The organism is Bacillus sp. LJBS17, from assembly GCF_019334685.1.
GTDB classification, from domain to species: Bacteria; Bacillota; Bacilli; order Bacillales; family Bacillaceae; genus Bacillus; species Bacillus subtilis.
This window is the reverse complement of record NZ_CP079759.1, coordinates 632,228-747,570: the sequence shown is the minus strand read 5'-3', so window position 1 is coordinate 747,570 and position 115,343 is coordinate 632,228. Positions and strand designations below refer to the sequence as shown.

The following is a 115,343-nucleotide window of genomic DNA, read 5'->3' as shown; positions in this document are numbered from 1 at the left end:
CCATAGAAAAAAGCTGATTCGATGCAAAGAATCAGCTGTGATTGTCAAATTGAATCACACGGTATTCATGCGGTCCGACCGCCAGCCTCCCCGCCTTTTCCAAACGGTTCGTCAACAGATCTGTTCCCGCTTCCGGCAGTGTCACACTTCCTCCTTTTCCATCCATATTCACGATGATCCACACAAGGCCGTTATCGCCTTTGCGCGGGGCAACGATCGTGCCGGGTGTTACATCCGAGCGGACAGAAATGGCTGCCTCAGCGGCGTAATGCCTGACAAGCGCCTCCAGCATCGCATCCCCTTCTTTCCCGGATGGAAGCGAGCCCAGCATGACAATTTTCCCCTCGCCGTAATTCCGTTCCGTCAGAAAAGCATGGCCCGCCCCCGGTCCTGCTTCAACCGTGCCAAGGGTGTTTCCGCTCTCTGTGTCAAACACCGCGCTCCATAGTCCGAGCGGCGCCGTGATGCCAAACGCTTTTCCTGCATTCACGTTCTCATTCATCGGAAAGGTAAAAAGTGTTTTGATCCCTGACGTTTTCTCAAGTTCGCCAAGTCCGCAATCGGTATGAATGGTATGCTCGCATGTGCGCCCTCCTGTCAGCGGCCCGGTGATCCAGATGCCGCCCGCTTCAGCGAATGCCGAAGCTTTTTTGATAAATTCAGAAGACAAATACGGCACAAATGGCGTAAACAGCAAGCGATAGCCGTCCAGTGGAGCGCCTTCCGGAATAAGGTCACGGTGAATCCCCGTGTTGAGAATACGTTCATAAAAATGCGTCACAAGCGAACGATGCCGGAGTCCCCGGTGAGGCTCAGTTTTAATAAATGCTTTTGCTCTGTCAGAGTAAGTCATCGCCGCCTCGGCTTGAACGGGTTCAGTCGATAGAATAACAGGCTCGATTTCCTTTCTTGCCCGCTCAACCGCCAGCACATTTTGGTAGCCAATGGTGGGTTCGCCCCAGGCACTGAGAACCGAACCGTGGGAAATCTCGCTGCCTGAACGCTGCTGTCGCCATAGCCAGTAGCAAAATCCCTGGCTTCCTAAGGCGTAGGACGATACGGCTTCGGCCTGCAAATACCCGTCTGCGTGCGGGTAAGCGGAGCTTTCAAGCGAGGCGGCATACGACGGACTCGTTTCCAAAATCCAAAACGGGCGCCCTTGTTTCAGATTTCTCCATAAATCACAGTTCAATAAAAAGGCAGAGGCGTTTTCCTGCGAAGCGTACGTGTCATAGGAGGCAAAATCGAGATTCTGAAACATTCGCTCATTGTCCACGCTGAACATGACTGATCCGTTATGCGTGATCGGCGCATCTGAATAGCAGCGGATGATTTTGGCCTGTTCATCCGCAAACGAAGCGATCATCTCCATCGAAAACAGCTGATACATAGTGCGTAAAGAGGCGTGATGCAGAAACGGGGCCGGTCCCGGCTGCGGGACTTGCTCAAACGTCTGATAGGTTTCGCTCCACACATCGGTTCCCCAAGCTTCGTTTAACCGCTCAATCACCCCGTAGCGATTTTTGAGCCAGTCATGCCATAAGCGCATGCATGTCTCACACATGCATTCTGCAACATGGCATTTAAACTCATTGTCTAGCTGCCAGCCGATCAGCCCCGGGAGCCGGCCAAGCTCCTTGGCGATGGCTGTGGTGATGATAGCGGCTTTTTTTCGAAAAAACGGGTTGTTCGTGCAGGCATGCTGACGGGAGCCATGCCCCATGATCTCTCTTTTTTCATTGGCATGCATGCGTTCGGGCCGGCCATGTGAGAACCAAATCGGCGGGGTAGGCGTCGGCGTGCACATAATCGTTTCGATCCCGCTATCATACAGCCGGGCGATGATTTCTTTGAAAAAACCGACGTCAATTTTTCCTTCTTCAGGTTCCATGACAGACCAGGCAAATTCGCCGATCCGCACAACATTTACGCCAACTTCACGCATGATGTCAATGTCCTGCTGAATCGTCTCTTCATCCCATAATTCCGGATAATAGCAAGCGCCATGATACAGTTTTCTCATCACATTTTCACCTTTCTTTGATGATCGATTCTGTCAATGGCAGGCCGAGCTCCTTTATGCCTTTTGCCACAAGTTTCGCCATTTCATTTGCGCCTTTTTTTGTAAAATGCGTGTAATCGTTAATCCCTTCTGAAATCATAAAATAGGTGTATACTTTTTCCTCGCCCTTCTCAGTAAAGAAAGCAAGGCTTTTCTCCATCAGATCAATGAGCTGGACATTCTCCTCTTCAGCCGTCTGCTTCATGGCAATGCAGTAATCTGGAAAATCGTTCAAAAACACACCGTTTTCGTAATGAAAGCGGGCTACGGGGGTAATGAGAAGCGGATGGGCGCCTTTTTCCCGCGCGCCTGCGATATACTGCTTTAAATATTGTTTATAAGTAGTGTAGGGCTCGGTGTAGCGCTCCGGCTTATTTTTCGACGCGTCATTATGGCCCATCTGCACGAACAGCCAATCATCCGGCTCGATCACATCGAGGATTGCCTGAAGCCTGCCCTCTTCCACAAATGTTTTCGAGCTTCTTCCCCCGATCGCTCTGTTGATCACCTGAATATGCTCCGGCAGATGCGAGCCGAGAAACTGCCCCCAGCCCCCTTGATTTGTGCTGTCTCCATACGTTTGAACAGTCGAATCGCCGGCAAGATAAATATGATTTGCCATTTTTCATTCCCCCTCGTTTTTTATACAGCTTCCATCACGGATAGCTCTTCCCTTGAAAAAACCGGTGCGTACAGCGTTTGTGCATTGGTTCGTCCTGCCCGTTCTCTAATCATCTTGTCGTAGCGTTCAGCCTTTGCGTCTTATCCCTTAGTCCTCCTACAGCGGCGCCTCCGCTTTACTTCCCGCTATGTACAGGGCGGGCTTCGGCGGTTTTTTCATTCCCGTTCCGAGGTAAAAGCTCGTGTGCGGCGGCTGGTTGTAGGCGGTATTCTGCCAGGCGATGCCGAGCCTGTAAACCGGATCATGCATCAGCGTGTAAAAGCGGTGGCGGGTGAGATGTGTCGTTGTATAGATACGGAGCGCGCTGCTGTCTTCCGTTCTCCATATCACTTCTTCCCGCCAGTCTCCGAACAGGTTGGCCTGAAGAACCGGGTTTCCTTTCGTGCCGTTGTTGGACAGCACGCCGGCCGGCTGAAATATCGTCTTCAGACACCCGTTTTCAGCATCCCATTTTTCAATCTTTGGCCTGCCGATCGTTCCGTCCCAGTCATGATCAAGCAGTTCTCTGACCAAATCACCGTCCCACCAGATGGCGAAATTGGCTGAAGGGGGCGCTTTGTCGCTGATTTTTTCGCCTTTGCTCGTGAAAAGTCCGTACGACATGCCATCATTGCCCGGCGGATCAATTCCCCAGACGAGCGACCCTTTGTAGCTTGGGTCAATATGAGCCGCCATGCCCCGGCCAACGTCAGTTCCAGCATGGACGCCCCATAATATCTCACCAGTTCCGGCATCTCGCAGTGACAGTCCGTACGGCTTCGTGGCGTCCTCATGCACCTGGAACACTTCAAGCCCTTTTCGTGACGGGTCCAGATCCCCTACATGCATCGCGTCTCCGTGCCCGAGCCCCGTTGAGTACAGGCCGGTTCCGTCATGATCGACAGCCATTGCGCCGTATATGATTTCATCTTTTCCGTCTCCGTCGATATCCGCCACGCTTAAGCTGTGGTTCCCCTGTCCTGCGTACGCTTCATGTCCCGGCTGGTTGGAGTCAAATACCCAGCGTTTTTTGAGCCTTCCGTTTCTGAAATCGTATGCCACGAGCACGGCTCTCGTATAGTAGCCGCGCGCCATTACAAGGCTCGGCCGCTCCCCATCCAAATAAGCGATCCCGGCGAGAAAACGGTCCATCCGGTTTCCATAGCCGTCTCCCCAATCCTCCAGCTTGCCGCGGGGCGGTTCATATTCCACGGTCGTGAGCGCCTCACCGGTTTCTCCTTTAAACACCGTCAAATATTCCGGACCGGACAAAATTCTGCCCTGTTCGTTTCTAAAATCGGCATGCTCATCACCGATGATATGTCCTTTCCCGTCTGTTGTGCCGTCAGCTGTTTTCATGGCGATTTCTGCTTTTCCGTCACCATCCAGGTCATACACCATAAATTGCGTGTAATGAGCACCCGCCCTGATGTTTCTGCCGAGGTTGATGCGCCACAAAAAGGTGCCGTCCAGTTTATAGGCATCTATGAGCACCTCCCCGGTATAACCGTCATGAGCGTTGTCTTTTGAATTGGATGGGTCCCACTTCAGGATCATTTCATATTCTCCATCCCCGTCTACATCCCCGACACTAGCATCATTGGCGCTGTAAGTGTACGGCTTTCCGTCCGGCGTCACACCGCCTTCCGGTCTGGCAAGCGGAACCTCCAGGACATTTTCCTGCCAAACACGAGCTTCCTTGGAAAGCTTTTCTTCCCGTCCTTTATTGACAGCCGCCACTTGATAAACAGAGTCAGCCGTTCCGTTTTGATCGAGAAAATTAGTGCTTTCAGCGATTGGATCGCGTGTGATCCGCTTTCCATCCCGATAAAGGTGAAAAGCCGTCGTCTCATGATCTGTTCCGAGAAAACGCCAGCTGACAAACACGCCCTGATCTGTCTTTACCGCAATCAAACCTCTGGTCAAGTATTCCATTTGCCTCTTTTTTGGTTTCATTTGATGGGAACGGGCTGCGCGCAGCCCGCTCCTTCCCCCTTTCAGTTAAGGCGTATACATATTTGGTTTTGGCTGTTCCGCCATGCCGTCTCCTAAAAAGAAGCTTGTGTGCGGCGGCTGGTTATAGGCGACATTTTGCCAGGCGATGCCAAGCCGGTACACCGGATCGTGCATCAGCGTATACAGCCTGTGCTCAGTCGGAATGGTCGTCGTGTAAATGCGCAGAGCACTGCTGTCCTCCGTTCTCCACACGACATCCTCGCGCCAGTCACCGAGCAGATCAGCCTGAAGCGCCGGTGTTGCTTTTGTGCCGTTGTTAGCCGCTGCGCCTGATGCAGTCAGCACATTTTTCGATACGCCGTTTTGATAATCCCACTTATCAATTCGGTTGCTGTCCAGCTGTTCCCGGAGCAGATCGCCGTCCCACCAGATGCCGAAGTTGGTCGAGGACGGAACCCCGCTTCCAATTTTGACCCCTTTCGCTGAGTAGAGAGAACCGTTTGCCCACACTTCCTGTCCCGGATAACGCGGGTCAATATCAGCAGCCATTCCCCGGCCTACATCCTTGCCGGCATAAACGCCCCAAAGGATTTTTCCGGTTGCAGCATCCCGGAAAGATAAGCCGTATTTTGCATTTTTGTCCTCATGAACTTGAAACACCTCAAGCCCCGGCCGGCCCGGATCAAGATCTCCTGTATGGAGGGCATCCCCATGGCCTAAGCCGGTCGAGTACATGCCTTTCCCGTCATGATCAACAGCCATTGAGCCGAAAATAATCTCATCTTTTCCATCCCCGTCAACGTCCGCGATGCTCAGGTTGTGATTCCCCTGTCCGGCAAACGCTTCATTTCCTGACTTTGAGGAGTCCAGCGTCCAAAGCTTTGACAGCTTTCCATCCCTGAAGTTATAGGCAACTAGCATGGTTTTAGCGTAATACCCTCTGGTCATGATCAGGCTCGGCCGCTGTCCATCAAGGTAGGCAATGCCGGCGAGAAAACGGTCAACACGGTTGCCGTAGCTGTCACCCCAATCCGACACATTGCCGCGCGCCGGTTCAAAATTTGCGGTGACAAGCTCTTTCCCGGTTGAACCTTGAAACACAGTGAGATATTCAGGGCCTGAAAGCACACGCCCCTGTTCATTTCTGTAATCTGCATTGGCATCTCCAATTACTTTGCCCGTGCCGTCTTTTGTCCCGTCTGCCGTTTTCATTGCCACTTCCGCTTTTCCGTCACCATCAAGGTCATACACCATAAACTGGGTGTAGTGCGCGCCCGCTCTGATGTTTTTGCCGAGATTGATCCGCCATAACTTTGTGCCGTCCAGTTTATACGCGTCAATCAGCACGTCACCCGTATAGCCATCCTGTGAATTGTCTTTTGAGTTGGACGGGTCAAATTTCAGGATCAGCTCGTATTGCCCGTCACCATCCACATCGCCAACACTTGCGTCATTAGCGCTGTACGTGTAAGCTTCACCCTTTGGCGTCGTGCCGCCAGCCGGTTTATCCAGCGGGACGGAATGATACGGCTGCGCCCATACGGAGGCTTTTTCAGAAGCCGGCTGTTCGGTACCGTTTACAACAGCACGAACCGTATACGTTGAGCCCGCCGATCCGTTTTTATCCACATAGTTCGTGGTTTTGACAGGCGCAGCATTCAGTTTTTGCCCGTCTCTGTACACATTGAACAAAACAGATGCGTTTTCGGTTCCAAGAAACCGCCAGCTGACAAAAATGCCCCCGTCCGTCTTGACCGCTACAAGCCCCCGGTTCAGCGCTTCCATCTGCCGCGCTGCCCCTTCAGCTTTCACAGGACATACAGAGGTTCCCATCACCAACAAGACCAGCAACGTAACAGCGGTAAACATGCGTTTCCTTCGTGTAATCATCAGACAGCTCCTTCTCATTTATCTGTAAGCGCTTACTTAAATTGAATTTTATGCGCTGTGTGAGCTGTCTTCAATTTCACTTTTTTGCATCTGCCTATTTCGGACACTGCACTTTTTTGCGTATTTGTCACTTTTTTGTTACCCGGCTTGATGGTGCTGGGCCTCCGTCTTTTGAAATCCCCTAAGAGCAAAAAACATCAACACAAGCCCAAATAAACACGGGCCGTAAAATGGGATCAGGCCAGGAAGCGTATAAAGCAAATAAAGGACAAATCCGCACCCGATCAGCATACAGCCGGTTGTCAGCGGTCTCATGGCGCCAAACAGCAGTGCCTGCGGAATATATTTGCGAAGCGGGAGCTGGTAATGCACATAAAGGGGAAACACATACATCAGCGCGATGATATACAAAAGCCCTGCAAGCAGCGTGCAGCTTGTTACGGCAAAGGACAGCCAATCCGTACTGGCAGAAAAATAATGATAGTTGGCAGACAATATGAGCAAAAGAGCCGAAAACGCCAATCCGATCGCATTAACCTTGAGAAACTCTTTTTTATAGGTATCGAGAAATAACGAAAATATCGGGACATCCTTTTGCCCCATCAGCCATTTCCTTATAATGACACACATCGCGGCTGTGCTCGGCGCCCATCCGAAAAGAACGCCGCCCAAAAGTGTAAACAACAGCCACAGCCCGTTGAGCCATGCTATTTTCACCACCGCTTCGCAGCCTGCATAAAGCGTGTCCGTTACAGTCGTCTTCATCTTCTCACCGCTTGATGTACAGCAAAATCCCTATAAGCTGCTTTCATGGGGGCCATCTGCCGGAACCCGATTTTTCCTTTTGTTAACACAGGCCCATATGTGCTGCCGTCGTCCATCCACTCAAGAATGGGCAGACCATTGATTGAAAAGTGCACATAGCCTTTGTCTTTGATCAGCTTCATACGATACGGAGAATCAGCGTCGTCTGGAGAAGGCAGCGGATCGGCCCCCATTGCGGCGAGGTGGAAACCGCGGCTTTTTCTTAAATTGCAGGTGCGGAACGCTCTTTCCTCCGGGTATTTTCTGCGGAAATACGACAGGTGGAGCGCATTGATGTCCCCCGAATGATACTCGGGGTATTTTCCCGTTCTTTTCTGGAGACTTGGATCAAACAAATCCTCGCCTCCCATTCCCGCAGAAGAAAAAAACAGCATACACAATCCCGGCTGCTCGATCGGAGAGAAGTCCCATGTCACAATGATGCCGTCTGGAAAGGTTTCCGGACACCAAAAGACAAAGTGCACATCGTCCTGGACATGTGACAGGTGCAAGCTGTAATCGTCAAATGAGATCTGTCCGCCTCCCTCCATCCGCCAGTCCTTCACATCGCTTTTAGACCGGAGCGGATTGCGGTACAGGCACGCGCCTTCCTTATACATGTTCTTTCCCCTCCCGGCTCACAAGGTGGTTCTTAAGCGGAAGTCCGAGCTCTTCAATGCCTTCTGCCACAAGCTTCGCAACCTCCACTGCACCTTCTTCCGAAAAATGCGTATTGTCCTCAATGCCGTCCGGGTAATTCGGATGTTCATTCGGCTGAAACCAAACGAACAATCGCTTCGACTCCTCCGGCCCGTATGCTTCATACAGCACCTTTGTTTTCGCAAGCAGATCAATCACAGGTACATCGAGCTCCTTCGCCAGTGCTTTCATCGCATCGGGATACTCACCGAGCGTATGCTCGATCCGTCCGTTTTCATCAAAGCGGCGGCGCTGCACCGATGTGACGAACACAGGATGCGCGCGCTTTTCGCGTGCCGTATCTGCAAACAAGGTAAGAAACTGCTGAAATGTGGAGTACGGCTTCGTCCCCCGCGGTTTTTGGTCATTGTGGCCGAATTGAATCAACAAATAATCGCCTTGTGTGATGTGCTCGGCAATTGCTTGAAGCCTTCCTTCCTCCACAAAAGAATTGGTGCTCGCTCCTCCTTTGGCATGATTGCGGACCAGCACATCTTCAGAAAACAATTGCCCGAATACCTGCCCCCACCCCGCCATCGGCGCTTCATGAGGCGGGCAGTCACTCACAGTGGAATCTCCCGCTAAAAATACTTGAATTGGTTTCTTCATCACATGTTCTCTCCTTTCACGGCGTTTCCTGATACATTTGCCTGAAGACACCCGGCGGCATGCCGACCTGTTTTTTAAAAATCCGGTTAAAGTAATTGTGGCGGTAGCCGACTTCTTCTGACACGTCATGAATTTTTTTATTCGTATTGACCAGCAGTTCTTTCGCCTTTTCGATTCTGATCTGGGTCACATAATCGATAAAATTAATGCCGGTCACTTGCTTAAATGCCTTGCTTAACGTATATGAATTCATGCCAAGCGCATCGGCACAGCTTTCCAATGAAATATCCGCCATATACTGTTCGTGAATCATCGCAATCACACGTTCTGCCAGCTGCTTTTGCTGTCTGTTTTTTCTGCCCTCAAGCTTGGAAAGGTAAGGCGTCACCACTACATCCATCAGCCAGGCCGCCGCTTCATTAGGTTCGCGCAATTCTGAAATATCAAGAAACGGATTCCGGTGCTGAAATAGTTCGCTGGGATTGAGCCCGGAATGCAAAATATCCTCCTGAATGCGGGAAAACAGCTGAATCAGGGCGGAATGCACATGCCTGTCTATGGCTGCCTTTTCCGCCAGTTCCCTCATACATCCATCTATCAGTTCCTTGGCTTCCTGTTTTCTTTCCAGCCGGATGGCCTGAACAATTTGTTTTTCCAGCTCAAAGGGGTAATAAGGAGCGAACTGCTCATTCTGAGGAAAGTCGGCCTGCAAATCAATGACCTGATCCCGGTTAGCAAACTGCCTGCGGGATTTGCCGCTTTTCACATTCTGAAATAAAGAAGGGATTTCCGTGATACGCTCCGTTTTGCTGCTCAATGTCGAGGTCAGGCATAGTCCGGTTACATCCCCAAATTGGCGTGCCAGCTCCGTTATATACGCCTTCAGATCAGAGCTGTTTGTTTTCATCACAAGAACGGTGATAGAAAGCCGGCCGATATCAAGTATGGAGAGCTGAAAAACGCGTTTATCCGCCAATTCCTCAGCGATATTAGTCAGTGTAAACACAGCGAGCTGTTCATCATCGCAACAGAAGATGCTTTTTTCACAGCGGAGTCCTGTCACCTGTAGATCAAGCACATGAAACACGTTTCCGCCGATGTTCCAGCCGGCCTCCTCCATCCGAGATCTGAGACTGTCCTCGTTGTCATAGTAAAAATCCCCCTGCAAGAGGTGCTGCAAAAAACTTTTTTTCATATGGGGCGTCTGCCGCAGGAGCTGCTCTTGGAGCTTCCGGCTTTCAAGGGATAGATCCTGCCATCTCTTTTCAATCCACTTGAATTCATCCTGCCCGGACGCCTGCCATACTTTCTTCTCTCCTCCGGTAAACAAGCCAAGCAAATGCTGAATGGGACGATAGATTTTTTTTGATGCATACCATGTCATGCATACCGCCAAACCGATGCAAATGACCAGCATCACGATGATCACTTTTGATAAAAACACCATCGGCGCTGTAATAGCTGAAAGAGGCGCCGCTGACACAAAGGTCCATTGCTGATGCATCCGGTTCATTTCTCCAAAGGAGACAGAATACACCTTGCCTTCCCATTCCAACTGAAAATGGCCGTTCTCAGCAGGCTGTTTTTTTATCTCTTGAAGTAAAGTCTTTTCAAAATCTTTTTCCCCTTCATGAAACAGCACCTCTTGATTTTGATCTAAAAGTAGCGCACTGCCATCAGGATAGGGGGACAAGCTTTGCAGGATTGATTCCATTTCTTTCGGATCAACCGCCAGCATGATCGCGCCGAACGGTTTCTCCGCCGCGCCCGGAATGAGCTGGATCAGCATCGCTTGTTTTCCCGACCGTTTCCAATAAATGCTGTGGTCTGAGGCAAGCAGCGAGCGATACTTGCGAAGCGCCTCCTGTTCTGTCAAAGCGCTGTATTCAGGGCTCAGCACAAGTGGCCGGGGGCTGTTCAGAAAGATGGAAGCCTGCTCGATCAGCGGCTGCTGGTCCCGCAAAAGAAACAGCTTTTTCGTTAATTGATAGGAGAACGTAAAGTCTTTCTCCAAATCCCTCTCGGCCAATCCATTCATCAGTGAAGAATCGTAGGCCATCTGGGTGAGTGCCAGTTCAAGCACTCCCAGCTTCTCATCCATTCGGCTGACCTCACGCGCCACCTGTGTTTCATGCGATCTCTGCAGCTCTTTCTCCACCTTGTCGATCGAAAGAAAGTAGATTGCGCCGCCAGTCAGCAATCCGGGAATACAGGCAATCAGCAAAATGAAGACAAAGTTTCTTTTGAAATACGTTCCCTTCCAGCGAGAAACCCGTTCCTTCTGTTGAGGCTGTTTTTTCATCCCTTTCCCCCCGCCGCTGTCTTTACTGATACACGCGTTTTTTCGTTTTCAAAACATCAGCAAGAAACGTCAGCGCAAGTCCCTGCCCCCATCCTTGTATTCGTTTGTAAGGCACCTGTTTGTATCCTTCGGCATTTTTCATGACGGCTGTCCCGGCCGATACCCTGCTGACCCGTCCGTCCTCTTCCACTGCATCCAAAATGGCGGCAAGCGATTTCTGCACATATTTTGTATACAGCTTTCCGCTCGACATCAGAGCAGAAGCAATACCCGCTGATGCCGAAACCTCCAGATAAGAATCCGGATCATCCAAAATCGTATGCCACAGCCCTGATTCATCCTGAAGCCGGACAAGCGCGCTCAGCTGGTCTCTGAGCGATCCGTCGATGATCATAAAGGAAGGATGTGTCACCTCAATGAGCGGGAGCGCCTTTGCCATCGTGAGTGCCGCCCAGCCGTTCGCCCTGCCCCAATAAATCCCCGACAGATGATTTTGCGCTTTGTTGTCCCAGGCGTGGTAGTACAAATTCGTGACAGGGTCCTGTAGCACATCCTCATGTCCGTGAAACTGGCGCAGGCCGTCTTCAAAATAATCCTCACGCTCCATGACCCGCCCAATTCTCAGCATAAACAGCCCAGCCATCATCAGCGTATCCGCCCATGCCTGCTCAGGAAACACATATTCTGCCGCATTCACCGTATGCTGAAGGATACCCTCGCCAAAGCGCGGCGCCTTATGCAGCACATATTCCGCCATCTCGGCCGCTGTTTCCAAATACACGTCATCACCCGTCACCTTGTGGAGGAACAAAAGCGTATGCCCGATGGAAACTCCGTTGATTGAAAGCGGCGGCAGCCCATCCTCCAGCTGTTCATCCACCCACGTTTTTAACAGATTGATATATTCCTCGTTTTCCGTCGCTTCATAGGCCTCCGCCACGCCGTAAAACGCGACGCCGCCCGGCCAATCCCACGCAAAATCCATCTGAAATGTCCGTTTCACGATCCGGTCAATAACCGACGTCACCTTTTCTTCATCAAAGATAAGCTGTGCCATCTGCAACACTCCTTTTTATTTTAATCCGGTCGTACTGATGCCCTGAACGATATATTTCTGAAACAAAAAGAAAACAAGAATCACAGGCAATAACGAGACGGCTGACATGGCAAACATCGCGCCCCAGTTCGAAGCCGACTCTGTATCGAGAAAAAGCTTCAGCGCAAGTGAAACAGGGTAAAGCTCCGGCTTATTCAAATACAAGAGCGGCTGAATCAGCTCCTCCCACTTCCAATAGAAGGAGAAAATCGCAGACGTCGCAAGCGCGGGGGCAATCAGCGGGAGAATGATCCGCCAAAAGCAGGCAAAGCGTCCGCATCCGTCGATTCGCGCGGCTTCATCCAGCTCCTCGGGAATCGTCCGGATAAACTGGATCATCAGAAAGATAAAAAACGCATGCCCGAAAAATTGCGGAACGACAATTGGTTTAAAGGAATTCAGCCAGTCTAATTTCGCAAACATAATATACTGCGGAATCATCAACACTTCATGAGGCAGCATTAACGTCCCCATCATGCACGCAAACCAAAATTTTTTTCCCTTAAACGGAATACGCGCAAATCCGTACGCAATGACAGCCGATGACAGGACGGCACCGATTGTTGACAGTCCGACAATGATCGCCGAGTTTTTAATAAACGTCAGAAACGGCTGTCCCGCGATACCCTTCCACCCTTCAGCATAGTTACTGAGAATAAAAGGGTCGGGAATGAGAGAATGTGAGGTTGTAAAAATACTGGCGCTTTCTTTAAACGAGCTGACAAACAGCCAAATGACCGGGTACAGCAGCAACACCGCCAGCGTTGCCGTAAAAACATGGAACAGTATGCGTTTGGGACTGACGCGACCGGCTTTTTTTCTTTCTAAAACCGGGGCTTTTCTGACAGGCTCGTTGACCGGCTCCATCCGTCATTCCTCCTTTGACTCGTAATGAACCCAATATGATGATGTTTTAAACAATATGAGCGTAATCAGCCCGACAATGACAAGCATGACCCACGCCATCGCCGATGCGTAGCCCATTTGAAAATAGTTAAACGCACGCTGGAACAAATAGAGCGAATAGAGAAGTGTCCCGTCAAGCGGCCCGCCCTCGCCCTTCGAAATGATATAGGCAGGTGTAAATGTCATAAAAGCAGAAATCGTCTGCATCACTAGGTTAAAGAAAATAATCGGTGTAAGAATCGGAAGCGTGATCTTGAAGAAACGCTGCACCCGATTTGCCCCATCCACACTTGCCGCTTCCAAATACGAAGACGGAATGTTTTTCAGCCCGGCCAGAAAAATCAGCATTGACGACCCGAACTGCCAGACGGACAGCAGAATCAATGTCCACAGCGCACTTGTCGGATTCTGGTACCAAAGAATTTTTTGATCAATCCCGACAAAAAACAGCAGCGCATTGATGACCCCGTCATTGCCAAATATATTGCGCCACATAATCGCCACGGCGACGCTCCCGCCGATGATCGAAGGCAGATAAAAGAGCGTTCTGTAAATGGCCGTTCCTTTTGCTGCATTGTTTAAAATGACAGCGATAAAAAGCGCGAAGCCGAGGCGGAGCGGAACCCCGGCAAGCACATACGTAAACGTCACCTTCAGAGACTGCCAATACTTTTCGTCACCCGTAAACATTTCCTTAAAGTTGTCGAGCCCGATCCATTTCGGCGCCGTAAACAAGTCATAACTCGTGAAGGACAGAAACAGGGACGCCCCCATCGGAATCACCGTAAAGCATAGGAACCCGATGATAAACGGAGAAATAAAAGCATATCCCGCCAGATTGTCTTTTCTAATACTCCGGCTTTTTTTCATTGCGTCAGCCCCATTTCCCGTCAATTATTCCTCTCTAATATCTCATTGGCCTTTTTCCGGAACGTTTTGGCGGCTTTTTCCGGCGATACCTTCTGATACAGAATCTGATCTGACGTATCCTTCAGCAGCTTGATGACCTCCGCGCTTCCCACAGGCTCTGGCGGATCGGCTTTGCTGATGTTTTTTGACGCGGTTTCTACATACTCCACGATGTTGGTTTCTTCCTCATTCAGCTTCGGTTTAATCGCATCCGCCACCTTGTCGGAGACTGGAACGCCTCGCTCGCCTTTAATCAGCTGGTTCGCTTCCTCATTATTCACGAAGAAATTAATAAATTTCGCTGCCTCTTTTTTATGCTCAGAGCTTTTCGGAATGGAAAACAGCATACTCGGCTTCAATGTCAGCGCCTTTTCCTTCATTTGCTCCGGCGGCAGATAGAGAGACAGCGGCGAGTCTGTCAGCCGGGCAAAGCCCAAATATTGATTGGAGTAGTTCCATGTAATCGCTGATTTGCCTTTGACGATAAAATCGTCTTCCATCCCTTTAATCTGTGCGCTTTCATCAGGTGTTGGGGACGTTTTCGCTTTCACCAGCCTCAGCTGCCGCTCAAAGTAATCGACAAACAGCTGATCATCTTGATACGCGAGGCCAGTGCCGTCTTCTTTATAAAAGCGCTCACCCTTTGTGCGCAAATAATAAGGGAAGAAAATATCAGGCGGATGCATTCCGTTGGAACCGTAGACACCGGCTTTTTCCTGAAGATCATACGCCAGCTTCTCGTAATCCTCCCACGTCCAGTTTTCCTGATTGATAGACACACCGGCTTTTTTCAGCAAATCATCATTCGCAATCACAGACAGCACGTTGACACCTAGCGTAAATCCATAAAGCTTATTGTCGATTTTTCCGCCCGACAGCATATTCTCGTCGATTGAACTGACGTCAATCGTCCCATCCTTTGTATACGGCGTTAAATCTTCCAGCTGGTTCTTCTTTCCGTATTGGGCTAAGTAAGCGGTATCCATTTGAATGACATCAGGAAGCTGGCCGGCGGCAGACATGGGCGCAAGCTTTTTCCAGTAGTCATCCCAGTTCGCAAATTCCGCTTCAATATGGACGTGCGGATTCTTTTTCTCGTAAAGTTCAATTACCTTTGTCGTATAATCATGCCTTGGCTGCCCGCCCCACCACGCGATTCTGAGTGTAACGTCTTCTTTTTTTCCTGAGGCCTCTTCACCCGCTGAACATCCGCTGAAAAAAAAGACGCAGACAAGGGATAACAGCACGTAACAAATCTTCTTCAAACCAATCCCCCCTTTAATGTAAGTGCTTACATTTTATTTTAAAGCGTTCGGATAAGGCGAAACACTCAAAAAACAGTGGCGAAAGTCAAAAAAACAGAGATGGCTATCCTGCGGAAGCGCCTCCCTGTTTTCTTCTGAATTCTGACGGTGTCAGACCGGTATATTTTTTAAAAACAAGACTGAAATACTTCGGATTATCGCCAAATCCGATTTCTTCAGCAATTTCTGATACACTCGCGTCCCGCCTCATTTTCATCTGTTTCATCGCATGTTCAAGACGCACTCGTGTAACATATTGGGAAAATTTCTCGCCTGTTTCCTGCTTAAATAATTTCCCGAGATAATCAGGATTCATAAACAGCATATCCTTCGCCGCCCATTTTAAGGACAGATTCGGATTTCCGAGCTCGTCGGCAATAAGCCTGATCATTTTTGAAATCACTGCGCTCCCATGCAGGTCACCAGACGCTTCAGCTGTGTCACGAAACAGCTGCCCCGCGTGCCGGAGTTCTCCCGCCTGACTGATGGCCATCTTGCGGTCCGCAAAAACCTCCGCCGCCTTTTCAGCGGCGTTCTCCTCTACGGCGAGCACTGTCCATTCTCCGCTGCTGCAAACCGCTGTCAGTGCCGATCCGAGTGCCTCTCTGGCTGCGGCATCAATAGATTGTTCCCCTTTTAAGATCAAGAGGCGGATCTTTTTTCCGGCAAGTGAAGGCGGCGGAGACAACTGGGCTACACCTGCGATCAAGCCTTCCAAGTATTGATCGGCTGCAAAGGAACGGATATGGTCCAGCTCGTGTTTCAGATGGGCTGTTTTCTTTTTGTGCACATCTTGCCGCTTCAGCTCAGCAATGATTTCCTCCAGCGAGCTGATAATCTGCTGTTCATTGCAGGGTTTCAGCAAATAATGCTTCACCCCATATTTCATGGCTTCCTTTGCGTACTCAAACTCTCCAAACCCGGACAGGACGATAAATTGCACCGACGGACTGATGGCTGACACCTTTTTGATCAGCTCAAGCCCGTCCATACCGGGCATTTTGACGTCTGTGATGACGATATGCGGCTGCTTATGTACAATCTTTTCATATGCTTCATGTCCGTTCTGCGCTTTACCGATCAATGAGGCGCCAAGCGACTCCCACTCAATGATTCCTGCCATTCCATCAAGGATAATCCTCTCATCATCAGCCAGCAGTATTTTATACATCACACCACCTCATTTCGGCACGGTATTGTGATCACAATCCTCGTCCCCTTTTCATGCTCACTATGAATCCGCAAGCCGTATGGCTCTCCGAATGTCAGGCTGATACGCTCGCGAATATTCCAAAGTCCGATTCCTCTTCCGCCCGTTGATTCAAGAATCCGTCCATCCATGCCAGGACCGTTATCTTCGACCGTAATACAGACACATTCCTTTGCCTTTTTGGCCTGAATCCGGATGGCGCATGGCCTTGTAAAGGGTTCAAGCGCGTATTGAATCGCATTTTCCGCAAGCGGCTGGAGCGTCAGTTTCGGAATGAGGCAATGCTTCACCTCATCGTCAATATCCAACGTGAAATTCAGGCGCTCTTCAAATCGAAATCGCTGAATGGTCATATAGTGACGTAAAATGTCCGCCTCCTCCTGAATGGTCACGATATCCTTTTTCATATGTATGCTGTTTCTCAGAAGAAAACCGAGCGATTCCACCATTTTTGAGATTTGCTTTTGCTGATTCGCCTTGGCCAGCCAATTGATGGACTCGAGCGTGTTATATAAAAAATGCGGATTGATCTGGGCTTGCAGTGCTTTCAATTCGGTTTCTTTAATAATGAGCTGTTTTTCCACATTTTCTTCCATCAGCTCATTAATCCGTTTCATCATGACAGTAAAATGGCGGTTCAGCATGCCGGCCTCATCCTGTGTATGTTCCGGCAGAGAAAGCGACACACCTGCTTCAATACCGCCGTGCTGTACCGATTTCATCGCGGTCACAAGCTGTTCAATCGGCTCCGTGATGCTGTTGGCGATTTTCCTTCCGAAAAGCAAAACCACACAGAAAAAGAGGAGAAAGCATGTGCCGATCACTGTTTTCATAAAGGAAATTTTCGCGAACATCTGATCAAAGGGGATAACGTTATAGTAGCTCCAATTTTGGTAGGATGATTGAAGATAAGAAATAAAGTAACGTTTGCCATTCTTTTTTATCAAGTCATAACCGGGGTGCTTCAGCGTCTCTTTTGCTGCCTCAGGAACATGCGCTGATGCATGTGCCGTATACACCAAATTCCCGCCTTGGTCAGCAATCATAATGTCTCCGACTGAATCGCCCCAATCCTTCGGCACATCACGAATCATCTGTTTTACATTGACTTGGATCAGCACCATGCCCAAGCCGTTCAGACTCAGCTGGTGATAGGACCTGATCTGCCGTGCTGAAATCAGGACAGGATCTGACCCGCCGAGCGTCATCCAAAGATTTCTTCCATTTTTCGCTTTCGCTCGCTTAAATACCTCTTCCTGCTCCTGCTGCAAAAGATCTGAAGAACTGCTTCCGGCTGAATACTCTGAGCCGCGGGCATCAATCAAATGAATGGAATCGATGTACTTTTCATCGCTGGCATATCCCGCAAGCTGATCCCAAAGCTCCTGCTTCATTTGATATTGATCATACGTATCATCCCGATTTTGCATGCTCAGGATGCGCTGAATCTGTTCGTCTGTAATGATTTCATATGACACATCCTCTATCTTCTTCAGCTCGTCTTCGATCCTTTCAGAAGACATCCGAAGCACCTCCGAGGACTTGCGGTAAATCTGCTCATCATACACATGAAAGGCATACTGGACCCCGCTGTATACAAACAGAAAGGATACGGCCATAATCAACGATAGAAACACAAACAGCTTATCCTTAATCTTCATCCGCCTGTACCAGCCAGCAACTCTTTTCTTCATGCCGCCTTTTCTTTCTCCTGCCGCTGATCCATTGACCGAAACGCTTTAAAGGACAGCTTCGTTAAGATCAGGCTGAGTAAACTCCCGCTGAAAAACAATAGAAACGTGACATGAAACAGAACGAGACAAAGCACACCGACAGCGCCCGCTGCCATCAAAAGCGTCACCGCCGGACGGCTGAAAGCAATCAAAAAGCTGATGCTCAGCACCTCTCTGATTTTTACATCAAAATGAGAAAACACCGGGAACACATACAGCACAACAAACACGAAAATCAAACTAATGCTCAGGAATACATTGACGAGCACAGGCTGGTCCATCTGAGCCGCTATCCGCATATCCGCAAACAGAAACAGGGCAGCCGTCACAACGATAAGCCCGAGGATCTGTGATGCCCGCCATTCCTTTTTAAACGTCCGAAAAAAGACAGAAAACACCGGGGCATCTGTATTCCCCTTCGCCCATTCTCTCGCCACTGTAAACATCGCGGCAGTAGCGGGCATCAGCCCAAATACAACCAGGCCTGCAAGAGAAAACAAAATCCAAAGCACATTCAAATAGGCCAGTCTCATCACCCACGTACAAAAACGATTCAGCCCATTTGTCACACTGTGTATCATCAACATCACCTTCCCGCTTCGGAAAACGCTTTCATTTTAAAGTAATATGTATTTCTCCTTTCGAAAGAAAATTCCTGCCGTTCTGTGAAAATTTCGACATGATGAGAGACGGCAGCAGCCTTATCTTTTCCTGTAACGCCGGATGGCCTTATCGATCAAATATCCGGCAATGGCTCCGAAAATGACATTGAATCCAAGCATTCCGAGCGCAGCCCCTTCCCAGCCGCGTACATACACGAGGCTGTACCAGATCGCAAACACACCAAGGACGATCAGCCCGGCCAACATCCATTCCGGCCGACTTTTGTCAGGAAATCTCATCTGCATCAAAACGGATACGCCAGCAAACAGACAAGCCGTCACAATCCCTGTCACAAATAAAATTGGCCACACATCGCCTGCCCTCCCTTTTAGAAAAAGACAAAAAAGCCCCCTGCAAAGGACGCTTATTCTGCCGAAATCTCTTTCTCAAACAAATGATATCCGGACGCATCAGCACCCATGAATTCATATCCCATACGCCGATAAAAGGAATGCAGGGCGTCGCTATCAGCGACACAGTCAAGCCGGATCCGTGTTTTTCCCGGAAAGTGTATGCCCGTCTCCGCCCACTGAAGGACGCGGGCTCCAAGCCCCTGTCCCGCAAATCGGCGGCTTACTGCGAGGCGGTGCAAATAAATGGACTCCTCATGCCCATCGTCTCCCCAAAGCGTCCGGTCCCACTCGCTCGGTTCAGGCAGCAGCATCACGACAGCCGCAAGCTCTTCATCTTTTTTAAACACAAACACATGTCCCTTTTCAATTGACCCCGTGATATCATGTATATCTTGCCCTTTCAGAAGTCCGCTCCATTGGTTAGAACCCCGATCCCGGAGCCATTCAGCTGTTCGGACGAGCAACCCGGTAATCGATTCTGCATCCTCATAGACGGCCGGACACGCGTAAAATCCATCTGCAATCGTTTCGTTCTCAATCTTAAAAGCTGACATAAAGGCCTCCCAATCAAAAAGTAAGCTTGCACACACACCTTGATTATAATGCAGACCAAACTGCAAAAACAGACCATTTTCTCTGTATGTAAAAGGGTGTATGAAAGAGAGGCCAATCTGCCTATTAGAAAATCTTCTTTTTATCCCGTTCTTCTTTTAAAATTTCAACCGCTTCTCTGAAGCGCATAGAGTGTACGATTTCACGCTCACGCAAAAAACGCAGGGAATCGTTTAAATCAGGATCATCCGAAATATCAATCAGCCATTGATACGTCGCCCGCGCCTTTTCTTCTGCGGCAATATCTTCGTATAAATCGGCAATCGGATCGCCCTTCGCTTGGATATAGCTCGCGGTAAACGGCACGCCCGCCGCATTATGATAAAAAAGCGCGCTGTCGTGATTGACGTAATGATCGCCAAGCCCGGCTTCACGCAGCTGCTCCGGTGTGGCGTCTTTTGTTAACTTATAGACCATGGTCGCAATCATTTCCAAATGGGCAAACTCCTCCGTGCCGATATCTGTTAAAAGGCCGATGACCTTATCAGGAATCGTATAACGCTGGTTCAAATACCGGAGAGCTGCGGCCAGCTCGCCGTCCGCTCCGCCATACTGCTCAATCAAATACTTCGCCAGCGTCGGGTTGCACGTACTGACCTTGACAGGGTATTGCAGCTTCTTTTCATACACCCACATTCAGGCATTCCTCCTTATACTTGCCACGGCCATGGCCCTTTTCCCCAATCCCAATCCTTGCCCGCGGGGCTGTTGCCGAACTGCAGAAGCGGTCCGTAAGAGGATTCGAACTGTCTTTTTAAGTGCCTTGAATAGCCGGAATATTGATTGAATTGCTTCAGCGCATCTTCATCATGAGGATGTGTATTTAAATAAAGACTCAGCTCAACAAGCACAAAATCAGCAGCCTGTATTTGCTCAAGCTGACGATAATATTCGGCGTCAACCTTTTTTGCCATGTGCGTCTCCCCCTCGATAAGGGTTTTCATAAAAATCATAGAGATCCTTCCAAAGGGTGCCTTTCCTCAAAGCCTCCATCGGCGAAAACTGCTCCATGTGCTCAGGCTGAAAGGTCATATAAAGGTTAGGGGGCGTTCTGTAATATTTCTTCCCTATGGGCGGACAGGGATCAAAACGGCTGTGAAAGGGCGTATATGATTTGACAGGCGTAAACGGCTGCATATCCTTCATTCCGGCTCCTCCTTTCTCAAAAACAATGACCTTAATAGGTATGAGGCAGGAGGCATGATTATGACTGAAACACGACTTAGCTTTTTCAATAAGAAGACCTTCGGAAGCGCCGAAGGTCTTTCTAGACTATTCAGTCCAGAATGAGGTCAGTGTTTCCAATATGCAGCATGAGCAGCCGCAAACTCTGACAGCGAACGAGGTTCTTTTCCCGTCACACGCTTCACTGTATCCGTTACCCGATGTTCCGCACCATGGCTGATTGCCTCATCAAGCTTCGCCATAAAATGGGCATAATCCGCGGGCAAACCTCCTGCCTCCATTTTATGCTGCAGCTCGGAACGAGAAATGCTGACATGCTCCACCCGGCGTCCCGCCGCAGCTCCAATGATCTCCGCCGCTTCGGCATAGCTCAGCGCCTCGGGACCTGTCAGAATATGATGTGTTTGATGAGGAACATCATCAATCAAAGCCCTGACGGCTGTTTCTGCGATGTCATCAGCGTCAATAAACCCAAGTTTTCCTTCACCCGAAGCCGTTGTGATGCGCCCCTCCGTTTGAATAGACATGCGATGCTGGACATTGATGAAATTTTGCATAAAGTATGAGGGCCGCAGCACCGTCCATTCTGGAAACTCGCGCACTGCCTGGTGAAGCGCGCCAAACACGGGACCGTTCTCGGAGACAACAGACGCACTTTGCATCACTACCCGCTTTGCGCCGAGACGCTTTGCTTCCTTTAAAAAGGGAAGCACATAGGGAGCCGGATCAAGTACACCGACCGGAGCAACAAGATAGATGTCTTTTACCTGTTCTAGAGCAGGCGTAAAACTGGAGGCATCCTTCCAATCAAAATACACATGCTCCGCACTTGCAAGCGCGCCCTTTTTTCGGCTTGCAATACGCACTCTGTATCCCAGCTTTATTAAACGGCTGGCGATTCGGCTGCCGACTGTGCCAGTCCCGCCCGTGATTAAAATCGGATTCTGTTTCATCATTTCCCACTCTCCTCTGTTTGCAAAAATGATCCTCCAAAGGCCTCTTTTACAACAAGCGGATTCCAATAATCCCTATAACGCACAATGCGGCCGTCTCTCGTTTCGATGACACTGATATAGCTTTGGCGATAAGGCAGTCCAGTCTCAATCACATGGCCGTCACATTGAAACTCCGCAATCACCGTATTCGAGTCTGCTGAACGGTACACTGTCGGAGTGGTAAATGAAGAAAGATGGATCTGCTTAGGATAATCCTTAATATAGTTGTAAATGGCCGCTTTTCCTTCTATTCTTTTTGGTGATCCCTCCGGCGCATAAGGAAACTCAAATACAGCATTCTCATCCCAAAGCTCCATCCAGCTCTTCATGTCCTTCTCAAGCATATAAGCCATAAACTTTCTCAATGTTTCACATGCTTTTTCAAATTCATTCATCAACATTCATCATCACCTCTTTTTTTATTTCCAGACCATTCAGTCCAAAAAATACACACATGGGCAAAGCATTCTTTACCACATGTTAATCAAGCACTGATAAACTCACGTCAACATGGTCCTGAAGACGATCCATATCTGCCGTCACTTTTGCAATAAATGTCAGTGACAGCCTGCTCTGATTCAGGTACCGGGCGAGCGCAGATATATCATGATCTTCGCCATTCAATTCTCCTTGATCCTTCGCCCTTAAAAGCGCCTGATAAAAAGCGTCCTCAAGCTGCTTGGATTGTCTGTCAAAATACCGGGCAAGCTCAGGGTCATGCGGGATCTGTTCAATCGCACTGTTCATAATGTAGCACGCCTTCGCCCGCTCCGGATCCCTCAGGGCATTGACACCCTCCTGAAAAATATCACGAATGGCTTCCTTTACAGATCCTGGCGCTTCAAGCCTTTCCATAACTGCAGCGTTTTTCCCTTCAAGATACGATTTCACCGCGGACAAAAACAAATCACGCTTCGTGCCATACGTATCATACAAGCTCTGGCGCGCAATGCCTAAATGAGAGAGCAGATCCTGAAGAGACGTTCCTTCGTAGCCATACTCTCCAAAAACCTCTATCGCCCTGTGAAGAACAAGCGCCGTATCAAATTCTTTATTCCTCCCCAAAAAATGATCACCTCCTGAAACAAATGTTACCATTTTCCAGACTGAACAGTCAAGAAAAAAGCTAAAAAAACACTCTTGATCTGCAAGAGTGTCCTCTTTTTATCATCATCTTCTTTATTTATAACCGTCTTTTCCCCAGTGGCCCATATGGTGGTGATGGTGGCCATAATGACCATCATGATGGTGGTGATAATTATCCTTTCCAACATGGTGATGAAGATTATCTTTTCCATCATGATGATGGTGATAATAGTGGTGATGGCCATCATTTTCATGGTGCATGTTCGGATAACTTACAGTTCCCGGAGAGCCTCCATAGCCGCCGCTTGGGTAACCGCCGGATCCTCCGTATCCTCCGTACGTTCCATATCCCGGATAGCCGCCGACACCTCCATGTATGCCGTGATCTGGGTAGCCTCCATACATGCCAAAGCCCGGGTGGCCTGTGCTTTGCATGCCATAGCCCGGATAGCCAATACCAAAGCCCTGATAATGACCAAAACCAGGTCCGCCATACATATGTCTTGTATCAGTCATATTCACTCTCTCCTTCACATAGGTTACAGTCCAGAGTATGAGAATATCTTATAGATCGTATAGGCGGCCGCCTACATACAGCTAAAACAATTTCCAGGACAAAAAAAGCAGGCCATAACAGCCTGCTCACTCCTTACTCACCTAAATCAACGTTATGATATACCTGCTGAACATCTTCCAAATCTTCTAATGCATCAATCAATTTTTCAAACTGTTCCTTTGCATCATCCGGAAGCGTTACTTCACTTTGCGCAAGCATTGTCAGCTCCGCTACTGTAAATTCCTCGACACCCGCGTTTTTAAACGCCTCTTGCACCGCATGGAATTGATCAGGCTCAGCATATACGATCACGCTGTCATCCTCTTCTAAAATGTCACGGACATCAACATCCGCTTCCATCAGGATTTCAAGCGCTTCGTCAGCAGTTTTGCCTTCCACACCGATTACAGCCGTCGCGTCAAACATGTAAGCAACAGATCCGCTCACACCCATGTTTCCGCCGTTTTTCCCGAACGCCGCACGCACTTCCGGCGCCGTACGGTTTACATTATTCGTCAGCGCATCAACGATAATCATTGATCCGTTCGGCCCGAAGCCCTCATAACGAAGCTCATCGTAATTCTCTTCCGCTCCGCCCTTCGCCTTCTCGATCGCACGTTCAATGATGTTTTTCGGCACGCTGTAAGTCTTCGCACGCTCAAGCACAACCTTCAGCGCCTGGTTGGATTCCGGATCAGGCTCGCCCTGTTTCGCCGCCACATAAATCTCACGGCCAAACTTCGCATAAATCCGACTCGTATTTGCGTCCTTAGACGCCTTCTTCTCTTTAATATTGTTCCACTTACGGCCCATGATGTTCCACTCTCTTTCATATATATCAATCTAAATACTGTTATTCACTTTATCCATTATACCTCAAATGGTTTGGTTGTTTCGAGTGTCTTGCGTTAGAAATAGAAGGAATGCCGCGATGTGGAAAATGGAACGTCTTCCGTAAAGCAAGAAAAAGCCCTAGCTAAGGGCTTTCTTCTGATCACTAAGTTTGTAAGGGGAATGATCGATATACGTCGTATTTCGATCTGTTGATTCCTTAAATCCGCCGGAGTTTGTCAGGGTTGGAAACGACATGCTTCCGAAAACTAGAGTAACAGCCAGACACATCATCACTTTTTTCTTAATAGGCATATAAACACTCTCCTTTTAGAATATCTTCTTGGGCTTTCAGCACTTTCCGATAAAACGCAGCAGCTTGTTCAAAGTGACAGCTGCTTTCAAAAACAGCGGCAGCACTCCGGGCACATGCTTCAATGTACGCGTGCAGGTTCTTTTTTTCGAAATAGCTTAAAAGATCATGAATTTTTCGTTCGTCAACAGTCTCCTTGTACACGGCCTGCAAGAACAGAAACAATTCTTTATAAAATTTGTGAGAACGTGCTGTGATATGGTCTAATCCTTCCTCTATGAACTGAAACGCCTTCTGTGTTTGGCCCGCTTTACATAATGTCCAGCTTAATCCAAACAAGACTTTCGGAAGCAGATCAGGCACTTTCTCTCTGCTTACTTTCGCCGCTTTTTGGAAATGTTCTACAGCCATCTGATCATCTCCTGATCTGTCATAGCTGTTCGCGATGTTCAATAGAGAAATGGCGATAAACCTGTCATTTTGAATGTCCATTGCCAATTCCAGCGCCGCCTCTAAATGCGGGAGCGCTTTATCATAATGTTTGAAATCATCATAGTTGCCGGCGATCACAAACAAGCTTTGTATCGTTCTAATGCTGTATAGGGGATTTTTTTGATAAATGTCTAAGGCTTGAAGAATATGATGCATCGACACATGGGTTTGCTTCATGTGATAATACGCTTCGGCCACTTTAAAATGGAATTCCGCTTTCTCAATTTCATCTGACACAAACGGCAGTTCTTTCTCCGCCTCGCGATAATACCCGATCGCTTCCACATATTCTTTTTGATCAAATTCATACATGCCGCGGAAAAACAAAGAGTAGTATTTCAAAAGGCCTGTGAGTTTTTTCTGAGGGGTCTCTATCGTTTCAAGAAGCTCTGTCACTGTAGGGCGATTCCCGTAAGGTTGTCCCGGCTCCAAATAATCCAGCATCAGCTGGTGCCGGAAACACATCAGAGAATAATAGATCAGCAAATCCTGATCCTCTTCCATCCTCTGAATGTCCTGCTCCACCTCCGCTTTCAGAACCTCAGCATCCGGAACACTGAACTGGCGAATCATTTTATACCATTCATTAATCTTAACACCTACACGCGAAGACGGTATGGCTTGACTCAACGGCTTCCCTCCTTCTCTATGAGATATGTCATATTCTATCAATCCCAAATTTTGAAAACAATACGAAAGGAAGAAATTGTTTTTTCATCCTGTCAATTTGTTTTTTTCGTAAAAAAGAACCCTTTATGCAAGGGTCTTTGTCATTCTATTTCATATACGTATTCACTTATTGTCAACCACAACAAAATCCTGAACCTTCACCTGTTCCTCAGGCAAATCAAACTGATAAAGCATCTTCTTAGAATGGATATCAAACACACCCACATAGCCGCCGATGCCCTTTTTATGCTCTTTCTGGGCGACTATATACAATAAATTCCCCTTAAACTTCGCCTCCATATAAGGGAAATTCAAACTATATGTATGAAAAGAAAATCCCTTCCCATACTCCAGCAAGTTCGCCTCACCCTCTTTGTCCTCGTACGCCACGTAAAAACTGCCGCTTTCTTTGTCATAATACACAGTATCTGCATATTCAAGATCTTCAGGATACGGAATATATGTCGTTTTCCATGTCCCTTTTTCAATCACAGTCAATTCATGCTCCGAGCTCGCGACAATAAATTCCTCCGAGTCTGCGAATTGATCAGCGTACGAAGCTAAACTCAGGGTCTCAATCATTTCCTCTGTTTTTCTGTCAATCACGTAAATAGCCATGCTTTGAATGATATAAATATAGTTCTCATCACTGGCCCCCATCGTGACAAGCGAAGGCAAGGTAAGGCTATATTCCTTTTTCTTTTTTCTGTCATTTATGTGGATCTCATTTCCCGTCGTATCAACATTATAGGCCTTAACAGAGACATCCTTCTCCTCATACCAAAACGCAAATGGATCTGAAAGCGGATGCTCTTTGATCGCATCCTTCTCCAGCGTGTAGTAAAAAGGCTCGTGTTCCGCCAATAATACAAGTTCTGTTGATGCATAAGATTTCGTTTGAATATAAGGCACATCCGCCACCTTAAACGTACGCCTGTTAAACCGTTCGCCTGTAGAGGTTGAAACCAGCACGCTTTCTTTTATGAAAGGATTGGAGTAGATAAAAAAGATGCGGTCTTCTTCGGGGTGGATGGCGGAAGATTGGACAGGAATACTGTCTTTATTGCGTAACTGAACATACAGAACAAACAGGATGACACATACCATTAAAACTAATAAACCAAATGTAATCCGTTTTTTCGTCATCAACATGCTCCTTAAAAAACAATATAGAATACAAACTTCCAAAAAATGTGTAGCAATCAATATCATTTCGACCATGTTTCCGCCAATCCCTCCACGAATAAAGACACATGCCAAATGACTCATTTTTCCACCAAAACACGTTCTCACACCCACCATCATCCCACCCCGTGGTAAAATTTTGATATTGAGTGAACAAAAGAAGGGAAATGGTCATGAAAGTATTTGAAGCGAAAACACTGCTTTCGGAAGCGGCAGACCGTGCAAAAGAGTACAAAGAACTAAGAACGCAAATGGTTAATTTGAGAAAAGCATTAAAAAGCGTCGCTAATCTCAGTGACAGTGAATTCTCAGGTAAAGGCGCCAGCAACATCAAAGCCTTCTACCACGACCACGTCGGCGTCACCGACCATTGGATCGACTACATCGACATGAAAATCGCATTTTTCAACAGCATCGCCGGAGCCGCCGAGGACAAAGGCCTCTCTGACGCATACATCGAAGAATCCTTCCTGAAGCATGAACTGGAAAATGCGCACAAAAAATCGAAATCCATCATGTCTGAACAGAAAAAAGCGATGAAAGATATCTTAAACGATATCGACGACATCCTCCCGCTCGACTTGTTTTCAACAGAAACCTTCAAAGACGAGCTGGCTGATGCCAACGACAAACGCAAAAAAACACTGGAAAAATTGGACGCCTTGGACGAAGACCTGAAAACAGAATACGCCCTGTCAGAACCAAACGAACAATTCATCAAATCCGACTTCCAAAAGCTCCAAGAAGCAACGGGCAAAGGAAAAAACGCAACACCCATCCACTACAACGCCAAGGCGTACCGTGAGAGCGACATACATAAGAAAAAAGGCGACATTGAAAAGCGGACTGAGGCTTACTTGAAGATTAAGAAAGAGGAAGCCAAGGAACGCGAGATTGAGAAATTGAAGAAAAAGCTTGCGGATGGGGTATCTGACCCTGATGAATATTTAGAAATTGCGAAGAAGATTGGGTATGAGAACCTTGAGCCTGCACAGTTACAGTATGTGGTGCAGCTTGAGCAAGCAAAACAGCTCGAAGAAGTTGGTGAAACCACATGGGAAGTTCTGAAAGGAGTTGGAGTCGGTCTCTACGATGTCGCTAAGGATACTGTGACTGGTGTTAAAGATTTAGCTGTCGGAGCGTGGGAGTTTTCCCAGCTCTCCGAAGAACAAAAATTAGCCAAAACAATTTCAACTGTATTGAAGACACCTTCTTATGCAAAAATCATATGGACAAACATAGCAGATTCATGGAATGATAAAATGGTTAACGGTGATGCATACTCACGATCTCATTATATTACCTATGTAGTCGGGAGCCTCGTCGGACTAAAAGGTGCTGGCTCTGTTGTGAAAGTAACAAGTAAACTTGGTAAAGCAGGTGCTGCCAAAATCGATAAAGTGCTTGAAGCTGGAGAAAAAGCTACTACTAGACATGTAAAGACAGGAATCCAGAAAACAAAAGATTTCAGCAGTGCTTTAAAAGGTAAAAATCAAGTCGCTTTTGCAGGGATTGCTCAGGATATTGAGAATACGCATAATGTAAAGAATACATCGCTTCTGAAAAAAGAAATTGAAGAACAGAAATCAAATGCATTGCAAAAAACTGAAAGAAAAACACAGAACATAAAGAAACCTAGAAAAACAATAATTCCTACAGTAAAAAGTGGTGAATTTAATAATTGGTTCAACTCATTAACAACGAAGCAACTTGATGAGCTTTGGACAGATAAGAAAGTTAGAAGAGCAATTGAAAGACAATTGAGAGCACCCGGCGGCATGCACGAATGGCATTTAGTTTCTCGGGCCCCTACTTTCAAACATTGGGGAGTTACAGCTGAACAAATTAGAGATTTAAGAACTGCCATAAACAAAGTCGAGTTTGTGAATCCAGTTGGTAAACACGGAGGATTGGGTTCAACCGCTGCTCATAATGAATTGCTAGGAATTATTGATTCATCCTTAAACTATAATATGTTTGTCCGAAGATTAAATAATTGGGCGAACTATAGGCTAAAAGGTGGAGCGGCAGCACTGCCAGAAGGATTAAGGACTAAATAATAGGAGGTTAATATGGAACGTCAAAATTTCGTATCATTGTGGATTGGAAGTATAAATGATGATGAATCATTAAGTAAATATGTTGAATTAGATTACAATGAGGATGAAGGTGATTTTCTTCCTTCCCAATTTTTAATTGATTTTGATATAGATATAGATGAATTAGATGAAGATTTTATAGAAAAAGTTGCACATGAAAAAAATTGTAATAATTTATCTGAACTAATTGGCGGCTGTTCGTACGATAGTGTCATCTTACCTCGATTTGAGAACATAGTAGGTACCGCAATTCCTGAACACATCAATGCTGCTGTTCTTTTATATAATTTTGAATATGACGGCAGGGAGAAAGAAATAAACGATAAAAACTATTCATTTAAATTTATTGGTGCAGTATCCTATGTTTAAGTAAAAAATTCTAAATAAATATGAAGCCCTCTTACTCGAGGGCTTTATTTTTATCTCATCTCACTTTATAAAAGGAGCATCACCTTGACAGTAAGAAAAGAAATAATAAAGCAAATAAATTTAACAATCACCGTAATAAAAACAATTAATCAAAAGAATCCAACTCCAATGATGAAAAACATATTAAAAAGATATGAAGAGGCAAAAGAATTTATCCAACATTCAGAGGAACAATTCGAATAAGACCTCTCTAAAGTTTTAAAAATAAACTAGATACTCTGACAAGAGCAAACCTAGAATCAGATAGCGACTACATGAATCCGATGCTCAAAGAAATGCATAAGACAGAAAAACTGCTAAAAGTGTATGACGAAACGACTACTCAGTCGTAATAACCGCAATCCTAACTTCACGAATTGAGTTTCCGCTAACCTTCACAAAACCAAATATAACGCGAAACACCCAAACTGCCATTTGCGGACTGCACCGAAAATTTTTTTTGCGGTTGCTCAACCCCTTCCTATTAAATTTCAGTATTGATAAAATTTACATAATTAGTGAGAAGAGGAAGGGTGAGAAGTTTGGGCAAGATTTCGTCTCCGCACATTGGGATGAAAATTAATGAGTGGAACCGGCATATTCAAAAGTTTAATGTGACAGATGCTGAAATGCTTAAAGCTGAGATCGAACGGGACATTGACATTATGGAAGAAGACCAAGACCTCTTGATTTACTATCAGCTCATTGCATTTCGCCATCAGCTTATGATTGACTATGTGATTCCATCTGAAGGAAAACAAATGAAGTTGTCAGAATATTTAAAGAGAATTGAAGGCAACAACAGGAAGATGGAGAAACTAGTTGAATATTACTATTACTTTTTTCAGGGAATGTATGAATTTAAACAAGGCAATTTCTTGACTGCTATTACACTCTATCAAAAAGCAGAAAACACAATTCCCTATATTTCAGATGAAATTGAGCGGGCGGAATTTTATTTTAAAATGGCTGAAGTGTTTTATCATATGAAACAAACCCACGTATCCATGCACTATTCTTCTCAGGCGTATAACATCTATAAAACGCACGATCTTTACTCAGTCCGCCGCATACAATGCCATTTTGTGATCGCAGGTAACTACGACGATTTAGAAAGTCATGAAAAGGCACTCCCTCACCTCGAGCAGGCACTAAAAGGCGCACGGCTGCTTGAAAGCAAAAACAAGCGGATTTACGGCCAAGCTTTATTCAATATCGGAAATTGTTATCTTAAAATGGGCGAATTGACGAAAGCAGCAAAATACATGGAGCAATCGATACTCCAATTCAAAAAATCAAATTTCAACAACTTGACACAAGCTTATCACGATTTAGCCTTAATTTATTTTCTTCAACATAAACAAGACCAGGCAATGGATTGTTTCAGAAAAGGCGTACGCTTCGCATGTAAATTCGACAATGGCCTATTTAAAATCATGTTCGAAGGATTGCAGGCGCTGTTTATCAAAAAAGGAGAAACGTCCATTTTATTAAATGTTTTCAACAAATTAGAGACATCCCAAGGTTATCCTTATATGGAAGAGTTGGCATTATTAGCCGCAAAGTTTTATACTGAAATTGGGCAGATGGATGATTCTGTTATCTGTTTCAAAAAGATGGTTCATGCCCGCAAACAAATTCAGAGAGGGGATTGTTTGTATGAAATTTAAACTGACTTTGTGCGCTGTAATTGCTTTGATCGGTGTAAGCTTTATCAGTTCTTCCTTAGGAAATGAAGTAAACGTGGCATCCAGAAACATGACAAGCAAAGCTGCAAACGATTCAACGAACTCCCTAGCAGACAAAGCCATCTTTGACAAGGAAATGACGATTGCAGAAAACGGAACGCTTGGTTAAGAATGAGACGCAGCTTAGGCTGCGTCTCTTTTTCGGAGGAAACACAACAAGATGTGGAAAATTTTAAAAAACTCACAAACAAAATCAACAAATTTATCTTATTTGCTAAACAACCATAAAACCTAACCCTACCAATTGATAACGTTTAATCTTAATTTCCACAATATATTTTGAAAACTTTATTGATAGAATAAAAATACACAACCATAAAAGTCGAATTTTTAAGGAAGGCAATATTACGTTTATCCCTTTAAATATCATTGGGGACTGAGAGACCTTTATAAGAGCCAACAGAGTTTCTTAGTAAGGGTTATTTATCTGGTCTCTAAAGTAGCCTATCTTCTCATCAATAAGTAAGCTTCTATCTAAATATAAATTCCAAAATTCACAAGACGTTTCCGGAATATGAGAACAGTTATAACAAGCTGCCCCGTTTAAATTATTTACACCTTGTCCTTGTGTTTTTCCGAGCTCTGTACAAACTGGGTCAGAACTGCACCATTCTGCTTTATTTTTAGCCTTGTCTAAAACATTGAAGAATTTCTCTTGTAATCCCAATCGTACAAGCCCACCTAAAGTACCTTCCGAATCGCCCGCAGAAATATAGATTAAAACACCTGCCTGTCCTTCATCTAAATAAAGCCTTTCTCTAATTGATGCACGGTTATAACCACAGACATTTGCAAGCTCATCAATTAGAAAATGGGATAGGGTGTGCAACATAATATTTCTTGGTTTGAGAATTGTATCGTCTCGATGTTCAATATGATTTATCCGTTGAAGGTAGCGCTGGAAATAGTCCTGTACCACCTTAGAGGACTCCCACTGCTCAACCTTTTCCAGGTTTAATTGTAAAAATATCCCTTCTCCGTACACTTCATTTACAGGCAGCCATTTCTCATGGGCATTATCATAATCTTTATAGAGAGAAGGGTAGTAACTGCCGTAATCAATAGTGTTTTTGTAATCTTTGCGATCGAAACCATATAAAGCCGTTGTTTCTTTCAGCTTTAATATCCTAGATAATCGTTCTAAATATGGTTTGTAATAATTGTCGTGGATTTTCGTATCATTTTCATAAATCCATTCAGGTTCGACTCTTAGTTCTTCCGAATTTACTTTGGAGATAAGCTTCTCAAATTCTTTTTGCTTAATTAACCGTCCTGGTTTTTTTAGCTCCTCGTCCGTGTATTCGTATTTTTCTCCAGCTTCTATATACATTAGGGCTTCCTGAATATCCTCATCAGTTACGTCCCCTTTCAATTCAAACCTAAGATTTTTTCTTATAAATTCTATCTTCTTATCTATATCATCTAAAAGAGCAAGATTGGTTTGTAGTAAATACTTAGATGGGGATTGAACCTTTGACACAATTCGATCCACATTCTCGCTGTAATCACCTGGTATAGCCAAAGCGCTAATTTTTTTTGCCATGTAGACACCAATAGAATTTCTCAAAATTGCAACAGGGGCTGCAGAGCATTCTTCTTTTTCTTCTCCACACCATGGACGTTCGCCTTCACAAGTATATTTTTGGGACCCTGTTTCGTTCAGGTTGTCTCCCAAAAAGCTTGTTTTCTTCTCGCCATCACTTGAAGTTGTGATCCCTTGTAATCCACGGCTTTTCTTACACCCTTCACATTCAATTCTCCAAGAGTCAAGTGTTGTCCCCCCGCTCATGCGGATTCTTAAATTGCCTTCACAAGTAGTGTTTTCGTTAGAATGAATCCACTTTCGCCAAGGAAAATCAGATAAATGCCCGTGTTCGCAAATCACTACAAAAGGGACTTGTTTGTAATATCTTTTCGTCTGGCATTTTGGGCAATCTAAATATACTGAAGTCTGATCAAGTTCTAGCTCCCTTAATGATTTGCATGAGCTACAATAGTGCCATCTAGGAAAACGCATTAGAGGCATGACAAGTCCGCTGTTTGGAACAACGTCCATGTCATTTGTAGAACTCTTTCTGAATTCAGGCGGCTTGTAGAATTTGTCCACTTTTAAGATTGATTTTAAGCGTGGTTCGTTGACCGCAAATTCTTCAATATTTTTTGCTCTGTTACCTTTAAAGTCTTTAAACCAGAGGTCTAAAGCACCTACAACGGCTGTTTCACCTTCAGGGCTAATAACTAGAGAACCAGGTCCTTCTGTTCCAACTAGCTTCGAGCGTCTCATTGGTAGATATCGCATTTAATCATCATCTCCCCAAGGTAATTCAAATTCTTTTTCCTCTTTATCTAGTAAAACAATAGATCCTCTGCTTTCAGCATCCACGCTTCTTAAACTATTAATTACAGGAAGGCTGCCAGGATATTTCTCTCCATCATTTGAATTTCCAGCTTGATACATTAAGCCACGCTCTGTATCAGAAACTCGCCAAGTTTCATAACGCCCTTTCAGTACTCCCTTGATGAAGGTTGTAAAGATATCCTTCCACACTCCTAATTGATCTGGATCAATAAGTTCTACTCGCTCTTTAAAGCGATACCGGAAAGAATTAAAACGCTTATCTTTTATAGCGCGCTCTAACTCTTGCCTCGTAGGATATCTTGCTATTTGCATATCTAATCTCTGGCGCAAGAAACCGATTAGTACGGCCGATAACCCCCGTTCCAAGGAAGCTGTAGAGAAAGGGGTTAAGCTTGTGGTTTCTACTTGTGCATAGAGTCTTTGATGGTATTCGTTAAAGTGCTCAAAGTGCGATTTATCACGGGAATTTTGATTGGAATACACGGTTACAATTAAGCCTGGTCTTTCATTAGGGCGTCGTCCTACTCGCCCGCTTACCTGGATATATTGAGCTGTCATTTTAGGCTGCCCAATGATACCCATTAGCGATAAACGATCAATATCGACGCCTACTTCAATAATGTTTGAAGCTAGACACGCTGTAAGGGATTTCGTTCGCCCCTTGCCATCCTTTGTCTCATAAGAAACATTCAAATCATCTATAGTTTTGGAAATTTCATTACTTTGTTTACGGGATGTTAATTCTAGTGGCGCCCCTAAAAATCTCCTCTTATTGAATCCCTCTCTCTTAATTAATGCATCAATATATGTTGGAATATCACTGTTGAATAAATTCAATCCAGCTCCTAAATCTCTTAAGCTGTTATAGAAAGAAAGCAATGTCCAAAACGGATCCCGTTCTTCCTCAGAAAAGCTCTCGACTTCTTGCAAAATAGATGAATACGTCATTACCTGTGCCATTAGGAGGCGGACTCTTGATGTGAAAACGCCGATATACTTTCGTCCTGGCAGGGGCTTTCCATTTTCATCAACGGCCACTTTAGAGAAGAACGAATCATCAATGTCGATACCTGGGCTTGGGAATAATCTTGCGTTTGTTCTTCCAAATAGGCATCTCGCTTGTTCTTCAAATTCTTTAATCGTTGCTGTTGCCGAAATAATTTTAGGCTTAATTGGTGTTTCCCCACGATCATCAATGCATAATTCTTCAATTAACGCTTCATATAATCCCGCAAGTGTTCCTAATGGTCCTGAGATTAAATGTAGCTCGTCCTGAACAATAATTTGTGGTGGTGACACAAACTGCTCTCCCATTTCATTTAATCCAAAGAGTCTTCTAGCCTCAGGCTTCCATGTTAATTGGACAAACTTGTCGATGGTTCCAATTAAGAAGGTTGGTTGTTTCTCATAAATTGTTTCATCTACGAAGTAGACAGGAATTTCATCGTGAAAATCACAATGATTGTCTGGACACGCCGCTAGTAAGCAGTTATCTTCTTTCTTAAATCCAATTACCTTGTTTTCGTTATGCCGAGCCCCTTTTCCCTTAACATTAACCTTGCCGATTTGGCATCCGCACCAAGGGCACCTTGTCACTATTAGGTTTTCAGATCCTCTCGATCTGCTCATTGCATTTACTTGGCTTAAGGCTTCTTTATTTGTATTAGGAGAGGTTTTTGATCCTACCCAAATTCCAATCGAGTAAGGAGTGTTGCCAAGATCACTCTCATTTTCACGCCGCACATACTCCATTGCGCAAATTAATCTAGAAGCCCGCTGGAACTGGTCAGCTGTTAGCAACCGCAAAGTATAGCGCATTATAATATCTACACCTGCATCAGACGGATTTAACAAGCGTCTATAAAACATCTGAAATGCTGCCACCCCTAGGTATGCTTCGGTTTTTCCGCCACCTGTAGGGAACCAAATTAAATCAACTATTTCGCGGTCCATAGAATCCTTTTCCACTAAAGATTGAATTGATAGCAAGAAAAACGCGATCTGAAAAGCGCGCCAGCTATTGCCACAAGAACTTAAATTATTCATTTTCTTTATTAATTCAGCAGATTTCTTATCAATGACTAGCTCCAAGCCTGTATCTAGTTTTTCAAAGTGAGCTGTACGTGGTGTTTTACCGTTAATTTGTTGTAACAAGATAGCTTTGTTTGCCATCTTGAATGCTTGCAATACCTTTGGTTTTTTTAATAGTTTTAACCCTTTTTCTATCCTAACTAAGCTATCCCTACACCGTCCCAAATTAGTTTCAGCAGCTTTTCTCAACTCTTTCTGCAAGCTTTTTAATTCTTCCTCGCGCTTATCAATCCAGTCTTTATATCCCATTACTAAAGGTTGTAAGATTTGAACCAGTTCATCATAGTTCTTAACATTCATTAAAGCTTGCATTTCAATTTTTAAACTTACTTCTTTACCATTAACATTGAGAGTAACCTCCGGTGTCATGCTTTCTGTTTCATATCTTGGGATAAATGTAGAACGGATTTCTGATATGTTTTTAGCATGCTGATCCCAGGTGACGGAACAGCCGTGACCGAATGCATAATTGAATTTGTTTCTGAATAGCAATTCGTTATTCCATTCATCCTCAGTTAAATCTAAATTACGTTGGAAAACCTTGGGATAATTCAAAAAGCTACCTGGCTCAGTCGAAATATGTAAGCGGGATTGGAATACTGTAAACTCATTGACATTATGCCTTGCTGGAGGTTCAGTCACATTTAAAACTGTTACTGTCACTAACGTATACTCTTTTTTTGAGCGACATTGAATATGCAATTGCAAGCTGAGTTTATCATTTTTGTTCTTTGAGTTGTCATAAATATGTAAAGGTAATTGCTTTACACTAACGCTTTTTTTAGAATCAAATTCTGATAGCTCAACTTTTTCTTGAGCGAAAATAGAGGTACGCAACCACCAGTATTCCTCAAACTTATAATCTTTTTGTTTGCCATTCTCTTCGTCTTCGTGATTAATGTCCGCATAGATCTTATGCTTGTCGTATATTCCACCCGAAAAATTAACTGTAAAGGCTCTCGTGCCCTTAGCTAAGCAAAATGTCATCCCCATGCTTGAAGGCATTGCATCTTTTTGTTGAATTTTGGGAATGGTGTCATTTAGCCCTGATTCTTCATCTATTTCTTCTGTTTTCAAATCATCTATTTGATCATAAAACTTGTCTTGTAGTTCGTTGTTAACTACCTCTACTATTAGCTCTTCTTCTGCTTCTTCAATTTCAAGTTTCATGGGATACAGCATTCCTGCAGCATACCTGCGCGAAGGAGTGTCTCTTTGGATTACCTCTTCCTTTAGAGTTGCTTTGTTCCAATAATAATTAGTGTTTAAGTCATCGAAACTATTAAATTTTGTATTGCCGATAACATTTAAGGGCTTTTCAGCATTATTAATATCACTAGGACCGACGATTTCTTGCTCAATAGAATCAATAATAAGCTCTCGGTTATGCAAAGCCTTTTCTAACTTTTTATTCATACTTGACACCTCACCCTTTAATAATCTTTAATATTTCGTTTTCAGGAATAAAATATATTTCATTAGAAATGCTTTTTATTTCTTCAATATTAAAACAAGCCCCTTTGAACTCTTTTGATTCAAACGTATAAAACCCGTTCTCATTGACCACATTTTCCAGGTGCTTATCTAATTCATTCATTAAGGATCGAGAAATGTGATGACCAGCTGAAATATGCGCACTACGTATTTCACTAGCTGCACTTAATATTTCGTTGATCTCTTCCGGATTAAATTTGAAAGCCCGTAACAATTCATCTAAGCACGATGGCCTAATTGAATTGTTACTCATCCAATTTTTAATATTGTTCTCTGTGGCCATTGAAATTTTATAACTTCTTCTTAAAATCTTAGAAACTCTATCGATTCCCTTTCCTTTTACATTATGGCGCAGCCTTTTCTTCCATTTTTCTAAGCTTTCTCGGTATCTTTCGGCTTTAACGCCCATAATGTTGTCTGCTTCTTCGCGAATTAAGCTAGACGCATTATGATCTCGAAATATTAATAAATCCCCTGCGGATAATTCCTTGACCGCTTCTTGAGAGATTTTTAGAGAATCTCGATCGATGATGTTTACCTTTTGCTTAATGGGTAAGAAAATATAATTATCGTTGGAAATAGTCGCTAGCTTCACTTCTACATTTTCTCCTAGGGAAATGTTTGTAATACTCTCAAACTGATTGATTAAAGATTCTTCTGATTTTTTTATTCTTCCTTTCACAAATGTTTCATTGAAATCTAAGCCTGCAAAGCCTTTATCGATGTTAACGTTTTTATACATTGTATTTATTATATGGTTGCTATTAATTAAATCCGAAAAGGCTTTCTTTTTTACCAATCGATTTGCGAAACAAGAATATCCCACAAATATAGTTTGTTTTCCGTAAAATACTTTAGAAAATTTGCTGTCAAAATATCCAGGAGTCCCTAGAAATATAACCGCGTCCGCAAAAACTCCTAGGTCTATAAATTCTTTGTCCTCCATCAGTTTATATTTCAGTCCTTTAACTTCAATGAGTTCATCTGAAGGCTTTTTCTTAGTTAAAATATAGGTGTTTTCTGAAGAAAGGTGTTTCTCGGTAACTAGTTTTAAAAGGGTTTCAACATAGGCATTATTCTGCTTTTTCCGTAATGTTTTTATTAAATCTATAATAGGCTCTATATTGTTCTTGAACAAGTCAGCATAAATGCGTCTTTTCGTTAAAGTAAAGTACTTCACAATCAGTTCATTATTCTCTCTAAAGTAAGTGCTATATTTGTTTATCGTGCCAACTACGCTTCGGCATGCTTGGATGAATGCCTCAGTCTCTTCTTGTAACAGTTGATCATGCTCATAATAAGTCTTGACTTCATATTTTAAATCTTTTAATGCCTGTATTAATTTTCCTATTTGGTCCTCTTCCACTTGTATAAATTCCACTTTTACTGACGAGGAATAGAACTTGTTTGCTAAACCTAAATCAGCTCTTCTGTGACCAAGCAAAAATCTCCACTCCTTTTGGGATTTCAATTTGGTTATTATCCATGTATTTTAAGATGTCTTCGTTGAAAGATTGGCACCTGTCTATTAAAAACTCCCGCTCTATTTTCAATTGAAGCTCCTCTACTTTTTCATTTGCCTCATGTTGATCTATAATAAATATACACTTTTGTTGCTTAAATTGATCCATATTTCTAAGTGCCCTGCTGCTTCCAGCAAATATTATCATTGAGTCATCTGGAAGAATTGATGAATGGTTTTGCTGGATAAATGAAAAGTTCTTAAATGTGCCGCCTGTACCATCAAACAATAATTCGTCCAATTGCAAGTGCTCTTCACCTATTTCAAATTGGATAACTGATATACTGTCTTTCCATTCTTTTTGATTAGCACATAAATAGGTTTTTGGAATGTTTTGCATCATTAACAAATTGAGATTGTACTCTGAATACAAATTTCTTAATTTGGCATTATCGACTATGTTCTCTACATTTCTCACTCGCCTGGTGTTTCTAACTCTAGTTACTTCATCTTTATGTATCCTCACATGGTCAAACCATCTTGCTTCCGGTATATAGGTAGTACAATTTGAACGATCTTTCACTAATATGGCTCTAGTCTCTTCATTAGGGACTTTGCTTACTTCTAAAACAGAATGAGCTATCCAATCTTCTCCTGTTTTGTAAAGAATCCTTTGACCTTTTTTTAAACTAAGATACTTCCCTAATAGTGTTTCTTTAGATGGATTCCTGAAATCATAATTAATAGCTCCAAGAACAAAAAAATAAGAGAACATTAGATTAGCTGGTACGGATATATATAACTTTATATGTCGGTTTGTTTTTTTTACATAATTAGCTAATTCTATACTAAATCTCATCCAGTCCTCTAAGTAAACAAAATCATTTTTAAAGTCTCTATATTTCCAATTATTAAAAATCATTAACTATTTCATCTCCATATATAAAATCAATCTTTTATCTCCCATTAATTACTTCTCGCGAAAGTTTTAGATAGAGTTTAGGCTGTAAAATAAATTCAAGAAAAAATGAACTCCTTCTATATATGCTTCTATGTGTCTTTCATCAATTTGGATTTTTTCAAAATACAAAAATTTGCCGACCTGAAATAACAAGGCTCGGATATTCATCTTCTAAAATATCAAGACCTAAAAATGTTACGCCCCTTTAACTCTTTGATGTTGGGCTCTTTCGAAATAGGAGAGGAGGGACACTTTCATAATTTTGCAACTTATTGTTATGAAAAGCCTCTTAATAGTTGGTTCCCTTCTTTTCGCTCAATTCTCTACCAGCATCTTTGGTATCCCGATAACGGTACATGTCCAGTCTCAAAGTTTATCTCATCAGGACATTCCAATTCACTTCCAGCTATATACAACCAAAATGCTACGAGTTTGGTTGTATCCCTCTTTTTAGGCAAAAGCCCCCGCTAAGCCTAATAGCTTATTCAAAGGATCATCACCAAAATTCCCTTTATTCCCGCCTTCATAAATTGCATTTATACAGAGGGGAGCATTTTCTAAACTTTCAAATGGGTAAATTGAATTAAGTATATTTTCCCCTTCAACTTCCTTCAGTTCGCATTTTCGCATGTTAACATTTACAATTTATATTATAAGCTTTTACCAGAACCACTTGAAAGCTTTAGTTTTTTAGGAAACCATAACTTTTTTAGATTACTTGTGGTACTATTTACTTAGTAATCATTTTCACTTTCTTAAGAAAACAATAGAGAAATAGAAAACAGAGGGTGTATACAATGGGGAAAAATTCAAAGGCTATCGGTGATAATCATGTTAAATCAGTATACCAAGCATTATTGCAATCTTTAAATTCAAAATCCATAAGCAGTTTTTCTAAAATAACAATTGAGACTATATCATTTATTAGAAATTTATACCCAGAAATTGATTCTGTTACTTCAAAGTTCGATAATTTATGTCCTGATAAATCAAAAGATCTTACTTTATATTTGAAAAGTGGCAAAACTATCTCGTTAAATTTATTTCTAATTAAAAAAGGCCGACGCATTCAGCCAAAAAATCCTGGTGCAAAGAGTTTTTTGGAAAAGTATTTTTTATCTACAGGAATGCAAAAGATTTTTAACAAAGAATTTGAAAGGTACTATTTAGACTACTTAAAAGAAGTAGTAGAGCATAAAGAAGGAACACACTACATAACAGATAAAAGAGAGTTAAAAAGGCTTGTGTCAAACCATTTTCCAAAATTCACAGAAGAAATTAATTTATATAGAGACAAGTTTCTTTTCAACTTGCGTGAAACTTGTTTTACATTATTGCAGGAATTTTATAATGAGAAGAATATAGGATTTACCCATGCCTTTAATGTCTTTTTCATGGTCAATGACACAAATATCATCACAAGTTACGGCAAAGATGAAAATGATGTCAAGGTTGAAAAGTTTGCACCTGCCCCCCCATCTTTGAGGGATATTGAACTTTACAAAACAGGAAAGAGTACAGTTGGGATTAAATTTGGAGAAGTGGGACTCACCCTAAGGTTTAAATTTGAAAGTGCTCCTGGAAAATCGATTAAACTTGCTACGAGTTACCATGAATTCCCTAAAGAGCAAGAGAGAGTGGATGTCAACTTAAAAACCATGAGGAAAATGGTAAAACTATTGAGTAAACATGAGTACGTTAAAACATCGAATAACAGTAATGCAATAGGCAAATGCCATGAAGCATGGACATATTATTATTTCTTAAAAGCGTTTCCCGACGTTGTACAAGTAGATCCAAAGCAATGTATTGAATTAATTGATACGTACTTTTCTAGCGTAAATCCAATTACACTAAAAAAACTATATAGCTCAACTTCTACAATAGTAAATGCTATAACAAATAAACTTAGACAAAAATATAATGACTATATTATAGAAAGTATTGAATTAATTCCAGATGCATATATTAAAGATAGGCTTGATACAGGGGACCTTCAGTTAGTCTTAAAAGTAAATAACAATATTATTGTTGAGAATATTTCTCTAAAAGCTTTAGCAAAAAGGAATAGCAAAATCACTACTAAGAATCCGGGGATGGGTAGCATTCTTGGACCAACATATTTTAATATGGGAAGCATGGAATCAGTTATTAATGAGGTGAAAACAAAGTTTGCCGTAGGGGAATTAAATCATAGAAAAAGTTTAGAAATACTCTCTTATGAGTTAGGAATAAAACTTAACAGTGCAACTCAGGAACAATTAAGAAGAGGAATTCACAATTTATTAGGAAAAGCAATGATAGCTATTACTATTTATGGTGAGGGAATCAGCTTTTGCAAAGAGCCTTCTGAAATTGACGGTGAAGTAAAAGTGTATGTAAATGTGCCTTCTGCTATACAAAATACCTTAACATGGAATAATGAGTTAGAGTCAATTAGTTTACGGGCCAAATTTAGCGGAGGTCAAAAGCGCGGCTGGTCTTCTATTAAATTAACATCAGAATGCCAGTTGGAAAGCAGATAATAAACAATGTCCAATGACCAATAACCACTTTTGTTTTTTCTATCTTTTATGAGGGAATATTATAAATGATTCCAAAAGAAAGGTTGGGGCAAATGGACAAGATGTCAAAAGAGTCTAGAAGCAATGTTATGAAATCCATTAAATCAGTTTCCCAATTAGAAAATTTGGTTGCAAGTGCATTGTGGAATCGGGGCTATCGGTTCCGAAGAAACACCAAAAGCCTTTTTGGGAAACCAGATTTGTCTATAAAAAAGTATAAGGTGGTCATTTTTATCGATTCTTGTTTCTGGCATTTCTGCCCTGTTCACGGCAAGATCCCTAAAAGCAACACAGATTATTGGAATGCTAAATATATAAAAAATAAAACCCGAGATGAAGAAGTCAACACATTTTATAAGGAGAATAATTGGAATATACTTCGTGTATGGGAACATGAATTCAAGGAAGATTTTGATTTTGCCATTGACACGATAGCTAATTTTATTGAACAATCTAAGAGAAAATAAAGAGCAAAATTAGATTAAAAAGAACTTTCTTGTGGAATGTTTTGAACAAATCCATCTTATATTATGACCTCGCTTTCCTCCATTAAATCAATGGCTAGCAATGTTTCTAATTTAATTCAATTTCCCAATTAACAGAATAACACAAAATAACCATTAAATAATAATGTAAATATATAAGGAAAATCATTATATTAAGGACACTGGCGCTGGCCTTTTGAATTGAAATTTGATAAGATATCATAAGAGGTGCAACAGGAGGTTGTTTAAAATATGACTTTAAAAATTGATATCAAAGGTAGAGGCAAATATAAGCCGGCGTCTGATTATTCTATAGATGATGTAAAGAATGTACTAATGGAGAAGATCTTTGAGGAATCTTCAAGAATTATTAATTCTGATGATGATCTAGAAATCATTGAAAAGGTTGATTTTCGCACTGATAAAATAAATGTGCTTAGCCTGTTTTCGGGCTGCGGCGGACTCGACCTTGGATTTGAATTAGCAGGATTGGCTGCAGTAATCGGTGAACAAGCAGCTATGGAAGCATTTAAAGATAAAGACCGATTTAATGAACTAAGGAATAAAAGCATCTTCCATACCATATATACAAATGACTTGTTTAAAGAAGCCAATCAAACATACAAAACAAATTTTCCAGGTCATGTTATACAGCACGAAAAGGATATAAGACAAGTTAAATATTTCCCAAAATGCAACCTTATCCTTGGAGGATTCCCCTGCCCTGGATTTAGTGAAGCTGGCCCACGTTTGATAGATGACGATCGTAACTTCTTATATTTACATTTTATTAGAAGCCTGATACAAGCACAGCCAGAAATATTTGTAGCAGAGAATGTTAAAGGCATGATGACTCTTGGAAAAGGCGAGGTTTTAAATCAGATTATCGAAGATTTTGCTTCAGCTGGCTATAGGGTTCAGTTTAAGCTATTAAATGCAAGGGACTATGGAGTTCCGCAACTCAGAGAGCGTGTTATAATTGTTGGCGTCAGAAAAGACATTAGCTTCAATTACAAATATCCATCTCCAACCCATGGTGAAGAAACGGGCCTAAAGCCATTCAAAACGCTGAGAGATTCTATAGGAGATTTAGTGACTGATCCAGGACCGTACTTTACGGGGTCATATTCTTCTATTTATATGTCTCGTAACAGAAAGAAAAGCTGGGACGAGCAAAGCTTTACCATCCAAGCTTCAGGGAGACAGGCCCCCCTCCATCCAGGTGGCTTATCTATGAAAAAAATAGGAAAAGATAAGTGGGTTTTCCCTGATGGGGAAGAAAACCATAGAAGGTTGTCTGTAAAGGAAATTGCCAGGGTGCAAACTTTCCCAGATTGGTTTCAATTTAGTCAAGGAACAAACAGCCAGACTTCAATTAACAATAGACTAGACAAACAATACAAGCAAATAGGGAATGCTGTGCCAGTTTTGCTGGCTAAGGCAGTTGCTTCTCCTATTGCAAATTGGGCAATAAATTATCTCGAAAGCTCTCCAAATAATAAAATAAAGAACGAGAACGCAAGCTTTCAATTAGGACTTTTTTAAGTATCAAAACCAGTTAAATTGAATGCTTTCCTTTAATTAACTAGCCATCCCTAGCAAAATAAGATGGCTAGTTTTTTTTTTGTAAAGCTAGCTTTTGACAAGAAGGAGAACATACTTAAATATGTTTGCCAAAAAGAAGGATGGGCTTTATACTTCTCACTAATATGAAATTCTAAAAGAGCCCTTCGGGAATTTGTGAAAGGCTCTTTAATCACTAATTAATATTTATAATTCTCTCCAGAACAGCCACACACTCCACATGATTCGTATGCGGAAACATATCCACAGGCTGCACTTCGAGCGTCTGATACCCGCCATCCTTAAGCACCTGCAAGTCTCTCGCAAGCGTGCCAGGATTACAGGACACATACACCACCCGCTTCGGTTTCATCTCCACAATTGTCCGCAGGAGGGCTTCGTCGCAACCTTTTCTTGGCGGGTCGACGACTAGCGTATCGGCCGTGATGCCTTCTTCATACCACTTTGGAATCACGGTTTCTGCTTCACCGACCGCGAACTCAGCGTTTGTGATGCCGTTTAGCTCAGCGTTGCGTTTGGCATCTTCAATCGCTTCCGGCACAATTTCTACACCGTACACTTTTTTCGCCTGCTTTGCCAGAAATAGAGAAATTGTTCCGATGCCGCAGTAGGCGTCAATGACGGTTTCTTCCCCTTGAAGCTCAGCGTACTCAAGCGCTTTGTCGTAGAGCACTTTTGTCTGCTCTGGGTTGACCTGATAGAACGATCTGGCGGAGATGGCGAATTTGACGTCTCCGATGAGGTCGTAGATGTATTCTTCGCCCCAGATGACGTTTGTTTCGTTGCCAAAAATGACGTTTGTTTTGTTTGGGTTGATGTTTTGCACGATGGATTTGACGTGCGGGAATTGAGCTGTGATGTCTTCGATGATCTTCGCTTTATGCGGGAAATCGTTTGTTCTTGTGATGAAGACGATCATCATTTCGCCCGTAACAACGCCGTATCTGACCATGATGTGTCGGAGCCAGCCTTTGTGGCGTTCTTCATTGTAGGCTTTGACACCGTAGTTTGCGCAAATGTCTTTGACGGCTTGGACGGCTTCGTCGTTTTTGGATTGCTGGATCAGGCAGGCGCTCATGTCAATGATGTCATGGCTTCTTTGCTGATAGAATCCGGCGACGAGTCCGCCTTCCCGTTCTCCTACCGGCACCTGCGCTTTGTTTCTGTAGTTCCACGGGTCTTCCATGCCGAGTGTCGGGTGCACGGTGACGTTGGACAGGTCCAGCTTTCCGATGCGTTCTAAGACGTCTTTGACTTGTTTCTGTTTAAACAGGAGCTGGCCTTCGTAGGTCATGTGCTGTAGCTGGCAGCCTCCGCATTGTTTGTAAATCGGGCATGGGGCGTCGGTTCTGTGCGGACTTTCTTCCTTCAGCTCAATCAGGCGGCCGAAGGCGAACCCTTTTTTGACGCGTGTCACTTTGATTTGGGCTTTTTCCTCCGGCAGGGCGTTCGGCACGAAGATCGGGAAGCCCTGCACCTTAGCGACGCCCGCTCCTTCATGAGTCAAATCCTCAAATGTCACGTCGTAGTATTCATTTTTTTCTACTGGGGGTTTCATTTTCATGTATGTTCACCTCTTGTTTTAAGCGAAAGAAAAACTTGGCCTATTCAAGCCAAATTTCAGCGTGTAGCCAAACCTTCGCATTCGTTGTCAGGCCTGTGCTTCGGTGCTCACGTAAAAAGACCAGCGGCTAAAAACTAGAGCGTCCTGCTCAAACGCCGCTGTCACCGCATCCTGCGGAAGTACGCTCCAATGCTCGTCCTTCCTAGACTTCAAAGGTTTTCAATCACGCTGAAAAGATGACAAAATCCTAAAACGAAAACTGTTTTAGGATTTTGTCAACATTCTGAGCTTGGCTTACCAGCCAAGTTTTAGTCATCCAGCTGTTCCGCTTTCTCCTTCGGCATGACGACGTGAATGTGTCGATACAGATTCACGAATTCGCCCGGCAGCATGCCGCCGTACTCGCCGTCCAGGTTCAGCTGCATCTTTTCTGATACATTGACTTTCACGCGGTTCGCTTTTGTATAAATAATGTGCTGGTCGTTGATATGTTCGCCGCGAAGCGCCATCGTTGCGACCCTGATAAATTCAGCAAGGTTTGCTTTCTTTAGTATCATCAAATCAAACATGCCGTCATTCAGGCTGGAATCCGGCGCGAGCTTTTCGAACCCGCCGACGGAATTTGTCAGCGTGACCAAAAACAGCATGATTTCACCTTGAAACAGCTTGCCGTCATATTCAATCTCGACTTCTGTCGGACGAAGTGAAGGCAGCATTTCCATTCCCTTTAAATAATAAGCAAGCTGGCCTAGCATTGTTTTCAGTTTGCTTGGCACGTCGTACGTCAGCTCCGTCAGGCGGCCTCCTCCGGCGATATTGATAAAATACTGGCCGTTGACCTGTCCGATATCAATCGGGCGGGCGACGCCGTTAATGACCGTATCTGCCGCTTTTAAAATATCCTCTCGCGGAATGCCGAGCGCTCTGGCGAAGTCGTTCGTGGTGCCGACTGGAATCACACCGAGTGTCGGACGGTTGTCTAAAGGCGCAAGCCCGTTGACGACCTCGTTGATCGTTCCGTCTCCGCCTGCCGCAATGATCAGGTCAAACTCACGCAATGCCGCTTCCTTGGCAGCGTGTGTAGCGTCTCCTGCGCATGTCGTTGCATGGGTGGAGGTTTCATAGCCGGCTTGTTCAAATTTTTGCAGGACCTGGGCAAGATGCTTTTTAAAGATCTCCCGTCCTGAAGTCGGATTGTATATTATGCGTGCACGTTTCATTATCTCATCATCCTACTTAAGAGTATCCGATCCATTTTTACACTAACAACCTTTAATTATACTATGAGTTAAAAAAATCGCAACAAAATGTACATAATCTTACAGGTGAAAACGCACAAAAGCCTCAGCAGAGCTGAGGCTTTTAGTTTTTTACTCTTCTTCCGTTCCCGGTTTTTTCTTGCGGAACTTCGCCAATACTTCATATACGATTGGCACGATCAAGAGCGTCAGAAGCGTTGAACTGATCAAACCGCCGATAACCGTGACGCCGAGTCCTTTTGAAATGACCTGGCTTCCGCCTTCGAAGCCGAGGGCTAATGGAATCAAGGCGCCGATTGTCGCAATGGCTGTCATCAGGATCGGACGGAGTCGTGTAGAGCCGGCTTCCAGGAGCGCTTCTCTCGTAGACAGGCCTTCCGCTTCCTTATGAATCACGCGGTCAATTAAGACAATGGCATTCGTGACAACGATACCGATCAGCATAAGCATACCGATCATTGCGTTCAGACTGATCGTTTCACCTGATACGTAAAGTCCGACCAGGGCACCGATGACTGTGAACGGTAATGAGAACAGAATCGCAAATGGCGCTAGTGCTCCGCCGAAGGTAATCACGAGCACAAGGTAAACGATCGCTATTGCTGCCAGCATCGCTAAACCGAGCTTCGTGAAGGAATCAGCGATATCCGCTGATACGCCGCCTGTGTCAATCGATACGTTATCAGGATGGTCTAGCTTATCGATTTTCTTCTGGATAGCAGCTGATACGGCTGTGACGTTGTCAGATGTAACCTCACCTGTGACATCCGCATAGACTTTTCCGTCACGTTTTGACACGGTATCTGATGTTGATCCTTCCTTCACTTTTGCCACATCGCCGATTTTGACTTCCTGGCCAGTCGCGGAAGTGATCTTTTTATTCTCTAAATCTTTCACACTCTTATACTCGTCTTTTTCTGTCTTAATGTTCACATCAAGCTCTTTGCCGTCTTTTTTCACAGTTGTGAGCGGTTCTTGTGATGTTTGTGACATTAAGGCCTGAGAAATTTGAGACGCAGTTAAACCGAGTTTGCTTAGTTTTTCTTGGTCAGCGACAAATGTGTACTCATCATATGTGCTGGAAAGGCCTGAATTTACGTTTTTCAGATCCTTTTCATCCTTCATGATTTTTTCAATGTCTTTAACCGTGTCTTTAATATCGTTTTCAGAATCGCCATACACATAGTATGTTAATTGGTTGTTATTGCCTGAAGAGCTGAAGTCCTGTGACTTCCATTCTCCGCGGTCAGATTGCTTTTGGATTTCCTTCAGAACGTTATCTTTTTCTTTATCAAAATCAGGTGTGTCGCTTTCATATTTGATATAGAATAACGCACCGTTAGAATCTCCTCCGGCAAGCGGGCTGCCAGAGCCTAATGAATACTGAACCGTATCGACATGCTTGCGGTCAAGCAGGATTTTTTCTGCTTTTTCAGCTTCATTTTCGGCTTCTTTTTTCGTTTCACCCGGTTCTGGGCTGTATGTGAGCTGCATCGTTTTTTCTTCCTCGGACGGCAGGTAGCTGGCACCGATTAACGGTACAAGGAACAAGCTTCCAAGGAGCATCAGAACAGCGATGATAGACGTGATCCATTTGTGGCTCAGCGCCCAGTTCAATACTTTTTTATAGATGTTTGCAAGTCTGCCAGGTTTGTGTTCTTTCGCTTTAATCGGCGCACCGGTTAATGATTTTTTGAACAGGCTGTGTGCGAGCATCGGCACAAGCGTGATTGAAATCACCAGGGATGCGGCAAGCGCAAAAACAATCGTTAAGGCAAACGGAATAAACAACTCACCGATTTGTCCGCCTACAAGTGCGAGCGGCAGGAATACCGCAATTGTCACAATCGTTGATGACATGATCGGTTTAAACATTTCCTTCGTCGCTTCACGAACCAAGGCTTTTCCGCGGAGCGGCTCGTCTTTGAGTCTCATTCGGCGATAAATGTTCTCGATGACAACGATGGAGTCATCGACTACACGTCCGATGGCAACGGTCATTGCGCCGAGCGTCATAATATTCAATGTGATATCAAGCTGCTGCAGCACAAGGAGTGCGATCAGCAATGATAATGGAATTGAAACTACCGAAATTAATGTTGATTTGATATCTCTTAAGAATAAGAGAATAATCACAATCGCAAAAATAGCACCGAAGATGGCTTTGCTTAACATCGTGTCAACTGACTGTGTGATCGGCTCCGCCATGTCGAGAGTTGCGCTGTAATTGAAGCCTTTATGGTCTTCTTTGAACTTCTTCAGCTCAGCTTTGACATTGTCGGCAACCTCTACCGTATTCGCATCGTTTGCTTTGACGATGTTGATGCCGATGCTGTCTTTGCCATTTGTGCGTGAAACGGATTCAGCTTTTTTCACATCTTTAATTGTAGCAATGTCAGAAAGCTTGACCGTCGGCACTGCTGTGCTTGCGCTTTGCTGCGCCTGTGCTGCCGCTTGTGCGCTTTGGGCTGCCTGTGCACTCTGCGCCGCCGCTTGAGATGCTGCACTGCTGCCTGCACTTGAAGCTGATGCCGTCGGGATTCTCATATTCTTCAAATCTTTAATTGTTTCAATATCGCCGCTGACGACGACAGATTTTTCTTCATTTCCGAATGTGTACAATCCAAGCGGAGTTGTCACATCTGAACCTTGAATCACTTGTTTGACTGTATCTTCATCAAGGCCGTATTCCTTCAGTTTGTCTTCTTTGAAAGAGAATTCAACCTCTTCCACCTGCTGGCCCGATACTTGGACGGACGCAACGCCTTCTATGCCTTCAAGCTTAGAAACGAGGCTGTCCTCCACTTTTTTCGTCAGCTCTTGCAGGTTATCTTTATCACTGGACACACTTAACGTCAGAATCGGGAATGAGTTCAAGCTGTAGCGTGAAATCTCCGGATCCTTCGCGTCATCAGGCAGGCTGACGTTTTCTAACGCTTCAGCTGCTTCTGTTTTCGCTTTGTCCATATCTTTCTCATAATCATATTCAATCATGACCGACGATGCGTTTTCATAGGACGTCGACGTCACAACGCTGACACCGTCCAAGTTCTGCACGGCTTGTTCAACCGGTTTGGTCACTTCATCAGCCACTTGGCTTGGTGTCGCACCCGGATATGTCGTGCTGATCGTCAAGTAAGGCATATTCACGTCAGGAATAGACTCTTGCTTCATATTCATACCCGCATACAAGCCGGCTGCCGTTACAATAATCGTCATCAGCCATACGGCGAATTTGTTTTTCAGAACGAAATTAATAACGTGGTTCATCATATCCTCCATTACATTTTTTATTGACTGACTGGTCATTCTATATAATACTAAACGTTATAACGCAACAACGTCAACTCATATACCAGAAAATTTTACTAAATTTTTCAAGGATTAAGGGGAAGCACGTCATGAATGAAAAAAAAGAGAGAATCATAAAAACCAGCATTCGTTTATTTGCGAAAAAAGGATTCGCAGCTACGACGATCCAAGAAATCGCCAGTGAATGCGGCATTTCGAAGGGCGCTTTTTATTTGCACTTCAAATCGAAAGAAGCGCTGCTGTTATCTGCCTGTGAATATTATATCGGTATGTCTATGAACAAAATGAAAAATATAGAAGAAGATCTTGCTGGAAAGCCGCCTAAAGAAGTTTTGAAAAAACAAATTGGCGCTCAATTTGAGGATTTTCGTGATCATAAAGATTTTATCGTACTTTTGCTTACCGAAAATATCATTCCGGAAAATCAAGAAATCAAGCAATACTTTTACAAAGTAACCATGGAGACGGATAAGCTGTACCGGAACGCCTTGCTGTCGTCCTATGGAAAAGGAATCGAGCGGTATGTCGCAGATCTGTCCATTATGGCAAGAGGCATTGTGCATTCTTATATGAACGTGATGGTATTTAACGGTGAGCTTAATATCGATGCAGAAGAAATCTCAGCCTTTATTATTGAAAGACTGGATGATCTTGTACAGGGGCTGAGCCGTTCAGCACTCAATCCGATTGTGCCAAAAGACATTTTCAACCCGATGCCTGCGGGGAAAGACCAGCTGCTTGAGGACATTCAGAAAGTGAAAGAAAACAGCACGCTGCCCGAGGATATCACCGTGTCACTTGATGTTATCGAGGAAGAATTGGCTCAGGATAAACCGCGCAAACCGATTATTAAAGGCATGCTGTCCAATTTGACCGGAACCAACGACAAAGAAGTTGAAAGGCTTCGGGCCCTCATCTCTGTCTTTATCTCAATTTGACCATAAAAAAAGCAGCCTCTAAGGGCTGCTTTTTTATTAGCGTTTTTTAATTTCTTCAAGCAGAATTTTGTTGACCATCGGCGGGTTGGCTTGTCCTTTGGACGCTTTCATAATCTGTCCGACTAGGAAGCCGATCGCGCGGTCTTTTCCGTTTTTAAAGTCTTCGATTGATTGAGGATTGTTGTCAAGCGCCTCAGTGACAAGCTTCAGAAGCACGCCTTCGTCAGAAATCTGAACAAGGCCTTTCTCTTTCACAATCTTCTCAGCGTCGCCGCCTTTTTCAATCAATTCTTTAAACACTTTCTTCGCGATCTTAGAAGAAATGGTGCCTTTTTCAATCAATTTGATCATGCCGGCAAGGCCTTCAGGTGTCAGGGCAACATCGGCAAGCTCTTTTTGTTCTGCGTTTAGGTAAGCTGACACTTCACCCATCAGCCAGTTAGACGCTTGTTTAGCTTCAGCGCCTTTTTGAACGGTTTCTTCGAAGAAATCAGCCATTTCTTTTGTCAGCGTCAGAACCATCGCGTCATATGCAGGCAAGCCAAGCTCTTCGATATAACGCTTGCGGCGCTCATCCGGAAGCTCAGGAATGCTTGCTTTTACGCGTTCCTTCCATTCATCATCAATGTAGAGCTCGACTAGATCTGGCTCTGGGAAGTAACGGTAGTCGTCAGATCCCTCTTTGACACGCATAAGAATGGTTTTCTTCGTTGCTTCATCATAACGGCGAGTTTCTTGCTGGATGACGCCGCCGGAAAGAAGAACCTGCTCCTGGCGTTTTTCTTCATGCTCAAGGCCTTTTTGAACAAACGCAAAGGAGTTCAAGTTTTTCAATTCTGTTTTTGTGCCGAATTCCTCTTGGCCGATCGGACGAAGAGAGATATTGGCGTCACAGCGAAGTGAGCCTTCTTCCATTTTACAGTCAGAAACGCCTGTATATTGGATGATGGATTTCAGCTTTTCAAGATACGCGTACGCTTCTTCCGGCGTGCGGATGTCCGGCTCTGATACGATCTCAACAAGCGGCGTTCCTTGACGGTTGAAGTCAACAAGAGAATAGCCGTCGCCTGTATGCGTCAGCTTTCCGGCATCCTCTTCAAGGTGAAGGCGCGTGATGCCGATGCGTTTTGTTTTGCCGCCGACTTCAATTTCGATCCAGCCGTTTTCGCCGATTGGCTTATCAAATTGAGAAATCTGATACGCTTTCGGGTTGTCAGGATAGAAATAGTTTTTGCGGTCAAACTTCGTATCCGTTGCGATCTCACAGTTGAGCGCCATAGCGGCTTTCATTGCGAATTCAACGGCTTCTTTGTTCAGGACAGGCAGGACGCCCGGGTATCCGAGGTCAATGACGCTTGTCTGCGTATTCGCCTCCGCGCCGAATGGCGTTGGAGAGCTTGAGAAAATTTTTGATTTTGTTTTTAACTCAACGTGGACTTCAAGTCCGATTACCGTTTCAAAGTTCAATTCTTTTCACCCCTTACAGTTCAGGTTTTGCTTTATGATGGTCTGTCGCTTGTTCAAATGCATGAGCAACGCGGTATACAGTGCTTTCATCAAAGTGTTTTCCGATGATTTGCAGGCCGAGCGGAAGACCGTCTGCTAATCCGCATGGCACGCTGATTCCCGGTACGCCGGCAAGGTTGACCGGAATCGTTAAGATATCGTTTGCGTACATTGTGAGCGGATCCTTCGTGTTTTCACCGATTTTAAACGCAGGTGTCGGTGTAGTCGGTCCAACAATAACATCATATTTTTCAAATACGTCTTCGAAATCCTTCTTAATCAACGTACGCACTTTTTGCGCTTTTTTGTAGTACGCATCGTAGTAGCCTGAGCTTAAAGCAAACGTTCCGAGCATGATGCGGCGTTTGACTTCATTTCCAAAACCTTCAGCGCGCGTTTGCTTGTAAAGGTCGATCAGGTTATCCGCGTTGTCTGTGCGGTAGCCGTAGCGGATGCCGTCAAAGCGTGCAAGGTTCGCTGACGCTTCAGAAGATGACAGCAGGTAATATGTCGCAAGCGCGTATTTACTGTGCGGAAGAGACACTTCTTCCCATGTAGCGCCGAGACCTTCAAGGACTTTCAGCGCTGCCAAGACAGATTCTCTCGCTTCTTTGCCGACACCTTCACCAAGGTATTCTTTCGGAACGGCGATTTTCAGTCCTTTGATGTCGCCAGTTAATGAAGAAAGAAAATCAGGCACGTCCACATTTGCACTCGTGGAGTCCATTTTGTCTACGCCGGAAATCGCTTGAAGTAAAAACGCGTTATCCTCAACCGTACGTGTAATCGGCCCGATTTGGTCTAATGAAGACGCAAATGCGACCAGACCGTAACGAGATACACGTCCGTATGTAGGTTTTAATCCGACAACGCCGCAGAAAGATGCCGGCTGACGGATGGAGCCGCCTGTGTCAGATCCAAGAGAAAACGGAACTTCTCCCGCAGCAACCGCAGCCGCAGATCCGCCGCTTGAACCGCCGGGAACTGTTTCTAAGTTCCAAGGGTTTTTCGTCAGCTTGTAAGCTGAGTTTTCGGTAGATGATCCCATGGCGAATTCGTCCATGTTCAGTTTTCCGATTGTGACCGCTTCAGCGTCTTGAAGGCGCTGAACGACAGTAGCGTCATAGATCGGATCAAAGTTTTCGAGAATTTTGCTGGAGCATGTTGTGCGCAGCCCTTTTGTTACGATATTATCTTTTACGCCGATCGGCATACCGAAAAGAAGACCGTGCTCAGAACGCCCGTCAACCGCCTCATCAAGCTCCTTCGCGTATGCGCGCGCTCTTTCTTCATCTAATGCCAAAAAGGCTTGTACCTTATCATCAACCGCTTGGATGCGTTTATAAGATTCATCAACCAGATCAGAAATCTTAATCTCTTTTTTATGTATGAGCTGTTTTAATTCTGTGATTTTATGATCAAATAATGACATTCTTGTGTCCCTCCTTTAGTCCAGAATTGATGGCACACGAATATAGCCGTCTTTATGGTCAGGCGCATTTTTCATGACATCCTCAACCGGAAGACCTTTACCCGCTTCATCTTCTCTCATGACATTTTTCATTTTCAGCACGTGAGTTGTAGGCTCCACATTGTCTGTGTTAACCTCATTAAGCTCCTCAGCAAATGAAATGATACTGTCGAGCTGTTCAGTGAACATTTTTGCTTCTTCTTCAGTAATCGCAAGTCTTGCAAGGTGCGCAACGTGCTTTACTTCTTCTATTGAAATTCGTGACATATGATCCACCTCCACATATTTCTCCGTTAAGTCATATAATACTGATCATATCAAAAACAAGCCCTTTAAAGCAACAAAACGCCTTAAGACAGGCCTGTGTTTTCGAAACAATACCCTATATATTTTATACTAAAATGAGGCGAAGGAGAAACGAAATATTTTTCTGAATATTTTTACTTTAATTATTTTTTGAAAGCGTTTTATTCTTTATTCCCTTCTAGGTTTGCAACGGTATTTCCAGCTTATGATCAATGTTTCATCGCTTGAATGGCCGGGAATACTTTGTTAGGTTAAGTTACCAAGTGCACCCGCAAAAGAATTTCTTTTGTTTTGCACTTACGCCAGGCTGCTTAACTGGCACCATCAATTTGAGAGGTGATGCAACATTATTAGAAATGAAGAGAGGGTAAAACGTGAGTATTGAAATTATTATATCTTTAGGAATTTACTTTATTGCCATGCTGTTAATCGGCTGGTATGCATTCAAGAAAACCACTGACATCAATGATTACATGCTTGGAGGAAGAGGCCTCGGACCATTCGTTACTGCTTTGTCTGCCGGCGCGGCCGATATGAGCGGATGGATGCTGATGGGTGTTCCCGGCGCGATGTTTGCGACAGGGCTGTCCACCTTATGGCTTGCTTTAGGTCTTACAATCGGGGCGTACTCAAATTACTTGCTGCTGGCTCCAAGGCTGCGTGCTTATACAGAAGCGGCGGATGATGCGATTACGATTCCTGATTTCTTTGATAAACGATTCCAGCATTCTTCATCACTGCTGAAAATCGTATCTGCATTGATCATCATGATCTTTTTCACATTGTATACCTCTTCCGGTATGGTATCTGGCGGACGGCTGTTTGAATCTGCTTTTGGTGCGGATTACAAATTAGGCTTGTTTCTGACCACCGCAGTTGTAGTATTATACACACTGTTTGGCGGTTTCCTTGCTGTCAGTCTGACTGACTTCGTGCAGGGTGCGATCATGTTTGCAGCACTAGTGCTTGTGCCGATCGTTGCTTTTACCCACGTGGGCGGCGTTGCTCCGACTCTCCATGAAATCGGCGCTGTTAACCCACACTTATTGGATATTTTTAAAGGCGCGAGCGTCATTAGCATTATTTCCTATTTAGCCTGGGGCTTGGGCTACTACGGCCAGCCTCATATCATCGTCCGATTTATGGCGATTAAAAACATTAAAGATTTGAAGCCTGCACGCCGAATCGGCATGAGCTGGATGATCATTACAGTTCTAGGTTCCGTGCTGACGGGTTTAATCGGTGTTGCATACGCCCATAAATTCGGAGTTGCTGTAAAAGATCCGGAGATGATTTTCATTATCTTCTCTAAAATCTTGTTCCACCCATTAATTACAGGGTTCTTATTGTCAGCTATTTTGGCTGCCATCATGAGTTCGATTTCCTCACAGCTCTTGGTCACAGCAAGTGCTGTAACAGAGGATTTATACCGGTCATTTTTCAGACGAAAAGCTTCTGATAAAGAATTGGTCATGATCGGGCGATTGTCCGTCTTAGTCATTGCCGTTATCGCGGTACTCTTGTCATTGAACCCGAACAGCACCATTCTTGATTTGGTCGGATACGCTTGGGCCGGCTTCGGTTCAGCTTTCGGACCTGCGATTCTGCTCAGTCTGTATTGGAAGCGAATGAACGAATGGGGCGCGCTTGCTGCCATGATTGTCGGGGCTGCGACCGTGTTGATCTGGATTACAACCGGCCTGGCAAAATCAACCGGTGTGTACGAAATCATCCCTGGGTTTATTCTCAGTATGATTGCCGGCATCATTGTCAGCATGATCACAAAACGTCCTGCAAAAGCCTCTTACCGATTATTCGGTGTCATGGAAAAGCTGTTAAAACGCAAAAAGTAAGCAATAAGCCATCAAGCGCAGCTTGGTGGCTTTTGTGCCCTTGTTTTGCTATAAATACTGTGAGAAAATCATATTTATTTAAAAACACCATAGAGAAGGGGGAAGTTTGCTGTTGAGCTGGTATATTGATCCTGATATTTTATTGAAATTGGGCATTGCCACATTGATTGGCATGGTCATCGGGCTTGAACGCGAATTAAAAAATAAGCCGCTCGGATTAAAAACCTGTATTGTCATCGCAGTCAGCTCATGCATGCTGACGATCGTCAGTATTAATGCGGCATATCATTTCCCTAAATACTACCGCATCATGATGGATCCGCTTCGTCTGCCGGCACAAATCATCTCCGGCGTCGGGTTTATCGGCGCCGGTGTCATCCTGCGAAAAAGCAATGATGTCATTTCCGGCCTGACGACATCGGCCATGATCTGGGGGGCAGCGGGGCTCGGGCTTGCTACGGGAGCCGGTTTTTATAAAGAAGCGTTTGCCAGTCTTCTGTTCATCCTGATCAGCGTGGAGTTTCTCCCATGGGTGGTCAGAAAAATCGGCCCCGACCGCCTGCAGGAAAAAGACATCCGCATCAGAATGTCGCTTTCTGATAAAGACAAAATGACAGAGATTTTAAAAGAAATGAAAAGAAGAGATATCAAAGCACACTCCGTTCGGATCGACGACCTGGGCGAAAAGGATTTTCCAATTATGGAAGTGAAGGTCCGCGTCCATAAAAACAGATACACGACCGATGTCTACTATGACATTAAAGCCATTGAAGGCGTAGTCGGCGTGAAGTGTGATACATTATAAAAGCCAATGGGACTGGAATCCCATTGGCTTTTTCTATCTACACCAGTGCTGAAAAATCAAATGCTGTAATCGGCGTGCCATTCTCTATATCTCTTCTGAAACCGGCCAGCATTTCTTTTTCTTCTTCTCCTATTGTGTTAAGGTCAAACATCTGATGCAGCAATCCGTAAATCAGCATATGGCGAAGGCGGAGGAAATCAGGTATTATCATCAGCCATGCAGGGTCAAGCTCATTTTCCTCCCAGTACCCTTTCATAAAATGCGTCATAAATTCTTCTGTAAACGCAGCTTTATCATCATATGGCACAACAGGATACCACAGGACATTGTAGAGAAGAATGCTAATATCGTTAACAAACCAGTTGTAGCCGATATCATCAAAATCAAATGCCGTGATTTTGCCATGATCCCAGTTAAAATTGCCATGGTGCAGATCCGCATGCACCAAGCCGTAGTTGTCCTGGCTTTTCGGGAGCCTCCGCAGTTCATTCATCAAAGAATCGGCTTGCTGAAACACCTTTATCTGATCTTCAGGCACATATTTTCTCAGCTTTAATTGCTCCTCTTCATCCCATTCCTGTCTTTTGAAAGCGGGATTGCTCAATTTGTAGCTTTTTGTCAGGCTGTGCATGCTGCCTGTGTATCTGCCAAGCTCATAAAATAGCGTTTCATTCCAGTCCGATTCATCCACTTTTTGCCCCGGAGCTTTCTCATACACTCTCAATAAAAATGACCCGCCGTTTCCGTCCGGCACTGCTTCTACGTCTTTTCCGTTCAGCGACGGGAGCGGTTTGGCTATTGAAATTCCCCCTATTGCAAGGTGACGGAGCCATTCCATCTCTCCCATTATATAATCAGAAGATCTCCGAATCGTATGGGTAATCTTTAAAATATAAGGTTGATTGTCTTTCATACATTCATATACATAGTTTTCCGCATCAGCCAGAAAACGCACCTGATCTTTTGAGAAACCGTATCTCGCTGCAGCTTCTGCCAAAACCTGCTCTTCATGAAATATTTTTTTGATATCTTTATGCACGTCTAACATCCTTTCATTGCTATAGATTTGATAATGATTGTTTTCACACGATTTCCAGCATCAACATACCTCCCCTTGATTTGTGTTTCGGCAGAAGCGAAAATAATTTCCCTTTTCCTGTTAATTGTAACATAAAAACCCTTGTGCCAATATGGCACAAGGGTTTTCTATCAGTCATAAATGTGAACAGTCGGCTCTTTATCTCCGGCATTGCGGATAATAACCGCTTCCTGTCCGTCTGAGGACGTGATATTGACTTCGACATCAACTGAGCCTTTAGAGTAGTAGTCCATCACTTCACCCGTTAAGAACTGGGTAAACGCGACAACTTCACTTTTTCCATAGAATTGCATTGGTATGTCAATCTTCATTTTCTTCATTTCATCATTTTCATACAGCGCTGTACCGACAACGCCTGTATAGTTCGGGAAATATTCTTCAATTGAGTTTTTGAACCGCTTAAAGACCTCGGTGTCATCCGGGTATTTTTCTGCTGTGGTTGTATCCGCCGGATAGAATACATATTTTTCATTAATGTCATCCCAATTTGAGATATCAGTAGAGCCTGCTTTGACCTCTGTTTTGGCGATGAAGTTCCCCGGCACAATCGATGTTTTTGACGCCTGCTTGTAGAGTGCGACGGTAATCGGCACATTCTTCAAGTTATCTTTTTTGCGGAGGCGGTTAATAACCTCCTGTGCAATTTTTTCTCCCTGCTGGCGGAGCGTGCTGTCCTTAATCTCCACTTCTTTTTGCGGGTCTCCAGTTTTTTCACGATAGTAATACACGGAGTTTAACGCCAGTCCGATCATTACGCCGCCAAGCTGGATAGAATTCTTGTCTTTTCTGACTAAATAATCGTGCTCAAGCATGGATGCTAAATAAATCGGGCTGCTTTCGTTCTTTTCTTCTGTTGAACCAGAGCTCGGGAGCGCTGGGTTCAAGCCTTCATTTTTGAAGTTTTTATCTTCTTTTTCGGCTTTTTTCAAATCAGAGCCCGTTTTTTTCCGTGCCAGCCAGCTTAATACTGTATCCTCATCTAAATATTGTCCTTCTTGGAACAGATAATCGTCAGTCGAGAAAGAATCTTGGGCAAGACGCATCAGCCCTGTTTCAAACTCGTCAATGTCCAGCCTAGTGTTCAGCTGTTCCGTTGTTAAGCCGCGCGCTTTGCCTGCCTTAAACGGCAGCACCATTTTGTAATAGGAGTCAGAGATATTATATTTCGGGACAATCGCTTTTTCTGACGATTTCGCCGTCTTTTGCGTAATCTCTTCCTCCTTCTCCCCCCCAAAACCTGACGAGCAGGCAGACAGCATTAATACTGCCGCCGTTGCCGCCAATGCCAACGTCTTTTTCAATAGAAAACACTCCTCTTATTTCTTTAGCTCTCCCATTAACTGTTCTTCATTCCACACTTCAATGTTCAGCTCTTGTGCTTTTGTCAGCTTGCTTCCCGCCGCTTCTCCGGCGATGACTAAGTCTGTGTTTTTGCTGACGCTTCCAGTCAGCTTTCCGCCCAGCGCTTCGATTTGCGCTTTGGCTTCGTTTCTTGACAGCTCTTCCAGCTTTCCTGTCAGAACAATTGTTTTACCGGCAAAGTAAGAGTCGCTGTCCTCTGCTTTTACTTTTTTCGGGCCTTTGTAGAGCGTGTTTACGCCCAGCTCCTGAAGTTCATTCAAGAGTTCAAGCATTTCTTCTTTATGAAAATAGGTGATCACAGCATCAGCCATTTTTTCACCGACTTCATCTACCGCGAGAAGTTCCTCTTTAGAGGCTTTTTTCAGGTTCTCCAAGCTTTCAAAATGCATGGCAAGCGTTTTTGCGGCCTTTGATCCGATAAAACGGATGCCAAGCCCAAACAGCAGGCGCTCTAACGAATTTTCTTTTGATTTTTGGATGGAGCTGATCAGGTTTTCAGTGGACTTTTCGCCCATGCGCTCGAGCTGGATGACTCGTTCCTTCGTCAGCTTATATAAATCTGCCACATTGCGGACAAGGTTTTCCTCAAACAGCTGTGTGATCACTCGTTCGCCGAGCCCATCAATGTTCATGGCATTGCGGGAAACGAAATGGATCAGCCCTTCCCGGATTTGCGCCGGACATTCAGGGTTAATGCAGCGAAGCGCCACTTCTCCTTCGATCCGGACGAGCTCACTGCCGCATTCAGGACATTCCGTCGGCATACTGAATTCCTTTTCTTCTCCTGTGCGCTGTTCAACGAGGACATTCACAACTTCCGGGATGATATCGCCCGCTTTTTTGACGACAACCTTATCCAAAATCCGAATGTCCTTCTCTTTAATTAAATCTTCGTTATGAAGGGATGCTCTTGAGACCGTTGTGCCGGCAACTTTTACCGGCTCAAGAATCGCGGTCGGCGTGATCACACCCGTTCTGCCGACATTTAATTCGATATCGAGAAGCTTCGTCACGACCTCTTCAGCAGGAAACTTATACGCGATGGCCCAGCGCGGGCTTTTCGCCGTAAAACCGAGCTCCTCCTGCTGATCGAGGGAATCGACTTTAATGACAATGCCGTCTATTTCATACGGCAGGTCAGCGCGCTTCGCCTGAAGCTCATCGATCAGCGTAATGACTTCTTCTATGTCGCCGCATTTTTTTCGTTCCTGATTCGTTTTAAATCCGAGTTCGTCGAGAAAATCAAGCCCTTGGCTTTGCGTCTCCACACCCATCTCGTCAAGCTCCGCTATACTGTAGACGAAGATATCGAGGTTTCGTTTCGCTGCAATTTTCGGATCGAGCTGCCTGAGAGATCCCGCCGCGGCATTTCGCGGATTGGCGAACGGCTCTTCCTCATTTTTAATCCGTTCCTCATTGAGTGCTTCAAACGAACGCTTCGGCATATACGCCTCGCCGCGCACTTCGATCGACAGCTCACGGTTCATTTTGAGGGGGATATTGCGGATCGTCTTCAGATTCTCCGTAATATCCTCTCCCGTCGTTCCGTCACCTCGGGTGGCTCCTCTGACAAAATAGCCGTCTTCATAACGGAGAGAAACAGCAAGACCGTCTATTTTCAGCTCCACATTATACGCCACATCATCGCCGACGGCTTGGCGCACACGGCGGTCGAAATCACGAAGATCATCAGCATTAAAGGCGTTGCCCAGACTGAGCATCGGTGTGCCGTGGGTGACTTTTTGAAACGCTTCAAGCACGGCTCCGCCGACGCGCTGCGTAGGAGAGTCAGGCGTTCTGAGGTCTGGATGCTCCTCCTCGATCGCGATCAGCTCCTGCATCAATCTGTCATATTCCGCATCAGGGACGCTCGGTTCATCTAGGGTGTAATATTCATAGCTATACTTGTTGATGGTGCGGCGCAGTTCTTCTGCCCGCTGCTTCGCTGTTTCTTTGTCCATCTGCTTCTTCCTTTCCTCTTCGATTACTGCTTTTCAATAGGAGCAAATGCTGCTAACAGGCGTTTCACGCCAACAGGGCTCGGGAAGGCAATATCGAGCTCCGTCCCTTCTCCTTCGCCTTTCACGCTGACGACAGTTCCTGTTCCCCATTTTTTATGGCCCGCCTTATCTCCGACTGCCCAGTTTAAGGTGTCGCCGCCTGTTTTGCTGGCGTAGGATACGGGGCGTGAAACAGGGCCGCGTCTCGGCTGCATTTTTCTCGCAGACGTCGCTCTCGTTTCTTTTTTCTCATTTAGGTTTTCCAATAAATCATCCGGTATTTCAGCAATGAAGCGAGATTCCGGGTTCATATTTGTCCGGCCAAACAAGGTGCGCATTTTAGCATTGGTCAGATAAAGCTCCTGTTCAGCCCTTGTAATCCCAACGTACGCAAGGCGGCGTTCTTCTTCCATTTCCGCTTCCTCCATGAGTGAACGGCTATGCGGGAAGACGCCTTCTTCAAGCCCCATCAAGAAAACAACCGGGAACTCCAGTCCTTTCGCGGCGTGCAGTGTCATCAGGGTGATCGCATCCTTGCCGCCTGACTCTTCCTCCTTCTGATCGAGCTGATCAATATCTGCGATTAACGCCAAGTCTGTCAGGAACGCAACGAGTGTCTTGTCTTCACTTTTCTGTTCAAAGTTTTTCGTTACAGACAGGAACTCGTCGATATTTTCTAAACGGCTTTGGGCTTCGATCGATTTCTCAGCCTTCAGCATTTCTCTGTATTCCGTCTTATCAAGAATTTCTTCTGTCAGCTCTGTAATGGATAAGTAATCCTGCATATTGGTCAGGTTTTCAATCATCTGTCTAAAGCTGTCAAGCGCGTTTGCCGCTTTGGCACTGACGCCGATAAAATCAACCTGCTGAATCGCTTGGAAAAAGGACAAGCCGTTTATGGCCGCATACGAAGCGATTTTTTCAAGTGATGTCGCGCCGACTCCGCGCTTCGGCACATTGACAATGCGCGTGAAACTGATATCGTCATCCGGATTGGATACGAGGCGCAGGTACGCAAGAATGTCTTTAATTTCTTTTCTGTCATAGAACTTTGTGCCGCCGACAATGTTATAGTTCAAACCCGCTTTGAGAAGCGTTTCCTCAATCACACGGGACTGCGCGTTTGTCCGGTATAAAATGGCGATATCCGACAGCTTCCGCTTGCCTGTGCTGTGAAGCTGATGAATTTTGCCGGCCACAAACTGTCCTTCACCGAACTCATTATCACCGCGATAATAGGAAATCTTGATGCCTTCATCGTTTTCCGTCCACAAATTTTTCGGTTTGCGGTTAGAGTTGTTTTTAATGACCTCGTTAGCCGCGCGCAAAATCCGTTTCGTTGAACGATAGTTTTGTTCTAGCAAAATCACGCTTGCATTCGGATAATCTTTTTCAAATGAAAGAATGTTGGTGATATCCGCGCCGCGCCATCTGTAGATTGACTGATCAGAATCCCCGACAACGCAAAGGTTCTGGAAACGCTCGGCAAGCTGCTTAACGAGCATGTATTGCGCCCTGTTCGTATCCTGATACTCATCAACGTGAATGTACTGGAATTTGCGCTGATAAAATTCAAGCACTTCCGGCACTCTGTCAAACAGTTTAATCGTCGTCATAATCAAATCGTCAAAATCGAGCGACTGGTTTTTCAATAGCTTCTTCTGATAATCAGCATATACATCGCTGACCACCTGATCGTAGTAGCCGCCGGCAACTTTAGAGAATTCCTCCGGTTCGGTCAATTCGTTTTTTGCACTGCTGATCGTGCCGAGGATGCTTCTCGGGTCAAACTTCTTCGGATCAAGATTGCGCTCCTTCAAAATCCCCTTGATCACTGAAAGCTGGTCAGCCGTATCAAGGATGGAGAAATTTCGGTTGATCCCAATCCGGTCGATATCTCTGCGCAAGATCCGCACGCACATACTGTGGAATGTGGAAATCCAGATATCGTCCGCGCCGGGTCCAAGGATGCTTTCCACACGTTCTTTCATTTCGCGTGCCGCTTTATTTGTAAATGTGATCGCCAGAATGTTCCACGGCGCCACATGCTTTTCTGCCATTAAATAAGCAATTCTGTGTGTCAGGACACGCGTCTTTCCGCTTCCCGCTCCCGCCATCAGCAAAAGGGGCCCGTCCGTTGTTTTGACTGCTTCCTGCTGAACGGGGTTTAAACCGCTTAGTAATTGATTGCTAATATAATTCAAAATTTGTTCACCCGCCTATACAAAACATATGTTCTATCATAAACCAAATCCGTACAATTTACTACTCGCCTTTCACAGCCGCTACTGTTTTCAAAGCCCTGTCAAAATCTTCATACACAGCATTGCCTACAACGATCACGTCCGCATGCTCTGCGTACTGCTTGGCCGTTTCCGCATCCTTGATGCCGCCGCCGTAAAACAAGGTGGACGTTTCCAATACAGCCTTCGTTTTCTTGACAGCTTCTATGTCTCCAAGCACGCCGCTGTATTCTAAATAAAAAATCGGCAGTTGCAGCAGCTCCGACACACGCGCATAGGCGACAATATCATCCATATTCAGATCGGCGTCCGCTTCAGTCAGTGCCGCGGCTTTGCAATCTGGATTTGCGATGCAGTAGCCCTCCGCCACGATTTCTTCCATAGACATCAGTTCTCCGTATTCCTTCATGGCTTTCTGGTGCATTCCGACAATCCAATCCGCGTTTTTGCTGTTTAATACACTCGGAATAAAATATAAGTCAAAGCCGGGAACGATCGCTTCAATCGCTGATACCTCAAGGACACACGGTACCAAAAACCGTCTTACCTTAGACATCATCCGCAGGACATTATCCTCTGTCACACCATCACTGCCTCCGATAATGACCGCATCCGTTCCTGATTCGCAAAGAATCTCCAGCTGTTCGTCAGGCAAATCTTTATTTGGATCGAGTTTAAAGACATGCTTCCACTCTGTTACATCGTACACGTCATACGTTCCTCCATTCGTTTGTTACCATTTAAACATTATAACAAATTCACATAGCGCGGAAAAACGGAAAAAGCCGTTAATCTCGTTATTCACTGAAAAAGGTGTTTTGATTCTATTTTCATAAAAAAAGAGAGCATAGGGCAGTACCTGCATGGTGAGTCCTGTATCGGCAGGAGCACACATTTTTCACCAAATTCCTTCTGCTATTGTTTGGAAAGTGTTCAACTGTGGAAATGGTTACATAAAAAGGGAGGCTGAGAGATGGAAACCATCATAATAGCACTCATCGCATTTATCATTGGGATCATCGCTATCCCGATCGTCTTGTTTGCCTGGATCTACATAAAGGATGAAAAACAGCAGGAGCACTCAATTCTTCGCAACTATCCCGTCATCGGAAGGTTTCGGTATATCCTTGAAAAAATCGGGCCGGAGCTCAGACAGTATTTATACAGCAATGACAATGAGGAGCAGCCTTTTTCACGAAAGGAATATGAGCAAACCGTCATCTCCGGCAAATACAAAAGCAGAATGATGGGCTTTGGATCTGTAAGAGATTTTGATAAACCTGGCTATTATATCCGTAACGCTATGTTTCCAAAACAAAGGGAAGAAATGCACGTAAATCAAACGCCAAAAATTGATACCCAAATCTATAAAATGGATGCTGACAATCTGTTCAAACGCAAGGAGCATGCCGAACATATCAAGGCAGACCCGTATTTTCTCCATCCTGATGATGTACAGGTGATTGGCGAGCATACATGCGAGAAGCCATTTTATGTGAAGGGATTAGTCGGCCAGTCTGCCATGAGCTACGGTTCTCTTGGAGAACGGGCTGTTACGGCGCTCTCAAAAGGGCTCCATCAGGCAGGCGGAACCTGGATGAATACAGGTGAAGGAGGATTGTCTGAGTATCACTTAAAGGGCGGCGCCGATATCATTTGCCAAATCGGTCCGGGCCTATTCGGCGTGCGCAAAAGAAACGGAGAATTTTCATGGGAGGAATTTAAAAGAAAAAGCAGGATTGACCAGATTAAAGCGTTTGAGCTAAAGCTGGCACAAGGAGCGAAAACCCGCGGCGGCCATGTGGACGGCGCCAAAGTATCAGAGGAAGTGGCAGACATTCGGAATGTCGAACCTGGAAAGTCGATTGACAGCCCGAACCGCTTTTATGAATTCTCAAACCCTCCTGAAATGCTCGACTTTATTGAAAAACTTAGAGATGTCGGACAAAAGCCAGTCGGCATCAAACTGGTCGCAGGGCATCCTGAAGAATTGCATGAGCTTTTCTCTCATATGCAGAAAAGCGGAAAGCATCCGGATTTTATCACGATCGACGGAAGTGAAGGCGGTACCGGAGCTTCCTTTTACGAGCTCGCGGATACAGTCGGCCTTCCGATTATGACAGCGCTGCCTATTGTTGACACGCTTCTTAAACAGTACGGCTTGCGCAGCCAGCTGAAAATCTTTGCTTCCGGAAAGCTCCTGACCCCTGATAAAATCGCGGTTGCCTTAGCCCTCGGCGCTGACTTTGTCAACATCGCACGCGGCATGATGTTTTCCGTTGGCTGCATCCGCGCTCTCGTCTGCCACACCAACACCTGTCCGGCAGGTGTGGCGACGACAGATCCGAAATTGCAAAAAGCGTTGAGCGTTGAGGAAAAACAGCATCGTGTCTGCAACTACGTCATTTCCCTGCGCGAGGGGCTGTTTAATCTTGCAGCCGCAGCAGGGATCAATTCGCCGATTCACTTTTCCAAGGAGCATGTTGTCTATCGGAAAGAGGATGGCAGTATCATCGATATCGACAACCTGATCCATCAATTTGTTTCATAAAGAAACCGCCCTTGCCGAACGGCAGGGCGGTTTTTTATTTGGAAGAAGACTCTGTTTCATTCTCCTTCACACGGTCAAGCGCCATTTCATAAGCGTCATTCCCGTAATTTAAGCAACGTTTCACACGGGAAATCGTAGCCGTGGAAGCGCCTGTTTCTGTTTCAATCTTATGATACGTGTTTCCTTCGCGAAGCATGCGCGCCACTTCAAGGCGCTGAGCCAGCGATTGAATTTCGTTAATTGTGCATAGATCATCGAAGAATCGGTAACATTCCTCCAGGTCTTTCAGCGATAAGATCGAGTTAAATAACTGGTCCAGCTCTTTGCCGCGTAATTTATCGATTTGCATCGTTACACACCTTCTCCTTTACTAATGGAAGCCGCATCAAGATCAGGTACGATATTGATCCAAGTCTTTCCTGGCACAAACGGAAGCCACTTGCCGTCTTTTACCGGCACAATTCTGCCATTCACTTGTTTCCAGTCTGTTTCAATGACGTTTCCGTGCTGAAACAACAGACCTTTTCCTCCTGATTCCAAGTCGATGTCCCGCCTTCCATCTTGATCAATAATATGATGGCTGGCTTCAACAATGAAAATATTTTGCATTGCAACCGGCTTTCCGGTTTCCCGGTCTGTCGTTATGACACCATCAGAGCTTCTTGTATAAGATTCAGCTTTTTTATCATAGTTGTATTCGACAAGATTTGTAACGTTATTTGTTCCATAATCTACCCGAACATTGTAAGATTCATTTGCAGGTTTTGCATCTGATGTTTGAAACAGCAGCGGATTTGTTTCCTGGCTTCAGCTTATAACCCTTTTGTTCTGCCGCCTTTTTTATGTAATCATAAGACGTATAGGAATTGTGGGGCGGTTTGCTGAAATCAGCTCTCCAAAATAAGCTTCCGTCAAAATCTAATCCGTTCATATAATCAGCAGCTCCGGATTCTAGCTGCTCTTTGGCGCCGGGACTCCAGCCGTGATGGACAAATATGCTGTCAAAGCCATTGCTGAGAGTGACGAAATATTCCCGCGCGCTCCGCACAGGTCCGACAGTTTCAGGCATCTGGCTTTGGAAAATGGCCAGAAATCTTGTGATTTGCCCTTCGGCTAGCGCTTCTATGACAATGTCGGCTTTAGACAGTCCCGACTGCGGCCTCGCCTTCGGGTGATTGTTCACCACAACAGCAACAGGCCGGCGTTCAGTCACCTTCTGTTCAGTCTTTAGCCCCGTTAAAGGAGCTTTCAGCTTCTTTGCAGTATCCGGGACAGCATCCTTCTGCTGGCAGGATACCAGCAGAAAAAACACGAAACACAGCGCGCAAACTGTCATCCATTTTTTCATATGTCGGCTCCCTGCTCTTTTATATTTTAACGCATTATCGATGGAAAGAGTACAGTTTTTTTCATGACGTCGAAGATTCCTCTTGGCGTAATGCGTATATACGGAAGGTGCGTACTTTGCAAAAAGAGCAGCGTATAGATAGGATCGCAAAACTCATAGCCTCTTTCAGTCAAAAGATCTTTCAGCTTTTGTTCCTTCTCAAGCACGTCTTCATACGCTTCCGAAGAGGCGCAGCCGCACAGCGCAAGCGGGATTTCATGCAGAATGTTTCCGTTCTCCGCTAAAACAATTCCTCCTCCGATTTCTTTCATGCGGGCAAAAGCGAGCAGCATATCCGCTTTATTTTTTCCAATCGCGACAATGTCGCCCGTCGTCGTAAAGGAGCTTACAAATCCCTGCACGCTTGAGGCAAACCCTTTTATCATCGTATTGACGCGCCATTTCCCGTGTCTGTCGAGCATCGTCAAATAACTTTCATCATGGTCAAACGAGAGCTGTTCCATCGAATTGTCGATCTCAATCATATACGGCTCCATAATAACCGCATTCCGCATTTTCACGCCCATCGGCATAGAAAACTGCAAGTCATCCATCGTCATATCATATGAAAGCTCAAGCGGGACAAGACCGCCTTTGTGCCAGTCCGTCTTTGTAAACGCCTTCAAATCACAGCCGTCTTCACGCAGAATGGTCCCTTTTGACAGAACAGTCACGGGATTCGGATTTAACGGATCTTCCAATATGTTCAGCGATGCCAGTCTGCCCGGTCCGACAACTCCTAAATAATCATCCATTTGGTAATACTTTGCGATATTAAATGATGCCATATTGTAGGCGTCGATTGCAGGTACGCCTTCTTCTAACGCGATGCGAATCAGCTCGTTTGTCATGCCGCCTTTATAGAAATTCGGGGTTGCGCCATCTGTCGTGAAAAAGAAGTGGTCATAATAGCGGAAGCCCTTCTCATGCAGCTCCTGCAAGATTTTTCTTACATCAGGGCGAATGGAAGAGTTCCGAAGGGAAACATAATAGCCCAGTTCCAGCCTTCTCATCACTTCATCACCTGTCATCGCTTCATGATCACAATCCGCACCGAACAGCTTCATTTTTGTAAGCGTTTTATCAGATGCGCCGGGAAAATGCCCTTCAATGCGTTTTCGCTGTTTCTTTGTAGCTTGCATGCAGTGGAGCATTAAATCATCACCATCTACCAAGCGAGGCCACCCGGTCATTTCTCCGCCTTGAATCACATCCGGATGTTCAATCCACTGTTTTCTGACGTCAAATGGAAGGACGTGGTCCTCGTTCAGAACCTCGGTCTGGAGGTCATAGCGTGACCACCAAAAATACTGGACAGGCTGCTTTTTGAGTTCATTCAAAATCGTAAGCGCTTTCTTTTTTCCGCTTTGCAAAAGCAAAAATAAGTTATCATTCACGAATGTCGTTGTTCCGTATTGAGACACATATTCCGCCAGTGTTTGGGGATTATATATTTGAAAAGGATGTGCGTGCGGTTCAATATAACCTGGCACAATGTATTTTCCTTCACAATCAATCGTATGAATTTCTTCGGCTCTATTCGGAAGTTCATGACCCACATAAACAATGCGGTCCTGATAAATCCAAATGTTTTTTTTCAGCCATTGTTTTACATATGGATTTAAGACGAGAGCATTCCGTAAAAGGAGCGTTGGAAGCAGCTTTGAGTCTACAACATCAACCTGTGCCCTGATGTCTTTGTTTTTCCAGTTAAAGGTGCGTTCGGACATTCACATACTCTCCTTTACATGTATTAGACTCATGGTATCACATCCTTCCTCATCACGCACGATAAAAACGTTACAAATTTTTGAAGGTTCGGTTAAAAAACTTTTTTAAGTAAAAGGAGCGGATTTCCTTGAAGCCAAACATCAGTCTCATCAATGCCGTGTTCAGAATCGCCTGCGGATTGACGATTATGTCAGCCGCCAGTGCAAAGTTTACGAAAAAACCTTGGTGCAGAATGCATCTCTTTTACATCTTTATGGGGGCCATGAAAGCGGGTTCGGGAATCTTGCGCTTCTGTCCTGTGACCTACATGTTTCAACACAGTGATTCTGGAAATAACGAGCATCAAAACGGATAAATGGAAAAGCTTGATCACAAAACGTGATCAAGCTTTTTTTTATGCCCACCCTTTGTTTTCATATAGAAATATCCTGCAGCTGCCAGCACTGCCGGATAAAGCAGTGCCCAGCCGCTGAATGAATAAATCACCGCGCACGCGACAAATGCCCCGAGCGCCATCCACCAGCCTATATCTCTCCTGCCCAACAGTTTCAGTGCTGCCGCCATTGTACATATGTAAGATGCGATAAAAGCCGCGCTCGGCCCTTTCAACAGAGTCGTCAAATCGATTTGAAACAGGCCATGCGCCGCAAGCACTAAGCCAAACACTGCGGCCATCGCTGTCAAAACGCGAATAGGCGTACGTTTTGTCGCACTGAGTTTTCCAAAATATACAGGAATGTGCCCCTCTCTCGCCAATGCATACACCATTCTTGAAAAACCAGCAATATTGGCATGGATGGTGGCGAATGTAATAAACAGCGCTAAACATACCGTAACATATACACCGCTTTCCCCTGCTCCTTTTGAGATGAGCATGGCAAGCGAGGCAATTTCTCCATTCTCTCCATATGAATGAGTCCCCACCGTCACAAATGACAGCATGATATACAGCCCTGCCACACAAGACGCTCCCAAGAACAAGCTGATTGGGACATCTTTTTCAGGGCGATGAAATTCCTCAGCCAATGGAGTAATCATTTCCCAGCCTACAAAAGAGAAAAAAATCATAACAGAAACAGATCCAGCAACAGACCAGCCATGCGGAAGAAACGGCTTGAATTCTGCTATCGTGACGTGTGGCAATGACACAGCAATAGAAGGGACAAGCAGAAATACGATGACACATATGACGAGTGTACTGATGTTTGCTGATAGTTGAATCCCTTTCATATGAAGCAAAATAGATATAGCCAGCATACAACCAGCAATCGATGTAACCTGCCAATCCGCCGCCTCTGTGACGTAACTGACGTAATGCGCGCCAGTCAAAGCGATGATGGGAACGCCGATCGGAACGGACCCTAACATGATCCAGCCCAAAATCGCTCCGGCTTTTTTTCGAAAGGCCAGCTGCACATAAGCCGTGATTCCTCCCGCGCTGGGCGCTATTTTCACAAGCCGGGCCAGCGTGCCGACGAGAAGAAAAGATAAAAAAGACATGAATACCCAGACAAATAAAGAAGCCGGACCGGCCGTATCCGCGGTAACAGACGGCAAAATTAATATCCCGCATCCTAAAACCGCCCCAATCGTTAACGCCGTCCCTTGTATCCAAGTAATAGAGCGCTGTAATTCTGGCAACATGATGCCTCCTCTCTGATTGATGGCTTTATTATAGAAAAAATAAGACGGCATCCATATGCTACAATGAAGGTAAATCAACAGCATTGCCTTATGATCAAAGGAATTTTCATTCATTCGCCTAAATATGTAAAGGAGCCGGACAAATGGACGATACAGACCTTCAGATTCTCTCGCATTTGCAGCGAAACGGCAGATTAACGATGGTTGAGCTGGGAAAGCTTGTCGGACTCAGTTCGCCAAGCGCGGCGGAGCGTGTCAGGAAGCTGGAAGACAAAGGCGTGATTACCGGGTACAGCGCGAATATCTGTTACGAAAAACTAAACAAGCATGTCACCGCTTTTATTCTCATGGAGCCGAAAAGCTGCAAGCACTACGCCGCCTTTGCAACATCGCATCCTGATGTAGCAGAAAATCACCGCATCACGGGTATGTACAGCTATGTGACAAAGGTCGTGACTGAATCGGTACATACGCTTGAGGATTTTATTGACGCCTCTATGGCCCATGGAAAACCGACCACGCTCGTTGTCCTTTCTTCTTCCAGCTGCCATCCCGCTTTTTGATAACAAAAAACCCGCAGCTAATCTGCGGGTTTTCCTCAGTTATTTTTGAGCAGCCTTTAAAGCGCGTGCCCCAATGTCTTTTCTGAAAAAGAGTCCCGGTTTGAAAATTTCATCAACCGCTTTGTACACTCGGTCTCTAGCCGCTTCAAACGATTCATCAAAAGCTGTCACATTGGCGACGCGCCCCCCGTTTGTAACGAACTCTCCGCCTTCTGCTTTCGTTCCGGCATGGAAGACCACGACCTGCTCAGTTTCCGCAGCAAGGCTGCCGATCGGCGTGCCTTTTGCGTAGCTTTCCGGATATCCTTCAGAAGCAAGCACCACACTAACAGCAGCGGTATCCTTCCATCTTAAGTCAACTTCCTTATCATCTAAAAGATCAAGAAGCACCTGTACCAGATCAGATTCCATGCGCGGAAGCACGACCTGTGTTTCCGGATCGCCGAAACGGGCATTAAATTCAATGACCTTCGAGCCGTTTTCAGTAAGCATCAATCCAGCGTACAAAACGCCAGTGAAGGAACGGCCTTCTTGTACCATTGCTTTTGCGGCCGGCTTCACGATCGTTTCTACAGCATGGCGAACCGTTTCTTCCGAAATTTGCGGAACTGGAGAGTAAGCGCCCATTCCGCCCGTATTCGGGCCTTTGTCTCCGTCAAACGCACGCTTGTGATCCTGGGCAATCACCATTGGATACACTTTTTCTCCTTTGACAAAGGCCATTAGAGAAAATTCTTCACCAGAAAGGTATTCTTCAATGACAACGGACGCGCTCGCATCACCGAACTTTTCATCTTCAAGAAAGTCATGCAGACACGCAATTGCTTCTTCCTCTGTCATAGCCACAGTAACGCCTTTTCCAGCTGCAAGTCCATCTGCTTTTATCACAATCGGAGCACCTTTTTCCTGCACATATGCCTTCGCCTCATCAAAGGATGTAAACGTGTCGTATTCTGCGGTCGGAATGTCGTATTTCTTCATTAAATCCTTAGCGAACTGTTTGCTTCCTTCGATGATCGCCGCGGCTTTTGACGGGCCGAACACGCGCAGACCCGCTTTTTCAAATTCATCCACCAGACCTTCAATTAAAGGAACCTCAGGGCCGACAATGGTTAGGCCGACCTGGTTTTCTTTTGCAAACGAGACAAGCCCTGCGTGGTCGCTTTCCTCAATGTTTACAAGCTGTGCGGAAGCTTCCATGCCGTCATTTCCAGGAGCGGCAAATACATTCTCGACGAGGCTGCTTTGCGCTGCCTTCCACGCCAGCGTATGTTCTCTTCCGCCTTTACCGATAATTAATACATTCACGTCGTTTCATCCCCTTAATGTTTGAAGTGTCTGATGCCGGTGAATACCATGGCAATGCCGTATTCATCCGCTTTTTTGATGGAATCCTCGTCACGCACAGATCCCCCCGGCTGAATGATAGCCGTAACGCCCGCTTTTGCTGCTTCTTCAACAGTATCCGGCATTGGGAAAAATGCGTCAGATCCGAGCGCACTGCCTTTCGCTTTTTCCCCTGCTTGCTCGATTGCGATTTTTGCCGATCCGACGCGGTTCATTTGGCCTGCTCCCACGCCGACTGTCATGTTGTCCTTCGCGAGAACAATCGCATTTGATTTCACATGCTTCACGACTTTCCAAGCAAGCTTCAAGTCTTCCCACTCTTGCTCGTTCGGCTCTCTTTTTGTCGGAATGCTAATCTCAGCATCATCAAAGCCGTGCATATCTAAATCTTGAATCAATAGCCCGCCTTGAACAGATGTCAGCTGTTTTTCCTTTTGAACAGCGGCGGATACGTCAAGCGTCAGCAGACGGAGATTTTTCTTCGCAGTCAGGACGTCGAGCGCTTCTTGGCTGAATGAAGGTGCAATGATGATTTCTAAGAAAATGTTGTGAAGCGCTTCGGCAGTTGCCTTGTCCACTTCACGGTTCAGCGCGATAATGCCGCCGAAGATAGATGTTTTATCCGCTTCAAACGCTCTGTCAAACGCTTCTGCGATCGTTTTTCCTGTTCCCACGCCGCATGGGTTCATATGCTTTACAGCAACAGCAGCCGGCTCAGTGAATTCACGAACGATTTGAACTGCCGCATCCGCGTCTTTAATGTTGTTGTAAGAAAGCTCTTTTCCGTGAAGCTGTTCTGCTTGCGCAATGGAGCCTTTGACAGGAAGAGCTGTTTGATAGAAAGTTGCTTCCTGATGCGGGTTTTCTCCATAGCGAAGCGATTGTTTTTTCTCAAATGTCACAGTGAATTGCTCTGGTTCTTTTTCACCGACAGCATTTGTCAGGTAGTCAGCGATCAGTGCATCATATGCCGCAGTATGACGGAATACTTTTGCCGCGAGCTCGCGTTTTTTCTGAAGAGATACGCTGCCTTCTTCTTTGATTTGATTTAGCACTGGGCTGTAATCGGCCGGATCGACGATAACCGTGACATCCTGATGGTTCTTTGATGCCGCACGCAGCATGCCAGGTCCGCCGATGTCGATATTTTCAATCGCTTCTTCATACGTGACGTCTTCTTTAGAAATCGTTTCTTTAAATGGATAGAGGTTGACGACAACGAGGTCAATCGGCTGAATTCCGTGTTCATTGATCTGCGCCATATGCTCTTCATTGCCGCGAACCGCCAGAAGGCCGCCGTGAATATTCGGGTGTAGGGTTTTTAACCGGCCGTCCATAATTTCAGGGAAGCCTGTCACTTCAGAAATTCCGATCACATCCACACCGTTTTCTTGAAGAAGCTTTTTCGTTCCGCCTGTGGAGATGACTTCAACGCCAAGATCTGTCAGTTCTTTTACGAAAGGAACAAGATTTGTTTTATCTGAAACACTGATTAACGCACGTTTAATGGTCATGCCTTTTCACCTCTGTTATTTAATCCTAATAGCTGTTTAATCACACTCGGATACCATTTATGCTCAAGCTTGTGAATCCGCTGTTCGATTGTTTCCAATGTATCATGTTCATCAATTTCGATTGCCTTTTGAGCGATGATCGGACCTGTATCCATTCCTTCATCGACATAATGCACGGTGATTCCAGCCACCTTCACACCCGCCCGGTATGCCTGTCCGACTGCGTCGATTCCAGGAAACGCCGGAAGAAGCGACGGGTGAATGTTAATGATTTTTCCTCCATATGCTTGAAGGAGCGTATCACCGATCAGCCTCATATAGCCGGCAAGAACAATCAATTCAACCTCGTGAAGACGAAGCTGTTCAATGATGGCTTGTTCAAATGCAGCCTTGTTTTCATAAGACTTGGGCTCAAATGCAAAGGAAGGAATATGGAATGCTTCCGCCCGTTCGATGACTTTCGCCTGCGGTTTGTCGCAAACGAGGAGCGCTGCTGACGCATCCCAGTTCTCCTCCTTCAAACGCGTGACGATGGCTTCGAAGTTTGAACCGTTTCCTGATGCAAATACCGCAAACTTTTTCATGAAAGTGCCGCACCGCCGAATGTGACGCCTTCACCTTTTTTCACACGCCCGATTAAATAGGCTTTTTCGCCATGGCTTTCAAGCGTTCCGATCACATCTGTCAGATGCTCTTCTTTGACAGCCAAAACAAAACCAATACCCATATTAAAGACGTTGAACATGTCTTCTTCCTTTAGCTTGCCGTACTCTTGCAAGAAAGAAAAAATTGGCGGGATCGGCCATGAGCCATGATCAATTTCCGCACTTAAGCCTTCCGGAAGCATACGCGGAATATTTTCAATAAATCCTCCGCCTGTCACGTGCGCCATGCCGTCGATTTTTCCGCTTTTGACCGCGGCAAGCACAGGCTTCACGTAAATCCTTGTCGGTTCAAGCAATTCCTCGCCAAGCGGGCGTTCAAACGGCTCATATGTTGTATCGAGGTCCAGCTCCGCATCATCCAGAAGCACTTTTCTGACAAGGGAAAAGCCGTTACTGTGAAGGCCGCTGGAGCTGAGGCCGATCAACAGATGGCCCTCTTCGATATTTTCTCCAGTCACGATTTCGTCCTTTTCTGCCACTCCGACTGAGAAACCGGCAATATCGTATTCATCAGCTGTATAGAGTCCCGGCATTTCAGCCGTTTCACCGCCGACTAAGGCTGAACCTGATTGCTCACAGCCTTCCGCAACACCTTGTACAATCTGTTCAATTTTCACTGGGTCCGCTTTGCCGACCGCTAAATAATCGAGGAAAAACAGCGGCTCTGCACCTTGTGCCAGCACGTCATTGACACACATTGCAACAGCATCCACGCCAATCGTGTCATGCTTATCCATGGAAAAAGCGAGCTTTAATTTTGTGCCGACACCGTCCGTTCCCGAAATGAGAACTGGTTTTTGATAAGAAAGCTCAGACAGGTCAAACATGCCGCCAAAACCGCCAAGGCTGCCCATAACGCCAAGCCGTTTCGTGCGCTCCACGTGTTTTTTCATTCGTTTTACAGCTTCATATCCGGCTTCGATGTCAACTCCTGCGTTTTTATATGCTTCAGACATCCTATTCACTCCTTTAAGGCGCTTTTCAAAATATTTCCCCGAACGAGGGCAGAAAGAGAAAGGCAGCCGAACTGCGCTGCCTTTATGTCATTTTTCAAGTTTTATTTGGTTAATACTGCTTCTTTTACGTGAGGAAGCACTGTATCGTGGTAAATTTCAGTCGGATATTTTCCTGTAAAGCAAGCGAGACACTGTCCGCAATTCGAGTCATCGTATTTTCTGCCGATGCCTTTCAGCAGCCCTTCCACACTCAAAAATGAGAGGGTATCGGCTCCGATTTCCTGACGGATTTCTTCAACAGAATGCGAAGACGCGATTAATTCTTCATGTGTGGACGTATCAATGCCGTAAAAGCACGGATGAGCGATCGGCGGTGAACTGATTTTCACATGCACCTCTGTCGCACCCGCTTCTCTAAGCATCGTGACAATCCGGCGGCTAGTTGTTCCGCGTACGATAGAGTCATCCACCATCACGACGCGTTTGCCTTCTACAACCCCGCGCACCGCAGACAGCTTCATTCTGACGCCTTGCTCACGCAGAGCCTGGGACGGCTGAATAAACGTTCTGCCAACATAGCGGTTTTTGATTAAACCGAGCTCATACGGAATGCCTGTTGCCTCTGCATAGCCGATCGCCGCAGAAATACTGGAATCCGGAACCCCGGTTACGACGTCAGCTTCAACTGCGGATTCCTGAGCCAGCATTTTTCCAAGGTTTTTACGGGCACTGTGTACGTTAATACCGTCAATATTGCTGTCTGGTCTGGAGAAATAAATGTACTCCATGCTGCAAATGGAACGGTTGATATTCATGGAAAAACGCTCTGATTTCATTCCTTCATCATTAATGATCAGCATTTCTCCCGGCTCTACCTCGCGAAGGTACGTTGCGCCGACGACGTCAAATGCGCATGTTTCTGATGCGACCACATAAGCGTCGCCCATCATGCCGATGGATAGCGGTCTCAGCCCGTTTGGATCAAGTGCGACAATCATTTCTGTTTCGGTCATGATCAGGAACGCGTAGGCGCCTTTCAGCATAGAAAGCGAGTTTTTAATTTGGTCCTTCAGCGTGAAATGTCCGCTTCTTTTGATCAGGTGAGCCAAAACCTCTGTATCCGAAGAGGTTTGAAAAATACTCCCTTGATTTTCGAGCTGCTGCTTCAGCTGAGTGGCGTTGACAAGGTTTCCGTTATGAGCAAGCGCCAGGCTGCCGTTGTTTTGGGAACGGAAGAGGAGCGGCTGAACATTTTCGTATCCGCCGCCTCCAGCCGTTGCGTACCGAACGTGCCCGATAGCGCCTTTTCCCTTTACTTTGCTGAGTTCGCCGTTTTGAAATACTTCAGTGATCAGCCCTTGGCCTTTGTGCGCCGTCAGCTTTTCACCGTCAGTCGCTACGATGCCCGCACCCTCCTGTCCTCGGTGCTGAAGGCTGTGGAGACCGTAATACGTGATCTGCGGGGCTTCTTCATGTCCCCAAATCCCAAAAACGCCGCATTCTTCATTTAAGCCTTTGATTTCAGCAAGCATGGGATAGCTCCTTTCCATACGCGTTCAAGCTCTTTCGTTTGCGCATGAATCATTTGTTGTCCGTCTTGGTTTTGAATCGCCAGAATTCCGTCAGCTGTTACCTCACCAATATGAACCGCATCTTTGACAGTTGCTTCAAACGCAGCTTGATGTTCTTTTTTCACTGAAACGACGAAGCGGGATTGAGATTCAGAGAATAATAATGCCGCTTCCCCTTCTACAGTCACATTAGCGCCAAGGTTTTCCGTCGTCATGACACTTTCCGCAATCGCTACGCCTAAGCCGCCTTCAGACACATCATGCGCAGATTGAACGAAGCCTTTTTTTATCGCGTCAAGCAGTGCTTTTTGACGAGACAGCTCTACATCAAGATCGATTTGCGGCGCTTTGCCGTAAATACGGCCTTCTGTCATTTTTTGCAGCTCGCTTCCGGCAAACTCTGGTTTTGTTTCACCGATCACATATACGAGATCTCCCGCTTGTTTGAAATGCTGTGTTGTAATGTGTGCTGTATCTTCAATTAAGCCAACCATGCCGATAACTGGTGTCGGATAGATCGCCGTGCCGTTTGATTCGTTATAAAGCGATACGTTACCGCCGATAACCGGTGTGCTGAGAACATTGCACGCTTCGCTTATGCCGTCTGCCGCTTTTTCGATCTGCCAGAAGATTTCCGGCTTCTCCGGGTTTCCGAAGTTAAGGTTATCTGTGACCGCAAGCGGTTCTGCGCCTGAGCAAATGATGTTGCGCGCTGCTTCAGCGACAGCAATTTTCCCTCCGACTTCAGGATCAAGATAGAGATAACGCGCGTTACAGTCTGTCGTCATCGCCAGCGCCTTTTTCGTTCCGCGGATTCTGAGAACACCAGCATCAGACCCAGGAGCGACAACTGTATTCGTGCGCACCATGTAGTCATACTGATCATACACCCACTCTTTACTCGCGATCGTCGGCTGCTGAAGAAGGGCCTTCAGCGTTTCATTCGCATCTTCAATTTGCGGAGCCGGAACGTCCGTTTCCAAAAACTCGCGATAATAAGCAGGCTCTTGAGAAGGCTTATGGTAAACCGGTGCTTCTTCTGCCAAGGCATCAACAGGCAGCTCGCACACAACCTCTCCTTTGTGTGTCAGGCGAAGCATTTTATCATCTGTCACATGTCCGACAGAAACCGCTTCAAGATCATACTTGTCAAAAATATCGATGATTTCCTGCTCACGTCCGCGCTCAATAACCAAAAGCATCCGTTCTTGTGATTCAGAAAGCATCATTTCATACGCGGTCATGCCTGTTTCTCGCTGAGGAATCAGGTCAAGGTTCATTTCAATGCCAGAACCGGCTTTACTTGCCATTTCTGCACTTGAGCTTGTTAAACCGGCAGCTCCCATATCCTGAATGCCGACTAAGGCGTCGCATTGGATGACTTCCAGACATGCTTCAAGCAAAAGCTTCTCCATAAACGGATCGCCGACTTGGACAGCAGAACGCTTTTCTTCAGACGAGTCTGACATTTCTTCAGAAGCAAACGTAGCGCCGTGGATGCCGTCACGCCCTGTTTTCGCTCCTACGTACATTACTGTGTTGCCGACACCCTTTGCCTGGCCTTTTTTGATGTCTTCATGGTTGATTAAACCGACGCACATGGCGTTGACGAGCGGATTTCCTTCATAGCTGCTGTCAAACTGCACTTCTCCGCCGACTGTCGGGATGCCGATACAGTTGCCGTATCCGGCGATACCCGCTACTACTTCTTCAAACAAGTACTTCACGCGTGGTGAAGTCAGTTCACCAAATCGAAGAGAGTTCAATACAGCGATTGGGCGTGCACCCATTGAGAATACATCACGGATAATTCCGCCTACGCCAGTCGCAGCGCCTTGGTAAGGCTCGAGAGCTGATGGGTGGTTATGGGATTCAATTTTGAACACAACCGCTTGGTTATCACCGATATCAACGATTCCGGCGCCTTCCCCCGGCCCTTGCAGCACACGCTCGCCGCTTGTCGGGAATTTACGCAGAATCGGCTTTGAGTTTTTATAGCTGCAATGCTCAGACCACATGACAGAAAAAATTCCGATTTCTGTGTAGTTCGGCAATCTTCCAAGAATGGATTCTATCAATGCAAACTCATCATCACTGACACCCATTTGCTGATACAGTTTCTCTTCTTTTATTTGTTCTTTACTTGGTTCAAGCAGTAGTGACATGAGTTTCCCTCCAATTTTTCACGATAGACTGGAACAATTTAAGACCGTCGGCGCTTCCAAGCAGTTCATCGACCGCGCGCTCAGGGTGAGGCATCATGCCTAATACATTGCCTTTCTCATTCACGACACCGGCAATGTCGCTGACACTTCCATTAATATTAGAGCCGTATGTGAAAGCAATTTGATTGTTTTCCTTTAATGTAGCAAGCGTCTCGTCATCACAGTAGAAATTCCCTTCACCATGGGCAACCGGGATTGTAATCGATTCTCCCTTTTCGTAGGAAGCTGTGAATAATGTTTCGTCGTTCTGAACAATCAATTCAACCGGACGGCAAATGAACTTCAGATCTTTGTTGCGTCTCATTGCGCCTGGCAGCAGCCCAAGCTCCTGTAAAATCTGGAATCCGTTACAGACGCCAAGAACAGGTTTTCCTTCAGCCGCTGCTTGTTTGACAGCTGGCATAATATTCGCAAATCGGGCGATGGCGCCGCATCTTAAGTAATCGCCGTAAGAAAATCCTCCCGGAATTAACACGCCGTCGAAGCCGTCAAGACTTGTTTCCTCATGCCAGACGTATTCCACTTCATGGCCGAGCTCATCCTTTACAGCATGATACATATCGATATCACAGTTGGAGCCGGGTAACACAATCACCGCAAATTTCACTGTGCGACTACCTCCTCAACCTCGTATCTGTAATCTTCAATCACTGTGTTCGCAAGAAGTTTTTCGCACATTTCTTTCACTAGCACGTCAAGATCACGGTCAGATTTTTCAATGGTAAGCTCCATGTATTTCCCGATGCGCACATCTTGAACTTCGTTATAAGTCATACTGTGCAAGGCATGCTGGACAGCGCTCCCTTGTGGATCTAGTACACTTTCTTTTAAGCTGACATAAACTTTTACTTTATACATGATGAATGCCTCCCAGTCTTTTGAAAATCTCTTCGTATGCGTCGGTTAAGCTCCCCAGATTGCGTCTGAATAAATCTTTATCCAGCTTTTCGTTCGTTTCTTTATCCCACAAGCGGCATGTGTCAGGAGAAATTTCATCCGCCAAAAGCACTTGCCCTTCTGCATCTAAACCGAATTCAAGCTTGAAATCTATTAATCTGACATGACAATCGTCGAAGATGCTTTGAAGCTCTTCATTTACTGTTTTTGTAATGGACTTAATGGTTTCTACCTGCTCAGGAGTCGCCGCCTTCAAAAGCCAAATATGATCTTCTGTGATGAGCGGATCACCCAGCGCGTCATCCTTGTAGTAAAACTCGATAATCGGCTGCTCAAGCTCCGTGCCTTCTGGAATGCCGAGACGTTTGGACATGCTTCCTGCCACAACATTTCTGACGACGACTTCAAGCGGCACAATCGTTACCTTTTTAATGAGCTGTTCCGTTTCCGAAATGCGCTCGATAAAATGATTGTTAATGCCCTTTGCATGAAGGTGTTTGAAAATTAAGCTTGAAATCTCGTTATTTAAGCGCCCTTTCCCGCTGATTTCTGCTTTTTTCTCGCCGTTAAAGGCAGTGGCGGAGTCTTTATACACGACATACAGCATGTTTTCGTCATCGGTTTTGTAGATCTTTTTTGCTTTTCCTTCGTATAAAAGTTCATTCTTCACAATATTCACGGAAGGCCTCCTAACCCGAATGTTGGGAATTTTCAAACTGCGGCGGCTTAGAAGAAGCCGCTAAAAGCTTCTTCTATGCTAAACCTAAACGTTCAAAGATCAGATCAACATTTTTCAGATGGTAATTGTAATCAAAGCAGTCAGCAATTTTTTCTGGAGAAAGACGTGACGTGATTTTCTCTTCCGCTTCCACAAGTTCGCGGAACGGCACTTGTTTTTCCCACGCTTCCATTGCTTTCGGCTGAACAGTATCATAGGCTTCTTCACGAGTCAGGCCTGTGTCAATCAAAGCAAGCAGCACACGCTGAGAATAGATAAGGCCGAGAGTGCGGTCCATGTTGCGCTTCATGTTTTCCGGGAAGACCGTTAAGTTCTTCACGATGTTGGAGAAGCGGTTCAGCATGTAGTTCAGCGCAATTGTCGCATCCGGAAGAATAATTCGTTCTGCTGAAGAATGAGAAATATCGCGCTCATGCCATAATGGAACATTTTCGTAAGCTGTCATCATGTAGCCGCGGATTACGCGCGCCATGCCTGTCATGTTTTCAGAGCCAATCGGATTTCGTTTATGCGGCATTGCAGATGAACCCTTTTGCCCTTTCGCGAAAAATTCCTCTACTTCACGTGTTTCACTCTTTTGCAGTCCACGGATTTCCACAGCGAATTTCTCGATGCTTGTCGCAATCAAAGCAAGTGTTGCCATATAGTCAGCATGGCGGTCACGCTGAAGGGTTTGAGTGGAAATCGGTGCTGCTTTCAATCCGAGCTTCTCACAGACATATTGTTCAACAAATGGATCAATGTTCGCATATGTGCCGACAGCGCCAGAAATCTTTCCAACCTCAATGCCTGCTTTCGCTTGTTTGAAGCGCTCAAGATTACGTTTCATTTCTTCATGCCAAAGCGCAAGTTTTAAGCCGAAAGTTGTAGGCTCAGCATGTACGCCGTGCGTGCGCCCCATCATGACTGTGTATTTATGTTCTTTCGCTTTTTCTTTTATAATGTCAACAAATCTCTCAAGATCCTTGAGCAAAATATCGTTTGCCTGTTTTAATAAGTAGGAAAGAGCCGTATCAACAACGTCAGTTGACGTTAATCCGTAGTGCACCCATTTTCTTTCTTCGCCCAGTGATTCGGAAACGGCGCGTGTAAAAGCGACAACGTCATGGCGCGTGTCCTTTTCAATTTCTAAAATGCGGTTGATGTCAAATGACGCGTTTTCGCGCATAACCTTTACATCTTCTTTCGGAATGACGCCAAGCTCCGCCCACGCTTCACAGGCAAGAATCTCTACCTCCAGCCATGCTTGAAATCTGTTTTCATCCGTCCAAATCGCGGACATTTCAGGTCTTGAATAACGTTCGATCATTCTGCTTGTCCTCCGTCTCTATTCATCCATTTATTTGTGATCTCCTGAATCCATTCGTCTTCAGGCTGCTTCATAAATGTAATATGCCCCATTTTGCGGCCTTTTTTGATTTCATGTTTTCCGTATATATATAGCTTTGCCTCTTTTAAAAGCTCCGGGTCTTCCTCAACAAGCTTCACTTCATCGCCGAGAAGATTCACCATCATGCCCGGCTTCAGCAAATCTGTCTTCCCAAGCGGAAGCCCGCATACCGCTCTGATATGCTGCTCAAACTGGCTCGTCTCGCAAAGGTCCAGCGTATAATGCCCAGAATTGTGCGGTCTTGGCGCCAGTTCATTGACCAAAAGCTCTCCGTCCTCTGTCAGGAACATCTCAACAGCAAGCGGTCCGACAAGGTTAAGCTCATCTGCAAGCTTAACTGCGAGATCAGCAGCCTTCTGCTGAATCCCTTTCTCTACCCGTGCGGGCACGATGCTTTGGAAAAGAATATTGTTGTGGTGAATGTTTTCAGCTGTCGGAAATGTTGAAATTTCACCGTTTACCGATCTGACGACGATCACCGACAGTTCCATTTTAAAAGAAACCCAGCTTTCAAGAATGCAAGTTCCGTGTTCTAACAGACCGGCTGCCTGCTCCATTTGCGCCTCTTCTTTTATCACAAATTGGCCTTTGCCGTCGTACCCGCCGCGGCATGTCTTCAGCACTGCCGGAAGCCTGAGCTCCTGTACCGCCTGTTTCAGTTCATCCTTTGTTTTGACGATGCTGTACGGTGCGACTTCACAGCCCGCGGATTGAATTGCTTTTTTCTCTGTTTCACGGTTTTGGGTAATGAGCAGCAGCTCACTTCCTTGCGGGAGATACGCATGATCTTTCAGCCAATGCAGCGCATCATAGTCGATGTTTTCAAACTCATATGTGATGATATCGCTGATTTCAGCCAATTTTCGAATCGCTTCACGGTCATTATAATGAGCGGTAATTTCGACATCCGCAACCTGCCCGCACGGCGAATCTTTCACCGGATCAACGACCGCGACTTTATACCCCATTTGTTTGGCGGACACAGCCATCATTTTCCCAAGCTGGCCGCCGCCGATAATGCCGATTACAGCTCCCGGATAGATGATTTGTTTAGACAAGCTGATCACTGCTTTCTAACACTGTCTGTTTTGTATTTTCTCTTCTCTCATCCAGCTTACTGGCAAGATCCTCGTCAAATGCTGACAAAATTTGCGCCGCTAACAGGCCTGCGTTCACAGCACCCGCTTTGCCGATGGATGTTGTCGCAACAGGCACGCCTCCAGGCATTTGGACGATGGAAAGAAGTGAATCCATTCCGTTCAGCGCCTTGGACTGAACCGGAACTCCAATGACTGGCAGTGTTGTTTTCGCAGCCGTCATCCCTGGCAGATGCGCCGCTCCTCCGGCACCGGCAATAATCACCTTGATGCCTCTTTCTCTAGCAGTTTCAGCATATTCAAACATGAAATCAGGCGTCCGGTGAGCGGAAACGACCTTTTTTTCGTACGGAACATTGAGTTCGTCAAGTATGTCGCATGCGTGTTTCATTGTCTCCCAATCGGAAGTGCTTCCCATGATGATTCCTACTAGCGGCTGCATTCTGTTCCCCACCTTCTAATGCTTTTGTTTTCAGAAAATAAAAAATACCCGCTCTGCATTGCACTTATGAGGAAGCAATACAAACCGGGCATGGTACATGTATCGTCAGTCGTTCGCTTCTGCGATATATCCATGTCAGTTTTATCGATCACTTTCCTGCATAGTCCGGCAATTTACGGTTGCCGGGTAGAAACTTATGGGCCATATTCCCAAGATTATATGAGGTCGTGTTTTGATTTCATGTTTATCTTAACAACGGACATGGATAATGTCAACGATATTATCGAACGATACAAAAATTCATTCTACTAATGTTCGTGTTTTAGATCAATTTCCCTTCAAATACGATTTTTTTCCCGCACGGAACGATCTGAATTGACCCATTTTCCTTTTTTTCCATAAAAATAGGCTCTTCCATTCGCCTTACAGGCAGATATCCTTCTTCTTTCATTTGCTGAAGCACCGCATCAATCGTTTGCTGCTCTGTCACTTCAAACTTTTTCTTCTTCGGCTTTGCCATTATTCTTTAATTCTCCTCTTCTTCACCGCTTTGACCCAGAAGCCGCCGTGGATTGTTTTTGGTTCGTACGCAATAATAAAGGCTTTTGAATCAAGTGTTTTAATCGTATCATATAGCTGGAGTTCATATCTTCTCGGCGTCAGGATCTGAAGGGCTGTGCGGTCGCCTTCAAGCCCGCCTGCCACCCAATTTGTCACGCCGTAGCCTTTTTCACGGAGCTGCTTCGGAAGATCAAGATCGAGCTCCTTCGTAATCACATTGACCATAATATAGCCAAGCGCCAATTTTTCTTCTATTTTCATGCCGACAATTACGCCTAGACCGTAACCGAGCGCGTACGCGATCACATTTTGAATCTGGTCTAAGTTATCGAGCACCAGACTCAGCCCTGTCACATAAACCAGTATTTCAATCGTACTGATGCCGGCCGCTAAATAACGCTGTCCTTTCAGCGTTAAAATCATTCTTATCGTAAAAAATGACACATAGACAATATTAATAATGAGAATTATGAGAACCATGGCTATCCCATTTGATAAGATGGTTTGCATCATTTTATTCATCCCCCTACTCTTCAGCTTGCACAAAGCATTCATATTCTACTAGAGAAATGAGCCGTTTACAATCAGCTTCGCCCGTAAGTTTAAGCAAAATATTTCGACATGCTTTTATGTGTTGAACAGTAGTAGTTTACCCTCTTTCTCGCCTTTTCAAAATCAAAACAAAAAAGCCCGCTTTTCAGCAGACTCACCTCTTTATATCTATTGTCAGATCTCTTTTTTCATTTTCTGAAGGGACTTGTATTCTTTCTCAAGCTCACTCAGCGTGTAGTCAGCAAGCTGTTCCCCTCTTCCTTGATAAAATTCCGAGAGCAGTAATTTGGTTTTTAAAAATTGCTTCTTTTGGATAATTGCTCGGCGAAGTACATCAGCCATGTCCATCATCCTCCTTAAACATAAAGGTTTTTGCGCTGGACGTTTTCAGCATTTTCCCCATCATACACGGATTAATCCTACAAATCAACTATGTTTTTTAGATATATTTGTAAAAAGTGTGACATAAAAAAACCGGCTAGGATTAGCCGGTTTTTTCATTAAAGCGGAATCAGCGACGCCGTAAAATATTCAGAAATAAACGGCCAAGTCACTGCCGTAAACAGCAGCGCTATCGCAACCACTGCAAATACACAATAGATATAATCAATTGGTGCATCTTGTGCCGCCTGGTACACACGCTGTACATACAGCGCGATGATAAAAAAGATGGAAAACAAGATCAGCACCGTAAACAGTACTGTCAGCATTGGGATATTTACGATCGCAAAGATCAGCCAAAGGATTGAAACAGCAATTACCGGTACAAGCAATGAACCCAATACGGCAGCCGCTTCTCTGAACGTCACCTTCTGCTTCATCATATAGCGGGAGACAGCCCATATAGCAAAGACCATTACCGCGAAAAAGATCAGCAAATACACAAGAACAACTAAAAACCCGTCATAGAAAGCATGATGGCGTTCTCCGAAACCGAGCGGCCGATTCCAGCTTGCCTTTAACTGAAACCAATTCCCAATTGAAAAAATGATACTGAATATAAGCATTGAAATCAGACCGTACTTATAATGAGAAAAACCATCCGTTACGACAGTTTTCGCCGGTGATTTTAAAATCGAGAACGCAAAACAGCAATATCTGTTGATGGCTGCCCAAACAGACGCAAGCTTGTCTTTAACAGTTGATTCACCGCGTTCCTGGCGCGGTTTCTGCTTTTGTTTTTGCTTCTGCTTGCTTTGCCGGCTCGCCTTTCTGGACATTCTCGATAGCGGTTCTTCATCTGCATCTATTCTTTCACTCTGGTTAATTTCTTCTTCAAACGTTTCTTTTCTTTCTTCCGTCATGTCAGCAACTCCTATCAAAAAAATACGGCGGAATACCATTCAGCAAGAAAATAAAACACTTATATAAGGTACCGAAGCCTTCCTGAACAGTCAAGTCATTTCCATTTAAGTAAAGCATGGCGGCACATCTACATGACGGTATATCGTATGAAATGGTTTTATCTTTTGCAACAAAAAAACCAGCTGCCAGTGCAGCTGGTTTTTCATTCCTTATTTTAAGAAGATAAAGTACAGGATAAATACGACAAACAGCCCGTACATGATTGGATGAACCTCTTTTGCTTTTCCTTTGCACACCATTGTAATCGGATAGAAAATAAATCCGATGGCAATACCAGTCGCGATGCTGTACGTTAACGGCATCATGATCATGGTAAGGAAAGCAGGAACGGCCACTTCGAACTTATCCCAAGCGATTTTGCCAAGCGGAGCCACCATCAATGCACCAACAATAATAAGCGCCGGCGCTGTTACATTTGACGTAACGACTGATAGGAGCGGAGAGAAAAACGTAGCCAGTAAAAAGAGAATCCCTGTTACAATTGCGGCAAATCCTGAACGGGCACCCGCAGCGACACCTGAGCTTGATTCCACGTAAGAAGTTGTTGTAGACGTACCAAGCACGGCACCGATCACAATAGAAGATGAATCAGCTAAAAGCGCACGGCCCGCACGCGGCAATTTGTTTTCCTTCATTAAACCAGCTTGTGTTGCCACAGCAACAAGTGTACCAGCTGTATCAAAAAATCCGACAAACAAGAATGTTAAAATAACGATCAGCATTTGTACGGAGAAAATATCCGGGAGGTGAATCCACGCTTGTCCGAAAGTCGGCGCAAGGCTTGGCACACTGCCGACAATTTGAGTCGGAACCGGAACCAAACCGAAAATCATGCCGGCAACCGCTGTTAACAGCATCCCGATAAACACGCCTGCGTTCACGCGAAGCACCATTAAAATAACCGTGACAATCACACCGAAAATCGTTAACAGCACAGGACCGCTGTGAATGTTTCCGATCGTGACGAGCGTAGAAGGATTCGCTGTAATGATTCCTGAACCTTGTAATCCAACAAATGTAATAAACAGGCCGATCCCCGCGCCGACTGCCAATTTCAGCTCAGGCGGAATGGCGTTGATGATTTTTTCACGAAAACCTGTTAAAGAAAGAGCAACGAAAATAAGACCTGAAATAAAAACACCAGACAAAGCTGCCTGCCATGAAATACCCATACCAAGGACAACAGAAAACGCAAAAAACGCGTTCAGCCCCATACCCGGCGCGATGGCAATCGGATATCTCGCTATTAATCCCATTAAGATACAGCCTGCTGCAGACGCCAGCGCTGTCGCCGTAAAGACCGCACCCTGGTCAATTCTCAGCGCCTCCGGAAAATCTTTCACGCTCTCCAAAGCAAGCGTAATCGGATTGACGAACAGAATATATGCCATAGATAAAAAAGTCGTTAATCCGCCAATGATTTCATTGCGATAGCTGGTGCCCAGCTCATCAAACTGAAAAAACGTTTTCAAGCTATTTGACTCCCTTCACTCTTTGCTATTTATTCTGTCCTGAAAACGCCAAATAAAAAACGCCCCAATACATTTTGGGACGCTTGACTACAGACGGATTTCAGTTCGAATAAATAAACGTGTTTTATTTATATCAAACGAAAGAAATGTTTACGTAGTCAAGCCATTTACGGTAGCTTGGTAGAGACTTGCGAGCCATATTCCCGCGATTATACGAATTCATCTTATTTGATTTCTGTGTCTATTGTACCAAGTTCATTTTGAATTGACAATATAAACAACGAACATTACTTATTAAAAAAATTGGTTTATTCGTCTATTGACTAAATTGGCAACAATGATAAAAACCGTATGCATGACTTCATACGGCTTTTCAACTTATGATTATTTTATCTTGAAGGCTGACTCACCTGATGCACTGGTACAGTAAACGAGAATGGCTTTAGTTGAATCAGGTCATTTAAAACGCCTTTATCAATATACAGACCGTATTCATTAAACTCAAAATGCTTTAAAGACAGCTTATCAAGATAAGCGTCATCCAGTTCAAAAGTTGATAACATTTCGGCTGTGTCCATATTCTTCACTTCAGCTTTATTCCATTTCAAATAATAGCCTTCTTCATAATAAGCCATTGGATCAGACCATGATTGCATTTTTTTCTTATCACCAAGGCCAATCATTTCACCTATATTCACTAAGTCATCTTTTGACATATTTGAAGTATCAACTCCAGTGAAACGGTAATGTACCAATACTTTCCTCCCTTCTTGTTTAATGTTCTCGATTTCAATCCCTATGTTTTGATGTTTTGTTTCAGAAAGACGATACGGCATCCCTGCATTAAGCGGGACGATTTCACTACCCTCAGCCTCAGATCTAATATCTGCAATTAATGTTAGCTTTTTCGCTTTTGGATTGATTGGTGATTCTAACTGTGTTTGTCCTTTTGCTCTTACCGTTCTCTCGTTTACCTTTATGCGGTCTCCAAGTTCGATGTTTGATGCTGACATCTCATATGTGTTTCCTAAATCATCTTTAACTTCGTTAATTTCAACCGTATCATGCTTTGCTATGCCTTGATAATCGATTGTAAATTGAAGGACAGATCCAAGTTTCCCGTTTTCCACTTGAATATTGGAAAATTGATAACGATTATGATAAGCCGATATAATTTTTGAGCTTTCTAAATAACCCGCATTCTTTTTGGTAATAGGCAGTTTGAATCTCCAATTTCCCTGTATTTCATTGATATGAGTAATTACAAAGGGCACGGTTTCCCCATTTTTTATTTCAGTACCATTTGTATAAATCCTTAATTGTCCTGCGTATTGCTTGTTATTTAATTTTTTAAGCATTAAGGAATCGTAGTTGATTGAAAAGTTGTCGCTATAACTCGTTTCGTCGACATCATACATGATCTCTTTTTCATCAGAGTGGAAGTTATCAACAGTGAAGTTATAAACAAGCTGTCCGGCATCGTAATAGGAGCTGTTTACAGAAACAGTGATCCCCCTGGAGTCTGCTTTTTCATTTAAAGCTGTGACCAAATTGCTTTTAAACAATGATAGACCAACTTTATCTTGAAAATCCTTATAAATTTGTCCGACAATGGGTATGCTCCCCATCGCTTTGTTTACAGAGGGAAGAAAAAGACCAGATGATAAATACAATATACATACCACAGCAGCAATAGCCATTCCATTTGTAATAGTTCGTGCCCATTTAAAACGGCGCCTTGTGTTACTTTCATTTTCAGCACGAACGACAGCTTGATGTATTGCCTTTTTGAGTGCTTTCTTTGGCACTGCTATGTCATCATACATCTGCTTCATTTGGTGTTTGTCCATTTGTTTTGATCCTCCTTTTCCAGCTCCTGTTTCAATGCTTTTCTCGCTCTATGTAAATGGGTTTTAATTGTGCCTTCTGCCATTCCTGTTTGTTCAGCTATCATTGAAATCGAATAATCTTGAAAATAATAGAGCTGAATTGTTAACTGAACATGTTCATCAAGTAAATCAATCGCATTTCGCAAGTCTATGTATTCCTCAATATTTGCTTGATTAGTTCCAGCATCATGATGTTTCTCAAACGGAACCAAATCTCCTTTCTTTTTATTCATGGCAAAAATGGTATGAATCAATATTCGAGTAAGCCACGTTAAAAAATACTTTGGCTCTTTTAGTTTTTCTATACTGATAAAAGCTTTATAAGCTGTTTCCTGTACAGCATCAAGTGCATCTTCTTTATTTCTTAAATAGAGATAAGCTGTTTTATATAAAGTCTCCTGATGTGCCAGCATAAGCTTTTCAAAGGCCCGAGCATTTCCTTTTCTCGCCTTTGTAATCAATCTTTCTTCCTTCACCTTATCCACCTCCTATGTTGTTAGATACAAAAATTGTCGAAACGGTTTCAAAAAGTTAACAAAAAAAACGCCCCTTTTGAAAAAGGGACGTTTTTCTCATTGTTATTTACTTATTCCCACTCAATCGTCGCAGGCGGCTTACTTGTAATATCGTACACCACGCGGTTAATGTGCTTCACTTCGTTTACGATACGTGTCGAAATGACTTCAAGCACATCCCACGGGATACGCGCCCAGTCAGATGTCATGCCGTCGATTGATGTAACGGCACGGATTCCGATTGTGTAATCATATGTTCTTGCGTCACCCATAACACCAACGCTGCGGATGTCAGGAAGAACAGTGAAGTATTGCCAGATATCACGCTCTAACCCGTGATTTGCAACTTCTTCACGCAAGATTGCATCTGATTCACGAACGATTTCCAGTTTTTCTTCTGTTACTTCGCCGAGAACACGGATTCCGAGGCCCGGTCCTGGGAACGGCTGACGCCATACGATTTCATCCGGAATGCCGAGCTCTGTGCCAAGCGCGCGCACTTCGTCTTTGAAGAGCGTGTTTAACGGCTCGATCAGCTCAAACTGCATGTCTTCAGGAAGTCCGCCGACATTGTGGTGAGATTTGATCGTTTGCGCCGTTGCTGTACCGCTCTCGATGATATCTGTGTAAAGCGTACCTTGTGCAAGGTAGTCGATGCCTTTGAGCTTGTCCGCTTCATCATCAAACACGTAAATGAATTCATTACCGATGATTTTGCGTTTTTGTTCAGGATCAGAAACGCCTTTTAGTTTGTTTAAGAATCGATCTTTTGCGTCTACTTTAATCACATTCATGTTAAAGCCTTCGCTGAATGTTTTCATAACACCCTCAGCTTCGCCTTTACGGAGAAGACCATGGTCTACAAAGATACAAGTCAGCTGGTCGCCGATCGCTTTATGAATCAAAACAGCAACAACAGAGGAATCAACGCCGCCGCTTAGCGCGCAAAGAACCTGTTTGTCTCCGACCGTTTCACGGATTTTTTGCATTTCGATTTCGATAAAGTTCTCCATTGACCATTCGCCTTCGCATTCGCAAACACCGAATACAAAGTTTTTCAGAAGATCATTGCCGTATTCAGAGTGGCGCACTTCCGGGTGGAACTGAACGCCATACCATTTTTTGTCCGCTTTGCTCATTGCTGAGTTCGGGCAGTGATGGCTTGTCGCGTCAACAGTGAAGCCTTCAGGAACTTCTACAACCAAATCGCCGTGGCTCATCCAAACCACTTGTTCGTTTGGAAGATCTTTGAACAAATCAGGTGTGCCTTCGATGCGGATATTTGCTTTTCCGTATTCACGCTGGCTTGCCGCTTCAACTTTACCGCCAAGGTAATGAGTCATCAGCTGCATGCCGTAGCAAATTCCCAAAACAGGAATATCAAGCTCGAAGATTTTCTCGTCACAGCGGAAAGAGTTTTCATCATACACACTGTTTGGACCGCCGGATAAAATAATTCCTTTTGGATTCATTTTTTTAATTTCTTCAGCCGTCAATGTATGTGGATGCAGCTCGCTGTAAACACCGAATTCACGGATACGGCGTGTAATCAGCTGGTTATACTGACTGCCGAAATCAAGGACAAGAATCATTTCATTCACTAACTTTGTCATGGTTGTCACCTAATCTCCTCTAAGTTTTTTGACACAGAAAAAAACGAGGACAGATATGAAGCTCGCTCCGCCCTCTTTGGCAAGGCCGTTTGCCGGAGTCAGGCCAACTCGCTCCCAGACTCCGATAATATTCACTAATTCTAACAACACGTTGATAAGCGGTCAAGACCATCTGCTTTTAATTAAATTTTCCCATAACTCTTTGGAATCATTCCAAAGCGCTGAAGAATCTTCATTTCTGTAAAGCGCCCTTTCATAGCTTAATGTCAGCTTTGACATGTCTTCTATGTCGTATTTTTCATCGATTCGTTTTGCATAATCACGCAACGTTTCACTGCCTCGTTTCGGCAGCCCTTTTCTCTTCAGTTGTTTCAGCAGCGCGTCATATGCCTCAAAAAACGCGTGCTGATCGCTGCGCCGCTTCAATTTCCTCACGGTGAAAACAGGAATCCATAACGAGCGGAAAACATACAGCAATACAGCTGCCACCAGGAGGACTGCAAGAACCGCAAGCGCTGCATACAAGCCCGCACCTGCATTGGTATGTGAAGCGGACGGCTTTTTAGAAACAGCTGGCTCCCGTTTTTCCTTTTGTTTTTCTTCTTTTTGCGGCTGTTTTTTCTCTTCTTTCTGTTTCTCTTGTGCTTTCTTCGGCGAGCTGCTGTTATCGCTGCCGGAGTCCTTTGTGTCAGAAGAAGTAAATTCAGCCGGATTTGTAAACCCTTTAGTCGGCTCAAATGTAACCCAGCCCTGTTCCGGGAAATACACCTCTACCCAGGAATGGGCATTGTTATTTGTCACTTCGTAAATGCTGCCATTTTTGTTCCCTGCTTCTTTGTATTCGCCGGACGTATAACCCTTTACCCAGCGGGCCGGAATCCCGGCCGAGCGCAAGAGCACCACCATGGCGGAAGAAAAGTTATCACAATAACCCATTTTCGTTTCAAAGAGAAATTGATCGACATAATCTTCATCATTCTTCGGAATGGTCACGTTTTCTGTTTCATATGTGAACGCATTTGACCCTAAATAGTCCTCAACCGCTTTCACCTTATCAAACATATTGTCGTGATCCTGAGTCAGTTTGATCGCAAGGGTTCTCACCCGCTCTGGCAGTGAATCTGGAAGCTGCATGTAGCGATCGCTGAATGTGTACTCCTCACTGTTTTTTCTCACTTTTACCTTTCTCAGTTCATCCAGCTTATAGACCGGGGAATTGTACGTTACAGTATAATTTCCCATATTTCTGATTTCACCGGCTTGTTCACTGATCGGAGAAATTTGCTCCGTGTTGCCGTTCATTTCAAGTGAGACAGCCTGCTTTGGCTGAATGGTTTCCGCACCAATCGGATACATCAGATGATTATACCCGTAGTGCTTATCGACTTTTACACGGACGGTGCGGCGCTCTGTCGCAACCTTATGGTCAAACCACAGATTTTCAACTTTTCCATTGCTAAGCTGATACGACATGCCTGTGTCTGTTTCAATCCAGCCTTTTCCGGTATACGTGTCCTTCGTTTCCACACGGAAATACGTACGCTCTTTTCCCTGCCATGTAAAAACAGGTGTAGCATCCTGCTGGAACGGGCCGCCGAGTGATTCATCATGATTCCCGTATCCGATTTTGCTTTCCCCTGCAGACACGCGGTCTTGATGAGTGATTTTTTTAAGAAAAGGCACCGGATCAGGCCAGGCCGGCTCTGATTTTGGAGCGGCGAGTCCGAATCCCGTTGCAGCCAAAACCAATACAGATAAAGGAAGAAACCATTTCAGGACAGATGTTTTTGGCAGTGTGATTCTTTCCATCAGCTTAATGCGTTCCAAGTATAAAAGGCCCAGCATAAAGAAGCCGATCAGCACGATACGGATGACGGCAAAAGTGGCATCATATGGCGTAAAGGTATCAAGAATCGTAATATACGCTACTGTCATCAAAAAGAAAAACAAAATTCTTCTCTGGTAAATCACCCAATAATGCAGGAGATAGACCAGCAGCCACAGCAGCACAAAAAACAGCAGGGTCCGAAATGAAGGAATCATGTCATTCCATTGCCCTGATTGAATCAGCGTGATATTCAGATAGACATCCTGCAAAAAAGAGCTGACCCAGCTCAAGTCGAAAATAGGCCCTTGATAAAACAGGATGTGTATCGAGATCAATGTAAATATGACACAAAAAGGAACTGTGACAAACCACCTCATCCTGAAAAAAGTCAGCAGAAACGTCAAACCGATAAAGACACTAAAAAAGCCTGTATGTTTCGTTTCAGTAAAACTGTCAAGCGGCCTGAGCCACTCCCACAGCAATAAAAAAGCCAGAAAATAAAATAACAGCAAGCTCAAACGGCTTCCCTTGTGATCATCGTGCGGCATGTGAACCAGTCACCTCTCTTTCTAAACAACACGCGAAACTCGCCCGCCCCTCATGACCCGAACTCTGATTTGGCGTTTCATCATGCGTTCAATCATGGCATTTTCAGCTTGAGAGAGCACAGCATCTTTCTCTCTTGCCAGTATCACCGTAACCCGGCCGCCTCCTATTTCTGCGAGGTGCAGCATATCTTCCGTTAACTGTCCCGTGACAACAACTTGATCAGCTTGGCGAACAGATGGCTTTCCCAGCTCTTCCCGTGCATATCGGCTTATCGGGTCTGCCGCATCACAATGAGCGATGGCTAAATGCCGAAGCATGTGCTTAAAATGCTGATCCCCTTCCTGAATAGGGAAAATGTTTTTTTCCTTCCCGATGGAAGCCAGGCCAGCGCCCGCGCCGTTTTTTAAAACAGAATGAAGAATCGAAGCTGTCACTGAAACGACCTCTTCGAATGCGTCTGAGGAAAAACGGTCCATCAGCAGAAACAGATTTTTGCTGCGAGAAGGCTCAAATTCCTTCGTCATCAGCTGGCTCCGCCGTGCAGATGTCTTCCAATCTAACGCAGCAAACCGGTCTCCCGGCTGATAATTCCGCACACTTGCTGCGACTGAGGAATGGTGCTCATGAATTGGAGAAGAACCGCTTACACCGTCTTCCTGATGCCTCTCATTCACCTGATAGGAAAAACGCTGATAGAATGGATAAACAAACAGGGTATCATCCAGCTCAAAAAATGCAGTTTTTTCAATCAAGCCAAGAACATCCCCGGTTCGCACCCTGACAGAATGAAAGTGATGCTCTCCGCGCGGTACCCGAGCTAATTCATACGACATCGTCATGCTCCGTTTAAACCAAGGAAAAACGAGCCGTTTGGCCGCGGCTCCGTCTCGATTTAATGACTCGATACCTTCTGGCAGGCAATCTTCAATCACCATATACATCAGGGGAAATGGCAGCTTTCTTCTCAGCGTAACCGTTACGCCCAGCCTGTCCCCCGCATGCAATTGTGTTTTATCCATTTGCCTTGAAGCCTGAAAAGAACGGAGCGGATACAAGGCCAGCAGCCCGGCATACAAGACAAAAGGGAGAAACGCGTAAAACAAAAACCAGCTGACAAAGCCGCCCTGAAACATCGCATAAGAAAAAACAGCAGCCGTCAATAAAGTTAATATAATCAGCTTCCAACCATATACGAGCCATTGCCATTTCTTATTCATCAGCGGACCGACGACCTTTGAACCGGCACCTTCACAGCTGACATGATCTCCCTTACGATCGCTTCTGCCTGAATCCCTTCAAATTTTGCCTCAGGATGAAGCATCATCCGGTGCGGCAGCGTGAAAGGAGCTAAATATTGAATATCATCCGGTATGACATAGTCGCGATGATGCAGCAGTGCGTATGCCTGTGCCGCTTTCATGAGGGCGATTGAGCCGCGCGGACTGACGCCTAATTGAACAGAAGGATGCTGTCTCGTTTTCTGCACAATTTCAACGATATATTCCTTAATGCTGTCATCAGCACGGACATTTTGCACTTCCCTCTGTAAAAAGATGAAGTCTTCTTTTGCAATAATCGGCTCAAGCGTCTCAATCGGATGGCTTTTTTCCTGAAGAGATAAGACGTCAAGCTCTTCATTAAAGGACGGATAACCCATCCGAAGTTTGAATAAAAACCGGTCAAGCTGGGCTTCCGGCAAAGGATAGGTTCCTTCATATTCGACCGGGTTTTGCGTTGCCATCACAAAAAAAGGAGCGGCAAGCTGCATCGTATGGCCATCTACCGTGACGCTTCCCTCTTCCATCGCTTCGAGCAAAGCCGACTGTGTCTTCGGAGAGGTACGGTTGATTTCATCGGCCAGCACGATATTTCCCATAATTGGGCCGGGACGATATTCAAATTCCATCGTTTTCGCATTATAGATAGATACCCCTGTTACATCAGATGGCAGCAAATCCGGAGTGAATTGGATTCTTTTGAAATCAGCGCCGATTGACTTTGCCAGCGCGCGGACCATCATCGTTTTTCCGACTCCGGGTACATCCTCAAGCAGCACATGCCCTTTGGCAAGAAGGGCTGCTAAGCTGAGTATGGCGATGTCTCGTTTTCCAACCATTACTCTATTAATATGTTCAACTGCTTTCCCCAGCAAAGGATGCAGGTCTTCTTGATATGCCATTCTTTTCCTCCTAGTCATCTACAAAATTCATCATAATGTAACCTAACTTTACCACAAAAAGCAATCTGTATAAAAAAACGATTCTAGCAAATTGTTTCCAATAAAGCTGGCCAAAACACACAAAAAAGCTTCCTGTGGCAGGAAGCTCAATTATTTGTGTTCTAAAGGCTCCATATGAACATGCGAATAATCAATCGCATGCTCCTCCTTCATTCTCCGCTCAATTTCATTGGCTATATCGTGGCTTTCCGTAATATTTAAATCTGCCGATACCTCAACCACCACATCAACATGAACCGTACTGCCCAAGTATCTTGCTTTTATGTCTTTTAAACGGCTCACACCGGAGATTTTTTCGATTGTCTGTTTATAAGCGGAAATGTCCTTTATGTCGAATCCATCTGTCAAAGAGTGAGATGACTCTTTAAAGATATCCCATGCGGTCTTGCAAATAAGCAGACCGATCACAAACGCAGTGACCGTATCAATCCAAGCAAGATGGAATTGAGCAGCTACAATGCCGATAAATGTGCCGATACTGACGAATGCGTCTGATTTATTATCAGCAGCCGCAGCAAGGAGCGCCTGGCTCTTCACCTTCTTGGCCAGCCTTTTATTGTACCGGTAAACGATCAGCATCAGGACTGCCCCGCCCGCTGCCGTCCAAGCCGCAATCATATCCGGCGTCTCTTGTTTAGCAGAAAAAATAGATTCTCCGGCGCTGAACAGCACTTGCAGGCCGACAACCATCATAATAAACGATGCGATAAGCGATGCAATCGTTTCCGCTCGAAAGTGGCCGTATGGATGATCTTCGTCAGGAGGCTTTTGAGAGATGCGCAGGCCAATCAGCACAGCAACAGAAGCAATAATGTCAGTTGTGTTATTTAATCCGTCTGCCGTAAGTGCTTCCGAGTGAAAAAGATAACCGATGATCAGTTTAATTGCGGAAAGAACTAGATACGCGGCAATGCTGACCAGCGCTCCGGATTCTCCCTTTTTCAGTTCATCATATCTCTCCATACAAAACCTCCTCCCCGCTCACATTTTCCTATTATTATCTTACAAAGCTGATCCGCAGTGGGTCTACAGAAACATGATTCACCCGCCACAGAAAAATAGTGACGATGGAACACTTTTTCTCTCATCCAATTTATTTGCTCCGCCAAAAAGCCCATCAGATCCAATGATACCAGCACTTCTCGCATTCTATCGAATTGTAAATAGTACACAAAATCACACAGCAAATAAAAAACGAAACATTTTTTCCACACATTCGCTGAAAGCGCAAACAAAACACTACAAATTTGAAATAAGCTGGTATATTTTCTTACACGAATTTTCGACAAACTGTATATTTATGATAGAGTTTCAATTATCATAATATTCAGTAATGATTGCATTTTAAAAGGAGGTAACTTATGAACCAGTCTCAATCAGGATTAAAAAAGGAATTAAAGACCCGCCATATGACAATGATTTCGATTGCCGGTGTAATCGGAGCCGGCCTATTTGTAGGCAGCGGTTCAGTGATTCACTCGACCGGTCCGGGTGCCGTTGTTTCTTACGCGTTAGCCGGATTATTGGTGATTTTTATTATGAGAATGCTCGGTGAGATGTCTGCCGTAAACCCGACGAGCGGATCGTTTTCTCAATACGCTCACGACGCCATCGGACCGTGGGCAGGATTTACAATCGGCTGGCTGTACTGGTTTTTCTGGGTGATCGTCATCGCGATCGAAGCCATTGCCGGTGCTGGCATTATTCAATACTGGTTCCATGATATTCCGCTGTGGCTGACAAGTTTGATCTTGACCATTGTGCTCACCCTGACAAACGTCTACTCCGTTAAGTCTTTCGGTGAGTTTGAATATTGGTTCTCCCTCATTAAAGTTGTGACTATCATTGCTTTTCTAATCGTTGGTTTTGCCTTTATTTTTGGCTTTGCACCGGGCAGTGAGCCAGTCGGTTTTTCGAATCTTACAGGCAAAGGCGGATTTTTCCCGGAGGGCATCAGCTCCGTATTGCTCGGCATTGTCGTTGTCATCTTCTCTTTTATGGGAACTGAAATCGTTGCCATTGCAGCAGGGGAAACATCCAACCCGATCGAATCTGTGACAAAAGCCACCAGATCCGTTGTATGGCGCATCATCGTCTTTTACGTGGGCTCAATCGCCATTGTCGTGGCGCTGTTGCCATGGAATTCAGCAAATATTTTAGAAAGCCCTTTCGTCGCTGTACTTGAGCATATAGGAGTGCCCGCAGCCGCACAGATTATGAACTTTATCGTCCTCACAGCCGTACTCTCTTGCCTGAATTCAGGTTTGTACACCACATCCAGAATGCTGTATTCACTTGCAGAAAGAAACGAAGCGCCGCGCCGTTTTATGAAATTGAGCAAAAAAGGCGTTCCCGTACAAGCCATTGTGGCCGGGACATTTTTCTCTTATATCGCGGTCGTAATGAACTATTTTTCACCGGATACCGTCTTTTTATTCTTAGTCAACTCATCAGGCGCAATCGCTTTACTCGTCTATCTTGTCATCGCAGTTTCCCAGCTGAAAATGCGGAAAAAACTCGAAAAAACAAACCCAGAAGCATTGAAGATCAAAATGTGGCTCTTCCCTTTCCTAACCTACTTGACCATCCTCGCCATTTGCGGAATTTTAGTGTCCATGGCGTTTATTGATTCCATGAGAGACGAGCTGCTGCTGACAGGCGTCATCACGGGAATCGTTCTGATTTCTTACCTTGTGTTCAGAAAACGCAATGTGAGCGAGAAAGCGGCTGCCAACCCAGTCACACAGCAGCAGCCCGATATCCTGCCTTAATGCTGATCAAATCCTAAACGGCCTGCCGTTTAGGATTTTGTTATTTTCTTCTTCGGGCAGTCTGCAGCACGAAGATTTTTTGTAACCATCACGTCCTTATTGTCATTAACTATAGTACCAATTTGGAAAATTTAGATAAGGAAAGATGAAAATGACACTTGAAAAATTTGTGGATGCTCTCCCAATCCCAGATACACTAAAGCCAGTACAGCAATCAAAAGAAAAAACATACTACGAAGTCACCATGGAGGAATGCACCCATCAGCTCCATCGCGATCTCCCTCCAACCCGCCTGTGGGGCTACAACGGCTTATTTCCGGGGCCGACCATTGAGGTTAAAAGAAATGAAAACGTATATGTAAAATGGATGAATAACCTTCCTTCCACGCATTTCCTTCCGATTGATCACACCATTCATCACAGTGACAGCCAGCATGAAGAGCCCGAGGTAAAGACTGTTGTTCATTTACACGGCGGCGTCACGCCAGATGATAGTGACGGGTATCCGGAGGCTTGGTTTTCCAAAGACTTTGAACAAACAGGACCTTATTTCAAAAGAGAGGTTTATCATTATCCAAACCAGCAGCGCGGGGCTATATTGTGGTATCACGATCACGCCATGGCGCTCACCAGGCTAAATGTCTATGCCGGACTTGTCGGTGCTTATATCATTCATGACCCAAAGGAAAAACGCTTAAAACTGCCTTCAGACGAATACGATGTGCCGCTTCTTATCACAGACCGCACGATCAATGAGGATGGTTCTTTGTTTTATCCGAGCGCACCGGAAAACCCTTCTCCGTCACTGCCTAATCCTTCAATCGTTCCGGCTTTTTGCGGAGAAACCATACTCGTCAACGGGAAGGTATGGCCATACTTGGAAGTCGAGCCAAGGAAATACCGATTCCGTGTCATCAACGCCTCCAATACAAGAACCTATAATCTGTCACTCGATAATGGCGGAGAGTTTATTCAGGTTGGTTCAGATGGAGGGCTCCTGCCGCGATCTGTTAAACTGAATTCTTTCAGCCTTGCGCCTGCTGAACGTTATGATATCATCATTGACTTCACAGCATATGAAGGAGAATCGATCATTTTGGCAAACAGCGCGGGCTGCGGCGGTGACGTCAATCCTGAAACAGATGCGAATATCATGCAATTCAGAGTCACAAAACCATTGGCACAAAAAGACGAAAGCAGAAAGCCGAAGTACCTCGCCTCATACCCTTCGGTACAGCATGAAAGAATACAAAACATCAGAACGTTAAAACTGGCAGGCACCCAGGACGAATACGGCAGACCCGTCCTTCTGCTTAATAACAAACGCTGGCACGATCCCGTCACAGAAGCACCAAAAGTCGGCACAACTGAAATATGGTCCATTATCAACCCAACACGCGGAACACATCCGATTCACCTGCATCTAGTCTCCTTCCGTGTATTAGACCGGCGGCCGTTTGATATCGCCCGTTATCAAGAAAGCGGGGAATTGTCCTATACCGGTCCGGCTGTCCCGCCGCCGCCAAGTGAAAAGGGCTGGAAAGACACCATTCAAGCGCATGCAGGTGAAGTCCTGAGAATCGCGGCGACATTCGGTCCGTACAGCGGACGATACGTATGGCATTGCCATATTCTAGAGCATGAAGACTATGACATGATGAGACCGATGGATATAACAGATCCCCATAAATAATCCGACAAACTTGCCTCTAGCAGGCAAGTTTTTTCTTTATGAAACCTTTGGCCCTATTTATCGTATTACGTAAAAACAGCAAAAAGGAGCTGCTTTTTATGCTGACACACAACCTACATGAAAAAATAAAGCAATACATTTCCATTTATGCTGAATTAAAATCAAAATTAAAATGGAAAGTTTCACACGATCAGATATTAATGCTCATTTCTTCTGCATATATTGTGAATAAAAGAGAGTTTGATTTTCAGCGCTTTTATGATTTGAGCAGCTATATCAAATCAAACATCGGCAGCTTCTCAACACTCAATTCACACCACCGCTTTACTGTTGCATCTATTCTGGACATTCATTTTCAGCATGAGGCAAAACAAACATTTCATACTTTTATCGATGTATACAATGAAATGGTGAAGCTAGGATATAAGCGGGATATGTTCACATACCTTTCCGCTCTAATCTTGCTCACCGGCAAATCTGAAACGACAAACCAAAAAGAACAGATGAACATGGGGCTAGCAGTTTATCAGCAGATGAAGAAAAATCATTATTTCCTCACTTCAACTCAGAATGTTCCGCTTGCCGTACTGCTTGGAGAAAACGGAGAAGGTTTGCAGGCGCTACAGAAGGCGGAAACATGCTATCAGCTGCTGGCAGCCAACGGCTTTAAAAAAGGACAGTACTTACATCAGGTCAGCCATATTCTGGCCTTGCAAAGTGAAAAAGAGCCCGAAATGATTGTTTCCGCTTGCAAACAGATATATCAATCGATCACTGAATCTGTCAAAAAACCAAAGGATTATCATTATCCAGACCTTGCTCTCCTCACATTTCTGGAAGAGCCAGATATCAAAACCGTTTTGTGCATCACTGACGAATTAAACCAGGAAAAAGCTTTTAAACGGCAAAAGGAAATGAATTTTAAAATTGCTGTCAGCCTCTATCTCAGTGAGCATATGGAGAAAAATCTGCTGATGGAATCAGGACTATACACCTCTATCGAAACAGTCATTCAAGCGCAGCAGGCAGCCGCGATAGCTGCCATCATCAGCTCAACAGCAGCCAGCCATACTCATGATGGAAACTAAAGGAGGAGAAACATGCCATACATCACATTAGAAGATCAGACACGCCTTTACTATGAAACACACGGGAGCGGGACGCCGATCCTGTTTATACATGGGGTGCTGATGAGCGGACAATTTTTCCACAAACAATTTTCGGCGCTTTCTGCCAATTATCAATGTATTCGTCTTGATCTTAGAGGACACGGCGAATCTGACAAAGTGCTTCACGGCCACACCATTTCCCAATATGCCCGTGACATAAGGGAATTTCTAAATGTAATGGAGCTTGATCATGTCGTTCTTGCCGGCTGGTCAATGGGCGCTTTTGTCGTATGGGATTATCTCAATCAATTTGGGAATGATAACATTCAAGCCGCTGTGATCATCGATCAATCCGCTTCCGACTATCAATGGGAGGGCTGGGAACACGGTCCATTTGATTTTGACGGCTTAAAAACAGCGATGCACGCCATTCAAACTGACCCGCTGCCTTTCTACGAAAGCTTCATCCAGAATATGTTCGCAGAACCGCCTGCCGAGACCGAAACAGAATGGATGCTGGCAGAAATCCTCAAACAGCCGGCTGCCATTTCTAGCACGATTTTATTTAACCAAACGGCCGCTGATTACCGGGGCACCCTCCAAAACATCAATGTGCCGACATTGCTGTGCTTCGGGGAAGACAAGAAATTTTTCTCTACAGCAGCTGGAGAACACTTGCGCAGCAATATTCCAAACGCGACACTCGTTACCTTTTCTAAAAGCAGCCATTGCCCGTTTTTAGAAGAGCCAGATGCTTTTAACAGCACACTCCTCTCCTTTTTAGATGGGGTTATTGGAAAGTCATAAAGAAAAAGGAATTAGGAGATTAGGGAAAAGTATGAGACAATATGAAGTGTGCAGTAAAATACATGAGGGAAGAAGTGACTTTATGTCTTACTATAACAAACGAAATCAAGAACCGCTGCCAAAAGAAGATGTGAGTACTTGGGAATGCACAAAAGAAGACTGTAATGGCTGGACCCGAAAAAACTTCGCCAGCAGTGATACGCCATTGTGCCCTTTATGCGGAAGTAAAATGGTCGACGGCATCCGTTCATTAGTGAATCTCCAAAACAACAGCCAAACGAAAACAAGCTAGTTCTTCCCTATAACAAATGCAGTCTCCTGCAAGCAAACAAACCCCGAACGGAGACAAAATTCTATATTTCAGAATAAAAGCCTCTCATTGCAAGAGGCCAAATACGAAGAAAGAAGCCCAAAACTGTAAACGTTTAGGGCTTTTTTGTCTGTTTTAATGGTATAATATGGATATAAGAGGAGGGATAACGTGATCTCAAACCAGCAGCAAAAAGACTTGAAAAAAAGAGCTGCGTTCAAAAAGCTGAATGTTGCAATGAACTTCTATGTTGAACTTCTGTTTTTGTCGGTCCCTCTGATTCATATCTTTAAATGGCTCGGATCATTAGCCCTGCACCTCATCCATTAAAAAAGCCACTCAGCTCATGCCGAGTGGTCTTTATTAGTTAATCACAGAAAAGCTGTTGATGATGCCGTTCGGATTTTCCCATACTTTTTTGAAGGTCTTATTTTCAAGGCTATAGGAATAAATCGTCCGCACCTTAGCTTCACGCCCTGTTTCGTCCTTCAGCTTTTTAGCCCCCTTGGCTTCGGCAAGAAAATAAATGTTCTTCCCATCCTTAGAAAACTGAGGCTGTGCGTCAATTAACAGCTTAAATGATTTCTGATTTGAGATGATGCTTTCATATTTTTTCGTATCCGCATTGAGCATTTGAATAGAAGCGGTTTGCTCCGTTCCTTTTTGCGTATATGATGTGAATAAAATACGTTTATCATCATCAGAAACAGCAATATCGCTGATAAATTGGTTCAGGCTTTTCAGCTCATTAAATTTATGTTGACGGCCTTCCGCAAAATGAATCGTTGTCGGTTCAGGGTCGATGCCCTTTTCGTTTGCTTCATCTGTTTTCTTGTAGTCTTCTTCTACAGAATAATGAAGCAATGCAAATGAATCGTTTTTTTGGTTATAAAAGAAGCTGCTAACGGTGTTATCCTGATCATTAGCGGCAGGATAAAGATTTTTGTACTTTTTTGTTTTCAGATCAAAAGCGGCGATCCGAAAATTGCTTTCGTCCGCTTTTCCTAAGCGGAAATAGATGGTTGAACGGTCCTTTGATAAAAACAAACTGTCCGCACTCTCCGCGCCTTTATAAAGCACCGTCTTTTTATTAGACTTTAGATCCAGTTTAAAAAGCCTCATTTCATTCTGTTCATTATTGCCCGTATAATAGAGCACCTGCTGTTTTTGATCCAAGGCAAATGCCGGATAGCTGGTCAGCTTCTCCTCATGGATCACCTTGTCATTTTCATAATACTTTGTCAGCAGATCCGTATCTGTAATTGAAACCAGCAGCTCATCACCGCTTTCGGTATTGACTGAAACATCAGCAGCCTTCTCATGGCCTTTATCCTTTGCAACATAAAACGCAACCCCCGCGGCAGCTGCCGCTATTATCACTGCTAACAATAATATGATTCTTTTTTTCATCTTTTATCTCCACCAATAGAAAAAGCAAGAATGTGACTTCTTGCTTTCCAGATTATATATGTACATTAATAGCTGTAATGCCCCGCTACTTTACCTTTGCTTAATGGATATCCAAGCGCTTTAAACGCTTTAGGGCTAACATCCAGCACTGCATTAGGCATTCTGCCAACATCATTTTTATAAACCGTAATCACCTTTTTAGGCTTCGCTTTTGCATAAGCTCTGATTTTTGTCCCGTTTCTAGGAACATCAAATCCGATTTTGGTCGCACAATCCCAATGTCCAAGTTTCTTACCTGAAGAGCCTTTTTTCCCGACTCCATTATACCAAGTAATATTTCCGTTCACATGTTTCGCACTGGCATCTGATGAAAAACTAAAAGCTCCCAAAGTACTTCCTACTAAGATAAAAGCGGCTAAAATGACTTTCTTCAACATTTCGTCCCCCTGTTTGTTAACATCTAGGAAGATTATACACGATCAACCAGCTATTTTTTATTTCAATATCCTTACAGTAATGTTACAAAGTCAAAAAAGTTACCTCTGTTAAATTAAACCATGGAAGATTATCCTATTATAATAGCAGTATTAGCGTTATAATTATTGATAGAGTAGTTGTCGCATTCAATATGAACGAACCATTACCGTATTGTTCAAACCAAATTCATAGCTATGTAAACGATTGATACTCTCATATAAAGAAAAAAGAGTGTGCGAGACCCTTTTTTCTTCAAAGTTTCTTTTTTCAAAAAAACGTAGATTATATTATATAAAAATTTCATTTCTTTTTTGGTTTTAAAAATGGCGATTTTGTGAACAGTTCATATTGACCGGTGCGGAATTACTCACATCAAAAGCTATAGGAGTGGTAATCCATGAAGGCAGCAAGATGGCATAACCAAAAGGATATCCGTATTGAACATATCGAAGAGCCAAAAACGGAGCCGGGAAAAGTAAAGATCAAAGTCAAATGGTGCGGCATCTGCGGAAGTGATTTACACGAATATCTGGGCGGCCCGATCTTTATTCCGGTTGACAAACCGCATCCATTAACAAATGAAACGGCACCTGTCACAATGGGGCATGAATTCTCCGGTGAAGTTGTCGAAGTCGGAGAAGGCGTTGAAAATTATAAAGTTGGAGACCGCGTCGTAGTCGAGCCGATTTTTGCTACACACGGCCACCAAGGCGCCTACAACCTTGATGAACAAATGGGATTCCTCGGCTTAGCCGGCGGAGGCGGCGGTTTCTCTGAATACGTCTCTGTAGATGAAGAGCTTTTGTTCAAACTTCCTGATGAATTATCATATGAACAAGGCGCGCTCGTTGAACCTTCTGCAGTTGCTCTATACGCTGTCCGCTCAAGCAAACTCAAAGCAGGCGACAAAGCGGCTGTATTCGGCTGCGGCCCGATCGGACTTCTTGTCATTGAAGCGCTAAAGGCTGCCGGTGCAACTGATATTTACGCTGTTGAGCTTTCTCCTGAACGCCAGCAAAAAGCTGAGGAGCTTGGCGCGATCATCGTTGATCCGTCTAAAACAGACGATGTAGTCGCTGAGATTGCAGAACGTACAGGAGGCGGTGTTGACGTAGCATTCGAAGTCACGGGTGTCCCAGTGGTGTTACGACAAGCCATCCAGTCCACTACAATTGCCGGTGAAACCGTCATCGTCAGCATTTGGGAAAAAGGTGCTGAAATCCATCCGAACGATATCGTAATCAAAGAACGTACAGTAAAAGGAATTATCGGATACCGCGACATCTTCCCGGCTGTATTGTCATTAATGAAAGAAGGCTATTTCTCAGCCGACAAACTCGTAACGAAAAAAATCGTACTAGATGATTTGATCGAGGAAGGCTTCGGGGCTCTTATTAAAGAGAAAAGCCAAGTCAAAATCCTTGTCAAACCTAACTAATTTGAAACCAAAAAGAATCCGCACTCGGGTGCGGATTCTTTTTTTAATTATCCAATCACTTCAGCCCCAGAATCCTTCTTTGCCCCGCCGTGATCATAAGCGCGGAAGTTTTCCTCCAGTTGCTCAAGCGAAAGCCCTTTCGTTTCCGGCAAAAACCTCTTCACAAACAAGACAGAGCAAATTCCTAATCCAACGAAGATAAAGAACGTTGTGGACAGCCCGATGGCTGCCAGCAATATTGGAAACGTGAAACTGACTGCAAAATTCACCATCCACAGACAGAATACCGTAACACCCATTCCCAGTCCGCGAAGGCGAAGCGGGAAAATTTCAGATAGCATCAGCCAAGTCACTGGTGAAATGGCGCCCTGCTGAAAAGCAAGAAATGTGACCGTTAATGACAGGACTACATATGGAAGTGCCGGTGATCCTTCAAGTACAAGTGAGAATATCCCGATTAGCAATAACGCTGTTGTCGTACCGATCAAGCCTGTCATCAGCATCGGCCGGCGCCCCACTCTTCCCAGCAACCAGATTCCGACGAATGTTGCCAATACCGAAATCACGCCATTCGCAATATTTCCGATTAAAGCGGCTTCCGTTTGGAAACCAGAATTTCTTAGAATTTCAGTCCCATAATACATAATCGAATTAACACCTGTAATTTGCTGTACAATCGCAATCCCTAATCCAATAAACACAATACGGCGCACCCATGGGACTGAAAGATCTTTAAACGTTGCTTTATCAAGCTGATCTTCTTTTTTGAAAGCGAATTCAATTTCTTGCAGCTCAGCTGCTGCCCGCTTTTCATCCCTGATTTTTTTCAAAACACGCAAAGCATCTTCTTTTCTCCCTTTCGAAACAAGCCAGCGGGGACTCTCGGGCATTCTGATCATGCCGAAAAACAGGAACACGGCTGGAAGCGACGCAATGACCAGCATGAACCTCCACACATGGGAGTTGTCTCCCATTGTTGTTCCAAGGATTGCATTAAAAACAAAGGCCAAAAGCTGTCCTGATACAATCATCAATTCGTTCTGCGTCACCATCCGTCCCCTGCTTTCCACAGGAGACATCTCTGCTAAATAGGCAGGCACCGTTACGGATGCACCCCCAACCGCAATACCAAGCACAAAACGGGAAATAATCATGACCGTAACATTTGGAGCAAACGTACACCCGATCGTTGAAATGAAAAATATAACAGCGAGGAACAAAATATTTTTGCGGCGGCCGTTAAAATCAGACATCCTGCCGCCAAACACAGCACCCAGCGCGGCTCCAAAAAGAAGTGAACTGGTGACAAGGCCCTCTGTGAAGGCATTGAGATTAAGCTGATCCGGCTCTCCCATATACGGTAAAGCTCCATTGAGCACACCGGTATCATAGCCAAAAAGAAGCCCGCCGAAAGTGGAGACTAAAATAATTGTACGTAAAAATGACATTTGATTGCCTTGTTTATTCATACTGTTTCCCCCAGTCTTTTTCAAAATGCGTATGTCAAAAACTTATTCCAGGGCTGCTGCCTTCCTCACATTTTGTAAGCAGGCTTCAGAAAATAGTTGTTCATGTTTTTATCCAATAACCTCATAACCTTCCCTTCTTCTTAGCATGTCAGTCCCAATGGAAGCGATTTCATTTCTCACTAAAAGAGAAATGGTCATTTCTTTGTGCATAACCTTGTAAATTTGGCATTTAATAGTCACTTGATAGTTCAATTGTAGTGATATGATAGTTATATTTTTGTTACATCTGATATTATCATAATTATAAAAACGCTTTCAGTCAATATAAATTTCTGAAAATTTTTTACTCTATAAAAGGAAAATCACCAATTCAAGGGGAAAATGAACGTTTTTCTTCATGAAAATGTGTGAATCAAGTCAAAAATCCTGTGATTTTTTGTTCATATCGATAAATGAGTAAGTGTTGGTTAACTTCTCCTATTTTTCTCTGTAAAATCAAACATTCGCTCAATTGTTTCAGACTCAGGATAAAAGGAAATAGAGAAGAAAATAAAAGAAGGCTGACTTAAGGGAGGCAACCAAAATGAATGAGGGTTATATCATTGCAGGCCTTTTATTATTGACAGCGGGGATGATTGATTTTTTATGGACCACGTTATGGTTAGAGAGCGGTGCAGGCCCGATCACAAGATGCCTGTCTGCCTGGCTGTGGAAGGGCTGCCGCAGAATCAGCGGTGACCACGCAAAGGTTCTAAGTATGGCTGGTCCTCTGCTGTTATGCCTGACGTTAGTGATATGGATCAGTCTATTTTGGGGCGGGTGGGTTTTGATTTACTCGAGTGACCCTCACTCACTTATGGAAACTCAATCAAAAGAACCTTCTTCCTGGTCAGACCGAATTTATTTTTCCGGCTATGTCATGTTTACATTAGGAAATGGCGACCTCGCTCCGAACGGAGGCCTATGGAAGCTTGTCACGATTATTGAAACAGCTCAAGGACTGCTTACCATCACGTTTTCTGTCACGTATTTGATTTCCGTCTTGAGTGCGGTTAATCAAAAACGCTCCTTTGCCCAAAGTGTATTAAGTCTAGGGCATGACGGAACAGAAATCGTCCATAATGCATGGAATGGCAAAGATTTTCACGACATTGATTTTCTTCTTGTCGCTGCCTCATCAGAACTGGGAAAGCTGACCGCTCAGCATAACGCCTTCCCCATCCTTCATTTTTACCACAGCACGCAGAATCAGGAATCATCCATTATAGCTGTTGCTGTATTGGATGAAGCTCTAACCATTTTCAAATACGGAATTCCTGAACAATATCAGCCGAATCAGCTTCATATCAAAGAAGCGCGCTCAAGTATCAAAAACTATCTGGATACCGTTCATACTGCCTATATCCATCCTGCAGAACAAGCGCCGCCGGAACCAGACATCTCAAAGCTTCAACAATCAGGCATACCGGCTTTATCAAAGCAAACATTTCAAATTGCCGTCAATTCAATAAAGGAACGTCGTCAATTGCTGCTGGGAATTATCCAAGCGGGTGCTCGAAAATGGCCTGTTCAGGAGCAAGCAATAGGTAACGCTTATTCTTCTAAATAAAAAAGTCCCGAGCGCTGATCACTCCGGACTTTTCACTGTATGAGTCTTACACAAGCTTCTGGCCGCAATTCGGACAAAAATTGGCTTCGCCCGTTTTTGTTCCGCAGTTTGGACAGAAATTCGGTTTGCTTCCGCTGCCAGTTGACTGTGGGCCTGATGACTGTGCCTGCTGATTTTGATTCATTTGGTTCATCATCTGATTGGCCATATTCATTCCCATCATCATTCCAGCCATATCCGAAGCCGCTCCGCCTCCGCTCATCTTTCCGGATGCCATTCCATCCGTCATTGATATTTGCTGGTATCTGTTCACATCCCCAACCATACCGTAGGAAGCGTTCTTTGTAATCATATCTTGAACCTCTTGAGGGTAATTAAAGCTCATGATTTGAAAACCAGTGACCGTCATCCCGTCGCTTATTAATTGCATATCTAAGTCCTCTTGAATTCCCTTGGCAATATCAAAAGCGTTTGCTTGAAGATTAAACATATCTTTCCCTTCTCTTGTGATCCACTTCATGAGAAGCTGATCCAGAATAGAAATGATACGGGTTTTAATATCCTCTACAAAATATTGATCTTTCACGCCAGCGATTTTATCAATCAGGCTGATATAGTCCTGCACCTTGAAATTAAATGTGCCGTTTGCGCGAATGGGCATCCCGCCTGGCATTCCCGCTGCCGGAATATTTATCGCCTGTTTTGTTCCCCATCTTACGGTAAATTCCTTCGTATTGACAAACAGCACCTCAGCTCGCATGCCGCTGTTAAAGCCAAACTTAAAGCCCTTTAACGTTGAAAGGAATGGAATAATTTCTGATTCAATATCATAATCGCCATCATCTTGAAAGACTCCTTCAACCCGCCCATTGTTCAAAAAGACAGCATCCTGTCCGGGACGAATGATTAAACGGCTCCCTTTTTTGATTTCACGATTTTTCCATTTATAAAAAATCATATCATCTCTAAATTCTTCCCACTCTACTACATTCGCTAATTGATTTCTGAAAAACGACATTACGCCTCTCCCTTTCTCTATTTCTTACATTTAAAAACTGCCCCGGCTCCCACTGTATGACGTGCCGCCTTTCGTAACACCGCCATCGCTGCCGCTGTCTTTATCTGATGGTTTTCTTTCTCTTGTTACAGTCGTTCTAATATAAGTGTCGTATTGATCAATCACATCAGACGTACGCTGATCCATATATGTATTTCCATTAACCGTTACTTTGCCGCCTGCATGATAAAGCATGATTGAAACCGCAATTCCCCCGACTGCGATGGCAGCAATCAGCTGAAACCACCATGTAAAGAATATGTTGTCGGGGTTTACTCCCGGTTTTATGCCCATATCTTTATAGGAAAGCTGAATATATGTCTCAAAAGCTTCAAAATAATTTTCATTGGATAAATCAGATGAAATCGTATTTCTGATGCTATTGAGCCTGCTGTTGTCCAAATACTGTTCGGCTTTTTTGAAGCCTGCGATAAACACTTCTCTGTTTGTCATATCAATGGTCAGAATGGCTGTACTGCCTTTTCCGTAACGATCATAAAAATCGCCGGTATAGTCTGCAATATCTTCACCGTTTGTGCTTTTGATCGTAATAATGATGAAATCAGTGTCTCTCTTTGCACCCAGCTCTGCCGAGAGAGATTCAAGTTTTCCGATCTCCGCTTTTGACAATAGATGAGCGCGATCGTACACATGCTGCTGCGATTCAGAGGCTCTTGCCGCTTCGATACCCAGTAAAGGCATCATGATGAAAACAGCCAGCACAACAAAGATCGCTTTCCCAAAAAATCCACGCATCAAAATCCGCCTCCCATCATCAATGAGACGAGCTTCAACGCAAGAAATGTCCCGCCTGCTATTCCGCTAAACCATGCCGCCACTTTTCCTCGACTAATCGGCGGCTTTCCAACAACCTTTCCTGTTTGCCCGTTCATCGCAAAGATATGCTCCGCTCTTTCATAATCGTAACTGACCATCCAAACAGGAAGCAAAACGTAAAAGCTGTTCACGTTTTTCGTGTGAATATGTTTGTCCCTCACATTGACTGACGTATATCCGGAAAAAGTAGAATGGATGTATGAATCTATATAACTGCTGATTTTCTCTTTTGCCCTCGGAAAAAGCTCCTCATCGGTATAATTGTACTTTTCCGCAATATAACCGGCCAAATATGCCGTTTGAAAGTCCTTCAGCTCTTCGTATGAATAAGGCTCCAATTTGTCCATTAATTCGTCTTTCATTTTTTCAGAGGCATCGACAGGGATTTTCAAATAATCGAGATTGATATCACGAAACGCTTCAAAGTGCTCTGTTTCCGTGCAAATATAATCCCCTTCTTCATACCGGTGGACCCTGGTACAGTTTGCTCTCACCTGTACTTCACTATTTAAATCAAACATCCAAAACGGAATATACATGCCGGTGATGCTTTTAATGCGATCGGCAGACATGAAACCTCTTGGTGTCAGAAGGCCTTTTTTGCACCACTTTCGAAATGCCTGCTCCGCTTCTTGCTTGCTGATTGTAAATGGAATGACCTTCGCCGGCGCCAAATGTCCTGATAAACGATCGGCAAGTATTGCAGCACCTCCGCAGAAGCTGCACGTCGTTGCTGTCGTTTCAGCTTCCGTGATCAAAACGGCACCGCAGTTTTCACATTGATATTCTTTTGCTTCATCATCAGAAAACCGTGCCGCAATGTTTTCTTTCGGAAGGCTTTCAATATTGTCCTGTCTTCCGCAGCTGCTGCAGGATAACGAGCCGGTTTCACTGTCAAATGCCATATCACTGCCGCAGTTCGGACACTTATAAGATATTATCATTACCGTTCCCTCTCACATCTTATGATAAAATGACGCCGCAGCCGAGAGCTGCGGCCTCCTATGTATTACTTATCGAGCATCATTTTCGCTTTTAACGCCGCAAGTTCATCATCAATCTGGCTTGAACCGCCAGTGTCATACTTTGCAGTCAGATCAGCCATATCATCCTGCGGAGCGCTGTTCAGTTCAGCCATTGCATTGGCCTGATCAAGTGCCTTATTTACTTTGTCCTCCATTCGGCCGAATGCAGACATTGATTGGCTTGTACTTGAAACAGAAGCGCCCAGTTTGTTCATTCTTTCTTGCGTTTTCGCTACTGCCCACTTCGCCTTGATCATATTTTTACGTGCTTCCAGCTCTCCAATGTCAGATACCAATTTGTCATGCATCTTTCTCATCTGTGCGGCATTGGTTGCAGCAATTTGATTCGCCGCCTGCAGCTCAGAAAGCTTTGACTCCAAAGATGTTTTTCTTTCAAGAAATTTTCTCGCATCGCTCTCATTCCCGGCTTGCAGCGCCTTCATTGCATAGCTTTCCATCTTTTCCATATCCGCCTGGCATTCGTGATATTCTCTTTTTGCTCTCTGCTCCTCGGCCATAACAGCTGCTGTTTCTGCCTTAACCTTAGCCAAATCGCTATTCATATTTCTTAAATATTGATCTACCATTTTCTCCGGATTTTCAGCCTTGTCCAATAAAGCATTGATATTCGCAGACATAATATCTTTAAATCTTCCAATTATACTCATTATATCGTTCCTCCTAAAGCTAATTCGGTAACCCTTGTTACATATACTATTTATTATCGTTAAAAGTTTCACTTTTTTAATAAAAAATGACATTCCAAACAAAAAATACACAACTTTTTACCTGAACAAAAATGTAAGCAATAAAAAAAGATGCCCCCAAAAGTCCAAAGACTTTCAAGAAACATCTTCAATGATTTACAAAGAAACTTCGATCTCATCCAAGCTCGGCAGTGCATCAATCGCTCCAATTTTAGTGCACACAAGAGCTCCGACCTTATTGGCAAACGCCACAATCTCACGCAGTTTCACAAAATCTGTTTCTACAGATTGAATCTGATCCGTGTTTGCCAATTGATATAAAGCCGCACCGACAAAAGCATCTCCCGCCCCTGTTGAGTCAATTGATGTCACAGGAATGCTTGGAATGATTTCACGGTCTTTTCCATTGGAAAGAAGCGTTCCGCTTTTCCCAAGTGTCACAGCGACAATGTTGGCTCCGATCTCATGAAGGATCGCAACTCCCTTTTCATGATCCTTCACACCGCTTATAATCTCAAGCTCCTCGTCACTGACTTTCACAAAATCACTTACAGCGATCGCTTTTTTCGCAACACTTACAAACTCTGAGACTCTTCCCCTCCATAAATCTTCACGGTAGTTAGGGTCAAACGAAATAAACTGTCCATTGTCTTTCGCAATCGACATCAGCCGTAAATAGGCTGAGCAAAACGGATCCGATAACAGTGCCGTCGCAGAGCCGAAATGAAGGATTTTCGCTCCGTTTAGTTTTTCCTGGTCAATATCCTCCAGCGTAAACAAAGCGTCCGCGCCTCTATTAAAAACAAAGTCACGCTCTCCATTTTGTTTTAATGAAACAAAAGCAAGCGTTGTAGGCGCTTTCTCATCCATCACCAGCATAGAGGTATCGACATGTACAGCGTCCAATGTTTGCTTCAGAAAATACCCAAACGGATCCTTTCCTACTTTTCCGCTGAAAGCGGCGTCTCCGCCCAGCTTGGCAATCGCTGCTGACACATTCGCCGGTGCACCCCCGGCACTTTTCAGGAATTGGCGCCCTTCCATTAAATCAACGTCAACATCGGTACAAAAGAAATCAATCAACAATTCCCCAATACAAACTACAGAATGACTACGCATATTATCACACTCATTTATAAAGTCTAGATTACAGTCTCAGTATATTACTTTCTGCCATAAATACAACATTGAATATTAAAAATTTTACATATATTTATCTCGCAGACCTTTGCTCCAGCTCAGAGATGATGTGTTTATATCTTTTTTCC

The 115,343-nt window shown here is 44.6% G+C and carries 98 protein-coding genes, 5 pseudogenes and 2 riboswitches (1 of these 105 cut by a window edge); of the genes and pseudogenes, 23 read left to right on the top strand and 80 right to left on the bottom strand.

From position 1 onward, the window contains the following. Positions 1–31: 31 nt before the first annotated feature. The 28 genes and pseudogenes from yesZ to KXZ66_RS03660 all read right to left on the bottom strand — a co-directional run bounded on the left by yesZ (position 32) and on the right by KXZ66_RS03660 (position 27,042). On the bottom strand, positions 32–2,023 hold the full coding sequence (gene yesZ / locus KXZ66_RS03795; RefSeq protein ID WP_219144812.1) for a beta-galactosidase YesZ: 1,992 nt from the start codon (positions 2,021–2,023) through the stop codon (positions 32–34). Between the two features lie 7 nt (positions 2,024–2,030). Beyond that, positions 2,031–2,684, bottom strand: a complete 654-nt coding sequence (locus KXZ66_RS03790; RefSeq protein WP_003233813.1) for a rhamnogalacturonan acetylesterase — start codon at positions 2,682–2,684, stop codon at positions 2,031–2,033. 156 nt (positions 2,685–2,840) lie between these two features. After that, positions 2,841–4,679 carry a rhamnogalacturonan exolyase gene (rhgX, locus tag KXZ66_RS03785; RefSeq protein WP_219144811.1) on the bottom strand — a complete coding sequence of 613 codons (1,839 nt, stop codon included), beginning with the start codon at positions 4,677–4,679 and terminating at the stop codon, positions 2,841–2,843. 45 nt (positions 4,680–4,724) lie between these two features. Further along, positions 4,725–6,587 carry a rhamnogalacturonan lyase gene (gene rhgW, locus KXZ66_RS03780; RefSeq protein ID WP_219144810.1) on the bottom strand — a complete coding sequence of 621 codons (1,863 nt, stop codon included), beginning with the start codon at positions 6,585–6,587 and terminating at the stop codon, positions 4,725–4,727. Between the two features lie 120 nt (positions 6,588–6,707). Beyond that, a complete protein-coding gene (locus KXZ66_RS03775) occupies positions 6,708–7,334 on the bottom strand; it encodes a YesL family protein (protein ID WP_151870348.1) in 627 nt (208 codons plus the stop codon). Further along, complete coding sequence (locus KXZ66_RS03770; protein WP_151870349.1) at positions 7,331–7,993, bottom strand: YesU family protein; 663 nt, start codon at positions 7,991–7,993, stop codon at positions 7,331–7,333. The genes KXZ66_RS03775 and KXZ66_RS03770 overlap by 4 nt, the downstream gene beginning before the upstream one ends. Then, entirely contained in the window at positions 7,986–8,684 is a 699-nt protein-coding gene (rhgT, locus tag KXZ66_RS03765) for a rhamnogalacturonan acetylesterase (protein WP_151870350.1), read from the bottom strand. Before rhgT ends, KXZ66_RS03770 begins: the two co-directional genes overlap by 8 nt. A 13-nt stretch (positions 8,685–8,697) precedes the next feature. Continuing rightward, complete coding sequence (gene yesS, locus KXZ66_RS03760; protein WP_049140821.1) at positions 8,698–10,983, bottom strand: transcriptional regulator YesS; 2,286 nt, start codon at positions 10,981–10,983, stop codon at positions 8,698–8,700. Between the two features lie 22 nt (positions 10,984–11,005). Continuing rightward, the gene (yesR, locus tag KXZ66_RS03755; RefSeq protein WP_032677444.1) at positions 11,006–12,040 is read right to left on the bottom strand and encodes a rhamnogalacturonyl hydrolase YesR; all 1,035 of its coding nucleotides are present in this window, start codon (positions 12,038–12,040) and stop codon (positions 11,006–11,008) included. Positions 12,041–12,055: 15 nt separating this feature from the next. Then, the gene (locus KXZ66_RS03750) at positions 12,056–12,946 is read right to left on the bottom strand and encodes a carbohydrate ABC transporter permease (protein ID WP_015252615.1); all 891 of its coding nucleotides are present in this window, start codon (positions 12,944–12,946) and stop codon (positions 12,056–12,058) included. 3 nt (positions 12,947–12,949) lie between these two features. Further along, the gene (locus KXZ66_RS03745) at positions 12,950–13,879 is read right to left on the bottom strand and encodes a carbohydrate ABC transporter permease (protein WP_003233835.1); all 930 of its coding nucleotides are present in this window, start codon (positions 13,877–13,879) and stop codon (positions 12,950–12,952) included. Continuing rightward, complete coding sequence (locus KXZ66_RS03740; protein WP_049140818.1) at positions 13,876–15,159, bottom strand: ABC transporter substrate-binding protein; 1,284 nt, start codon at positions 15,157–15,159, stop codon at positions 13,876–13,878. Before KXZ66_RS03740 ends, KXZ66_RS03745 begins: the two co-directional genes overlap by 4 nt. Positions 15,160–15,262: 103 nt before the next feature. Then, positions 15,263–16,369, bottom strand: coding sequence for a two-component system response regulator YesN (gene yesN / locus KXZ66_RS03735; RefSeq protein ID WP_049140817.1), 1,107 nt, complete (start codon positions 16,367–16,369; stop codon positions 15,263–15,265). Further along, the gene (yesM, locus tag KXZ66_RS03730; protein WP_019712808.1) at positions 16,369–18,102 is read right to left on the bottom strand and encodes a two-component system sensor histidine kinase YesM; all 1,734 of its coding nucleotides are present in this window, start codon (positions 18,100–18,102) and stop codon (positions 16,369–16,371) included. Before yesM ends, yesN begins: the two co-directional genes overlap by 1 nt. Continuing rightward, positions 18,099–18,728 (bottom strand): YesL family protein, encoded by a 630-nt coding sequence (locus KXZ66_RS03725; protein WP_103803325.1) that lies wholly within the window; start codon positions 18,726–18,728, stop codon positions 18,099–18,101. Before KXZ66_RS03725 ends, yesM begins: the two co-directional genes overlap by 4 nt. A gap of 114 nt (positions 18,729–18,842) precedes the next feature. After that, positions 18,843–19,146: pseudogene (locus KXZ66_RS03720) on the bottom strand (YesK-like family protein). Between the two features lie 22 nt (positions 19,147–19,168). After that, on the bottom strand, positions 19,169–19,711 hold the full coding sequence (locus KXZ66_RS03715) for a GNAT family N-acetyltransferase (RefSeq protein ID WP_021481270.1): 543 nt from the start codon (positions 19,709–19,711) through the stop codon (positions 19,169–19,171). A 124-nt stretch (positions 19,712–19,835) separates the two neighbouring features. Further along, positions 19,836–20,405, bottom strand: a complete 570-nt coding sequence (gene cotJC, locus KXZ66_RS03710; RefSeq protein ID WP_003233850.1) for a spore coat protein CotJC — start codon at positions 20,403–20,405, stop codon at positions 19,836–19,838. A 14-nt stretch (positions 20,406–20,419) separates the two neighbouring features. Then, positions 20,420–20,683, bottom strand: a complete 264-nt coding sequence (gene cotJB / locus KXZ66_RS03705) for a spore coat protein CotJB (protein WP_003219491.1) — start codon at positions 20,681–20,683, stop codon at positions 20,420–20,422. Continuing rightward, entirely contained in the window at positions 20,667–20,915 is a 249-nt protein-coding gene (gene cotJA, locus KXZ66_RS03700) for a spore coat-associated protein CotJA (protein ID WP_003219489.1), read from the bottom strand. The genes cotJB and cotJA overlap by 17 nt, the downstream gene beginning before the upstream one ends. Before the next feature lie 126 nt (positions 20,916–21,041). After that, positions 21,042–21,910: pseudogene (locus KXZ66_RS03695) on the bottom strand (NAD-dependent epimerase/dehydratase family protein). After that, a complete protein-coding gene (locus KXZ66_RS03690) occupies positions 21,907–22,350 on the bottom strand; it encodes a nuclear transport factor 2 family protein (protein WP_015715468.1) in 444 nt (147 codons plus the stop codon). Before KXZ66_RS03690 ends, KXZ66_RS03695 begins: the two are co-directional and overlap by 4 nt. Before the next feature lie 79 nt (positions 22,351–22,429). Continuing rightward, positions 22,430–23,014, bottom strand: coding sequence for a TetR/AcrR family transcriptional regulator (locus KXZ66_RS03685; protein WP_021481272.1), 585 nt, complete (start codon positions 23,012–23,014; stop codon positions 22,430–22,432). A gap of 114 nt (positions 23,015–23,128) precedes the next feature. After that, the gene (locus KXZ66_RS03680; protein WP_128746954.1) at positions 23,129–23,551 is read right to left on the bottom strand and encodes a spore coat protein; all 423 of its coding nucleotides are present in this window, start codon (positions 23,549–23,551) and stop codon (positions 23,129–23,131) included. Positions 23,552–23,684: 133 nt separating this feature from the next. Next, on the bottom strand, positions 23,685–24,404 hold the full coding sequence (locus tag KXZ66_RS03675; RefSeq protein WP_003233863.1) for a YebC/PmpR family DNA-binding transcriptional regulator: 720 nt from the start codon (positions 24,402–24,404) through the stop codon (positions 23,685–23,687). 159 nt (positions 24,405–24,563) lie between these two features. After that, positions 24,564–24,737 (bottom strand): phosphatase RapH inhibitor PhrH, encoded by a 174-nt coding sequence (phrH, locus tag KXZ66_RS03670; RefSeq protein ID WP_003242557.1) that lies wholly within the window; start codon positions 24,735–24,737, stop codon positions 24,564–24,566. After that, a complete protein-coding gene (rapH, locus tag KXZ66_RS03665) occupies positions 24,727–25,857 on the bottom strand; it encodes a response regulator aspartate phosphatase RapH (RefSeq protein WP_021481275.1) in 1,131 nt (376 codons plus the stop codon). Before rapH ends, phrH begins: the two co-directional genes overlap by 11 nt. Before the next feature lie 162 nt (positions 25,858–26,019). Continuing rightward, positions 26,020–27,042, bottom strand: a complete 1,023-nt coding sequence (locus KXZ66_RS03660; protein WP_163138486.1) for a hypothetical protein — start codon at positions 27,040–27,042, stop codon at positions 26,020–26,022. A 212-nt stretch (positions 27,043–27,254) separates the two neighbouring features. Between KXZ66_RS03660 and KXZ66_RS03655 the strand changes: the two genes are divergently transcribed. The 5 genes and pseudogenes from KXZ66_RS03655 (at position 27,255) to KXZ66_RS03635 (ending at position 31,445) form a co-directional block, all read left to right on the top strand. Continuing rightward, on the top strand, positions 27,255–29,141 hold the full coding sequence (locus KXZ66_RS03655) for a ribonuclease YeeF family protein (RefSeq protein ID WP_219144809.1): 1,887 nt from the start codon (positions 27,255–27,257) through the stop codon (positions 29,139–29,141). Between the two features lie 12 nt (positions 29,142–29,153). Beyond that, entirely contained in the window at positions 29,154–29,549 is a 396-nt protein-coding gene (locus KXZ66_RS03650; protein WP_029317425.1) for an immunity 22 family protein, read from the top strand. A gap of 84 nt (positions 29,550–29,633) precedes the next feature. Next, positions 29,634–29,941: pseudogene (locus tag KXZ66_RS03645) on the top strand (hypothetical protein). A 189-nt stretch (positions 29,942–30,130) separates the two neighbouring features. Continuing rightward, positions 30,131–31,258: a Rap family tetratricopeptide repeat protein gene (locus KXZ66_RS03640; RefSeq protein WP_095432148.1), complete on the top strand. Its 1,128-nt coding sequence runs from the start codon at positions 30,131–30,133 to the stop codon at positions 31,256–31,258. Continuing rightward, positions 31,248–31,445: a hypothetical protein gene (locus tag KXZ66_RS03635; RefSeq protein WP_003240078.1), complete on the top strand. Its 198-nt coding sequence runs from the start codon at positions 31,248–31,250 to the stop codon at positions 31,443–31,445. The genes KXZ66_RS03640 and KXZ66_RS03635 overlap by 11 nt, the downstream gene beginning before the upstream one ends. A 300-nt stretch (positions 31,446–31,745) precedes the next feature. Here the strand turns inward: KXZ66_RS03635 and drmB are convergent, their stop codons facing one another. The 4 genes from drmB to KXZ66_RS03615 are packed head-to-tail and all read right to left on the bottom strand — an operon-like array spanning position 31,746 to position 39,664. Next, complete coding sequence (gene drmB / locus KXZ66_RS03630; RefSeq protein WP_038828358.1) at positions 31,746–33,635, bottom strand: DUF1998 domain-containing protein; 1,890 nt, start codon at positions 33,633–33,635, stop codon at positions 31,746–31,748. Then, the gene (locus KXZ66_RS03625; RefSeq protein ID WP_038828360.1) at positions 33,636–37,202 is read right to left on the bottom strand and encodes a helicase-related protein; all 3,567 of its coding nucleotides are present in this window, start codon (positions 37,200–37,202) and stop codon (positions 33,636–33,638) included. It lies immediately after the preceding gene. A 10-nt stretch (positions 37,203–37,212) separates the two neighbouring features. Further along, on the bottom strand, positions 37,213–38,724 hold the full coding sequence (locus tag KXZ66_RS03620) for a DISARM anti-phage system protein DrmE domain-containing protein (RefSeq protein WP_219144808.1): 1,512 nt from the start codon (positions 38,722–38,724) through the stop codon (positions 37,213–37,215). Then, entirely contained in the window at positions 38,702–39,664 is a 963-nt protein-coding gene (locus tag KXZ66_RS03615; protein ID WP_038828363.1) for a hypothetical protein, read from the bottom strand. Before KXZ66_RS03615 ends, KXZ66_RS03620 begins: the two co-directional genes overlap by 23 nt. Before the next feature lie 836 nt (positions 39,665–40,500). On the opposite strand from KXZ66_RS03615, the gene KXZ66_RS03610 reads away from it, so the two are divergent. The 3 genes from KXZ66_RS03610 to KXZ66_RS03600 all read left to right on the top strand — a co-directional run bounded on the left by KXZ66_RS03610 (position 40,501) and on the right by KXZ66_RS03600 (position 44,297). Next, a complete protein-coding gene (locus tag KXZ66_RS03610) occupies positions 40,501–42,228 on the top strand; it encodes a hypothetical protein (RefSeq protein ID WP_038828364.1) in 1,728 nt (575 codons plus the stop codon). A gap of 65 nt (positions 42,229–42,293) precedes the next feature. Continuing rightward, positions 42,294–42,734 carry a very short patch repair endonuclease gene (locus KXZ66_RS03605; RefSeq protein ID WP_250540140.1) on the top strand — a complete coding sequence of 147 codons (441 nt, stop codon included), beginning with the start codon at positions 42,294–42,296 and terminating at the stop codon, positions 42,732–42,734. A 270-nt stretch (positions 42,735–43,004) separates the two neighbouring features. Continuing rightward, positions 43,005–44,297: a DNA cytosine methyltransferase gene (locus KXZ66_RS03600; protein ID WP_024120468.1), complete on the top strand. Its 1,293-nt coding sequence runs from the start codon at positions 43,005–43,007 to the stop codon at positions 44,295–44,297. Between the two features lie 214 nt (positions 44,298–44,511). Here the strand turns inward: KXZ66_RS03600 and rlmD are convergent, their stop codons facing one another. From rlmD to srfP, 3 genes are all read right to left on the bottom strand, one after another. Continuing rightward, positions 44,512–45,900, bottom strand: coding sequence for a 23S rRNA (uracil(1939)-C(5))-methyltransferase RlmD (gene rlmD / locus KXZ66_RS03595; RefSeq protein WP_219144807.1), 1,389 nt, complete (start codon positions 45,898–45,900; stop codon positions 44,512–44,514). A gap of 308 nt (positions 45,901–46,208) precedes the next feature. Continuing rightward, positions 46,209–47,120 (bottom strand): diacylglycerol kinase, encoded by a 912-nt coding sequence (locus KXZ66_RS03590; RefSeq protein WP_003233894.1) that lies wholly within the window; start codon positions 47,118–47,120, stop codon positions 46,209–46,211. A gap of 150 nt (positions 47,121–47,270) precedes the next feature. Then, positions 47,271–50,429 carry a surfactin resistance protein SrfP gene (gene srfP, locus KXZ66_RS03585; RefSeq protein WP_041851222.1) on the bottom strand — a complete coding sequence of 1,053 codons (3,159 nt, stop codon included), beginning with the start codon at positions 50,427–50,429 and terminating at the stop codon, positions 47,271–47,273. A 131-nt stretch (positions 50,430–50,560) separates the two neighbouring features. Here srfP and KXZ66_RS03580 point away from each other — a divergent pair. Then, a pseudogene (locus KXZ66_RS03580) lies at positions 50,561–51,431 on the top strand (TetR/AcrR family transcriptional regulator). A 14-nt stretch (positions 51,432–51,445) separates the two neighbouring features. Here the strand turns inward: KXZ66_RS03580 and gatB are convergent. Genes gatB through gatC form a run of 3 tightly spaced genes read right to left on the bottom strand, consistent with a single transcriptional unit; the run spans position 51,446 to position 54,653 of the window. After that, positions 51,446–52,876: an Asp-tRNA(Asn)/Glu-tRNA(Gln) amidotransferase subunit GatB gene (gene gatB, locus KXZ66_RS03575; protein WP_003219444.1), complete on the bottom strand. Its 1,431-nt coding sequence runs from the start codon at positions 52,874–52,876 to the stop codon at positions 51,446–51,448. 13 nt (positions 52,877–52,889) lie between these two features. Further along, positions 52,890–54,347, bottom strand: coding sequence for an Asp-tRNA(Asn)/Glu-tRNA(Gln) amidotransferase subunit GatA (gatA, locus tag KXZ66_RS03570; RefSeq protein ID WP_003233901.1), 1,458 nt, complete (start codon positions 54,345–54,347; stop codon positions 52,890–52,892). Between the two features lie 15 nt (positions 54,348–54,362). After that, positions 54,363–54,653 (bottom strand): Asp-tRNA(Asn)/Glu-tRNA(Gln) amidotransferase subunit GatC, encoded by a 291-nt coding sequence (gene gatC / locus KXZ66_RS03565; RefSeq protein WP_003219442.1) that lies wholly within the window; start codon positions 54,651–54,653, stop codon positions 54,363–54,365. A gap of 413 nt (positions 54,654–55,066) precedes the next feature. Here gatC and opuE point away from each other — a divergent pair, with 413 nt between their 5' ends. Both opuE and KXZ66_RS03555 read left to right on the top strand, forming a co-directional pair. Beyond that, entirely contained in the window at positions 55,067–56,545 is a 1,479-nt protein-coding gene (gene opuE, locus KXZ66_RS03560; RefSeq protein ID WP_003233905.1) for a proline transporter OpuE, read from the top strand. A 106-nt stretch (positions 56,546–56,651) separates the two neighbouring features. Then, entirely contained in the window at positions 56,652–57,350 is a 699-nt protein-coding gene (locus KXZ66_RS03555; protein ID WP_010886431.1) for an MgtC/SapB family protein, read from the top strand. A 37-nt stretch (positions 57,351–57,387) separates the two neighbouring features. Here KXZ66_RS03555 and KXZ66_RS03550 read toward each other — a convergent pair whose 3' ends face one another. The 5 genes from KXZ66_RS03550 to KXZ66_RS03530 all read right to left on the bottom strand — a co-directional run bounded on the left by KXZ66_RS03550 (position 57,388) and on the right by KXZ66_RS03530 (position 64,763). After that, the gene (locus KXZ66_RS03550; RefSeq protein WP_072175454.1) at positions 57,388–58,398 is read right to left on the bottom strand and encodes a phosphotransferase enzyme family protein; all 1,011 of its coding nucleotides are present in this window, start codon (positions 58,396–58,398) and stop codon (positions 57,388–57,390) included. A gap of 161 nt (positions 58,399–58,559) precedes the next feature. Beyond that, positions 58,560–59,750 carry a CamS family sex pheromone protein gene (locus KXZ66_RS03545; protein ID WP_014479076.1) on the bottom strand — a complete coding sequence of 397 codons (1,191 nt, stop codon included), beginning with the start codon at positions 59,748–59,750 and terminating at the stop codon, positions 58,560–58,562. A 15-nt stretch (positions 59,751–59,765) separates the two neighbouring features. Beyond that, entirely contained in the window at positions 59,766–61,772 is a 2,007-nt protein-coding gene (gene ligA / locus KXZ66_RS03540; RefSeq protein ID WP_021481294.1) for an NAD-dependent DNA ligase LigA, read from the bottom strand. Positions 61,773–61,795: 23 nt separating this feature from the next. Continuing rightward, complete coding sequence (pcrA, locus tag KXZ66_RS03535; protein WP_003233919.1) at positions 61,796–64,015, bottom strand: DNA helicase PcrA; 2,220 nt, start codon at positions 64,013–64,015, stop codon at positions 61,796–61,798. A gap of 61 nt (positions 64,016–64,076) precedes the next feature. Continuing rightward, positions 64,077–64,763, bottom strand: coding sequence for a heptaprenylglyceryl phosphate synthase (locus KXZ66_RS03530; protein WP_003233922.1), 687 nt, complete (start codon positions 64,761–64,763; stop codon positions 64,077–64,079). Between the two features lie 264 nt (positions 64,764–65,027). On the opposite strand from KXZ66_RS03530, the gene KXZ66_RS03525 reads away from it, so the two are divergent. Then, a complete protein-coding gene (locus KXZ66_RS03525) occupies positions 65,028–66,605 on the top strand; it encodes an FMN-binding glutamate synthase family protein (RefSeq protein ID WP_041851227.1) in 1,578 nt (525 codons plus the stop codon). A gap of 34 nt (positions 66,606–66,639) precedes the next feature. On the opposite strand, the gene KXZ66_RS03520 is transcribed toward KXZ66_RS03525, so the two are convergent. From KXZ66_RS03520 to KXZ66_RS03510, 3 genes and pseudogenes are all read right to left on the bottom strand, one after another. Beyond that, on the bottom strand, positions 66,640–66,954 hold the full coding sequence (locus KXZ66_RS03520; RefSeq protein ID WP_014479070.1) for a YerC/YecD family TrpR-related protein: 315 nt from the start codon (positions 66,952–66,954) through the stop codon (positions 66,640–66,642). 2 nt (positions 66,955–66,956) lie between these two features. Then, positions 66,957–67,953, bottom strand: a pseudogene (locus KXZ66_RS03515) (DUF3048 domain-containing protein). Between the two features lie 26 nt (positions 67,954–67,979). Next, complete coding sequence (locus KXZ66_RS03510; RefSeq protein WP_021481298.1) at positions 67,980–69,722, bottom strand: adenine deaminase; 1,743 nt, start codon at positions 69,720–69,722, stop codon at positions 67,980–67,982. A 128-nt stretch (positions 69,723–69,850) separates the two neighbouring features. Between KXZ66_RS03510 and KXZ66_RS03505 the strand changes: the two genes are divergently transcribed. Further along, positions 69,851–70,078 (top strand): YgaP family membrane protein, encoded by a 228-nt coding sequence (locus KXZ66_RS03505; protein ID WP_003233931.1) that lies wholly within the window; start codon positions 69,851–69,853, stop codon positions 70,076–70,078. Between the two features lie 14 nt (positions 70,079–70,092). Here the strand turns inward: KXZ66_RS03505 and KXZ66_RS03500 are convergent, their stop codons facing one another. Beyond that, entirely contained in the window at positions 70,093–71,367 is a 1,275-nt protein-coding gene (locus KXZ66_RS03500) for an APC family permease (RefSeq protein ID WP_041851229.1), read from the bottom strand. 143 nt (positions 71,368–71,510) lie between these two features. Between KXZ66_RS03500 and KXZ66_RS03495 the strand changes: the two genes are divergently transcribed. Next, positions 71,511–71,930, top strand: a complete 420-nt coding sequence (locus tag KXZ66_RS03495) for an Lrp/AsnC family transcriptional regulator (protein ID WP_015252648.1) — start codon at positions 71,511–71,513, stop codon at positions 71,928–71,930. Between the two features lie 39 nt (positions 71,931–71,969). Here the strand turns inward: KXZ66_RS03495 and purD are convergent, their stop codons facing one another. The 24 genes from purD to mneS all read right to left on the bottom strand — a co-directional run bounded on the left by purD (position 71,970) and on the right by mneS (position 98,319). Then, a complete protein-coding gene (gene purD, locus KXZ66_RS03490) occupies positions 71,970–73,238 on the bottom strand; it encodes a phosphoribosylamine--glycine ligase (protein ID WP_041851230.1) in 1,269 nt (422 codons plus the stop codon). A gap of 14 nt (positions 73,239–73,252) precedes the next feature. Beyond that, positions 73,253–74,791 carry a bifunctional phosphoribosylaminoimidazolecarboxamide formyltransferase/IMP cyclohydrolase gene (gene purH / locus KXZ66_RS03485; RefSeq protein WP_041851231.1) on the bottom strand — a complete coding sequence of 513 codons (1,539 nt, stop codon included), beginning with the start codon at positions 74,789–74,791 and terminating at the stop codon, positions 73,253–73,255. Then, positions 74,788–75,375 (bottom strand): phosphoribosylglycinamide formyltransferase, encoded by a 588-nt coding sequence (gene purN / locus KXZ66_RS03480; RefSeq protein ID WP_032722972.1) that lies wholly within the window; start codon positions 75,373–75,375, stop codon positions 74,788–74,790. Before purN ends, purH begins: the two co-directional genes overlap by 4 nt. After that, positions 75,372–76,412, bottom strand: coding sequence for a phosphoribosylformylglycinamidine cyclo-ligase (purM, locus tag KXZ66_RS03475; protein ID WP_003233945.1), 1,041 nt, complete (start codon positions 76,410–76,412; stop codon positions 75,372–75,374). The genes purN and purM overlap by 4 nt, the downstream gene beginning before the upstream one ends. Before the next feature lie 101 nt (positions 76,413–76,513). Beyond that, complete coding sequence (purF, locus tag KXZ66_RS03470) at positions 76,514–77,944, bottom strand: amidophosphoribosyltransferase (RefSeq protein WP_041851232.1); 1,431 nt, start codon at positions 77,942–77,944, stop codon at positions 76,514–76,516. Next, entirely contained in the window at positions 77,920–80,148 is a 2,229-nt protein-coding gene (purL, locus tag KXZ66_RS03465) for a phosphoribosylformylglycinamidine synthase subunit PurL (RefSeq protein ID WP_021481303.1), read from the bottom strand. The genes purF and purL overlap by 25 nt, the downstream gene beginning before the upstream one ends. Then, positions 80,132–80,815 carry a phosphoribosylformylglycinamidine synthase subunit PurQ gene (gene purQ / locus KXZ66_RS03460; protein WP_003243954.1) on the bottom strand — a complete coding sequence of 228 codons (684 nt, stop codon included), beginning with the start codon at positions 80,813–80,815 and terminating at the stop codon, positions 80,132–80,134. The genes purL and purQ overlap by 17 nt, the downstream gene beginning before the upstream one ends. Further along, entirely contained in the window at positions 80,812–81,066 is a 255-nt protein-coding gene (gene purS / locus KXZ66_RS03455) for a phosphoribosylformylglycinamidine synthase subunit PurS (protein ID WP_003219409.1), read from the bottom strand. The genes purQ and purS overlap by 4 nt, the downstream gene beginning before the upstream one ends. After that, positions 81,059–81,784 carry a phosphoribosylaminoimidazolesuccinocarboxamide synthase gene (gene purC, locus KXZ66_RS03450; protein ID WP_041851233.1) on the bottom strand — a complete coding sequence of 242 codons (726 nt, stop codon included), beginning with the start codon at positions 81,782–81,784 and terminating at the stop codon, positions 81,059–81,061. The genes purS and purC overlap by 8 nt, the downstream gene beginning before the upstream one ends. Before the next feature lie 73 nt (positions 81,785–81,857). Beyond that, the gene (gene purB / locus KXZ66_RS03445) at positions 81,858–83,153 is read right to left on the bottom strand and encodes an adenylosuccinate lyase (protein ID WP_003233955.1); all 1,296 of its coding nucleotides are present in this window, start codon (positions 83,151–83,153) and stop codon (positions 81,858–81,860) included. Further along, complete coding sequence (gene purK / locus KXZ66_RS03440; protein ID WP_151262055.1) at positions 83,150–84,292, bottom strand: 5-(carboxyamino)imidazole ribonucleotide synthase; 1,143 nt, start codon at positions 84,290–84,292, stop codon at positions 83,150–83,152. Before purK ends, purB begins: the two co-directional genes overlap by 4 nt. Further along, a complete protein-coding gene (purE, locus tag KXZ66_RS03435) occupies positions 84,285–84,773 on the bottom strand; it encodes a 5-(carboxyamino)imidazole ribonucleotide mutase (RefSeq protein ID WP_119899088.1) in 489 nt (162 codons plus the stop codon). Before purE ends, purK begins: the two co-directional genes overlap by 8 nt. Positions 84,774–84,914: 141 nt before the next feature. Beyond that, a riboswitch (purine riboswitch) is annotated at positions 84,915–85,016 on the bottom strand. 79 nt (positions 85,017–85,095) lie between these two features. Next, entirely contained in the window at positions 85,096–85,293 is a 198-nt protein-coding gene (locus KXZ66_RS03430; RefSeq protein WP_003219403.1) for an NETI motif-containing protein, read from the bottom strand. After that, positions 85,293–85,847 (bottom strand): DUF2179 domain-containing protein, encoded by a 555-nt coding sequence (locus tag KXZ66_RS03425; RefSeq protein ID WP_009966729.1) that lies wholly within the window; start codon positions 85,845–85,847, stop codon positions 85,293–85,295. The genes KXZ66_RS03430 and KXZ66_RS03425 overlap by 1 nt, the downstream gene beginning before the upstream one ends. Before the next feature lie 213 nt (positions 85,848–86,060). Further along, positions 86,061–86,228, bottom strand: a complete 168-nt coding sequence (locus tag KXZ66_RS03420; protein WP_151870367.1) for a Fur-regulated basic protein FbpA — start codon at positions 86,226–86,228, stop codon at positions 86,061–86,063. 158 nt (positions 86,229–86,386) lie between these two features. Beyond that, the gene (locus tag KXZ66_RS03415) at positions 86,387–87,190 is read right to left on the bottom strand and encodes a DUF6574 domain-containing protein (protein ID WP_151870368.1); all 804 of its coding nucleotides are present in this window, start codon (positions 87,188–87,190) and stop codon (positions 86,387–86,389) included. 210 nt (positions 87,191–87,400) lie between these two features. Then, entirely contained in the window at positions 87,401–88,723 is a 1,323-nt protein-coding gene (pbuG, locus tag KXZ66_RS03410) for a hypoxanthine/guanine permease PbuG (RefSeq protein WP_021481311.1), read from the bottom strand. A gap of 135 nt (positions 88,724–88,858) precedes the next feature. Next, positions 88,859–88,960, bottom strand: a riboswitch (purine riboswitch). A gap of 152 nt (positions 88,961–89,112) precedes the next feature. Continuing rightward, the gene (locus KXZ66_RS03405; RefSeq protein WP_151870370.1) at positions 89,113–90,573 is read right to left on the bottom strand and encodes a DUF4179 domain-containing protein; all 1,461 of its coding nucleotides are present in this window, start codon (positions 90,571–90,573) and stop codon (positions 89,113–89,115) included. After that, on the bottom strand, positions 90,555–91,088 hold the full coding sequence (locus tag KXZ66_RS03400; protein ID WP_017695646.1) for a sigma-70 family RNA polymerase sigma factor: 534 nt from the start codon (positions 91,086–91,088) through the stop codon (positions 90,555–90,557). The genes KXZ66_RS03405 and KXZ66_RS03400 overlap by 19 nt, the downstream gene beginning before the upstream one ends. 110 nt (positions 91,089–91,198) lie before the next feature. Then, the gene (gene guaA / locus KXZ66_RS03395; RefSeq protein WP_031315522.1) at positions 91,199–92,740 is read right to left on the bottom strand and encodes a glutamine-hydrolyzing GMP synthase; all 1,542 of its coding nucleotides are present in this window, start codon (positions 92,738–92,740) and stop codon (positions 91,199–91,201) included. A gap of 162 nt (positions 92,741–92,902) precedes the next feature. Continuing rightward, positions 92,903–95,116, bottom strand: a complete 2,214-nt coding sequence (locus KXZ66_RS03390; protein ID WP_219144806.1) for a DUF4129 domain-containing transglutaminase family protein — start codon at positions 95,114–95,116, stop codon at positions 92,903–92,905. A 21-nt stretch (positions 95,117–95,137) separates the two neighbouring features. Further along, positions 95,138–96,334 carry a DUF58 domain-containing protein gene (locus KXZ66_RS03385; RefSeq protein ID WP_219144805.1) on the bottom strand — a complete coding sequence of 399 codons (1,197 nt, stop codon included), beginning with the start codon at positions 96,332–96,334 and terminating at the stop codon, positions 95,138–95,140. Then, the gene (locus tag KXZ66_RS03380; protein ID WP_219144804.1) at positions 96,334–97,296 is read right to left on the bottom strand and encodes an AAA family ATPase; all 963 of its coding nucleotides are present in this window, start codon (positions 97,294–97,296) and stop codon (positions 96,334–96,336) included. The genes KXZ66_RS03385 and KXZ66_RS03380 overlap by 1 nt, the downstream gene beginning before the upstream one ends. 150 nt (positions 97,297–97,446) lie before the next feature. Further along, entirely contained in the window at positions 97,447–98,319 is an 873-nt protein-coding gene (gene mneS / locus KXZ66_RS03375) for a manganese transporter MneS (protein ID WP_015382984.1), read from the bottom strand. A 73-nt stretch (positions 98,320–98,392) separates the two neighbouring features. Here mneS and KXZ66_RS03370 point away from each other — a divergent pair, with 73 nt between their 5' ends. The 7 genes from KXZ66_RS03370 to KXZ66_RS03340 all read left to right on the top strand — a co-directional run bounded on the left by KXZ66_RS03370 (position 98,393) and on the right by KXZ66_RS03340 (position 104,376). Next, positions 98,393–98,680, top strand: a complete 288-nt coding sequence (locus KXZ66_RS03370) for a hypothetical protein (RefSeq protein ID WP_080121055.1) — start codon at positions 98,393–98,395, stop codon at positions 98,678–98,680. A 37-nt stretch (positions 98,681–98,717) separates the two neighbouring features. Then, positions 98,718–100,127, top strand: a complete 1,410-nt coding sequence (gabP, locus tag KXZ66_RS03365; protein ID WP_038827718.1) for a GABA permease — start codon at positions 98,718–98,720, stop codon at positions 100,125–100,127. A gap of 151 nt (positions 100,128–100,278) precedes the next feature. Further along, entirely contained in the window at positions 100,279–101,820 is a 1,542-nt protein-coding gene (gene cotA, locus KXZ66_RS03360; protein WP_029317398.1) for an outer spore coat copper-dependent laccase CotA, read from the top strand. Between the two features lie 98 nt (positions 101,821–101,918). Continuing rightward, positions 101,919–102,908 (top strand): DUF4003 domain-containing protein, encoded by a 990-nt coding sequence (locus KXZ66_RS03355; RefSeq protein ID WP_041851252.1) that lies wholly within the window; start codon positions 101,919–101,921, stop codon positions 102,906–102,908. Positions 102,909–102,920: 12 nt separating this feature from the next. Continuing rightward, on the top strand, positions 102,921–103,736 hold the full coding sequence (locus KXZ66_RS03350) for an alpha/beta fold hydrolase (RefSeq protein ID WP_219144803.1): 816 nt from the start codon (positions 102,921–102,923) through the stop codon (positions 103,734–103,736). 82 nt (positions 103,737–103,818) lie between these two features. Then, entirely contained in the window at positions 103,819–104,028 is a 210-nt protein-coding gene (locus KXZ66_RS03345; protein ID WP_003234008.1) for a cold-shock protein, read from the top strand. Positions 104,029–104,217: 189 nt separating this feature from the next. Beyond that, positions 104,218–104,376, top strand: a complete 159-nt coding sequence (locus tag KXZ66_RS03340; RefSeq protein ID WP_015382979.1) for a hypothetical protein — start codon at positions 104,218–104,220, stop codon at positions 104,374–104,376. Positions 104,377–104,409: 33 nt separating this feature from the next. Here the strand turns inward: KXZ66_RS03340 and KXZ66_RS03335 are convergent, their stop codons facing one another. Further along, on the bottom strand, positions 104,410–105,456 hold the full coding sequence (locus tag KXZ66_RS03335) for a PD40 domain-containing protein (RefSeq protein ID WP_038827715.1): 1,047 nt from the start codon (positions 105,454–105,456) through the stop codon (positions 104,410–104,412). 65 nt (positions 105,457–105,521) lie between these two features. Continuing rightward, positions 105,522–105,893: a cell wall metabolism protein WalM gene (walM, locus tag KXZ66_RS03330; protein ID WP_003234013.1), complete on the bottom strand. Its 372-nt coding sequence runs from the start codon at positions 105,891–105,893 to the stop codon at positions 105,522–105,524. Positions 105,894–106,330: 437 nt separating this feature from the next. On the opposite strand from walM, the gene bdhA reads away from it, so the two are divergent. Then, positions 106,331–107,371: a (R,R)-butanediol dehydrogenase gene (gene bdhA / locus KXZ66_RS03325; RefSeq protein WP_219144802.1), complete on the top strand. Its 1,041-nt coding sequence runs from the start codon at positions 106,331–106,333 to the stop codon at positions 107,369–107,371. Between the two features lie 47 nt (positions 107,372–107,418). Here the strand turns inward: bdhA and iolT are convergent, their stop codons facing one another. Continuing rightward, positions 107,419–108,840 carry a myo-inositol transporter IolT gene (iolT, locus tag KXZ66_RS03320; RefSeq protein ID WP_038827713.1) on the bottom strand — a complete coding sequence of 474 codons (1,422 nt, stop codon included), beginning with the start codon at positions 108,838–108,840 and terminating at the stop codon, positions 107,419–107,421. A gap of 583 nt (positions 108,841–109,423) precedes the next feature. Here iolT and KXZ66_RS03315 point away from each other — a divergent pair. Continuing rightward, a complete protein-coding gene (locus KXZ66_RS03315; protein ID WP_070548644.1) occupies positions 109,424–110,449 on the top strand; it encodes a potassium channel family protein in 1,026 nt (341 codons plus the stop codon). Positions 110,450–110,495: 46 nt separating this feature from the next. Here KXZ66_RS03315 and KXZ66_RS03310 read toward each other — a convergent pair whose 3' ends face one another. The 6 genes from KXZ66_RS03310 to KXZ66_RS03285 all read right to left on the bottom strand — a co-directional run. Continuing rightward, positions 110,496–111,467 (bottom strand): SPFH domain-containing protein, encoded by a 972-nt coding sequence (locus KXZ66_RS03310; protein ID WP_038827710.1) that lies wholly within the window; start codon positions 111,465–111,467, stop codon positions 110,496–110,498. Positions 111,468–111,497: 30 nt separating this feature from the next. Next, a complete protein-coding gene (locus KXZ66_RS03305; protein WP_064671844.1) occupies positions 111,498–112,262 on the bottom strand; it encodes a TPM domain-containing protein in 765 nt (254 codons plus the stop codon). After that, positions 112,262–113,287 carry a TFIIB-type zinc ribbon-containing protein gene (locus KXZ66_RS03300; RefSeq protein WP_029317392.1) on the bottom strand — a complete coding sequence of 342 codons (1,026 nt, stop codon included), beginning with the start codon at positions 113,285–113,287 and terminating at the stop codon, positions 112,262–112,264. The genes KXZ66_RS03305 and KXZ66_RS03300 overlap by 1 nt, the downstream gene beginning before the upstream one ends. Positions 113,288–113,352: 65 nt before the next feature. Continuing rightward, on the bottom strand, positions 113,353–114,036 hold the full coding sequence (locus KXZ66_RS03295; RefSeq protein ID WP_049140778.1) for a PspA/IM30 family protein: 684 nt from the start codon (positions 114,034–114,036) through the stop codon (positions 113,353–113,355). Positions 114,037–114,231: 195 nt separating this feature from the next. After that, positions 114,232–115,194 (bottom strand): carbohydrate kinase family protein, encoded by a 963-nt coding sequence (locus tag KXZ66_RS03290; protein ID WP_069703746.1) that lies wholly within the window; start codon positions 115,192–115,194, stop codon positions 114,232–114,234. A gap of 94 nt (positions 115,195–115,288) precedes the next feature. Beyond that, on the bottom strand, positions 115,289–115,343 hold the 3' portion of the coding sequence (locus KXZ66_RS03285; RefSeq protein ID WP_029726587.1) for an MFS transporter. 1,337 nt of this gene lie beyond the right edge of the window; the window shows 55 of its 1,392 coding nt (coding positions 1,338–1,392); its start codon lies off the right edge, out of view; the stop codon is at positions 115,289–115,291.

Bases quoted from the DNA above. Each gene is read 5' to 3' on its own strand.
- KXZ66_RS03420 (WP_151870367.1), bottom strand. From the start codon at position 86,228: ATGGCTGATGTACTTCGCCGAGCAATTATCCAAAAGAAGCAATTTTTA.
- purB (WP_003233955.1), bottom strand. From the start codon at position 83,153: ATGATCGAACGTTATTCAAGACCTGAAATGTCCGCGATTTGGACGGAT.
- KXZ66_RS03770 (WP_151870349.1), bottom strand. From the start codon at position 7,993: ATGTATAAGGAAGGCGCGTGCCTGTACCGCAATCCGCTCCGGTCTAAA.
- KXZ66_RS03675 (WP_003233863.1), bottom strand. From the start codon at position 24,404: ATGGGCCGTAAGTGGAACAATATTAAAGAGAAGAAGGCGTCTAAGGAC.
- rhgW (WP_219144810.1), bottom strand. From the start codon at position 6,587: ATGAGAAGGAGCTGTCTGATGATTACACGAAGGAAACGCATGTTTACC.
- KXZ66_RS03355 (WP_041851252.1), top strand. From the start codon at position 101,919: ATGCTGACACACAACCTACATGAAAAAATAAAGCAATACATTTCCATT.
- KXZ66_RS03750 (WP_015252615.1), bottom strand. From the start codon at position 12,946: ATGGAGCCGGTCAACGAGCCTGTCAGAAAAGCCCCGGTTTTAGAAAGA.
- gatC (WP_003219442.1), bottom strand. From the start codon at position 54,653: ATGTCACGAATTTCAATAGAAGAAGTAAAGCACGTTGCGCACCTTGCA.
- yesM (WP_019712808.1), bottom strand. From the start codon at position 18,102: ATGAAGAAAAGAGTTGCTGGCTGGTACAGGCGGATGAAGATTAAGGAT.
- KXZ66_RS03660 (WP_163138486.1), bottom strand. From the start codon at position 27,042: ATGACGAAAAAACGGATTACATTTGGTTTATTAGTTTTAATGGTATGT.
- yesN (WP_049140817.1), bottom strand. From the start codon at position 16,369: ATGTATAAAATACTGCTGGCTGATGATGAGAGGATTATCCTTGATGGA.
- purN (WP_032722972.1), bottom strand. From the start codon at position 75,375: ATGAAAAAGTTTGCGGTATTTGCATCAGGAAACGGTTCAAACTTCGAA.
- KXZ66_RS03635 (WP_003240078.1), top strand. From the start codon at position 31,248: ATGAAATTTAAACTGACTTTGTGCGCTGTAATTGCTTTGATCGGTGTA.
- KXZ66_RS03790 (WP_003233813.1), bottom strand. From the start codon at position 2,684: ATGGCAAATCATATTTATCTTGCCGGCGATTCGACTGTTCAAACGTAT.
- guaA (WP_031315522.1), bottom strand. From the start codon at position 92,740: ATGACAAAGTTAGTGAATGAAATGATTCTTGTCCTTGATTTCGGCAGT.
- KXZ66_RS03615 (WP_038828363.1), bottom strand. From the start codon at position 39,664: ATGATTTTTAATAATTGGAAATATAGAGACTTTAAAAATGATTTTGTT.
- KXZ66_RS03495 (WP_015252648.1), top strand. From the start codon at position 71,511: ATGGACGATACAGACCTTCAGATTCTCTCGCATTTGCAGCGAAACGGC.
- KXZ66_RS03520 (WP_014479070.1), bottom strand. From the start codon at position 66,954: ATGCAAATCGATAAATTACGCGGCAAAGAGCTGGACCAGTTATTTAAC.
- KXZ66_RS03295 (WP_049140778.1), bottom strand. From the start codon at position 114,036: ATGAGTATAATTGGAAGATTTAAAGATATTATGTCTGCGAATATCAAT.
- KXZ66_RS03305 (WP_064671844.1), bottom strand. From the start codon at position 112,262: ATGCGTGGATTTTTTGGGAAAGCGATCTTTGTTGTGCTGGCTGTTTTC.
- KXZ66_RS03625 (WP_038828360.1), bottom strand. From the start codon at position 37,202: ATGAATAAAAAGTTAGAAAAGGCTTTGCATAACCGAGAGCTTATTATT.
- KXZ66_RS03390 (WP_219144806.1), bottom strand. From the start codon at position 95,116: ATGCCGCACGATGATCACAAGGGAAGCCGTTTGAGCTTGCTGTTATTT.
- KXZ66_RS03290 (WP_069703746.1), bottom strand. From the start codon at position 115,194: ATGCGTAGTCATTCTGTAGTTTGTATTGGGGAATTGTTGATTGATTTC.
- purF (WP_041851232.1), bottom strand. From the start codon at position 77,944: ATGCTTGCTGAAATCAAAGGCTTAAATGAAGAATGCGGCGTTTTTGGG.
- KXZ66_RS03600 (WP_024120468.1), top strand. From the start codon at position 43,005: ATGACTTTAAAAATTGATATCAAAGGTAGAGGCAAATATAAGCCGGCG.
- KXZ66_RS03590 (WP_003233894.1), bottom strand. From the start codon at position 47,120: ATGAAACGTGCACGCATAATATACAATCCGACTTCAGGACGGGAGATC.
- KXZ66_RS03610 (WP_038828364.1), top strand. From the start codon at position 40,501: ATGGGGAAAAATTCAAAGGCTATCGGTGATAATCATGTTAAATCAGTA.
- bdhA (WP_219144802.1), top strand. From the start codon at position 106,331: ATGAAGGCAGCAAGATGGCATAACCAAAAGGATATCCGTATTGAACAT.
- KXZ66_RS03335 (WP_038827715.1), bottom strand. From the start codon at position 105,456: ATGAAAAAAAGAATCATATTATTGTTAGCAGTGATAATAGCGGCAGCT.
- KXZ66_RS03725 (WP_103803325.1), bottom strand. From the start codon at position 18,728: ATGTTGATGATACACAGTGTGACAAATGGGCTGAATCGTTTTTGTACG.
- purM (WP_003233945.1), bottom strand. From the start codon at position 76,412: ATGTCTGAAGCATATAAAAACGCAGGAGTTGACATCGAAGCCGGATAT.
- cotJB (WP_003219491.1), bottom strand. From the start codon at position 20,683: ATGGCAAAAAAGGTTGACGCCGAATATTATCGTCAGCTTGAGCAAATA.
- cotA (WP_029317398.1), top strand. From the start codon at position 100,279: ATGACACTTGAAAAATTTGTGGATGCTCTCCCAATCCCAGATACACTA.
- KXZ66_RS03315 (WP_070548644.1), top strand. From the start codon at position 109,424: ATGAATGAGGGTTATATCATTGCAGGCCTTTTATTATTGACAGCGGGG.
- phrH (WP_003242557.1), bottom strand. From the start codon at position 24,737: ATGCCTATTAAGAAAAAAGTGATGATGTGTCTGGCTGTTACTCTAGTT.
- KXZ66_RS03550 (WP_072175454.1), bottom strand. From the start codon at position 58,398: ATGTTAGACGTGCATAAAGATATCAAAAAAATATTTCATGAAGAGCAG.
- KXZ66_RS03370 (WP_080121055.1), top strand. From the start codon at position 98,393: ATGATTCACCCGCCACAGAAAAATAGTGACGATGGAACACTTTTTCTC.
- cotJC (WP_003233850.1), bottom strand. From the start codon at position 20,405: ATGTGGGTGTATGAAAAGAAGCTGCAATACCCTGTCAAGGTCAGTACG.
- KXZ66_RS03680 (WP_128746954.1), bottom strand. From the start codon at position 23,551: ATGACTGATACAAGACATATGTATGGCGGACCTGGTTTTGGTCATTAT.
- KXZ66_RS03300 (WP_029317392.1), bottom strand. From the start codon at position 113,287: ATGATAATATCTTATAAGTGTCCGAACTGCGGCAGTGATATGGCATTT.
- mneS (WP_015382984.1), bottom strand. From the start codon at position 98,319: ATGGAGAGATATGATGAACTGAAAAAGGGAGAATCCGGAGCGCTGGTC.
- yesS (WP_049140821.1), bottom strand. From the start codon at position 10,983: ATGAAAAAACAGCCTCAACAGAAGGAACGGGTTTCTCGCTGGAAGGGA.
- KXZ66_RS03500 (WP_041851229.1), bottom strand. From the start codon at position 71,367: ATGTTGCCAGAATTACAGCGCTCTATTACTTGGATACAAGGGACGGCG.
- rhgX (WP_219144811.1), bottom strand. From the start codon at position 4,679: ATGAAACCAAAAAAGAGGCAAATGGAATACTTGACCAGAGGTTTGATT.
- purS (WP_003219409.1), bottom strand. From the start codon at position 81,066: ATGTATAAAGTAAAAGTTTATGTCAGCTTAAAAGAAAGTGTACTAGAT.
- rlmD (WP_219144807.1), bottom strand. From the start codon at position 45,900: ATGAAAATGAAACCCCCAGTAGAAAAAAATGAATACTACGACGTGACA.
- ligA (WP_021481294.1), bottom strand. From the start codon at position 61,772: ATGGACAAAGAAACAGCGAAGCAGCGGGCAGAAGAACTGCGCCGCACC.
- KXZ66_RS03510 (WP_021481298.1), bottom strand. From the start codon at position 69,722: ATGTCCGAACGCACCTTTAACTGGAAAAACAAAGACATCAGGGCACAG.
- srfP (WP_041851222.1), bottom strand. From the start codon at position 50,429: ATGAACCACGTTATTAATTTCGTTCTGAAAAACAAATTCGCCGTATGG.
- yesZ (WP_219144812.1), bottom strand. From the start codon at position 2,023: ATGAGAAAACTGTATCATGGCGCTTGCTATTATCCGGAATTATGGGAT.
- KXZ66_RS03415 (WP_151870368.1), bottom strand. From the start codon at position 87,190: ATGACGGAAGAAAGAAAAGAAACGTTTGAAGAAGAAATTAACCAGAGT.
- KXZ66_RS03690 (WP_015715468.1), bottom strand. From the start codon at position 22,350: ATGTTGATGAATGAATTTGAAAAAGCATGTGAAACATTGAGAAAGTTT.
- walM (WP_003234013.1), bottom strand. From the start codon at position 105,893: ATGTTGAAGAAAGTCATTTTAGCCGCTTTTATCTTAGTAGGAAGTACT.
- KXZ66_RS03310 (WP_038827710.1), bottom strand. From the start codon at position 111,467: ATGTCGTTTTTCAGAAATCAATTAGCGAATGTAGTAGAGTGGGAAGAA.
- yesR (WP_032677444.1), bottom strand. From the start codon at position 12,040: ATGGCACAGCTTATCTTTGATGAAGAAAAGGTGACGTCGGTTATTGAC.
- KXZ66_RS03655 (WP_219144809.1), top strand. From the start codon at position 27,255: ATGAAAGTATTTGAAGCGAAAACACTGCTTTCGGAAGCGGCAGACCGT.
- KXZ66_RS03425 (WP_009966729.1), bottom strand. From the start codon at position 85,847: ATGATGCAAACCATCTTATCAAATGGGATAGCCATGGTTCTCATAATT.
- iolT (WP_038827713.1), bottom strand. From the start codon at position 108,840: ATGAATAAACAAGGCAATCAAATGTCATTTTTACGTACAATTATTTTA.
- purH (WP_041851231.1), bottom strand. From the start codon at position 74,791: ATGACCATTAAACGTGCGTTAATCAGTGTTTCAGATAAAACAAATCTT.
- gabP (WP_038827718.1), top strand. From the start codon at position 98,718: ATGAACCAGTCTCAATCAGGATTAAAAAAGGAATTAAAGACCCGCCAT.
- KXZ66_RS03775 (WP_151870348.1), bottom strand. From the start codon at position 7,334: ATGAAGACGACTGTAACGGACACGCTTTATGCAGGCTGCGAAGCGGTG.
- KXZ66_RS03345 (WP_003234008.1), top strand. From the start codon at position 103,819: ATGTCTTACTATAACAAACGAAATCAAGAACCGCTGCCAAAAGAAGAT.
- KXZ66_RS03650 (WP_029317425.1), top strand. From the start codon at position 29,154: ATGGAACGTCAAAATTTCGTATCATTGTGGATTGGAAGTATAAATGAT.
- KXZ66_RS03380 (WP_219144804.1), bottom strand. From the start codon at position 97,296: ATGGCATATCAAGAAGACCTGCATCCTTTGCTGGGGAAAGCAGTTGAA.
- KXZ66_RS03350 (WP_219144803.1), top strand. From the start codon at position 102,921: ATGCCATACATCACATTAGAAGATCAGACACGCCTTTACTATGAAACA.
- KXZ66_RS03385 (WP_219144805.1), bottom strand. From the start codon at position 96,334: ATGAATAAGAAATGGCAATGGCTCGTATATGGTTGGAAGCTGATTATA.
- KXZ66_RS03605 (WP_250540140.1), top strand. From the start codon at position 42,294: ATGATTCCAAAAGAAAGGTTGGGGCAAATGGACAAGATGTCAAAAGAG.
- purE (WP_119899088.1), bottom strand. From the start codon at position 84,773: ATGCAGCCGCTAGTAGGAATCATCATGGGAAGCACTTCCGATTGGGAG.
- purL (WP_021481303.1), bottom strand. From the start codon at position 80,148: ATGTCACTACTGCTTGAACCAAGTAAAGAACAAATAAAAGAAGAGAAA.
- KXZ66_RS03525 (WP_041851227.1), top strand. From the start codon at position 65,028: ATGGAAACCATCATAATAGCACTCATCGCATTTATCATTGGGATCATC.
- KXZ66_RS03405 (WP_151870370.1), bottom strand. From the start codon at position 90,573: ATGGACAAACACCAAATGAAGCAGATGTATGATGACATAGCAGTGCCA.
- KXZ66_RS03430 (WP_003219403.1), bottom strand. From the start codon at position 85,293: ATGGCAAAGCCGAAGAAGAAAAAGTTTGAAGTGACAGAGCAGCAAACG.
- cotJA (WP_003219489.1), bottom strand. From the start codon at position 20,915: ATGAAGGATATGCAGCCGTTTACGCCTGTCAAATCATATACGCCCTTT.
- drmB (WP_038828358.1), bottom strand. From the start codon at position 33,635: ATGCGATATCTACCAATGAGACGCTCGAAGCTAGTTGGAACAGAAGGA.
- gatA (WP_003233901.1), bottom strand. From the start codon at position 54,347: ATGTCATTATTTGATCATAAAATCACAGAATTAAAACAGCTCATACAT.
- KXZ66_RS03715 (WP_021481270.1), bottom strand. From the start codon at position 19,711: ATGTCAGCTTTTAAGATTGAGAACGAAACGATTGCAGATGGATTTTAC.